This window comes from Methylocystis sp. L43, assembly GCF_015709525.1.
Taxonomy (GTDB): domain Bacteria; phylum Pseudomonadota; class Alphaproteobacteria; order Rhizobiales; family Beijerinckiaceae; genus Methylocystis.
Window position 1 is genome coordinate 113,981 of sequence record NZ_JADNRA010000035.1, and the last position, 111,520, is coordinate 225,500.

Here is a 111,520-nt window from a genome sequence, read left to right on the forward strand (position 1 = left end):
GAAGAGTGGCGAGACGAATTGACCGCGGTTGAGGCGCTCGGTAGCTTGAGCTGCGAATCGGCGGACAGCCGCACCCGTAAGGGCGCGCGAGTCGTCGTCGTCAAGCACAAGGTTTCCCCATCGTGACCGCTTCCGCTTCGCCGCGCATTTTTGTGCTGGCCAATCAAAAGGGCGGCGTGGGCAAGACGACCACCGCCATCAATCTCGGCACAGCGCTCGCGGCGGTCGGCGAGGAAGTTCTCGTCATCGACCTCGATCCGCAAGGCAATGCCTCGACCGGCCTCGGCGTCGACCGTCATCAACGAACGATTTCCACCTATGACGTGCTGCTCGGCGAATCGAGCCTCGCCGACGCGATCATCGCGACGGCCGTGCCGCGGCTGTCGATCGCGCCGTCGACGCTCGACCTTCTTGGCGTCGAGCTCGAAATCGCCAATGACAAGGATCGCGCCTATCGGTTGAAGCGCGCCTTCGCCGAGCTGGCGGCCGATCACGATGCTGAGCGGCGTTACAGCTATATTCTGATCGACTGCCCGCCATCGCTAAATCTCTTGACAATCAATGCGTTAGCGAGCAGCGACGCCGTCGTTGTGCCGCTGCAGTGCGAATTCTTCGCGCTGGAAGGCCTGTCTCAGCTCCTCTCGACTGTCGAACAGGTTCGGCAGACTCTCAACCAAAAGTTGTCGATCCACGGCGTCGTTCTGACGATGTATGACCCCCGCAACAACCTCGCCAATCAAGTCGTCGCGGATGTGCGTCGTTTCATGGGCGAGAAGGTCTATCAGACGATGATCCCGCGCAACGTCAGGGTCTCGGAGGCGCCTTCACATGGCAAGCCGGTGCTGCTCTATGACCTCAAATGCGCGGGCAGTCAGGCCTATCTGAAGCTCGCCTCGGAAGTGATCCAGCGCGAGAAGCGGTTGCGCGCGGCCTAAGAGTCACGCAGCCCAAGATCAAGCAGTCCGAGCGCCAAGCAGTCTTAGAGCCAAGCAGCCTTAGAACCAAGAAGGAGCCTTCAAGATGGCGGATGACTCGCGGCGCCGGCTGGGCCGGGGATTGGCGGCGCTTCTCGGCGACGCCGCCGCGGACGCCGCTCCGGTAGAGCGGCCGCGCGGTCCGCGAACGGCGCCGATCGAGTTCCTGCGCCCGAATCCGCGCAATCCGCGTATCTCCTTTCGCGAGGAGGATCTGGCCGAACTGACCGCTTCGATCCGCGAGAAGGGCGTGATCCAGCCCATTATCGTGCGCGTCATCGTCGGCGTCGCCGACGCCTATGAAATCATCGCTGGAGAGCGGCGCTGGCGCGCGGCGCAAATGGCGGGTCTTTCCGACGTGCCGGTCGTCATCCATGAGGCGAACGACAAGGAAGCGCTCGAACTCGCGATCATCGAGAATGTCCAGCGCGCCGACCTCAACGCGATCGAGGAGGCGAAGGGCTATGAGCGGCTCGGCGCCGAGTTTGGATATTCCCACGGCGAAATCGCGAAAATCATTGGCAAGAGCCGGTCGCACATCGCCAATACGATTCGCCTGCTCGCTTTGCCGGAGGACGCGAAACGCCTCGTGGGCGAGGGTGCGATTTCGGCCGGCCACGCACGCGCGCTTCTCGCCGTGGCGGACCCCAGCGCGGTGGCGCGCCGCATTGTCGAAAAGGGATTGACGGTTCGCGACGTCGAGCGACTGGCCAAGGACCACGCCCTGAATGTTCGCCCGTCGAAGAGCGTCGCCGCTCGCCCCGCCAAGGACGCCGATACGCGCGCGATAGAAAAGACCTTGAGCGATGCGCTCGGCATGCGTGTCGAACTTCGTTCCGAGGGTGAGGGCGGCGAGCTTCGGATTCGCTACGAATCATTGGAGCAACTCGACTCGATTTGTCGGCTGCTGACCCAATAGCTTTCCTCTTGGTCACAACGTCGACGTCAGCTGGTCGGCGTGGTCAGAATAGACGGCGCCGTCTTGCTGCGGCAATGGCGCTCCGCCACGCGCAGCGCGGCTTTCCTCGATCGGCGTTGGCGCACTCTCAGCGATGCCCCGCAACAAAAAACCCCCGGCTCGCGCCGGGGGCTTTTTGTATCGGAAACCGACCCGCAAGGGCCGGTTTCACGTGACTGCTAACCTTAGAACAGCGGCGACAGAAGGCTGCCGCCGAAGCGATAGGTGAGGCCCGCCGAGATAACCACCGGATTGATCGGCAGAGACACCTTGACCGGGATGTAGACCGCTCCCAGCGCCGGCGCTTGCGGCAGGAAAGAGACGACGGTGGAGTGAACCATTGGGTGCAGCCCGATATATTTGAAGTCGACGTTCACGCCCCAATGTTCGTTCAGCATATAATCGAAGCCGATCTGTCCGACGGGGCCCCAGGACGGCGCGACCGTGGCGTATTGGAAGGTGCTGCGGACTCCCCCCAGACCCAGGGTGCTAAGCGGCGCGCCAGGGGCGAAAGGAATCGACCAGGTGTCGTTATTGACGCGGGTGTTCCAGAAAGTGGTGAAGTTCAAGCCGACGCCGATGTAGGGCTGGAAAGCGCCGAAATTGGTGACGTGGTATTGCGCCATGATAGACGGCGGGAACAGCCAGGCGCGGGCGAAGTCGCTGGAGATTGTGCCGGTGCCCTGGATATGATGGTGCGCGACGCAGCAAATCGCTTCGATCGCCCAGTTCTTGTTGAGATAATAGGCCACGTCAAGCATCGGGATAATGGCCGACGAGGTATTGGTGCTCGCGCCGGCAATGACGCCATTAGCGCCGGTCAGGCCCGAAAGCCGACCAATGGAGCCCAAGCCGGGATATCCGGAGCCCGAGTCGTAGACCGTGCCATGGCCGTTGAGCGGAATGACGCCGGCAACCTTCAGGCGCACCTGAAAGGGCTGATAGCTATCCACCAAGACCGGCGGCGGTCCCTTGATCGAGGGTAGAGCGCCGCCCGCGCTGGATGAAGCAGACGCGATAGCCGCCAGGGGATCGAAGTGCCAGTTTATGCCCGCGCGAACGACTTGAAAGCGCGTCGGCGAGCTATGCGTCGCTGCGAACACAGGAGATGTGGGGCCGATCAGAGCCGGGACGCCGCCGTTGAGCGGCACGGAATTCGCGGTCGTTGAGCCGAGATCGACGTAGAGATACTCGGCCTTGAGCGACCATGAGGGGAACATGGAGGGCGACCATTCGACGCCGCCGCCCGCGGTCCAGCCGGTTTTGGTGTTGTCGTAATAGCCGTTGCCGATGCCGCTTATTCCCAGATTGATAAAATTATCGGCGAAGCCCACATTGTTGACGACTTGGCCATAGGCGAAACCACCCGTGCCATAGATCATCAGATTCGGTATCGAAATCGGGGTGAAGCCGATCCGGCCGCGCACAGTGCCGAACCAGTCGACGTTCTTCGTCGAATTCATGCTCTGCAGGTGGCCTCCGGCGGCGTCGAACCGCCCGAGGGTCGACCTGCTGTGGGAGACCGCATCGGTGGCCTGGATGTCGGCCTCGGCGCCGAAGACGAGCCAGGGGTTGAACTGATAATTGTAGCCGAGCTGCGCGCCGCCGGCGATCCCGTGCAGATCTTGCCCGACGCTCCAGGTGGAGCCAAGCGGCGCTAGCGGAGCCGCCCCGATCACCGGAATGCCGGTGAGGTAGCCCAGGCCGCCGGTTTCCCGAGTGTTGTCGCCGAAGGCGTAACCGATGTTGACGCCCCCGTAGAGACCCGTCCAGGTGAACGTCGGCGGCGGCGGCGGCGGCGGCGCCTTATAGCTGGGCAGGTCGGCGGCCTGGGCGGCGGCGCCCACGCTCCCGACCACAAGTGCGGCTAGCGCGCCGCGAACAAAATTCTTCATCGGAACCCCCGGATTAAATTCTGCGGTAGACGGTCGACGACGAAGGCGCCGAAGTCCCGTTCACGTTGCTATAAATTTTTGGTAATGCAACTAACTCTGATGCAAAATTAGGCTGTGGCATGCTCATTCTTGGCCGCTGTGGCTATCGGGCAACAATCCCCTGAGATTCATGTGGGATAGCGAGCATAGCTTTGCTGCAGGCGCTGCCGTGCACAGCGTCTTAGATGCGATTTTAGGCGTGTGCGCGGCTTGCCGCGCCAGACGGCGCACAGTAATCCTTGCGCCGCCGCAGCGCGGCGAAGACGCTCGAAGAGCGGCCGGGATTTTCACGTCAATGCGAGGTTAAGTGAGCGCGACCGAACCCGCCGTTACGCCGGAACTCGCCGCCGCTCATGGCCTCAAGCCCGACGAATATGCGCGCATCCTGACTCTCATCGGCCGCACGCCGAGCTTCACCGAACTCGGCATATTCTCGGCGATGTGGAACGAGCACTGTTCCTACAAGTCGTCGCGCGTGCATCTGCGCAAGCTGCCGACCAAAGCCCCTTGGGTGATTCGCGGTCCGGGCGAGAACGCCGGCGTGATCGACATCGGAGATGGCGACGCCTGCGTCTTCAAGATGGAGAGCCACAACCACCCCTCCTTTATCGAACCCTATCAAGGCGCGGCGACGGGCGTCGGCGGCATCCTCCGCGACGTGTTCACGATGGGCGCGCGGCCGATCGCCTGCTTGAACCTCCTGCGCTTCGGCCGCCCGTCGCATCCAAAGACGCGGCGGCTCGTCGCCGGCGTCGTCGCCGGCGTCGGCGGCTATGGCAACAGTTTCGGCGTGCCGACGGTTGGCGGTTCGACGGAATTCGACGCCTCCTACGACGGCAATATTCTCGTCAACGCCATGGCGGTCGGGCTTGCTCGCGCAGACTCGATCTTCTACTCGGCCGCCGCCGGCGTCGGAAATCCGATCGTTTATCTTGGCTCGAAGACCGGACGCGACGGCATTCACGGCGCCACCATGGCTTCGGCGTCCTTTGAAGAGGACGCCGAGGAAAAGCGCCCCACCGTGCAGGTCGGCGATCCTTTTTCGGAAAAGCTGCTGCTGGAAGCTTGCCTGGAGCTCATGGCGTCGGGCGCGGTCATCGCCATCCAGGATATGGGCGCCGCCGGGCTCACATCTTCGGCGGTGGAGATGGGCGCCAAGGGCAATCTCGGCATCGAACTCGACCTCGACGCCGTTCCCTGCCGAGAAGAGGGCATGACCGCCTATGAAATGATGCTCTCGGAGAGCCAGGAGCGCATGCTCATGGTTCTCAAGCCCGAACTCGAAGAACAAGCCGAGGCGATTTTCAAAAAATGGGGGCTCGATTTCGCCATCGTCGGCAGGACGACCGACACGCTGCGCTTTGTCGTCAAGCACAGGGGCGAGGTGAAGGCCGATCTCCCGATCAAGGAATTGGGCGACGAGGCACCGCTCTACGACCGTCCCTGGACGCAGACGCCGAAACAGCCGGCGCTCGATTCGGCGTCGCTCAAATCGCCCCTGACGAACCGCGAAGCGCTGCTGAAACTGCTGGCGACGCCAAATCTCTGCTCGAAGCGCTGGGTCTGGGAGCAGTACGACCACCTCATTCTCGGCAATAGCGTGCGGCCGCCCGGCGGCGACGCCGCCGTGGTCAGGGTGGAGGAGGGACCAAAAGGCCTGGCCCTGACCACCGACGTCACCGCGCGCTATTGCGCCGCCGATCCTTACGAGGGCGGCAAGCAGGCGGTCGCCGAAAGCTGGCGCAACATCACCGTGCGCGGCGCGACGCCGCTGGCGCTCACCGACAATCTGAATTTCGGCAATCCGGAGCGGCCCGAATATATGGGCCAGTTCGTTGGGTGTCTGGAGGGGATCGGCGAAGCCGCCCGGGCGCTGGATTTCCCCATCGTTTCCGGGAATGTCTCGCTCTACAATGAGACGCAAGGCGCCGGCATTCTGCCCACTCCGGCGATCGGCGGCGTCGGACTCATCGCCGACGTCGCCAAGGCGGCGCAAACCGGCTTCGTGAGAGACGGGGACGCGATCCTGCTCATCGGCGAGACGAAGGGCTGGCTCGGCCAGTCAGCCTATGCGCACGATCTATGCGGGCGCACGGACGGCGCGCCGCCGCCGGTCGACCTCGCCGCCGAGCGCCGCAACGGCGACTTCGTTCGGGGACTGATTCTTTCCGGGCGCGCCAGCGCGGCGCATGACCTCTCGGACGGCGGTCTCGCCATCGCGCTGGCGGAAATGGCGCTCTCGGGCGACATGGGCGCCGAAATCGCGGCGCTCCCGTCGGGTCCTGGACACGCGACGCTGTTTGGAGAAGACCAGGCCCGCTATCTCGTCACCATTCCCCAGGGCGAGGACGCCGAGGTGGTCCAAGAGGGCGCAGCGGCGGGCGTGCCCATTCTGGCGATCGGCCGCGTCGGCGGCGACGCCTTGATCCTGCCCGGCGAGGCGCCGATATTGCTGACCGAGCTGCGCAAGGCGCATGAAGCCCCGCTGCCGGCCTTCATGGCCGGAGATGACAACGCGCTTTCGTGCGCTTTCTCGACACAGGTGTCATAAAATGCCCATGCCCTCCGCTGAAATCGAGCGTCTCATCAAGTCCGCCATACCCGACGCGCAGGTGGAGCTGACCGCGCTCGTCAACGATGACGATCATTGGGCGGCGACGGTCGTCTCCGAAAGCTTCCGCGGCCTCACCCGCGTCAAGCAGCACCAGATGGTCAACGCCGCGTTCGGCGACCGGCTCGGCGGCGAATTGCATGCGCTGCAGCTGACGACGCGCGCGCCCTAATCTCTCTCCTCAACCGGCGCCTTGAACGCCGCAAGAAAGGCAAATGACAATGTCCGAAGACGCCAACGCCCGCATCAAAAGCGAAATTGAATCCTCCGACGTCGTGCTCTTCATGAAGGGCACGCCGCAGGCCCCGCAGTGCGGTTTCTCCATGCAGGTGGTGCAGATCCTCAATCACCTCGGCGTGCCTTACAAGGCGATCAACGTGCTTGCCGACGGCGCGATACGTGACGGCATCAAAGCCTATTCCAATTGGCCGACGATCCCGCAGCTCTACGTGAAGAATGAATTCATCGGCGGCTGCGACATCGCCAAGGAAATGTTCCAGAGCGGCGAACTCGTCGCTTTGCTCGACAAAGAAGGCGTGCCGCGCGCTCAGGCCAGCAAGGCCTAGCGCGCGTCGCACACATCTCGGTCGAATACGTCTTCGGAATAATCCGGCGCGCTGTTGGCAGGCGCGCGCCGGATTTTTTGCGTGTGCGTGGACCTATGAGAATTTCGGGCGGCGCCCCTACCACGGTTTCATGACAGTGATATTACAGTAAGGGTCGAGTATCCGGGCGCCCGGCTTTTCGGGGCCTCAGGCGGATGAGCTTCGACTGAAGGAGCGCTCCCATGAAACGCATGCTTACGGTTGTCGCGCTGGCGGCTTTCGTTGCGCCCGCATCAATCTCCTCGGCGTTTGCCCAAGACAATTATGGCTCCGCTGACGCTCGTCACTTTGGCTATCCCGACGAACCGATGATCGCGGATCAAAGCCCCGCGCAGTGGTCCGCGGCCACCCCGCGCCGCAAAAGCTATGCGTGGCCGGATCAGCGTTACTATGGCGTACATGGCATGATGTACGACTGAATAAGTCCAGATGAGCGCGTCCTGGCCGCCGCCATGACGCGATTTGCTCTGGAACGGATTTGATTTCCTGAGTGCGTTGCGCCAATTTCGCGCAATGTCTTCTTGGCCCCGGTTTGACCTTCGCGCTTCGCTGCGTTTCGCGGCGAGATGAACGCCGCAGCGCCCATCGCCCTCACTCAAGGCGACCCTTCAGGCATCGGGCCGGAGCTCGCGCTCATGGCCTATGTCTTGCGCGAATCACGCGATCTGCCACCATTTTTTTTGCTCAGCCATCCCGCTTTTATCGCCCGAGTCGCGGCCACTCTCGCGCTCGAAATCCAGATTGAAAGCACAACGGCGGCGCAGGCCCGCGATGTCTTCTCCCGCGCGTTGCCTGTCGTCGATACGGGGCGTCATGTTGTCGCCGGCGCGCCAGGCAGACCCGATTCTCAAGACGCTCAATCAACAATTAGCTCGATCGAGAAGGCGGTGGCGTGCGTCGCAAAGGGCGAAGCGCGCGCCGTCGTCACCAATCCGATCGCGAAATCGGTTCTCTATGAAGCCGGATTCAAACATCCCGGGCACACCGAGTTTTTGGCGGAGCTCGCGCATCGCTATTATGGCGGCGACTATCGCGCAGTGATGATGCTGTGGTCGGAGGAGCTCGCCGTCGTTCCGATCACGATCCACATTCCGCTGGCCGACGCGTCGAAAAGCTTGACGCGCGAACTGATCGTCGAGACTGGAGAGATTGTGGCCCATGATCTGCGCGCGCGTTTTCACATCAGTAAGCCGCGCCTCGCCTTCGCCGGCCTTAATCCTCATGCAGGCGAAGAGGGCGCGCTCGGCCGCGAGGAGATTGACGTCATCGCGCCGGCGATCGCGCAATTGCGCGCGCGCGGCGTCAATGCGTCTGGACCCTTTCCCGCCGACACGATGTTCCACGAATCCGCTCGCGCGAAATATGACGTGGCGCTGTGTCCGACGCATGATCAGGCGCTCATTCCGATCAAGACGCTCGCCTTTGAGCGCGGCGTCAATGTCACGCTCGGCCTTCCTTTCGTGCGCACGTCGCCCGATCACGGAACGGCCTTTGACATCGCCGGCAAAGGAATCGCCGATCCGACAAGCCTGATCGAGGCGATCAAACTTGCAGGACGAATCAGTTAAGTGGTCGACACGCTGCCGCCTTTGCGAGACGTCGTCGCCCGTTACGGGCTCGACGCAAGAAAATCGCTTGGACAGAATTTTCTGTTCGATCTCAATCTCACCGCGCGCATCGCCCGCGCCGCCGGACCTTTCGATGACACGATCATTGTCGAAATCGGCCCGGGTCCCGGCGGGCTGACGCGCGCGCTGCTCGAGCAAGGCGCGCGACTGATCGCCGTCGAACGCGATCCTCGCTGTCTGCCAGCGCTTGAAGAGATCGCGGCGCATTATCCAGGCCGGCTGACGATCATCGAAGGCGATGCGCTGGAGATGGACGTCGCCGCGCTCGTGCGGACACACGCGCCTGTCATTCCGGACGCGGATAACAACGCCATTGCTCTGGACTCCCGATCAGGCCTTCGGCCTGTCGGGAATGACAACCGAGTTTCTGCGCGCATCTGCGCCAACCTTCCGTATAACGTCGCCACGGCGCTGCTGACGAGGTGGATCGCAGCGGAACCCTGGCCCTCGGTCTTCGACCGGTATGTGCTGATGTTTCAAAGAGAGGTCGCGCTGCGCATCGTCGCGACGCCGAAAGAGCGCGCCGATTATGGTCGGCTCGCTGTGCTGTGTGGCTGGCGCGCGAAGGCGCGCATTCTTTTCGATGTGTCGCCCGCCGCTTTCACGCCGCCGCCGAAAGTGACCTCTTCCGTCATTGAGCTGACGCCAAATCCGAAGCCGCTTCACTGCGATCCGCGCGCATTGTCGCGCGTCACGCAAGCCGCCTTCGGACAGCGCCGCAAAATGTTGCGGCAAAGTTTGAAGTCGCTTGGCGTCGACGCCTCGGCGCTGCTCGAGGCGGCCAAAATAGACGAAACCAAGCGGGCGGAAGAAATCGACGTCGCCGGTTTCGTCGCTCTGGCCAACGCGCTTTCGGCTCAGTAACGCTTGGGGGGAATCGTGGTGCATGGCGCGATGAAGCGATGGGCACGTTTTTCCGCGAATGAAATTTCAGAAAAGCCAGGGCCGCCGGCTGGAATGACGGATATGAATTACTTCGATCGTTTCTTCTTGAATGCGGGAGAAAATCTTATAGGCGGATTTTGGAACGAATTTGACGAATATTCCTGGCCGTTGCGTTCGCACGTCAATGGCGGGGTTGTCGGCGATGAGGAGGATCGCGTTACTTAGTCTTGCGGCGATGAGTCGCTTCGCTTGCGGAGAACGTTCGGCGAGATAGGCGAATATTGAAGCGAGGTCACGTTGTGCGGCCGGCGCATAGCGGTTTTTTAAGCCATGAATTTCTTCCACAACGCCGCCATTTCTTCGGCCGGGGCGAAGTCCCCGCGCTCGACCTCGGCCAGTCCTTCCAGAACCGCCGCCTCTTCTTCAGGCGTCATCGCGTAATGGCCGGCCCGCGCCGCCTCAATCTCGCGCGCGGCCTCGGCCAGAGCCTCTTGGTCCTCGGCGGGCCAGTTCTCGATCGCGGGCAGCAGGTGCTTGAGAGCGCTGATCATGGCCATAGCATAACATGAAACGGACGCTCGGCGAGTGACCGCGCCTCATTCGCTCAAGAGCTTGGCGACGAATTGCTCGATTTCCTTGTCGCGCCTCGGCCGTCTCTGCCGTTCGGCGCGCAGGATCGCGATCAGATCGTCGAAGGCGCGCTGCAGATCGTCGTTGACGATCACATAGTCGTAATCTTTCCAACGCGCGATTTCCTTCCGCGCGTTCTCCAGCCGCCGCGCCATCGCCTCGCGCGAATCCTCAGCGCGCCGTTCAAGTCGGGCGCGCAGTTCATCCATCGACGGCGGCAGGATGAAGACGGTGACGGCGTCAGCGCCCATCTTCTCGCGCACCTGGCGCGTACCCTGATAATCAATATCGAACAGGCAGTCGCGGCCTTGCGCAAGAATGTCTTCGACCGGCCCGCGCGGCGTGCCGTAAAAATTGCCGTGAACCTCGGCCCATTCCAAAAGTTCGCCGGCGTCGCGCATGGCGGCGAATCGACGCTCGGGGATGAAGCTGTAATGGATGCCGTCGACTTCGCTCGAACGCCTTGTGCGCGTCGTCACCGAAATTGACAGCGTCAGATCGAGATCGCGGTCCTGCAGCAGCATCCGCGTCAGCGTCGTCTTGCCCGCGCCGGAGGGCGAGGAAAGGATGAGGACAATGCCGCGGCGGCTGGATGGAGTTGGAAGCATGACTTTTCGAGAGCGAGTAACGAATAGTGAGTAGCGAGTTAGCGAGTAGCGGCCGCGCTGTCCACTCGCGACTCACTCGATGTTTTGAACCTGCTCGCGCAGCTGCTCGACCTCGATCTTCAGTTCAAGCCCGATCGCCGAGAGTCCGGCGTCGTTCGATTTGGCGCACAGCGTGTTGGTCTCACGGCCAAGCTCCTGCGCCAGAAAATCCAGACGACGGCCGATCGGCCCACCCGCGACGAGCAGTTTGGACGCGCTGTCGACATGCGCCTTCAATCGGTCGAGCTCCTCGCGAATGTCGGCTCGAACCGCAAGCAGCGCCGCCTCCTGATGCAGTCGCGCCGGATCGAGGGAATCGGCGTTCTCCAGGAGGCGCGCGAGCTGCTGCTTCAGCCGCGCGCGAATCGCTTCCGGCTGGCGCGCCGGCGCCGCGTCGGCCTGCGCGGCTAGGATCGATATGCGATCGAGCCGCTGACGAAGGACCGCCGCCAGAGCGTCGCCCTCCGCGGCGCGCGAGGCGATCAGCGCGTTCAGCGCTTCATCCAGCGATCCGAGAATCTGCGCGTCAAGCTCGGCGCGATCGGCGTCGGACAGCTCCGGCTCGACGATCTCGACCACGCCGCGCACCGCGAGCAGACCATCGAGCGTCGCGGGGCCGATATTAGCGGGCGGCGGGCGTTCGGAGAGCGCGGTGAGAAGGGCGTCGAGAGCGACGCGGTTGAGGCGGGCGACCTGGCTCTCGTCTTCGCGCTTTGCGACAAGATTGGCGAAAACCGCCCCGCGCGCGAGCCGCGCGGCGATTTTTTCCCGCGCCTTGATCTCCACGGAGTCGAAATCGGGCGGGGCGCGCAGACGCAGATCGAGCCCCTTGGCGTTGACGCTCTTGAGCTCCCACGCATAGCGAAAGGCGGCGACGGCGCCCTGAACGCGGGCGAATCCCGTCATGCTGTGAATGCTCATGGGCGGCGGCGTCTCCGAGACGGCGAATCGGCGTGAGGCCGACGTGCGCCGCGCCTGACTATCGCCGGGTCGGCGTTACCGCAAATCGCTCGTCATAGGAACCGTCTTCGCCGAGGTGAGATCCCAGCTCTTGTCGCGCAGCGGGTCGAGCGGCGTGCCTTCTGAGGCGTCGAAGGCGCGCGGACGAAGGGGCCGACCGTCCGTCGCGGCCAAAGCCGTCGCGCCCGCCGGCGGCGCGGCGCCCTGAGCGGCGAGTCGTTCCCCAAGCGCTTCGCCGGGAAGATCGTCGGAGCCTGCCGAAAGTCCAAGACGCGCCGCGCGAGCCCTCTGTTCAGCGCGCTGCGCCGGCGAGACCGGATAGGCGGCGATCTCGCCATCGTCAGGCTGAGCGTCCGGACTATCGCTCGCGACCGTCGTCATATCCGGATTGAGCCGCTCCTCCTCCGCGCGGGGCGCCGGGCGGCCGACGAAAAGCATCGGGTCGAACAGCGCCTTAGCGCGCAGCTGCACGGATTCCTCGGTAAAGAAGGGTCGCGCCGGCCGCAGGGCGGCATATTCAGCCGCCTGGACTTGCGTGCGGTCGCCGTGGCCGCCGAGGAAAAAATCGGCTTCGGCGAAAGCAAATTTGCCGAGCCGGTGAGTCGGACCGTCGTCGGGCGCCATGGCGCGGTTCGGCGGAAAGTCTTCGTGACTGTCAGCGAGCGTGACGAGACGTCCGATGGGCGCCTGCGTGCGCTTATCGGGCTTGGGCGCGGCCGGCGCGGGAACGCCGGGCGTGGCGCGATCAACCGCGCCGTCGGTCTTTTCCTTCTCCAATCGCCGCCAGTTCTGGACGTTGCGCGAATGTTGGTCGAGCGATTCGGAGAAGACATGACCGCCCGTGCCGTCGGCGACAAAATATAGATCGCGCGTCGGCGCCGGATGCGCGGCGGCTTCAAGCGCTGCGCGGCCGGGATTGGCGATCGGTCCCGGCGGAAGACCGTCGATGGCGTAGGTGTTGTAAGGCGTCCACTTCTCGATTTCGCTGCGCATGATCGGTCGGCCGAGCGTCGCTTTTCCGCCGACGAGGCCGTAGATGATCGTGGGATCGGACTGAAGGCGCATGCCTTTGCGCAGCCGATTGACGAATACGGCGGCGACGCGCGGCCGCTCTTCGTCCTTGCCGGTCTCCTTTTCGACGATCGACGCCAGCGTCACCAGTTCGTAGGGCGTGCGCAAGGGCAGGTCCGGCGAGCGCTTCGCCCAGATCGCGTCGAGCGTCTTGCGCTGATCCTCCTGCATCTTTGCGAGGAGGCGCGCCCGAGGGTAGCCGCGCGGGAATTTGTAGGTCTCCGGCAGCAGAGCGCCTTCCTTCGGCAGGTCGACGACATCGCCTACCAGCAGTTCGGCCTCTTTCAGCTTTTGCACAATTTGTTCCGACGTCAGACCTTCCGGAATGGTTACGCTGTGCATGATATGGCGGCCGGAGGCGATCTGATCGATCACGTTGCGAAGGCTGATGTTTTTCTTGAAGGCGTATTCGCCGGGCTTCAGCTTTCCGAGCTTGCCTTCGAGAACGATCCCGAGCTGCATGAGCGTCGAATTGGCGATGACGCCTTCGCGCTCGAGTTGGGAGATGAGCTCAAGCAAGTCGCTGCGCGGCGGAATATAGACGACCTTGTCGGCCGCGAGCGGCCCCGGTTCCTTGAGCTTGTGCATAACGGCGATGACGCCGAAGACGCCGGCGACAAGCGCGACGAGCACGAAACTCAGGAAGCCGCTCGCCACGGAAAGCGTTCCCTCGCGGCGCTTACGCTTTTTCGGCGTGGGCGTGGGCGCGACTTGCGGCTGCGAATCCTGTTTGGCGCCGCGCTCCACGCGCCGCCGGAATATGCCGGCGCCCGCCGCAGCGGCGCCCGGCTTTGCCGCCGCGGGCGGTCCGGCAGATCCGAGTGATGGCGCTTCAGCCCTGATCGTGGGGCGCGGCGGCGGGGTCCAGGACGGGGGAGCTGGCGATGCGGGACCGGCAGGCGGCGCGGGAGACGGTTTTGCGGTTTCGCCGGCAGGCGCGACGTAGGCAGTCGGCGCGGCCGCTTGCGCCAATGGCGGCGGCGGCGCGCTCGGGGCTGGAGCGGGAGGCTGGTAGAGGGGCGCTTCCGCCTTCGCAGCAACGGGCGGCTGTGGCGCTGGCGGCGGAACGATGGGTTGGATAGGCGCCGCCGGAACCGGCGTGACGATCTCAGCCGCTGGCGGGGCGGGCGCTTTCGGCGGCTCGGGCGGCGACGTTTCGACCTTCGCCGCGACGGGCGGATGCGGCGCTGGCGGCGGAGCCACGGCGGCTTGGAGGGACGCTGCCGGAACCGGCGTGACGACGTCCGCCGCGGGCGGGGCGGGAATTTTCGGAGTCTCGGGCGGCGGCGCTTCGACCTTCGCCGCGACGGGGGGCTGTGGCGTTGGCGCCGGAACGATGGGTTGGACGGGCGCCGGCGGAACCGGCGTGACGACGTCAGCCGCTGGTGGGGCGGGAATTTTCGTAGTCTCGGGCGGCGGCGCTTCGACCTTCGCCGCGATCGGCGGCAGCGGCGAGGACGCGACCGCGGGCGGCTCTTTAACCGGCGGCGCGCCCTGCGGTGAAACTTCCGTCGGCGGCGCGTCAGACGCCATTGCGGGCGCGTTCAAGGATTCTTGAACTGTGAGGTCTTCGCTCCGCCGCGCGGCGCTTTCGGCAGGGGTCGGCTCGGCCGGCGCCGCTGCGGCGGCGTCTGTTGGCTTTTCGGGCGCGCCTTTGTTGTCCGCTTCGCTCATCGCACTACGCCCATCAAAGGTCGAAGATCTCACGCCGATTATCGCCGAGGACTTACACTATGCCTTATTGTGGCGAATTCAGGAATGCGCCGCTTCGGTTTGCAGGCTCCGGCGCGCGCATCGCGCGATAGACGTTCGAATGCGCCGACTGAGCGCCCATGCTCAGGAGGCGCGGCGAAACAGCAGCGAGGCGTTCGTGCCGCCAAAGCCGAAGGAGTTCGACAAAGCGATATTGATTTCCTTCTCGCGGGCTTTGTGCGGCACGAGGTCGATCGTCGTTTCGACCGAGGGATTGTCGAGGTTGCGCGTCGGCGGCGCGACATTCGCCTGCATCGCCAGGATCGAATAGATCGCTTCGACGGCGCCGGCGGCGCCGAGCAGATGGCCGATCGCGGATTTCGTCGACGACATGGCGAGCTTCGGTTCGACATTGCCGAGAAGGCGTTCGACGGCTTTGAGTTCAATCTCGTCGCCGAGCGGCGTCGACGTGCCGTGCGCGTTCACGTAATCGACGTCGGAGACGGAAACGCCGGCGCGCTTCAGCGCCGCCTTCATGCAGCGATAGGCGCCGTCGCCATCGGGCGATGGAGCGGTGATGTGATAGGCGTCGCCCGACATGCCGTAGCCGATAAGTTCGGCGTAGATTTTCGCGCCCCGCGCCTTGGCGTGCTCATATTCCTCGAGCACGACGCAGCCTGCGCCTTCGCCCAGCACGAAGCCGTCGCGATCCTTGTCATAAGGCCGGGAGGCGGCTTCGGGACGATTGTTGAATCCGGTCGACAGCGCGCGGCACGCGGCGAAGCCAGCGACGCCAATGCGATTGACGGGCGATTCGGCGCCGCCGGCGACCATCACGTCGGCGTCGCCCATTGCGATGATGCGCCCTGCGTCGCCGATGGCGTGCGTGCCGGTGGCGCAGGCCGTCACCACCGCATGATTCGGGCCCTTCAGGCCATGCATGATGGAAACATAGCCGGCCACGAGATTGATGATTCGGCCCGAGACGAAGAAAGGCGACACGCGGCGCGGTCCCTTCTCCCTCAAGGTGACGGAGGTTTCGTAAATGCCGCCGAGGCCGCCGATGCCGGAGCCGATCAGAACGCCAGTGGATTCCTGCTTCTCTGGGGTGTCGGCCACCCAACCGGAATCCTTAAGCGCCTGGGTCGCGGCGCTCGCGCCATAGATGATGAAATCATCGACCTTGCGCTGCTCTTTGGGATCGAACCAGTCGTCAGGATTGAACGTGCCGTCCGTGCCGTCGCCGCGCGGCACGACCGCCGCAATCTGGCACGCGAGGTCGGAGGCCTCGAATGTGTCGATACGTTTGAAGCCGCATTCTCCGGCGGCGAGACGGCGCCAATTGGTGTCCACGCCGCAGCCCAAAGGAGATACGACGCCAAGACCGGTGACGACCACCCTGCGCATGGCTCTACTCTCGAACTTTTTCTTGTTGTCGGAATGGCGGCGTCGGCGAAGCCTCGCGAGAGGATTCGCCGCGCGCTTGGATCTTCAGTTCGTCAGGCGGCTTTTGCCTTTTCGAGGAACTTCACTGCATCGCCCACAGTGAGAATCGTCTCGGCGGCGTCGTCGGGAATCTCGACGCCGAATTCTTCCTCGAAAGCCATGACGAGTTCGACGGTATCGAGCGAATCGGCTCCCAGATCGTCGATGAAATTGGCCTTGTCGACGACCTTGTCGGCTTCGACGCCGAGATGCTCGACAACAATCTTTTTCACGCGCTCGGCGACATCGCTCATCTTCTTTGATCCCTGTCTGCGTTTGGCGCCTCACGCGCCGTGTGGCGATTTAGAGCAGGCCTGCTGGCGCGCTCCATGATCGCCCTTCATCCCTTGTAACGTGCAATCGCGCGCCGATCGCCCTGATGTGTGCGAGACGCGTTGCGGCTTGCTCCACCGGGTTTAAATCGCGGCGACGCCGCCCCTCAGCGGCGAGGTCTGGTAGCATACTTCCCTGGGCATGGCGAGAGGCGCCCCCGCGTTCCCGCGGACGCGGCGAAAGGTCGCCGCAGACGCGTTTTCCTGGCGATTCGGCTCTCCTAGATCATGGCCATGCCGCCGTTGACGTGCAGGGTCTGCCCGGTGACATAGGCCGCCTCGGCGCTGGCCAGATAGACGCAGGCGGCGGCGACGTCGGAGCCGGTCCCGAGCCTTCCGGCGGGCACCATGCGTAGGATCGCCTCCTTCTGCGCGCCGGTCAGAGCCTCGGTCATCGGGCTTTCGATGAATCCGGGCGCGACGCAATTGACGGTCACGCCGCGCGAGGCGACCTCGGCGGCCAGCGACTTCGACATGCCGATCATGCCCGCCTTGGCGGCGGCGTAATTTCCTTGCCCGGGATTGCCGGTCACGCCGACGACCGACGTGATCTGGATGATTCGGCCGAAGCGCTTTTTCATCATGCCGCGCAGCGCCGCGCGCGACAGACGGAAGGCCGACGTCAAATTGACGTTGATGACGGCGTCCCAGTCCTCGTCCTTGAGGCGCATGAACAACATGTCGCGGGTGATGCCGGCGTTATTGACGAGAATGTCCAGACCGCCCATCGCCGCCTCCGCCGCCGGCACGAGCTTCTCGATCTCGTCCTTTTGCGAAAGATCGCAGGGCAGAATGTGCGTGCGGCCGTTCAATTCGCCGGCAAGCGCCTCGAGCGCCTCTTTTCTCGTGCCGGAAAGCGCCACGATGGCGCCGGCGGCGTGAAGCGCGCGCGCGATCGCCGCGCCGATTCCGCCGCTCGCGCCCGTCACCAGCGCAGTCTTGCCGTTGAGATCAAACATGTCTTGCCCTCTCCTCCCTCGCGCCATGGCGTGAGCCTTATAGCTCAGTTCGGGGGAGTGGCCTTTTTTCAGCCGCGGTTCAACTTCAAACGACCGCCTCCACAACGGCGGACGCCACCGACGCCCGATCGGAAATCGGGAGAAAGCGAGCGTCAGTTCGGCTTCGTTTCGCAAGCGACGGATTCGAGACTGAATTGCTCGACGACGCATCGGAATCTGCGTCAAATTACATTGTGGCGTAACTGCAACAGTCGAAATCTTTTGGGTCTTTTGGGCCTGATTTTACCTTCTGTTTGTTGTTTCCCGCGAGAAATTTGCGCACAGTCCGCCGTGCTTGGGGGTCAGCGTCCACGAAACGTCCGAGAGAGTCACGGGACTGACGCGCACCTATTAATTTCAGTTGGCTCGAAAATGAAGGATAGAGAGATGAAGACAGCGATCTCGGCTCTGGCTCTGGCGACGGCGCTTTTCGCCGGCGCCGCGAACGCCGCCGATCTACCCTCCCACAAGGCGCCGCCGCCGTACATCCCCCCGCCGCCGATCATGACCTGGACCGGGTTCTACGCCGGTCTTAACCTCGGCGGTGGCTTCTACGCCAGCAATTCCTCCAATCAGGGTTGGAACGCGGGCTGGAACAACGGCAACAACAACACCGGCGGTGTCATCGGCGGCGGTCAGCTCGGCTATAACTTCCAGGTTACGCCGATGTTCGTCGTCGGCGTCGAGACCGACTTCCAGGGCACCAGCCTTGGTTCCGGCGGCAACAACAACAACAACTGGTGGTTGTTCGGCGGCGGCTTCGGCGGCGGCGGCGCTGGTTCGGCGCGCCTGAACTGGTTCGGCACCGTTCGCGGCCGCGTCGGCATCACCCTGTTGAGCCCGCAACTGTTGGTCTACGGCACGGGCGGCTTCGCCTATGGCGAAGTGCAGCGCAACAGCTGGTTTAACCAGAACAGCGCCGTGCAGACGGGCTGGACCGCTGGCGGCGGCGCCGAGTGGATGTTCTTCCCGAACTGGTCCGCCAAGGTCGAGTATCTGTACACGCAGATCAGCGGCAGCAACAGCAACAACAACTGGCTGTTTGCGTTCAACCCGGGTTGGGGCCTGAACAATGTGAACAACCGCACGCGCTTCCACACGATCCGCGCGGGCATCAACTACCACTTCAACTTCGGCTCCCCGGCGCCGGTGTTGGCCAAGTACTAACCGACGGATCGACCTGACGGTCGAGGGAATGGGCCCGGTCCTCGCGACCGGGCCTTTTCTTTTGGCTCTCTTCTGTTTCTGTTCCCGCTGCTTACGCGAAGGCGCGATAGGCGTCGAAATCGGCGGGCGCGCCCACTGAAATGCCCGTTGCTTGCGGCGTGATCCTCTTCAACAGGCCGGCAAGAACTTTGCCCGAGCCGCATTCGACGAACTTCGTCGCGCCGTGACTCGCCATATAGGCCACGCATTCGCGCCAGCGCACCGCGCCGGTGACCTGCTCGACGAGCAGTCGGCGAATCGCCTCCGGGTCCTGCGTCGGCTCCGCCGTCACATTGGCGACGACCGGAACCCGCGGGGCGCTGATCGCCGCTCCGGCGAGCGCCTCGCGCATGGCGTTGGCGGCAGGCTGCATCAGCGCGCAATGGAAGGGCGCGGAGACCGGCAGCAGAACCGCGCGCTTGATTCCCTTCTCCTTGGCGATGTCGATCGCCTTGTCGACGGCGCTCTTCGCGCCGGAAATCACCACCTGGCCGCCGCCATTGTCATTGGCGACCTGGCAGACGGCCTTCGCCGCGGTCGTCGCCTCCTCTGCGACGGCGCGCGCCTGATCGAGATCGGCGCCGAGCAGCGCCGCCATGGCGCCTTCTCCGACAGGGACCGCCTTCTGCATGGCGTCGCCGCGAATGCGCAGCAGCCGCGCCGTATCAAAAATCGTCAGCGCGCCCGCCGCCGCGAGAGCGGAATATTCGCCGAGCGAATGTCCGGCGACGAAGGCCGCGTCGCGCGGAAGATCAAGGCCGCATTCGGCTTCGAGGGCGCGAATCGTCGCGAGCGAAACCGCCATCAGCGCCGGCTGGGCGTTGGCGGTGAGCGTCAGCTCCGATTCAGGGCCTTCGAACATGAGTTTCGAGAGCGGCTGGGACAGCGCATCGTCAACCTCGGCGAAAACCGCGCGCGCGGACTCGAAGGCGTCGAACAGCGCCTGGCCCATGCCGACCGCCTGAGATCCCTGACCCGGAAAAATGAAAGCCTTCTGCATGCGTAACCGTCCCTGCTTTATTTTTGTTTGGGTCGCCGCGTGTGGCGCAGGGGGGTTCGCTGTGTCAAGTTGGCGCGTGAAGCGGAAAAGCGCGCCGGAGCGGGAGATGAGCGAAACGACATGCGGCTGCGACGGCGGCCGCTTCAATCGGCGCGCCGCGCTGGCGACGATCGGCGCAGGTTTCGGGCTAGCCTTTGGCGCCGCGCCGGCGCATGGCCATGCCAAGCGCGCGCCCGTCCTGCCGGAGGATGAGGGATTTATGCGCTTGGCGATCGCTGAAGCCGCCAAGGGCGACTTTCCCTTTGGCGCCGTCATCGTGCGCGACGGCAAGGTCGTCTCGACCGGACGCAATCTCGGCGTGACGAACAATGATCCAACCGCGCATGGCGAGATGGTGGCGATTCGCCGCTTCGTCGCCGACAATCCGGCCAAGGATCTCAAGGGCGCGACGCTTTACACGTCGGGCGAGCCCTGCCCGATGTGCATGGGCGCGATCGTCTGGTGCGGACTCGGGCGTGTCGTCTTCGCCGCGTCGATCGAGCAGCTTGAGAAGCGAATCGGCCAGATCATGATCACGAGCAAAGCCGTGGCGCAGGCCGCGCCGTTTGAAACCATAGAGATCACCGGCGGCGTGCTGGCGACGGAGGCGTTGGCGCTGTTTGTCAAGAAATAGACGGCGCTTCTCGGCGCGTCCGGACATCGGACGACGATTGGCCGACGAGGCGACGCCAAGCTTGGATTGACGCCGCGCTCGTCGGTGGCCGTCGTTTCGGCGATGGTTCGCGGCGCGTTGTCGCGGATCCGGCGTCGCGGGAGGAGCGTCGCCGAAACCGTCGTCTTTGACGCATCACGATCGGCGCGGACCGGGGGGCGCCGCGCCAAATCGCGAGTGGCGGACAACGCCCGCCGCGCCTCCATCCTCCGAAACGAGGCTCTCGAGGATGAGAGGCCGAAAGCGCCGCTCGAGATAGCCGCGAGCTTGCCAAGGCAGCGCCAATTTTCGCCAATCAATCAACCGAGCCCTGCAGCCCGCCATCTTGTCGCGCTCACTCGCGGGCGATCTCGACCAGGACTTCGTTGCGCCGGTTCCAGGGCAGCGTCCAGGGCGGATCGTAGAAGGCGTATTGCGGCTCGCCCTTGGGCGAGATCCTCTGGCGCTTCAGATAATCCAAGAGCTTCGCCTTGTTTTCGGCGAGGGCGTCGTCGCCGGCGAGGCCGGAGAAGCGAATCGCCGCCATGCGCTTGCCCGGCGCGGCGGCGAGTTTGACGTCCGCGCTGTTGGGCTTGGGCAGGCTCGCCATGCTGTATTCGGCGGGCATGGTGAAGCGCACTTTCCAGTCGCCGCCCTTCCACTCCTGTCCGACAGGGGCGGTCATGGCGATTTTTCGCTGCGGGGAATTGTCGCCGAAAATATAACCGGCGAGGCGGCGGAAGCCTTCGCTAATGGCTGCGCCGCGCTCGCCGGCGACCGTCGTCTCTGCGACGATCTGCGGCGCGTAGTCGCGAATTTCGATGGCCCCTGTCGAGGCGACCACCGAATATCGTGCATGCTCCACATCGGAATCCGCGCGTGCGGGGGCAGCCGCGATCAGTCCGACGAGGATGGCAAGAAAGCGCCGCATCTCCTGGATCCTCTGTTGTGAAGAGGTAAGATGAGGCGCGGCAGGGCGACGGAACAGGCGCCAGGGCGCCAATGAGGGGCGTTTTTTCGCCAGTTCCACAAGCCGGGGAGCTTTCGGCCTATATCCGCAGAGTCGAAGTGCCCTGACCAACTTAGCCGTTCACGCTAACTTCTAGCCCATTCGCCTTTCGGATAAAGCTGATCAATTCAACGACTCGGTCTCGAAGATCGAGACATGACAGGTCTGCGGCAGTTTCGCATACGCGCTGCGCGACGCGCACTTTATCGACCTCCTTGACAATCCCATTACTCGACTGACCTTCGCCTTCTACCCGCTTGAAGTACAACGCATGTTCGAATGGACCATGCTTATGGTGCGTACCGTAAACTCTAGAATGAACTTGCTTCACCGCATTCTGCAGCGTCTGGTATGGAACGTAATTTTCGATTTCCCGCCCAGCTGTCACCCAGGCAGGTCCCCTCGTTCTCGAAAACTCTTCGATAATTCGAGATTTAGTTTGATTTAATGGGTCAGATGCAGAGCGCCTGTCGCTATCGATCACAATGGCGCTATTCCTGTTTAAGGCCACTAGATTTACAAATTGGTCAACCTCTTCGTCAAATTCCATGTCTTCACCCGACAAATGACTGAGCAGTCTACCGCCGTAAAACATAATTGAGTAATGGATGCTCTCGACAAGTTCTTCGTCGAGCGACGCTATCCAGTATTTCAGATATATTCTGTCTGATGGTCCTTCAACCCAAACTACTGCGTTTGCCTGAAGCAGGTCTGAAGCCTTATACCCAAGATCCACGCATATTCCAAAGCGTTCCCGCTTGAGAATTGTTTCTGTAATCTGCGTCTTGGCTCCATCGTTGTTAACATGGAACACGGCAGACCCAGGAGTATCGATAAAGCAGGCGGAGTGAGTTGCAATAAAATATTGATTTGAAGTGTATTTCTGCAAATAGGAAATGAGCTTTCTTTGCAAGATTGGATGAAGGTGAAGCTCGGGTTCTTCAATACAGATTATCATATTTTCATGTGAGATGCAGGCAGCAGCGATGACAATTAGCTCGTGAATTCCCGTTCCAAGCGCGGAAAGAGGCAATTTCTTTCCATTCATTTCAACGAGGATATGTTCGCGGTTATGAGGGATATTGATCTGCGCGGACTTCTCTCCGCTCACATCCACCAACATTTTGTTGATTTTATCAAATACAGCCTTGTCTTGTGGTCTATCGTAATCAGGGTTCTGAAGGGTGGCTAAGCGATCTATCAGACCCTGTCCGCTAAGATCGGAATACTCTTGATCCTTCGGACCTATTTGCCGAACCGCCGGAATTAGACCCGCTTGGGGCAAGCGTATTGAAATTCGCGATTTAACCGCTTGCATTGTTTCGGGGAACCAATGCTGTTCATACGCGCCGCTGCTGGCTGCCCTTAGAAAAGACCAGAGAGATTGCCACTGCTCAGGCGACAAGACAGACCGTCCGATCTGAGCATCAAACGGTTTTTCAAACTCAAACGAGCGCGCGGAAAGTGCTCCTCTAGGAGGAGGAATCGGAGCTTTGAGCCAAAGCGCGTTACCTTCACCGAGGTGAGTGATCAGCTTAGTAATAACATCTTTCAGATCAATATCGCGAGGGCGGTTGCCGATTCGGTCGGGTACGCCCGTTCCTACCGTTTCAAGGATTTGCCCTAGCGGAAGCGCAATGCACGCACTCAGCGTACCTTGGTTCGTACCCACGTGAACTTCAAGCGGATCGAGCTCGACCGGTCTTGCATCTTCCTTTCCTGGGTAGCGGGACAAATGTTTCGAGATAAAATTTAGAATAGTCGATTTCCCAGAATTATTTGACCCGATAAAAAAATTGAAACGCTTGAACGGATATAGCGTCTGTGTCTGATCACCGATACCTCGATAAAATTGCAGTTTTAAGCCGTGTAAGAAAACGCCCATTGCTCAATCCGTCAGTTGGTGACCTACGAGTCAGTGAATAGGAGGTTTTGGCCTCGCCCTCACCAGCTCCTCCACCACCCCCGGGTCCGCAAGCGTCGATGTATCTCCCAGCGCGCCGAACTCGCCCTCTGCGATTTTGCGCAAAATGCGCCGCATGATCTTGCCCGAACGCGTCTTCGGCAGTCCCGGCGCGAATTGCACGATGTCGGGCGTCGCGATCGGCCCGATCTCATGGCGCACCCAATGCACCAGCTCCTTGCGCAGATGTTCGCTCGCCGCGACGCCCTGATTGAGCGTCACAAAGGCGTAGATGCCCTGTCCCTTGATGTCGTGCGGATAGCCGACGACGGCGGCTTCCGAGACCTTCTCATGTGCGACGAGCGCGCTCTCGACTTCCGCCGTGCCGAGGCGATGGCCCGAGACATTGATGACGTCGTCGACGCGGCCGGTGATCCAGTAATCGCCGTCGGCATCGCGCTTGGCGCCGTCGCCGGTGAAATATTTGCCGGGAAAGGCCGAGAAATAAGTCTGAGCGAAACGTTCGTGATCGCCATAGACGGTGCGCATCTGCCCGGGCCATGAATCGGCGATGACGAGCAGCCCTTCGCATTGGCCTTCGAGAACATTGCCGGCCTGATCGACGATCTCCGGCGCGACGCCGAAAAACGGGCGCGTCGCCGAGCCGGGCTTCAAATCAATCGCGCCCGGCAGCGGCGAGATCAGCACGCCGCCGGTTTCCGTCTGCCACCAGGTGTCGACGATGGGGCAGCGGCCATCGCCGACGACGCGGTGATACCATTCCCACGCTTCCGGATTGATCGGTTCGCCAACCGAGCCAAGCAAGCGCAGCGATTTGCGGCTGGTCTTTTTCACGGGCGCCTCGCCCGCCGCCATCAGCGCGCGAATGGCGGTCGGCGCCGTGTAGAAAATATCGACCTTATGCTTGTCGATGATCTCCCAGAAACGCGACACGCTCGGATAATTCGGCACGCCTTCGAACATCAGCGTCGTCGCGCCGTTCGCAAGCGGGCCGTAGACGATATAGCTGTGGCCGGTCACCCAGCCCACATCCGCCGTGCACCAATAGACGTCGCCTTCGCGATAATCGAAGACGAGTTCATGGGTGAGCGAGGTGTAGACGAGATAGCCGCCGGTCGTATGCAGCGCGCCCTTCGGCTTGCCGGTGGAGCCGGACGTGTAAAGGATGAACAGCGGATCTTCGGCGTCCATCTCCGCATAGGGACAATCGGCGTGCACGCGCGCGGCTTCTTCCTCATAGCGGAAGTCGCGGCCGGGCTGCATGTCGATCTCGGCGCCGGTGCGCGTCACGACGATGACCGTCTTGGCGGACACCTTGTCGAGCGCGGCGTCGACATTGGCTTTCAGCGGAATTTTCTTGCCGCCGCGCAGGCCTTCGTCCGCCGTGACGATGACCTGTGATTCCGCGTCCGCGATGCGTCCAGCGAGCGAATCCGGCGAGAAGCCGCCAAAGACCACCGAATGAACGGCGCCGATGCGCGCGCAGGCCAGCATGGCGAAAGCGGCTTCGGGGATCATCGGCAGATAGATGGTGACGCGGTCGCCTTTCTTGACGCCGTGTTTCTTGAGCACATTGGCGAAGCGGCAGACTTCCTCATGCAGTTCGGCGTAAGTGATGTGGCGACACGCCGAAGGATCGTCGCCTTCCCAGATGATCGCGACTTTGTTGGCGCGCTCCGGCAGATGCCGGTCGATGCAATTCATCGCGACATTGGTCGTGCCGTCCTCGAACCAGCGTATCGAAACATTATGCGTGTCGAAGCTCGTGCGCTTCACTTTTGAAAAGGGCGTGATCCAGTCGATGCGCTGCGCCTGCTCGGCCCAGAAGCCGTCCGGATCTTTGAGGGAGCGTTCATAGAGCCGGCGATAGGTCGCTTCGTCGATGCGCGCGTTCTTTTTCCAGTCGTCGGGGACGGGGTAGGTTTTTTGCGACATTCGTTTCTCCATCGACGCATTTCGTAAACGCCCGCCCGTCATGGCCGGGCTTGTCCCGGCCATCCACGTCTTTATGGCGACGCAGATTGGGAGAACATGGCGCAGTGTCTCGGCGTGGAAGCCCGCGACAAGCGCGGGCATGACGCGGAAAGGGGACGCTTAAGCACGGAATGGGGAGCGCTCATCCCTTGCGGGCGCGGGCGAGCTCCACATTGTGCTGCATGCGCCGAACCATGAGCCGCATCAGGTAAAAGCCAAATTGCGGAGTCTGCGCCGCAAGCTGCAAGAGATCGTCATAGCGCACGCAGAGAAGCTCGACGTCGGTCGCGGCGACCGCGGTGGCGGTGCGGCGATTTTCATTGGTGAACATGCCCATCTCGCCAAAGAGCGTTCCGGGCTTCAGCGTGACGTCGGGCTCGCGCAGATGGATCTCGCCGTGCACCAAGAGATAGGCTTCCTCGGACAGATCGCCGATGCGATGCAGGACGAAGCCTTCGGAAAGCTTTATGGGCCGCATATAGGGACGCAGCCATTCGAAATCGAAATCCTCGGAGGCGGCGGCGCGAATGTCCTGAACGAGCCGCCGGATCTGTCGGAGCCGCACGATGTTGACCGGGACCAGAAAGGCGTTGAGCGCGAAGAGCGGGTAGAGACCCTTGAGAAAGAAGTAGGCGGCGAACAGCGCATTGGCGAGGATCGCCGCGATCCGCAGCGGGATCATGGTGTTCGACACATAAACGAACACGCTCGCCGCCGCGGCGAGATAGCCGATGACTTCGATAAGCAGACCGTTCAGCGTCGTGGGCAGCGTCATGGCGAGATCGCTCGGACTTCAGCTTCGCCCAACACCTTTAGCAGAAGACTTTGTAAAAATGCGAGGGCGGAACACGTCGTCGCCCCGGGCGTTGCAAAGGTCTACGGGGTGGAGCAGGAATCGCCATGACGCAGTCAGCCAGCATTCGTCCCGCCCCCGCCCCGGCTGCTTTTCCGACCGCCGCCGCCATCATTCTTGGCGTGGGGCTTGGCATTTTCTTTGACGGGATCGTTCTGCACCAACTCTTGCAGTGGCATCATCTGGTCAGCAACTGGAGCCCCGCCGGGACTGTCGAGGGGATGGAATTCAACACCTATTGGGACGGGATGTTGCACAGTTTCGCTTATGTCTGCGTCGGCGTCGGACTGTTCCTTCTGTGGCGCGCCTCGCGCCGCGCAGGTTACATGTGGTCCGGCCGGCGCCTGACGGGCGCGCTGCTGATCGGCTGGGGCGGGTTCAACCTTTACGATGGCGTCATCAACCATCTCGTCCTCGGCATCCATCATGTGAATGAACGAGTCGATCGCGCCCAGTGGCCGATCTATGACGCGGGCTTCATCATCTGGGGCGCCGCGATGTTGCTGGCGGGCTTTCTGCTTCTGCGCGGCGGCAAGGCGGAAGTGGAGGGCGAGGTCCAGAGCACGCTCCGATAAAGTTAACATTTTGATTTTGGCGATCCCCGCGTCCCTTCGCGCTTTGCCCTCGCTGCGGCGATTTGGTAAAGGGCGGGAGACTTCCTCGCGCCACACCGAAAGAAACATGGACAAATTCACCACGCTGACGGGCGTCGCGGCGCCGTTGCCGATCATGAACGTCGATACGGACATGATCATCCCCAAGCAATATCTCAAAACCATTCAGCGCACGGGCCTCGGCAAGGGCCTCTTTTCGGAGATGCGCTATCGCGACGACGGTTCCGAGAATCCCGATTTCGTCCTGAACCAGCCGGCCTACCGCAATGCGCGCATCCTCGTCGCCGGCGACAATTTCGGCTGCGGCTCGTCGCGCGAACATGCGCCCTGGGCGCTGCTCGACTTCGGGCTCCGCTGCATCATTTCGACGAGTTTCGCCGATATTTTCTATAACAATTGCTTCAAGAACGGGATTTTGCCGATCGCGGTGAGCGAGGCCGAGCTCGAAAAGCTGATGGACGACGCCAAGCGCGGCGCAAACGCCACCCTCACCGTCGACCTCGCGGCGCAGGAGATTCGCGGACCGGACGGCGGCGTGATCACATTCGACATCGACCCCTTTCGCAAGCACTGCCTGCTGAACGGGCTCGACGACATCGGTCTGACCCTCCAAAAGGCCGAAAAGATCGACGACTACGAAAAGCAGGCCGCGGCGAAGCGCCCTTGGGCCTGACAGCAACGTCGGCGCCGCAGCGCGGCGCCGGGCAAATGTTTCCGAAGCGGCGTTTGGCGCCCCTGACGGGGCGGCGAGCGTCGCTTCCAACCGCTGGACGCCCAGAGCGACGGACAAGGCGCGCTTGAGTTATCTTTCCGCCCTTTCCATGCGATTTCGCACCGCCGGCCAGTCGCTGGCGCGGCTCGCTAACGGCGTGAGGCGCTCGCGAAAGCCCGACGACATCGCGGAAGGCCAATGGCGTGACGCCCAAAACTTAGGCGCCGATTCCGACGAGGCGGCGCGCGACGCAAACTTCTGGGGACCCGCGCCGACAAACGAACAGGCTGAGCCGTCGCCGTCCTTCGAGCCGGGCTCCGTCTATCGGGAACCCGCCGGATTCGACGGCCAGGGCCTGCTTTCCATTCATAATCTGGCGAAGTCCTATAAAGCGCGCCGCGTCGTCGAAGACGTGAGCCTGCATGTGGCGCGAGGCGAGGCGGTCGGGCTGCTGGGCCCCAACGGCGCCGGCAAAACCACTGTCTTCTATATGATCACAGGGCTGGTGAAGCCCGACAAGGGCGTGATTTCGCTCGACGGCTATGATGTGACGCCGCTGCCGATGTATCGGCGCGCACGGCTCGGGATCGGCTATCTGCCGCAGGAGGCGTCGGTGTTCCGGGGCCTCTCGGTGGAGGACAATATCCGCGCCGTGCTCGAGATCACCCAGCCAGACATTAAAAAGCGCGAGGAGGAGCTGGAGGCGCTGCTGGAAGAGTTCCGCCTCACGCGCATGCGCCACACGCCCGCCGTCGCGCTCTCCGGCGGCGAACGGCGTCGCTGCGAGATCGCCCGCGCGCTCGCCGGCCACCCCTCCTTCATGCTGCTCGACGAGCCTTTCGCCGGCATCGATCCGATTGCGGTCGGGGGCATTCAGGACCTTGTGCGGCATTTGAAAGCGCGCGGCATTGGCGTGCTCATCACCGACCACAGCGTTCGCGAGACGCTGGGCCTCACCGACCGCGCTTACATTATCTACAACGGCCATGTGCTGACCGAAGGAACGCCTGACGAAATCGTCGCCAATCCAGACGTTCGGCGCATTTATCTTGGCGAAGATTTCCGCATGTAGCGCCACAGGCGCCGCGAGCGGCGCCAGGGTGCGCGCTAGGCGCCCCAACCAACATTGGTGCGACAAAGCTCGCTTCGCCTTGAGAATCGGGGCAGTTTCGCGTTCGATGAATTGGTGATTAAGGGTTAGGCGATTTGCCCCGCCGCGCGCTGCTTTTTTGGCCCTGTGCGCGCTTGGGCGAAGTGATATAAGCAAGAACCGGGCCGCAAAGCGGCGGCCGATGCGTTCCGAGTGGGCCGAGCGAAGATGGCGATTTCCACCAAATTGATGATGCGTCAGGGCCAAGCCCTGGTGATGACGCCGCAGCTGCTCCAGGCGATCAAGCTGCTGCAGTTTTCCAATTTGGAGCTTGCCGCCTTTTTGCATGACGAGCTCGAGCGCAATCCGCTTCTCGAAGCCCAGGAAGGCGATGGCGGCGTCGACGCGGCCGATCCTTCCCAGGGCGCCGAGCCAAGCGCCGGCGAGGCCTTTGAAGGGCCGCAGGAGGGCGACTGGGCGCAGCAGGATCTCGCCGTCGATTCCGCGACGCTCTCCGCCGATCTCGGCGCCGACATGAGCAACGCTTTTGAGCCCGAGGGTCCCACGATCGGGGAGCGGGCGCGGGATGAAGCCGCGGACGGCGCCGGGCTTTCGGCGACCTCCTGGACCGGGGCCGCCGGCGGTGGGCCGGCTGACGGCGAAGCGCCCAATCTCGAAGCCTATGTCGCCGACCGGCTGAGCCTCCACGAGCATCTCGCCGAACAGCTGGCGCTCGCCTGCCCGGATCCGCGTCACAGACTCATCGGCCAGGCGATCATCGACGCGATCGATGAGAGCGGCTATCTGCGAGAGAGCCTGGGCGAGATCGCCGCGCGTCTCGAGGCGAACATGGCCGAGGCCGAGCACGTTCTGGCGACCATCCAGAGCTTCGACCCTTCCGGCGTCGGCGCGCGCGATCTTGCGGAGTGCCTCGCAATCCAGCTCAAGGAGCGCGACCGCTATGATCCGGCGATGCAGGCGTTCGTCGCCAATCTTGCGCTGGTCGCGCGCCGCGATTTCGCGCAGCTCGCCAAGGTCTGCGGCGTCGACGACGAAGACATCGCCGACATGGCGGCGGAGTTGCGCCGGCTGGAGCCCAAGCCCGGCCGGGCGTTCGGCGGCGCCCCGATTCAGCCGCTCGTCGCCGACGTCATTGTTCGCGCCGCTGCGGACGGCGCCTGGCATGTCGAGCTCAACGCCGACGCGCTGCCGCGCGTGTTGGTCAACCACAGCTATGCGGCGCAAGTCAGCGCGGTCGCCACCGGCCCCGCCGACAAAAGCTTCATTTCGAGCTGCCTGCAGAACGCCAACTGGTTGACCAAGAGTCTCGAGCAGAGGGCCCGCACCATTCTACGCGTCGCCTCTGAAATCGTGCGATTGCAGGACGCCTTCCTCACGCATGGCGTCGAACATCTGCGTCCGCTGAACCTGCGCACGGTCGCCGATGCGATCGGCATGCATGAGTCGACGGTCTCGCGGGTGACGTCGAACAAATACATGATGACGCCGCGCGGCGTCTTCGAGCTTAAATATTTCTTCTCCGCGTCGATCGCCACGACGAGCGGCGCCGCCGCGCATTCGGCCGAGGCGGTGCGCTTTCGCATCAAGCAGATGATCGATCGGGAAACGCCCGACGGCATCCTGTCGGATGACGCGATCGTCGAACGGCTGAAGGCGAGCGACATCGAAATCGCCCGGCGCACGGTTGCGAAATACCGCGACAGTTTGCGCATTCCCTCCTCGGTCGATCGCCGCCGCGCCAAGCTTGCGCAGGCGCGCATGACGACCAATTAATTGTCCTATGTCGTCCTTGGCTTGAAGCTTCGCCGTGAGTGGAGACTCCATTGACTTCGCGCGCCGAGGCTTCTAACGCTGCGCGGAATTTCCGCTCTTTGGCTAGATGGCGGGCGATTCGCCGACCTCTCAGGCGGAATTCCAGGGCGGATGGGGCGCATTGGGCGGTTGGTCTGACGGCGGCGCGGCAGGCGCGCGGCTGGCTCGTTCCGCGGCCGAAACTTCGCTCGCAACGAAAGTTCGGATTGCAAAATGTCTCTTAGGGTTTCCGGCAAGAACATCAACATCGGCGAAGCGCTTCGGGCTCATGTGACGCAGAGGCTGGAGACGGCGGCCGCGAAATATTTCGACGGCCAAGTCAGCGGCCACGTCACCATCTCGCCGGAGGGCTCGGGCTTTCGGGCCGACTGCAGCCTGCATCTCGCCTCAGGCATCGTGTTGCAGGCCGACGGCCGCGCGCAGGAGCCCTACGCTTCCTTCGATCAGGCGGCGGAACGCATCGAAAAGCGCCTGCGCCGCTACAAAAGCAGGCTCAAGAGCCATCATGAGCATGGCCACGGCGGGGCCGATGGCGCTCAGGCCGAGGTTGTCGCCTATCACGTGATTGAAGCGCCCGATCAGGAAAATGAGGCGTCGGCGGAGTTCAGCCCCGCGATCATCGCCGAATCCACCACGCAATTGCGTCGGCTGTCGGTTTCGGCGGCGGTGCTCGACCTCGATCTCACTGGCGCGCCCGTCGTGGTGTTCCGGCACGCCAACACTGGCCGCGTGAATGTCGTCTATCGGCGCGGCGACGAAAATATCGGCTGGATCGACACTCCCGATTCGGACGGCGACGCGCGCTGACGCACAAACGTCGTGGATGGCCATAATAACGGCCTCCTCGGCACGTATCTTGCCATTTTCCCACGTCCCTTCGGGTTTTGGCGAAAATAGCGAGACGTTGAAATTTCAAGGATGGTCGGGGCCTTCGGCGGCCCTAGACCTCCCATGAGAAGCAGGATGATCGTCGCATGCGGCCAACGGACTTGGTATCGCCCGATTCGGTTTGCGCCTCGCTGAAGGCGACGACGAAGAAACACCTTCTCCAGGAACTCAGCGAGAAGGCCGCGAAGATCTGCGGGCTCCCGGCGCGCGAGATCTTCGATGCGCTTCTTCACCGCGAGCGGCTGGGCTCGACCGGGATTGGCGAAGGCATCGCCATTCCACACGGAAAGCTTGCCAAATTGAAGGGGATTTACGGGGTTTTCGGCCGTCTTGATCGCCCTGTCGACTTCGGCTCTCTTGACGGCGCGCCGGTCGATCTCGTTTTCATGATACTCACGCCCGAGAGTTCGGGCGCTGACCATCTCAAGGCGCTTGCCTGCGCCGCCCGGATGCTGAGAGATCAAGGCCTCGTCGCGACGCTACGCGGCACGCGCGACGACGACGCGCTTTATTCGCTCATCGCGCAGCGTTCGAAGCCGTTTGCGGCGTAAAAATTGCGCCGCTCCTTAGAGCGGCGCGCTGCGTTTTTGGGCGCCGCCTCCGTGCGAGGCGTGTCCGCCTTTGCGGCCGGCTTCCGAAGCGAGCGCATGATCGCGCGAGAAGCTCCGCTTGGCCGGATTCACGCTTTGACCGCCCTTGCGCCCTGCCCGGGCCGCGAGGTCGGGGTTCTGCGAGAAACTTCGTTTCTCATCAGGAACGCTTTGTCCGCCCTTGCGCGCAATGGCCCGCTGCTTTTCGGGATCCATCGACGCAAAACCGCGACTGGATTTTTTGTTCTCCTCCATGGGCCGCCTCTCATAGTTTCCCAGCGCCTTCGGCTATAACTCGCCGGGTCGGGCAATGTTTCTGGGAGGCGGCGATTTATCTTTGCAGTCCCGAAGGATCTTCCGCGGGGACGGCGAACGCTTAAAAAACTAATGTTTGCAATAAGATCAGTGGCTCACATGCCGACCCGCGGCGCGGATTGTTCGCGGCGTCCGGCGCGTCGTTCAAAAAACAGCGCCTGGCTAATGACGGCCTTGAGGCTTTCGACGTTGAAAGGTTTGGCGATCAGAAAGGCCGGTTCGGGCGGCTCGCCGGTCAAGAACCGCTCGGGATAGGCGGTCACGAAGATCACCGGGATGGACAGCGAGACGAGGATCTCGTTTACGGCGTCGAGCCCCGAACTGCCGTCCGCCAGCTGGATGTCGGCGAGGATCAATCCCGGGTTGCTTTCTTGTATGGCCGTCAGCGCCTCGGCATGCGTGCGCGGCATGCCGACCACGCGATGTCCCAGCTCCTCGACAATGCTCCTCAGGTCGTGGGCGATCAGGGGCTCGTCCTCGATGATCAGCACGTCGGTCGCGATCTGATCGGCGATCTCGCCATTCGCCGCCTCGATCAGCGCGCTGGCCTCGACGTCCGAAACATTGAGCGTCTGGCCAATCTGGTCGAGATCGAAACCTTCGAGCGCCTGCAGCAAAAATGCTATTCGCGGCTTCAGCGAAATGGCGTCGAGATTGCGTCGGCCGCTTTCCGCCAGCGCGCCGGAGCGATCGGTGTGGGCGTTAATCGGCGCCGCCGCCCAGACGTCAAGGAACAGACGGTAAACGGAGATGCGGAGGTCATCGGAGTCTGTGATCCGGCTTGGTTCCGCGACAACGGTTTCGAGGGTGGCCAGCACATAGGCGTCGCCGCCCTCCCGATCGCCGACCAATGCACGGGCGAAACGTCTCAAATAGGGAATATGCGCTGAAATTTCCTTTGACGCCGACATGTCTTACAACTCCAGCAGCATCGCCTCACAGAGGAGAGGAGTGCGGGCTAAGCGGATTCAACACTTGGACAATACGTCAAAACTGCTCGGCATTTTAGGGAACCAATCCTTCAGCGGTGCGTTTTGCCTATCGTCCTTGCGGCGCAGTATAACGCGGCGGCTCCAGAAATCATGCATATTAAAATAGAGGGCTCCATGGGGAATAAAAATCCGGAGAATATAGTTGCGCGCGCGAAAGCAGACGACGATGCTTTCGCAAGCGACGGGCGGTATTCTTCGAGACCGAGCCCTCGAAGGGTGGAGACGTTTGCAGGGTGGGTGATGACACGTGACGAATTCGGCGACCATCGCCGAGGGGTAGGGGAGCCGCGCTGCGGCGCACAACCGGTCCAGCGACAGCGGCCGGTGGAATTTCAGGACTCGATCGGAAAGGAGCTTCGCAATCTTTACGACGACGTGGTGGCTCAACCGGTCCCCGATCGGTTTTTGAAACTTTTGAACCAACTCGAAACGAATGTGCTATCCTCCCCGGCGACATCAAGCGCGCCGAGGAAGAGTGAGTGAAGGCAAGCGAAGAAGCGCATTCAGCAGGACAGGGATTGAAGGCTGATCTGATCTCAGCCATCCCGAGCTTGCGCGCCTTCGCGGTGTCGATTTGCGGAAACTCCGACCGCGCCGACGACCTGGTTCAGGAAACATTGGTCAAGGCTTGGGGCAGCCTCGCGACGTTTTCGGAAGGCACCAATCTCACCGCCTGGCTGTTCACGATTCTGCGCAACATCTACTACAGCGAATTTCGCAAGCGCCGACGCGAGGCTCCCGATCCCGACGGTCTGATCGCCGGAAGATTGGTCGCGCCGGACTCGCAGCACGCGCATATGGATTTTCTCGACTTCCGCGACGCGATGCAAAAATTGCCGCTCGATCAGCGCGAAGCGCTGATCCTCGTCGGCGCGTCCGGCATGTCATATGAGGAAGCTGCTCAAATCTGCGGCTGCGCGCCGGGCACGATGAAGAGCCGGGTGAACCGCGCCCGCAATCGGCTCTCCGACCTGATGTCGGCGCCGCCGAGCGCCGAGCCGCGCGAATGGTCCTTGGCCGAGGAGTTCTCCGCAGCCACGCGCGATTGAACGCTGCTCGGAAATGCCGCATAGGGAGGCGCGCGAAACGCCCCTTCCCATGCGAGCCAGCCGATGACCGACGATCACAGAATTGAACGCGACTCCTTCGGCGACATCGCCGTGCCGTCCTGGGCCTATTGGGGCGCGCAGACGGAACGCTCGCGGGAGAATTTTCCGATCGGCGGCGACCGCATGCCGATCGAGATCGTGCATGCGCTGGCGCGCATCAAGCTCGCGGCCGCCAAGGTCAACGCCAGGAAGGGCCTGCTCGAGCCCAAAATCGCCGACGCGATCGTCGCCGCCGCGCGCGAAGTGATCGACGGCAAGCTCGACGAGCATTTTCCGCTCGTCGTCTGGCAGACCGGCTCCGGCACCCAGACCAACATGAACGTCAATGAGGTCATCGCCAATCGCGCCAATGAAACGCTCGGCGCGCCGCGCGGCGCGAAATCGCCCGTGCATCCCAACGATCACGTCAATCTCGGGCAGTCGTCGAACGACAGTTTCCCGACCGCCATTCACATCGCCGGCGCCACGACGATCTCCGGTCGGCTGATTCCCGCTGTCGAGCGGCTGCATATTTCGCTCAACGCCAAGGCGGTGAAATTCGCCAATATCATCAAGATCGGCCGCACCCATCTGCAGGATGCGACGCCGGTGACGCTCGGCCAGGAGTTTTCAGGCTATGCGGCGCAGGCCGAATACGCGGAAAGGCGCATCAGAACGACCCTCGCCGATCTTCTGCAGCTCGCCCAGGGCGGCACGGCGGTCGGCACCGGCGTCAACACCTTCAAAGGCTTTGGCGAAGAGGTCGCCGCCGACATCGCCGAGCAGACCGGACTGCCTTTCGTCTCGGCGCCCAACAAATTCGAGGCGCTCGCGACTCACGATGCGATCGTCTTCGCCCATGGCGCGCTCAATGCGCTGGCGTCAGGCCTCTACAAGATCGCGAGCGACATTCGCCTGCTCGGCTCCGGGCCACGCGCCGGCCTCGGGGAACTGAGGCTTCCCGAGAACGAGCCCGGCTCGTCGATCATGCCGGGCAAAGTCAATCCGACCCAGGTCGAGTCGCTGACAATGGTGTGCACGCGGGTTTTCGGCAACAACGCGACGATCACCTTCGCCGCCTCGCAAGGCCATCTCGAACTCAATGTGCTGAAGCCGGTCGTCGGCTTCGCGCTGCTCGAATCGACCATTCTGCTCGCCGACGGCATCAACAGTTTCGTCGCGCGCTGCGTCGACGGCATTGAAGCGGACGAGGCCAATATCAAGCGCTTCCTGGATCGCTCGCTGATGCTCGTCACCGCGCTCGCGCCGAAGATCGGCTATGACGCGGCCTCCAAGATCGCGCGCGCTGCGCACAAAAACGGCACGAGCCTGAAGGAAGAGGCGCTCGCGTCCGGCAAGGTGACGGAAGTCGAATTCGACGAGATCGTGCGGCCGGAAAAGATGCTCGCGCCGAGCGATTGAGCATCCTCCTCTTGACCTCGTCCTTCGAGACGCCGCCTCGATCTCGGGCTTGCCCGAGATCGACGTCTAATGCGCAAGTCGGGTAAACCGCGACTTGCGGGCGGCTCCTCAGGATGAGGTCAAGGGGAGCAAACAGGGTTTCCTTATCCTGAGGAGACCGCGAAGCGGTCGTCTCGAAGGACGAGGAAACCCGGCGTCTCAAGTGCGCCGCGCCTTCCCCTCGCCATGCATCCGCATTAGTTTCGGCTTCTCACCGAGGAGCTCAATTCATGGCCGCGCTCGACGCCGTGCTCACGACCATAGACGCCAATCTCGACGCCTCGAGAGAACGCCTGTTCGATCTCTTGCGCATTCCCTCCGTTTCGACCGATCCGGCCTATAGCGCGCAATGTCTGCGGGCGGCGAACTGGCTCAAGGATCAGCTCAACGGCCTCGGTTACGAAGCGCAGGTGCGCGAGACGCCCGGCCATCCGATCGTCGTTGGCCACGCCAAGGCGAAACGCAAGGATGCGCCGCATGTGCTGTTCTACGGCCATTATGACGTGCAGCCGCCAGATCCCTTGGAACTGTGGGAAACCGAACCGTTCGCGCCGCGGCTGACCGAGGGCAAGGACGGCAAGGACATCGTCGCCCGCGGCGCCTCGGACGACAAAGGCCAGCTGATGACCTTTCTCGAAGCCTGCCGCGCATTCGAAGCGAATGGCGGCCTGCCCTGCAACGTCACCTTTCTGTTTGAGGGCGAAGAGGAGACGGGGTCGCCTTCGCTTCCGGGCTTTCTCGCCGCGCATAAGGACGAACTCTCGGCGCCAGATCTCGCGCTCGTTTGCGACACCAGCATGTGGAACGCGTCGACGCCGGCGATCACAGTGATGCTGCGCGGGCTGGCGCTCGAAGAGGTGATCATCAAAGGGCCGAGCCATGATCTTCATTCCGGCATGTTCGGCGGGCCGGTGCTGAATCCGATTCATGTGCTGGCGAAAATCATCGCCGATCTGCATGACATCGAGGGCAAGGTGACGCTGCCCGGCTTCTACGCCAGCGTGCCGGAGATTCCGCAAGACATCGCCGAGCAATGGCGCGCCATCGACTTCGATGAGGCCAAATGGCTCTCGGAAGTCGGCCTCACGCGCGTTGGCGGCGAAACGGGCCGCGGAATCATCGAGCAGATCTGGGCGCGCCCGACCTGTGACGTCAACGGAATCATCGGCGGCTACACCGGCGCGGGATCGAAGACGGTGCTGCCGGCGCAGGCGTCGGCGAAATTTTCCTTTCGCCTCGTCGGCAAGCAGGACGCCAAAACGATCCTGGAAAGCTTCCGTAGCTTCGTGCGCGAGCGTCTGCCAACGGACGCGAAAGCCGAATTCATTTCACATGGCGCGTCGAACGCTCTGCAACTTCCCTTCGGCTCGGAGGCGCTCAATCGCGCCCGCCGCGCGCTGGCGGAAGAATGGGAGAAGGAAGCGGTGCTCGCCGGCTGCGGCGGCTCGATCCCGATCGTCGGCGCCTTCAAGCGCGACCTCAATATGGATTCGCTGATGATCGGCTTCGCGCATGACGACGACCGCATTCATTCGCCGAATGAGAAATATTCCTACGCGTCGTTCCACAAGGGAACGCGCTCCTGGGCGCGCGTGCTGCACGCGCTGGCGGCGGCGTAATCGCAGTGAGAGAAGCAATCTTCTACGGCCACGCTCTTGACTCGCGATGCGATCGGCACTCTATTTTGCGACAGACGGTTCCTAACGGGATCAAAATGGGAATGCGGTGAGCGCGCTGCTTCGTGCGCAATTCCGCGGCTGCCCCCGCAACTGTAAGCGGCGAGCCGACGACCACTAAGCCACTGGAGCCATAAGGCTCTGGGAAGGCGGTCCGAGGCGACAACCCGCGAGCCAGGAGACCTGCCGTCGCTTCGTGGTCACGCGCGAAAGCGTCGGGCGGGGTGCACCGATGCGGCCGATGCCCTGCGTCTTTAGCGGCGTGTGGCGGAGACCTTTCGCAGTGACGGCCCACGTTCGCTGCGAGTCCAGCTATGCCTTCCCACATTTTTACGACCGCCTTGCGCGGCGCGTTTGTGCTGTCTTTTTCCCTCTCCACTTCCGTCGCTTTCGCTCAGCAATCCCTGCCGGTCATTGAGGTCGGCCCGTTGAGTCCGGCGCAGCCAGGCTCCCCGGGCGAGGCGCTTGAGGACCAAACCGTCGTCACGCCGACGCGCGTCGAGCAGCCGGCGTCGAGCAGCGGCGCCTCAGTCAGCGTCATTCATGCGCGTGATATCCAGAAGCGCGGATCGCTCGGCTTCAATGACGTTCTGCGCGGCGTGCCGGGACTCGACGTCTTTTCGAACGGCGGGCCTGGAACACAAACCTCCGTCGCCTTGCGCGGCTCGACGCCCGGCCAGACATTGGTGCTGATCGACGGAATCCGCATTGGCGATCCGACGAGCACGGACGGTTCGGTCGATTTCGGCCAGCTCATTCCGACCGACATCGAGCGCATCGAAGTGCTGCGCGGTCCGCAATCGGCGCTTTACGGCTCCGATGCGATGGGCGGCGTGATCAATATCATCACGCGCCGCGGCAAGGGCGCGCCGCAAGGCTGGCTCATGTCGGAGGCCGGCGCTTATGGAACGTCGTCGTCGCGCGCGTCGATCTCAGGAAGCGACGGGCGCGGCGCTTACGCGCTGTCGATCTCGGGCCTGCACGCCGACGGCTTTCCGCGCTACGGCTATCGTCAGCAGCGTCCGATCTTCATCGGCGATCAGACGACGCCGCTGCCGCCGCTTCCCGCCAACGATCCGACGAACAATGTCGGCGTCACCGGGCGCATCGGCTATGAATTCACCGAAGATGCGCGAATCGAGGCGGGCCTCGCCGGCTACGACAGCGCCATTCGCTACGACAATCCCTACGCCTTCAATCCTTGGAGCGTCTTCGATCGTTTCAATCATCAGCATGCGACATTCATGCAGGGCTATGTGCGGCTCGGCGCCGAGATGTTCGACAAGAGTCTGCGCAACCGGCTGACGCTCTACGCCAATCGCGGCAACCGCGACGCCTGGATGACGGAAGCCTGTTTCGACATGCGGACCTTCACATCGCAGAACTGCCGTTTCGGTTATCTCGGCGGGCGCAGGGGCGTCGAATATCAGAGCGATGTCGCGCTTGGGCCGCTGGGTCTTGCGACCATCGGCGCGCGTGTCGAAACCGAGACGGCGCAGAATTCGCGCGAAGCCTGGATCGTCGATGATTACGCGCCGACGCACGCTGTCCAGACGACATGGTCCGGCTACGCGCAGCATCAGTTCACTTTGTTCGACCGGCTCGACATTTCTTATGGCGGGCGCGCCGATGCGGTGAGCAACAACCAAACTTTTCTCACCTGGCGGACGATGGCGAATTTCCGCATCGATGAGATCGGCATGCGGCTGCGCGGCTCTGCGACGACCGGCGCGAAAACCGCTTCGCTCTATCAGCGATTCAGCCAGTACGGCGATCCAACGCTCGCGCCCGAACGCGTCATCGGCTTCGACGCCGGCGTCGATCAGAGCTTTTTTGGCGGCCGCGCCACGGCCTCCGTCTCGGTCTTTCACAATCGCTACGAAAATCTTGTTCAATTCGGAAAGGCCGAGAGTTGCACGTCGACGCAGATCTTCGGCTGCTATTTCAATGTCGGGCGCGCGGATACGCGCGGCGTCGAATTTTCCGGCGAAGCTGCTCTCGCGCCAGGCGCTCTGCTGTTACGCGGAAGTTACACGTTTCTCGCCGCGCGAAATCTCGATGATGACGAGGGCAGCATTTACGCCGGACGCACGCTGTTGCGCCGTCCGCGTCACAAGGGCATGTGGTCGGTCATTTATACGGGATTGCCGGGTCTCGAACTTGAGGCGCGCGCCAATATCGTCGGCGCCGCGCATGACGTGGACTTTATCTTCAACAGACGCGTGATGCTCGCGCCCTATGTGCGGCTCGATCTCTTCGCCAATTACAGGCTGACCGACCAGCTGACGCTGCATGCGCGCATCGAGAATGTGGGCGATGCGCTCTACGAGGAAGTCTACAATTATTCGACGACGGCGCGCGCCTTCTATGGCGGCGTGAAATACGCCTGGTGATGAGGGAGATCGACATGGAAACGAATTCAGACCTAAAACCAAGCGTAACGCCAAGACGCATCGTCGAGCCCGACGGCGCATCGCTCGACGTCTTCTCGCTGCCGCTGGATACGGCGAGTCTTGAAGAACTGTTTCGCGACCTTTTCGAACATCACTGGCGCGAGATCGTCTTCGGACCGATCATTCAGGGCGCGGCGTGGGAGATCCACGCCGATCGTGCGCCAACGCGCATAAGGCTGCTCGACGGCTATCTCACCGTCGCTTTCGGCGTCACGCACTTCCATGTCTGCATCGGCGAGAACAAGGGATCGCGCGCGCGGCCGACGTCTCCCGAACTTGCTAAGCTCAGACGCACGTCGCGCGCCGAACTCTATCGGCGGCGAAACACGAGCTGCGTGCCGATGTCGTGGGGACTGCAGCTGTTCAATGGCGCCGGCGAACAGCAGATCACCGTGCTGCTGCCCAATCCGTTCCTCGACGCGGAGACGGACAAAGTCCTCAAAGAACCGGATTGGTCGCGCTTGGCGCTGTGGGACAAATTGCGCGCGCGCTGGTTTGGCCTGCACGAGCCTGATCCCATCGATCGTTCAGCAGGCCGGTTGCGAGGAGACTGACGCGCCGCGCTTTTGAATTCGACTTCCCCGTGTTCACTTGAAAGGAGAAACCTCATGTCGCTGACGCTTTCCACTCTGCCGACGACAAACCGCCGCATCTTCTGGGCCGCGACCTTCATCGCCGCGAGCGTCATTTTCAGCTTCGGTTGGGCGTGCGCCTTGCCGCTCGCGGGCTTCGCCGCCGTCGCGGCGCTCACCAGCGCGCGTCACGAGGCCCTGCTGCTGACGGGCGCAGTCTGGTTCGCCAATCAGGCCGTGGGTTTTCTTTTCCTGCATTATCCGACGGACGCCATGACGCTGTTTTGGGGCGGCGCGCTCGGCGTCATCGCTCTGCTGTCGTGTGAAAGCGCCGGCCTGCTCGCGCGCCGCTTTTCTGGTTTCGCTGGCGGGCTCGCCGCTTTCCTTGCGGCTTTCGTCGTCTATGAGAGTCTGGTTTTGGCGGTTACGGCGGCGACGGGCCCCGGCGTCGACCATTTCACCGCGCCGGTCGTGACGCGGATCTTTCTCATCAATCTCAGCGCCTTTGTTGCGCTGCTGATGTTGAAGGCCGCAGGCGCCGCGGCAGCGAAGCGCGATGTGACGAAGGCGCTCGCCCCGCATCCGATCTGAACGCAAAGGAGCCGTCGACGATGGGCAGGTCATGACGTTGTGACCTGCCCCCATGATCGCGACGCCTTCGGCCTTCGCACCGCGCAACAAGCGGGACGCCCAGTTCGCTCAACTCATCGGTCCGCCGCTTCGCCGACCGTGTCGGCCATCACAGCGCCGCGCTCGCCGAGCGGGCGATGTTCCCCTACGGTCGTGTCTTCCTTCGTTTGGTGCTCCATCTCCGCATTCACCTTTGCGCCGATGAGCAAAACGATCGACGAAACCCACAGCCAGACCATGAAGCTCATCACGGCGCCGAGAGCGCCATAGGTTTCATTGAAATGTCCGATGTTTTTCGCGTACCAGGAGAACAGAATCGACGTCACGAGCCAGCCGACCGCAGCGAATACGCCACCCCAACTCACCCAGCGCCATTTGGCTTCATCTCGGCTCGGACCGTAACGATAAAGGACGGAGATCGCGAGAGAGACGACAATCAGCAGCAGCGGCCATCTGGCGATGCGAAGCAGATCCTGAAGGTAGGCCGGCGCTCCGCTTGCGCCTTGCACAGCGGGCCCCAAGACCAACATCGCCGCGAGCGCGAAACTCAAAAGAATAACGCCCAATAATGTGAAACCGAGCGATACAAGATTCAGCCGGACGAACCCGCGCTTCTCGCGCTCCCCGTAAATGACGTTCAGTGCGTCGAACAGCGCCTTCATGCCGGCGTTCGCGCTCCAAATTGAAACGAGGAAGCCTGCGATTGATGCGAGCCCCAAGCCGGCGTCGGCGCTCCCGGCGATGCTGGTGAGCTGATCCCGAACGAATGAAATGACGTCCTCAGGCATCAGACCGGCGAGCGCGCCGATTTGCGCGTCGATCATCGCGGGGTCTGCGAGCCAGGAAAAGGCGGAAACCAGCGCCGCCAGCGCCGGGAAAATTGCAAGCAGTGCGTAGAACGTCACGCCGCCGGCAATGGCGAGAATGCGGTCTTCGCCGACGCCATTGTAGACGCGCCACAGAATGTCCTTCCAACCTGTCTGCGGAATCTCTGTCGGCGTCGAGGCGGATCGCCCACGATCAGGCCGCGCTGTCGTCATCGCCATTGCGCTTCTCCCATAAAACAAGCACCGGCTTAAACAACGGGCTGCAACCGCTGTTCCACGCATTCCTTTTGTTTGCGCTCTCGTCAGCGCCGGACTGCTCGCGCGCCGCTTTCATGGTTCCGCTGACGTCGTCGCAGCGCCTGTCGATCCTAAAGGCCGCAGGCGCCGCGGTAGCCAACCGCGATGTGACGAAGGCATTCGCCTCGCGCCCGATCTAGGGTGCGAGGGAGCCGTCGACGAAGCGGAGGCCGCGGCCCGACGCGGATTTTCGTCGGGCCGTGTTCTTGCGGCGTGTCGATTCAGCGCGTCTTCAGGCGGCTTAGACTGCGGTGACTCGCAAAAATTCGCACTTAGTGAATATGCGCCTTGGCGCCAGCGCCGACGTTCGCATCGTCGCCGCTGTCGCGGCGGCAGGACATTCGCACGCGCTCCCGCAGCCACATGTGCGCGTGATCTTTCTCATGGCGTGGATGCCAGAGCATCATCAACTCGTAGCGCGGCAGGTCGATCGGGATCGGCAGGATTTTGAGCGGAGCCAGCTGTACGAACTGCTCGGCCATCCTTTGTGGCAGACAGAGCATGAGGTCGGTCTTCTCGAGAATCCAGGGCGTCGTCAAGAAGTTCGGCAGAACAAGAAATACGTTTCTACGTAGTCCCAGCTTCGCGAGACTGTCGTCGATCAGGCCCGTCCCTGCTTCCCGCCAGCTGATCAGCACATGCTTGCCTTCCAGAAATTGCGCCAGACTGATGTCATCGCCCGGGACTTGCGCGTTCGATTTTCTTGTGAGGCAAACGATGCTCTCGCCCATCAACGCCTGCGAGCAGACATGCGGCGTGCTGCCGAAGATTGCGTCGAAGCCGATCGCCAGATCGATATTGTCTTTCTCGAGCACGATGTGGGGCGGCCCTGTTATCGGCTGCCGAATATGCACCTCGATATGCGGGGCGATGCGGATCATCGACTCGGCAAGCGTCGGCAACAGGGCGAAGCCGACGTAGTCGCTTGTGGAGATCACGAAACGCCGGCGACTGGTCGCGGGATCAAATTCTGGCGGCGGTTCGACGATCCTTTCGATCTCCCGAAGCACGGCCGCCGTCGGCTCCAGCAACGCAAGCGCGCGCGCCGTAGGGACCAAGCCCGATGCGGACTTCACCAATATCGGATCATCGAGCTGGTCACGCAGCCTGCGCAAAATATGGCTCATGGCGGGCTGGCTCAGACATAGCTTTTCTGCGGCGCGCGACACGTTCTTCTCTTCGAGAAGCGCCTTCAACGCCAGCAACAGATTGAGGTCGAAAGACTTGAGGTTGACCATCCTGTCGCTGCCTCTTGCGAATTGAGTCTGCTGTTTCGAACTCGTCGACGCAGCACGTCTAGGGGTTTAGTTCCCCGAATGAGTTCATAAGATTTTCGAATTTTACCGCGTCGGCGACAATCGATAAAGCTTCCGGCGGCTTGGGCCGGAACAAGATCCAAAAATGAAGGCCGCGAAGCGTTCGACGCTTCCGCGCCGACGGGCGAAGCGGCGCAAGCGTCGAGGAAAGCCGAGGAGGACCGCCATGTCCATCAATGTGCCTGCAGACCGTCCGCCGATTGATCCGCATCCGCTCAGCCCCTATGTCGCGTGGGCGGGGAATCGAAATCGTGATCCGATTCTCAGCATGTTCAGAGTGATCTTTCCGAACAGCGGCAATGTGCTGGAACTTGCGAGCGGCGCCGGCAACCACATCAACTATTTCGCGCCGCATTTCCCGAATCTGTCGTTTCAGCCTTCTGACTATGACGTCGAAGTGTTCGATTCGATCAAGAAGAAGCGCGATGAAGCAGGCAGCAAAAATATCTTCGATCCCATCAAAATCGATCTGACTGAGCCACAGACCTGGCCCAGCGCCAGCGATCGGCTCTACGACGGCATTTTCGTGGTGAACCTCTTCCAGGTCGCGCCGGTCTCGATCTGTGACGGCATCGCTCAAGTCGCCGACCGGGTGTTGACGAAGGATGGCTTTGTCGCGATCTACGGGCCGTTCAAGGTTGATGGCAGTTATACGACCGAGTCAAACGCCGCTTTCGATAAGGAAATCCTTGCGCCCAATATCGCCGAATGGGGCCTTAAGGACGTGCGCGATCTCGAACGCGCCGCCAACGCACACAATATCGCGCTTAAAAAAATCATGGACATGCCCGCGAACAACTTCATTCTTCTCTTTGGGCGCGCATGAGGCGAGCGCGGCCGAAGAGAATTGACGCGCTATGACAGAAGCGGCGATGGCGAATAGGGGGGTGGCGCTCGTGATTGGGGTCGGCGCCGAGTCGGGCCTCGGCGCGGCGCTGGCGCGGCGTTTCGCGCGCGAAGGGCTCCGCGTCATGGTCGCGGGCCGCACGCCGGAGCGGCTGCGAATCGTCGCCGAGCAGATTGGCGCCGCGGGCGGCGCGGTCGCGATCAAGGTCGCAGACGCCACCAGCGAAGCCGATGTCGCCGCCCTCTTCGACGAAGCAGACCGCGACGGCGACCTCGCGCTGGTCGCCTACAATGTCGGGAATAATATCGCGGCTTCTGCTCAGGACACGACGCCCGAACTCTTCGAGCGCCTTTGGCGCCAAAACGCCCTCGGCGGCTTCGTCGTCGGGCGGGAGGCGGCCCGGCGCTTCTCCCACCGCGGGCAGGGCACGATCCTGTTCACCGGCGCGACGGCGTCCTTGCGGGCGCGTCCGCCCTTCCTGGCCTTCGCCGCCGCCAAAGCCGCCTTGCGCGCCGTCGCCCAAGGGCTTGCGCGCGAGTTTGGCTCAAAGGGCGTTCATGTCGCCCATATCGTCGTCGACGGCGTGATCGCGGGCGAATATGCGGCGACGAATTTCGCCGACTACACGCACTCCAAGGGCGCGGACGGCGTCCTTGCCGTTGACGACATCGCCGACGCCTATTGGGCGCTGCACTGTCAAAAGCGCAGCGCCTGGACTCACGAAATGGACCTTCGGCCCTTCAAGGAGCCATTCTAGGTCCGCACATTCACGGCCGCGGAGAAAGCAGAAAATGGCGACGCGAACAAAGTGGCGCTTTGTCGGCGACTATCTCGAGAACTGCAATTGCGACATCGTCTGTCCCTGCCTGGTCTCGACCAAGGCCATGATGGCGATGCCGACGCAAGGGTGTTGCGACAACATTTTGGCGTTCCACATCGACAAAGGCCATTACGGCGACGTGGCGCTGGATGGGCTGAATGTGGCGCTTGCGGCGCATGCGCCGGGACCGATGGCGGAGGGCGACTGGACGCTCGCCGTCTATATCGACGAGCGCGCAACCGACGAACAGACCGCCGCTCTGGGCGCGATTTTCGGCGGCGACGAAGGCGGACCGATGGCGGCTTTCGCGCCTTTGGTCGGAACGCATCTCGGCGTCAAGAAGACCTCGATCCATTACACGATCGAGGGCAAATCACGCGCGGTCGAAATTCCGGGCGTTCTCGCCGTCGCCGTCGATCCGCTGGCGAGCATGCATCCGAGCGGCGAAATCTGGGGCATGACCGGGCATCCGCTCGCGCCGGAGAAAATCGCTTTCGGCGTCGGCCGCACGGGCAACCATTTCAATGACCACGGCATGGACTGGAATAATTCGGGCCAGAACGGGCATTACGCGCCGATCGAATGGTCGAATTGACGGATGGCGCCCCTCGCATGGAACAGACGCTTAGACCTGATCGCACTTCAGCGTAACGCGATCCTGGCCCTGCTCATCGCCTTGTCGGTCGCGGCGTGGACGCTTCTGATCTGGCAAGGCGCAGGTCATGACGCCCATAGCAGCATGGCCTCGCCGTCCATGGGACTCGGCGCGCCGCTGTTCATCGCCGTCTGGCTGGCGATGACGATTGCGATGATGTTTCCGACGGTGGCGCCGATGGCGCTCACCTTCCACAAGGTACAGGCCGCGCGCCGCAAACGGGGACAGGCCTTCGTCGGAACATGGGCCTTCCTCGCCGGCTATCTGCTCGTCTGGATGGCGTCTGGCCTCCTCGCTTATCTTGGCGCGCTCGCCGCGGAGGCGGGCGCCGCGCGTCTGGATCTTTCGGCGCCGGCGCAGGGCCGGATCGGCGGGTTGATCCTTATCGCCGCCGGACTCTACCAGCTCACGCCGTTGAAAGAGCTCTGCCTGACCAAATGCCGCACGCCGATCAGCTTCATCATGACCTCCTGGCGCGAGGGGACGCTCGGCGCCCTGCAGATGGGCGCCCACCACGGCGCCTGGTGCCTTGGCTGCTGCTGGCTGCTTTGCGCGATCATGTTTCCTCTCGGCATGATGAACGTCGCCGCGCTTGCGAGCGTGACGGCGATCGTTTTCGCCGAGAAGACCCTGCCATGGGGCCCCGCCGTGGCGCAGGCCATGGGCATCGCCATCCTCGTCTACGGCCTCTTGATCATTCTCCAGCCTCAGGCGTTTCCGATCATCCATGGATGATCGGGCGTGGCCGGGCCGCGCACCGCCGGCCCGCTCTTCACCTCGCCCGCCGAGCTGACTTTTTAGCTGCGCCGCGTCGTTCAGTTACACGACGGGGGACGATCGCACGCGTCGCGCCTCATATTGTGACGAAACACTGCGGCCGATTTCTTATCTCGGCCGCAGCTTCTTTGCGACGCTCTATTCGACTATCCCTCGCGCACGGCCGCACGACACTGCGCAGGAACAACCAGTCCCGAGCCATCCGGGCTCTTTGAGCAAGCAGGTCTTCACGGGGGTCGCACAATAATAGCCCTCAGTCGCGACAGGCGCGGCATTGGCTGCACCGTAATAGCCGTAGTTTCCAGAGCCGTAATGGCCGTACGGATAGGCAGAGCCGTAATAGCCCTCGCTACACGGGTAGCTCGCCGCCGCGCCTAGCGCCATGTCGTCGGGCCCCCAATCCCCGCCACAGCGGGCCCATGCCGAAGCTGAAGTTGAAATGGACAGCAGCGCGATTGCGATCGTGGCGGCGAGCGCCGCAGTAACTATCTCGCGTGGGTTATTCATTGGCGGAACTCCTTCGGCCAGGCTCAGCCAGGTCCGATCCGACAACACCCCAACGCCCACCCTGTAACGCCAGCCCCGCTTGCTTGTTCCCGCCTATGAGGGCGCGGAACGCAACGGCGGGAGGCGAGCCGGATGACGACACTTTCGCCTACCTCATTCATAAAATTGAGTGCATCTCAGACCGCAAGAAATCTCCGCTCTTGGCGCGTTCACGGCTCACGAAAGCTCACCCGCCGAGCATCCGGTCCCCGTGTCCGCTGTGCAGGTCTGCGAGCCGCGCCAGGGCGAACAATAGATCGCTCAGGCGATTGAGATAGGCCAGCGCGCTTTCGGGCGCCGGCGGTTCATCGAGCGCGGCGACGCTGCGCTCGGCCCGCCGCGCGACAGCGCGCGCCATATGGAGACGCGCGCTCGCTTCCGCCTCTCCCGGATAGATGAAATCGCGCAGCGGCGGCAGCGCGTCGGTGGCGCGATCGATTTCGGCTTCGAGCGCCGCGGTCTCGGCGTCGTCGAAGGCAAGATCGATCTTCCGCGCTTCGGCGCTGACGATGGCGCTGATCGTGTAGAGCGCCTTTTGCGCGCCGCTCAAAAGATCGTTCGCTTCGGGGAAGACGACGCGCGCGAGTCCGAGGCTCGCCGACAATTCGTCGAGATCGCCGACCGCCGCCACGCGCGGATCGAACTTCGCCGCCCGCCGCCCCGAGAAGAGGCTTGTCTGGCCTCTGTCGCCTTTTTTCGTATAGAGCTTCATCGCCGTCACGCGCACCCCCGTCTCTTCGTTACCTCACGCAAGGCCAGCCGGTCATCCCATAAACGCCGCGTTGGAAAAAGCCTCGCTGAAGGTGGAGCCGGGCAAGGCGCGGTCGGGGCGCCGCCGGGCGGCGCCGCTGCCTCGTGGCGCCATTGTTTTTATTGGCGGTGGCGCCGCGCTGCGCAAGAAAAGAGGCGCGGGCGCGTCATTCGGCCACTCGCCTTTAATGCGCGGATCGGCTATGTAAGAAAACGTCCAAACTGGACGGCAGGCAGGACGGGAGCTTGTCGTCGCACTCCGGGACAAGGGAAAAATCAAAGGGTTCGAGCATGGTCTATCGGCGTTACTTCGAGGCCGCCGTCTCCCGTCTGAAGGACGAGCGCCGCTACCGCGTCTTTGCGCATCTGGAGCGCGACGTCGAAGCTTTCCCGCTAGCGAATTGGCATCGCGAGGACGGCTCGGTCGAGCCAGTGACCATCTGGTGCTCCAACGACTATCTCGGCATGGGCCAGCATCCGGACGTGATCGCCGCCATGGTCGACACGGCGAGCAGAGTCGGCGCCGGCTCCGGCGGCACCCGCAATATTTCCGGCACCAGCCACGCCATTGTCGAGCTTGAACGCGAACTCGCCGATCTGCACGGCAAGGAAGCCGCGCTCGTCTTCACGTCCGGCTGGATTTCCAATCTCGCGGCAATCTCGACGATCGCCGACCTGCTGCCCAATTGCGTCATTCTCTCCGACGCCTCGAACCACAATTCAATGATCGAAGGCGTGAAGCGCTCGCGCGCCGAGAAGAAGATCTTCCGGCACAATGATCTTGCGCATCTCGAAGAGCTGCTGATCGAAGCGGGCGATCGGCCCAAGCTCGTCGTCTTCGAAAGCCTCTATTCGATGAACGGCAATATCGCGCCGGTCGCCGACATCGTCGCGCTGGCTGAGCGCTATGGCGCGATGACCTATGTCGACGAGGTGCATGCGGTCGGCATGTATGGCGCGCGCGGCGGCGGCATCTGCGAACGCGAAGGCGTGATGGGGCGCGTCCATGTGATCGAGGGCACGCTCGCCAAGGGCTTCGGCACGATGGGCGGCTATATCGCTGGCGACGCCGTCATCATCGACGCGATCCGGTCCTATGCGGCTTCCTTCATCTTCACGACGGCGCTGCCGCCGGCCGTCGCTGCCGCCGCCTGCGCCGCGGTGCGGCTGCTCAAGCGCCGGCCGGATCTGCGCGCGGCGCATCAGCGCGCCTCGCATATCACCAAGCACGCGCTTGCCGCCGCCGGCCTGCCCGTGATGGAAAATGGCTCGCATATCGTGCCGGTGATGGTGCGCGACGCCGAGCTTTGCAAGTCTGCGAGCGACCTGCTGCTCGATCGCCACTCGATCTACATTCAGCCGATCAACTATCCAACGGTGGCGAAGGGAAGCGAGCGGCTGCGCGTCACGCCAACGCCCTGCCACACGCCGGCGCATATCGCCAATCTCGTCGAGTCGCTCGTCGACGTCTGGCATACGCTCGGCATTCCCTTCGTCGAGCCGCCGTCGCATCTGCATGTCGCGGCGAAGAGCGACGAGAAATGCACCTATCCCGAGATTAAACTCGCGGCGCAGTAGGCGCGCGAAATGACGGCCGCAAATCTTTTCGGTTCAGGATTTTTCCGCAGCCAGAAGATTTGCGTCTCGGGCCAGCCGCCATCGCCCGTCGGCTTCCTTGCGTAGAATCGACATGGCATATCCGGTCCGGTGCAAAGGCGCGCCTCCGTCTAGAGGCGTCGCCGTCATGTCGATGTAATTGCGCAGATACGCCCAGTCGCCAAAAATGCAGAGTTCCTGGATTTCGCTGCGCCCCTCGATTGCGACGTTCTTCATGTTTTTCGAAGCGGCTACGAAAGCCTCCTTGCCGAATGGCTTTCCCCCCGGCGTCAAAAAAATCACGTCATCCGTCATCAGATCGAGCAGCGCTGCAAGATCGCCCGCTTTGCTGCAGGCCATCCAGGCTTCGACCAACGCGCGAATGGCTCTTTCGTCGTCCGTCACGCCACAATCCTCCGCGTAAGCCCTCTCACGTCCGTCCGACGCTCACATAAGTGAAGCCGCGCTTGCGCACGTCGCCGGGGCGATAGACGTTGCGCAGATCGACGATGATCGGCTGCTTCAAGAGGCTTCTGACCCGATCGAGATCCAGCGCGCGGAACGCGTCCCATTCGGTGACGATGGCGAGCGCGTCGGCGCCTTCCAGCGCCGAATAGGCGTTGTCGTGGAAGGTGACTTCCGGCATCAGCGGACGCGCCTGCGCCATGCTCTCGGGGTCATAGGCGTGCACCTGCGCCCCGTCGCCGGCAAGCGAAGCGACGATGGCGAGCGAGGGCGCATCGCGCATGTCGTCGGTGTTAGGCTTGAAGGCCAATCCTAAGAGCGCGATCTTCTTGCCGCGCACCGAGCCGCCGAGCGCATGGATGACCTTGCGCGCCATCGCCCTCTTGCGCGCGTCATTGACGGCGACGACCGTTTCGACGATGCGCAGCGCCGCGCCTTCGTCCTGCCCCGTCTTGATCAGCGCCAGCGTGTCTTTCGGAAAGCAGGAGCCGCCATAGCCGGGGCCGGCGTGCAGGAATTTCGCGCCGATGCGCTTGTCGAGTCCGATGCCGCGCGCGACCTCCTGCACATCAGCGCCAACCTTTTCGCACAGATCGGCGATTTCGTTGATGAAGGTGATCTTCGTCGCGAGAAAGGCGTTGGCCGCGTATTTGGTGAGCTCCGACGTGCGGCGCCCAACGAAGACCAGCGGCGGCGCGTTCAGCGACAGCGGACGATAGATTTCCTCCATCACGTCGCGCGCGCGCGGATCTTCGATGCCGATGACGACGCGGTCGGGGCGTTTGAAATCCTCGATCGCCGCGCCTTCGCGCAAGAATTCAGGATTGGAAACGACGGTGAAGTCGGCGTCCGGATTGACTTCACGGATAATCCGCTCGACTTCATCGCCGGTGCCGACGGGGACGGTCGATTTATTGACGACGACCGTGAATCCTTCGAGCGCTTTGGCGATGGTCTGTGCGACGGCGTAGACGAAGGACAGATCCGCATGGCCGTCGCCGCGCCGCGACGGCGTGCCGACCGCGATGAACACCGCGTCCGCGCCCCTCACCGAGGATTCGAGTTCGGTGGTGAAGGAGAGGCGGTTCTGTTCAACGTTATTGGCGACGAGTTCGTCTAAGCCGGGTTCAAAGATCGGTATCTCGCCCGCCTTCAGGCGCTCGATCTTGTTCGCGTCGGCGTCGACGCAAATGACGTTGTGGCCGAAGTCGGCGAAACAGGCGCCCGAGACCAGACCCACATAGCCCGAACCAATCATCGTAATGTTCATCAGCGTCAGTCTCTCGCTTCATGTGCGATGCCTCCCAAGGGAGGTTGCGCGGGGAAGCCGCGCGGGTGGAGGCGAGCAGAGTGCGGGACGCGCGGTTCAGCCCGCCCGCGCCTACCGCGCGACTCTACCCATCAAGGGGGTGGGTCATCCGCCGACGCCGAAGGCGGCGAGCGCCGCCATATTGACGATCTCCGTGTCCGTCGCGCCGAGTTGGACGATTTGAATCGGTTTGTCGAGTCCGACGATCAGCGGACCGAGAACGGTCGCGCCGCCCAGTTCCTGTAACATTTTTGTCGAAATAGCCGCCGAATGAAACGCTGGCATGACAAGAACATTCGCTGTCTCAGTGAGCCGCGAAAACGGATAGGCGCTCATCAAATCCTTGTTGAGCGCAATGTCCGCGCCCATCTCGCCCTCATATTCGAAATCGACGCGCCGGTGGTCGAGAACATTGACCGCCTGATGCACGCGCGCCGTGCGCTCGCCCGGCGGATAGCCGAATGTCGAAAAGGCCAGCATGGCGACCCGCGGCACGAGTCCGATGCGGCGCGCCACGCCGGCCGCCTCAATGGCGATTTCCGCAAGCTCGTGGGCGTCGGGCATTTCGGTGATCGCGGTGTCGGCGACGACGACGACGCGGCCATTGGCGAGAATGATCGACGCGCCGATGACGCGGTGGCCCGGCTTGTGGTCGACGACGCGGCGCACGTCTTCAAGCGCGTGGGAGAAATTGCGCGTGACGCCCGTCACCATGGCGTCGGCGTCGCCCTGCGCCACCATCGCCGCAGCGAAATGATTGCGATCCTGATTGATCAGTCGCTGGCAGTCACGCATCAGAAGGCCCTTGCGCTGCAGGCGCTCGAACAGGAACTGCGCATAGACCGCGTTGCGGTGCGAAAGTTTGGCGTTGTGGATTTCGATCTCCGCCGGAAGCTCAAGGCCGGCGTTCGCCGCCGCTTCCTTGACGCGATCCTCCCGGCCGACGAGCACGGCGCGTCCGAAACCCTGATGAACGAAGGAGAGGGCGGCCCGGATGACCTGCTCCTCTTCGCCCTCGGCGAAGACGACGCGCTTGGGATCGCGCCGCACGCGTTCGTGAATGGTCTGCATCAGCCCGGCGATCGGATCGCGCCGCGCTGAAAGCTCGGCGCGATAGGCCTTCATGTCGACGATGGGGCGTCGCGCGACGCCGGTGTCCATCGCCGCCAGCGCCACGGCGGGCGGAATGATGGAGATCAGGCGCGGGTCGAAAGGCGCCGGGATAATATAGTCACGGCCGAAACGCGGCCGGGCGCCGCGGTAGGCGTTGGCGACCTCGTCCGGCACGTCCTCGCGCGCGAGATCGGCGAGCGCCTTCGTCGCAGCGATCTTCATCTCCATGTTGATCGTCTTGGCGCGCACGTCGAGCGCGCCCCGGAAAATATACGGAAAACCCAGGACGTTATTGATCTGGTTGGGATAGTCGGAACGGCCCGTGGCGATGATCACGTCGGCGCGCGTGGCGCGCGCTTCTTCGGGCGTGATCTCCGGGTCGGGATTGGCCATGGCGAAGACGATCGGGTTGTCCGCCATGCTGCGAAGCATGGCTGGCGTCAGGGCGCCCTTGACCGAAAGGCCGTAGAAGATGTCGGCGCCTTCCAGCGCCTCGGCGAGCGTTCGCGCCGTGGTGTCGACGGCGTGCGCGCTCTTCCACTGGTTCATCCCCTCCTGGCGGCCGCGATAGACGACGCCCTTGGTGTCGCACAGGATGACGTTGCGCGGATCGAAACCCATCGCTTTGGCGAGATCGAGACAGGCGATGCCGGCGGCGCCGGCGCCGTTGCAGACGAGTTTCGCTTCACGGATGTCACGGCCCGTCAGCAGCAGCGCGTTGAGCATACCGGCGGCGGAGATGATCGCCGTTCCGTGCTGATCGTCATGAAAGACCGGAATGTCCATGAGATCGCGTAGCCGCTCCTCGATGACGAAACACTCCGGCGCCTTGATGTCTTCGAGATTGATGCCGCCGAATGAGGGGCCGAGATATCGGACGGCGTTGACGAATGCGTCGACCTCCTTCGCATCGATCTCGAGATCGATGGAATCGATGTCGGCGAACCGCTTGAACAGCGCGGCCTTGCCTTCCATCACCGGCTTCGCCGCAAGCGCGCCGAGATCGCCAAGCCCGAGGATCGCAGTGCCGTTGGTGATGACGGCGACCATGTTGCCGCGGGTCGTATAATCGAACGCCGCTGAAGGATCCTTGGCGATGGCGAGCACCGGCGCGGCGACGCCCGGCGAATAGGCGAGCGACAGGTCGCGCTGAGTCGCCATCGGCTTCGAGGCGATGACGGCGAGCTTGCCGGGCCGGCCGCGCGAATGAAACAGCAGCGCCTCCTTGTCCGATATCGCCGCGCGCTGCTCTCCTTCCGCCCGATTTTCCGCCATGTCGTCGGCCATCTTCGCCCCTTTGCTTGTTGCGACGCAACACGGCGACCATACCCGGAGCGTGGCTGCGTCCACAAGCGCTTTGCCCAAGGCGGCCGCGCCCAGCGTCACGGAACCAAGCGTCACGGAACAATGACGCCGCGCCAGAGTTTTAGGGCATGCGCGGCTGTCCACGCTGCGGCTTAGGTCGTGATTCCGGGCAGCACAGCGGAAGCGGAGGTTTCAATGAGTGGCATCATTTATCTCGTCGGACTGATCGTCGTGGTTCTGGCGATTTTATCATTTCTTGGCCTGCGCTGAGGAGATGCAGAATGACTGACTTCGTGCAAACGGGACTCGGCGTCGGGCCGTCGCGCGGCGAAGCCGCCGCGGTGGCGGCCGCACAAGACATGTCCGGCCGGTCGACCAATACCGATTGGGCCGCCATCATCGCCGGCGCAACGATCGCCGGCGCAATTTCCTTCATCATGGGGGCCTTCGGTTCAGCGATCGGCCTGTCGATGACGTCGCCCTATGGCGGCGCGTCCTTGGTTGTGCATCTGATCGCGTTGACGCTCTGGGTGCTCTGGATCACCGTTTCGAGCTTTGCGGTCGGCGGTTACGTCACGGGACGGCTGCGCCGGCGCGCCGGAGACGTTTCGCAAGACGAGGTGGAAGTTCGCGACGGGGTCCATGGCCTCGTGCTCTGGGCAGTCGCGATCGTGGTGTTTGCGCTCATCGCAGGCGCTTCTATCTTCCAGCTCGCAAAGACGGGCGTTGCCGCAGCGGCGTCTTCAGAGGGCGCGAGAAGCGAGACGTCGACGCTTACGCCCGCGGTGACTCCGGTCGAAGAGCGAGTCGATTTTCTGTTGCGCGGCGATGGCGACGTGAACGCACGGGGCGTGACGATGCCGGCCGAATATCCGCGCGCGATCGTGAAGCGCATCGTCGAGCGCGGCTTGGCGACAGGCGAAATCTCCGGAGAAGATCACGCCTATCTCGTCAATGTTCTCGCTTCGCGCTCCGGCCTCGCCCCGCAGGAAGCCGAACGGCGCGTTGATCTGAGCGCCGAACGCCTGCGCGAAGATCAGGCGAAGGCGAAGGAGACGGCCGAGACCGCGCGCAAGACCGGCATCCTGCTCGCCTTCCTTTCCGCAGCGACAATGCTGCTCGGCGCGGTGGCGGCGTGGTACGGCGCGACGCTCGGCGGGCGCCATCGCGATGAAAACGTCGGCGTCGCGGCGTTCTCTCGCTTCTAACTGGAGGTGTGACATGTTCCGGTCTGTCTTGCTATGGATGCTCGGGATTCCGATACCGATCATCATCCTTCTGGCGTTCTGGCGCTAACACGAGCTGCGATAAAGCCCCGGAAGAACGCTCTTCCGGGGCTTTTCTTATGGCTTGCGGGGAATGTTGAAGACCAGCGGCGCGCCGTCGTCGCCTCCGTCCGAGAGCACGAGCAAGCGATAGCGTCTGGGGTTCAGCTCAAGCACGGCGATGGCCTCCGGCTTGATGAGGCTGCCTTTCTTCCCTAGCGGCGCGTTTTGAAGATCGAGTGCTGCAAGTTCTCTTGGTTGCACAGCTACGCCGGTCGTCAGTCCGCGCAACTCGACGATCGAATAGTCCGCTGGCGATTCAGCGTCGCTGGGTCCAACAAGAGCGAGCGCCTCGCCGTCCGCGATTGCGAGATCTCGAAAGCCCTTGTTGGCGCCCAGCCGAACCGTTGCGAGAGAGGGTCGAAGATCGCCTCCCTCGAAAAGAGCCCTTGCGTCGACGCTGACGATGTAGGCGCTCCCGTCGACGTTCGGCGCGCGCAAGGCGAAGAACAGCCGCCCATTCGCCGTCGCCATGCCCTCGATGTCGATGCGGTTGCGACCCGGAGCCCTGTCGCAGCGGCAGTCGCCGGGAACGGCATAGGATGCAAGTTCGGGAAGGCCGCGCATCGCGTCCCACAGGCGCTCGCTGTGCGCCATCGTTCCGATATGGCCGTTCTCGTCGGCCGTGAGCCGGTAGACTCGTCGGCTGTCAGAATTGTCGCAGCATGTTTCGCGCTTTGCGGCGTGTGATCCGGCCACGTAAAAATAGCCGCCGTCGACGGCCGCAGCTTCGGCGTCGAGCTCCTTCTCCACGCCATCGAATTCGAAGAGTTTCCCGACAGAGACGAGCCGCTCGCCATTGATGCGCATGAAGGCGCCCTGGCGGCCTTCATCGACGGCGAGCACGCACATGCCGCTCGTTCCGCAGGCAAAGCCGCTGAACGCTTCATTCGACCTTTTCGACCCAAAGGGATGCTTGTCGACTTGCCAAGCAATTGGCGATTCCGGCGCGACGCGATCCGCGGCGAAAGCGGCCGAACACAGCCAAGCGCCAGCTGCGGCAATCGCGATAGGACGATAGATGGCGACAATCATCGAAGTCCCCAATCCCAATCAGGCAAGCTAGAGTCGAATCTAGGCCCGGGCGGACGCGTCGTCCACATGCAAGCGCATGCCGCGCGTGGCGCTTGCGCCGCGACGCCGTTACACTGGCTGGCATGAAACACACAGCGCCCGTTCCTGCTCAAAATCTCAATGACCAGGCGCAGACGCGCGCGACGCCCATGATCGCGCAGTATATTGAGATCAAGGCGGCGAACGCCGATTGCCTGCTCTTCTATCGCATGGGCGATTTCTACGAGCTGTTTTTTGAAGACGCGCAGACGGCGTCGCGGGCGCTCGGCATCATGCTGACGAAGCGCGGCAAGCATCTTGGCGAAGACATTCCGATGTGCGGCGTGCCGGTCGAGCGCGCCAATGATTATCTGCAAAAACTCATCGCGCTTGGACATCGCGTCGCCGTCTGCGAGCAGACCGAAGACCCGGCGGAAGCCAAGAAGCGTGGCGCGAAATCGGTGGTGCGGCGCGACGTCGTGCGGCTGGTCACGCCCGGCACGATCACCGAAGACGCGCTGCTTGATCCCACGAGGCACAACGCCTTTTTAGCCATCGCCCGCTTGCGCGGGGAGGACGGCCGCTGGCGATACGGCCTGGCGAGCGTCGACATTTCGACGGGCGACTTTACGGTCTGTGAACGCGAAGAGAATGCGCTTGGCGCCGAGATCGCGCGCCTGGAGCCGCGCGAAATCATCGCCGTCGACGCGCTGTGCAGAGACCCATCGCTTGCGACGCTCTTCGAGGGCGCCGGCGCGCCCATCGCGCCGATCGGCCGCGACATCGGCGACGGCGCTGACGCGGCAAGACGCCTCATGGCGTTCTACGCCGTGGCGACGCTCGAGGGCTTTGGCGCCTTCAGCGATTGTGAGCTCGCCGCCGCCGCGACGGCGATCCTCTATGTCGAGCGCACGCAAAAGGGACAGCGCCCGGCGCTGTCGCGCCCAACGAGCCTGCGCGCGCGGACGGCGCTTGAAATCGACGCGGCGACGCGCGCCAATCTCGAACTGACGCGCACGCTGTCCGGCGCGCGCGAGGGCTCGCTGCTTTGGGTCGTCGACCTCACCGTCACGCCCGGCGGCGCGAGACTCTTGGCCGAGCGGATCGCGGCGCCCTTGACCGACGCGCGACTGATCGCAGCGCGCCTCGACGCTGTCGCCTTCTTTCTCGAAAAGCCGGATCTGCGCGGCGCGTTCCGCGCGAAGCTCGCGCGCGCGCCGGATCTCTCTCGCGCCTTGTCGCGCCTTTCGCTGGAGCGCGGCGGCCCGCGCGATCTCGCAAGCGTCGGCGTCGCGCTCGACGCTGCGCAAGACATCGCGACGCTTTTTGCGCCCCTTGATCCCCCGTCGGAGATCGCTGCGGAAGCTCAGATATTTTCTGAAGCGGACATCGCGCTCGCTGACGACATCGCCGCAGCTTTGAAAGACAGCCTGCCGCTCGACAGGCGCAATGGCGATTTCATTCGCGAGGGCCGCGACGCCGAACTCGATGACGCGAGACGCCTACGCGACGCAAGCCGCAAGGTGATCGCCGAGCTGCAGGGGCGATATGCCGAACTCACCGATACAAAGCTGAAGATCAAGCACAATAATTTTCTAGGGTTTTTTCTCGAGGTTTCGCTGGCGAATGGCGAGAGGCTGCTGCGGCCGCCGTTCGACGCGACCTTCACGCATCGGCAGACCATGGCCGACGCGATGCGTTTCTCGACGCGCGAACTCGTCGAACTCGAAGCGAAGATCGCTTCGGCGGCCGATCGCGCGCTGGCGCGGGAACTGGCGATCTTCGACGCGCTGGTCGCGGGCGTCTGCGCGCGCGCTGAAGATTTGCGGCGCCTCGCCGAGGCGTTCGCGCGGCTCGATCTCTACGGCGCGCTCGCCGAAGTCGCAGAGAAGCGCGGCTGGACGCGCCCGCTGATCGACGCCTCGCTCGATTTCGAGATTGTCGGCGGGCGCCATCCCGTCGTCGAAGCGTCGCTGCAGTCGCAAGGCAAGGCTTTCGCCGCCAACGATTGTGATCTTTGCGGAACCGAGGGCGGCCGAATCGCCGTCGTCACCGGTCCGAACATGGCCGGCAAGTCGACCTATCTGCGTCAGAACGCGCTCATTGCGCTCCTCGCGCAGACGGGCTCCTACGTTCCCGCGCAGTCCGCCCGCATCGGCGTCATCGACAGGCTGTTCTCGCGCGTCGGCGCCTCTGACGATCTCGCCCGCGGGCGCTCGACTTTCATGGTCGAGATGGTCGAAACCGCGGCGATCTTGAACGGCGCGAGCCCCCGTTCTCTCGTCATCCTCGATGAAATCGGTCGTGGCACGGCGACCTTCGACGGACTTTCGATCGCCTGGGCGACGATCGAACATCTGCATGAAGTGAATCGCTCGCGCGCGATCTTCGCCACCCATTTCCACGAATTGACGCAGCTTTCAAAGCGGCTGCCGCGGCTCGTCAATCTGACGATGAAGGTGACCGATCACGCCGGCGACGTAGTGTTTCTGCATGAGGTGATCAAAGGCGCGGCCGACCGCTCTTATGGCGTGCATGTCGCGCAGCTCGCGGGACTGCCGGCGAGCGTCGTCGCGCGTGCGCACGCGATTCTCGCAGAGTTGGAAGCAGCTGACCGTCGCGCGCCGGTCGAGACCTTGATCGACGATCTGCCGCTCTTTGCACGCCTCGCTGAGGCGTCGGCGCCGAAGGATTCGTTGCGCGACGCGCTTCAAGAGATTGATCCGGACCAGATGACGCCGCGCGAAGCGCTCGCCGCGCTCTACGAATTGAAGAAGAAACTTTGAAGCCGTCTTTTGTGATTTGAAGCGAAGCTTAAAGACTCGTGACTAAGTCGCAGACCGCGACGCGTTCGAAGCACACACTCAAATCCATCGAGCCCCGTTGCGTCCTTCCGTCGACGTCAAGACGCGTCGAATGAAGTCGCAAGGATCGGGGCTATACGCCGGTGCCGCCTGCGGCCTTCGCTACGCATGTCCGTCTCTCATTCGACGGCGGCGCCAAACTACTCTGACATCGGAGAACGGGTCATGATTCTCGTGTTGATTTTCGTCGGCGTCGCTTTGGCGACAGGCAGCGTGCTCTCATTGATCGACGGCCAGTTTAGGGTCAGCAAGGTGACGGCTGTCATGGCTTTTGTCGGAGGAATGATCATGGTCGTTGGCGCTGAGGCCGGATTGATCGGCTCCAGTTCGTCCTTCTTCAAAGCGCAGCAGATTAAAACGTCGGCCTGCGAATTGGACGGCGAGTCCGCATATCCTGAAAATCGACGCTTGGACCCAGATCACCTGATCCGCAAATATATTGTGGGGTGCATGGCGCAGTCAGGCTATGCTTGGACAAGCGATCACGAACACTGCAGGGAAGCGCCGCTCGCCACCAATCCGCTGTGCTATCTGCCGACCGGCCTTTTCGATCGCGCGGTGACGAAAGTCCAAGTCGCCTTTGAGTAGGCGCGCTGCGGCGGGCGTCCGCCGCAGGTCACGCAAGATTGCGCGCGAAGACGAATTGCGTGTCGCCATAGCGGCGTTCGTCTTCGCGCAGCAAATTCGGCGGCAGGTTGATTTGCGCCTTGGCGCTTTCTTCGACGACGACGATGGCGTCCGGCGCAAGCCAGCCGCCATCGACAAGCGCGATGAGCGCGGGTGTCGCGAGATCCTTGCCATAAGGCGGATCGAGGAAGGCGAGCGAAAATCTTTCGCCCGCCGGCGCGGCGCCGAGCTTGGTGGCGTCCCGGCGAAAGATCCGCGTGACGCCGCCAAGTCCCAGCGCTTCAATATTGGCGCGCAGCAGCGCGCGCGCCTCCGCGCCGTCATCGACGAAAAGCGCCCGCGCCGCGCCGCGCGACAAGGCCTCGAGTCCGAGCGCGCCGGCGCCGGCGAAGAGATCGACGACGTTTGCGCCCGCAACCGGATCGCCGAAGCGATGCGCGAGAATGTCAAAAACCGATTCGCGCAGCCGTTCGGACGTTGGTCGAATGGCCTGCGAACGTGGTCCCGAAAGCGCCCGACCGCGCAGGGCGCCGCCGACGATGCGCATGGTCTATGCGCCGCGCGGCTTACGTGGTCCCTTCGGCGGCCCCTTGCGCGGTCCCTTGAAGGGTCCTTTGGGTGGTCCTTTGCGCGGCGCGCCTCGGCCGCCCGCGGGGCCTTTGCCCGGCCCGCTGCGTGGACCTTTGTGCGGACCCCGAGACGGTCCGCCGCTGCGCGAAGGCCGCGCGTCTCCGCCCGAGCGGGGCTGATCGAATTTGCGCTCGCGAGGGGCGCGGTCGCCAGCCGAAAAGTCGCGCTCGCCGCTGCGCGCCGGGCGCTTGTCGAATGTCCGTGGCCGCTCCTGGCGAGTCGCGCTGGCGCCGCGCGTATCGCGTCGGGCCTCGTCGCCGTCGCGACGCGGCGGACGCTTGTCTAAACGCGTGTCATCGCGATTGGCTGTGCGATAATTTCTCTGACCGCTCGCGCGGTCGTCCGGCCGCCTCTCGAATCTCTGCGTGTTGCGCGGGCGCTCGTCGCGCCCCTCGGCGCTCCGCTCGCGCGGCGCCCGCGTCGGCGGACGCGCCCCGCGCTGATCGTCGAAGCGCGGCGCGCGGCGCTGTTCGGGCGCGGCCCGCTCGTCGCGGCGGCGACCGTCCTCGCGAGAGAAACGCTCGCCGTGCGGCTTGCTGTCGCGCGATGGGCGTTCGGATCGCGCCGTTGGCTGTTGCCGCGCGCCATCGGCGCGCATCGCATCGAAGCGCCGGGCGTTGCGCGAAGGCGCCGCCGCCTCGTCGCGTCGCCGCGTCGGAGTCACCCGTTCGACGGCGACGGCGCGGCCCTTGCGATCGGCGACCGCGCCGCGCGTCACGCGCGCCCGGGGTCCGGCGTCGCGTCGCTCGTCCTGCTCTTTGCGCAGTGTGGAGACATGTTTGCGCGGACGCTTCTCGGCGCGCGCACGAATCTCCTGCTGCTCCGCCGGCTCCTTCTCGCGCAGCGGCGCGGCGAAATCGACGCCCGCAAGTTCGGCGAGCGACTTGCCCAATTGCTCGCGCAGCGTTTTCAATCGCACTTCTTCGACAGCCCCTTCGGCGAGATCGCCGAGCTGGAACGGCCCGTATGACACGCGAATGAGCCGCGTCACGTCGAGCCCGAGATGCGCCATGACGCGCTTGATCTCGCGGTTCTTGCCTTCCGTGAGATTCATAGCGATCCAGACGTTGGCGCCTTGTTCGCGTTCGAGCCGCGCCTCGATCGGCGCATAGTGGATGCCGTCGATCGTCACGCCGTCGCCCAATGAATCGAGCTGCGCCTGATCGATCGCGCCATGCGCCCGCACGCGATAGCGCCGCGTCCAACCTGTCGCGGGCAGTTCGAGCGTGCGCGCGAGGCCGCCGTCGTTGGTGAGCAGCAGCAACCCTTCGGTATTGATGTCGAGCCGGCCGACGCTGACGAGCCGCGGCAAGTCCGCATGATGTTCCTCAAGATAAGAGAACACCGTGGCGCGGCCTTCTTCGTCGCGCGCGGTGGTGACATAGCCGGCGGGCTTGTGGAACAGAAAGAGCCGCGTGCGCTCGCGCGCCTGCATCGGCGCCCCGTCGACCGTGATCTTGTCGCTGTCGCTCACATTGAAGGCGGGACTCGTTTGTACGCGGCCGTTGACGGCGACGCGGCCTTCGGCGATCCAGCGCTCTGCGTCGCGGCGCGAACAGACTCCGGCGCGGGCCATAACCTTGGCGATGCGATCGCCTTCAAAGGCGCCTTCGCGGGGCGCGGGCGCAGGCGCGGCGACGCGCTGCTTGGCGGGGGACTTTGCGGGGGGCTTGGCGGACGGCTTACCGGGGCGCTTGCCGCGCGCGCTTTCGGCGTCGCGCCCGGCGGGCTTGTCCACGCGAGGTTTCTCAAGGCGAGGTTTGTCGAAGCGTGGCTTTGCTGGCCTCGTGTCTTCGCGCGCGGCATGTGCGGTCGGCGTCTTCTTGGCGGGCCGGCGCAAGGGCCGATCGCCGCCGGGGGAGCCGGCGCGGGTATTTCGGTTCTTTTCGGTCATGGGTTCTGATAGCAGGCGCCAAGCGCGCTTTGAAGCGGCGTTCGCTTAAGAGATGCAAATGAATGGCAAGGACCCTTTCGGCGCCGCCTTCGAGCAGGCGCGGGCTGCGGCGGCGGCAGGCGAAGTCCCGGTCGGCGCGGCGCTTATGCGCAATGGCGAAATCATCGCCGCCGCCGGAAATCGCACGCTGCGCGATCGCGATCCGACGGCGCACGCCGAAATGCTTGTGATTCGCCAGGCATGCGTCGCGATCGGCTCGGAGCGCCTCGTCGACTGCGATCTCTATGTGACGCTCGAGCCCTGCGCCATGTGCGCCGCGGCGATTTCCTTCGCGCGCATTCGGCGACTCTATTATGCGGCAAGCGATCCGAAGGGGGGCGCCGTGGAGCACGGGCCGCGGTTTTTTGCGCAGCCGACCTGCCACCACCGGCCGGAAGTCTATGGCGGCATACGCGAAAGCGAGGCGGCGCTGCTCCTTCGCGAATTCTTTCAGGCGCGGCGGTGAGCTTCTAACCGCAGCGCCGCCTGCGCCAGTCCCTGGCGCAGCGTGTCACGGCAGGCGTCGCCGGCCGCGAAAATGCGCGACGCCTTGAAGAGGTCCAGCGCGAGATATTGATGCACTTCCGGTCGGATGAGCACGTCGGGCGGCCGCTCGGCGATCATGCGCGAACTGATCGCGTTCATCATGATCTGGCTCGCGACGATCATCGTCTCGAAGGCGGACGGCGGCCCCTTGCCGGTCTCGACGCCGAAATTGCCGGAGACGTCGACGGCGATGACAATGTCGGCAAGGCCCCAGAGATGGTCATAAGGAAGGGGATTGACCAATCCGCCATCGACGAAATAGCCGTGATCGCTCGTGGCGGCGCGCACGATGCCCGGAATAGCCATCGACCCGGCGACGGCGGGACGCAATGGTCCCGTGGCGAAGACCGCCTCGATGCGGCGGCGAAAATCAGTCGCGACGACCTGCAGCGGAATGCTTAAATCTTCGAAGCGTTCCGGCATGCCTTCGGGCCAGAAGGCGTGAAGAAAGCGCTCGCCGTCGAATAGCAGCGGATGCGCGACGCGGGAAAGAAGCCGCTTTCGCCCCCGCGCCCGCGCGTGAAGCAGCCGGCGCGCGAGTCCGATGCGGTTCTTGAGAATGGCCTGAGTGTGGGCGCGCAGCGCCGCGCCCGAGAAGCCTGCGGCGTAAGCGGCGCCGACGATGGCGCCGATCGAGGCGCCGGCGATGGCCACCGGCCGCACGCCAAGCTCATCCAGCGCTTCGAGCACGCAGATATGCGCAAGCCCGCGCGCGCCCCCGCCGCCAAGGGCGAGCGCGACGGTCTTGCCGCGATAGAGGCTCACAGGAAATTCTCCAGCGCGGCAAGCGTCTCCGCCGGCGCCTCCTCCATCGGATAAAGCCCGGAGTCGACGCGGGCCTCGGCGACATCATCGCCCCATTCGCCCCACGCGGCCGCGAGCGAGGGGCCGTTCGCCGGGAAGGTCGCATCTCCGGCGACAATGAGCGTGGGCATGACGAGCTTCTTGCCCTCCGCTTTGTCCTCTGCAAGGTGCTCGCGATCGATGGTCGCGCCGGCGCGGAAATCCTCGCAGAAAGCGTGAATGCGCGCCGGATCATTGGAGGCCTGGCGATAGGCCGCGAGCGCCTCCGCGCCGAACGGCTCCAGCGACTTCGCCTTGGTTGCATTCATCAGCGCATCGTCGAGAAAGCCGATCGGATCGAGGCCGATCAGCTCTTCGGGCTTGGGCGCGTCTGCCGCGAGGAAACGCGCGCGTCCGACCCGCTGCAGATCCGCGTCGCCGAACTCATCGTTGATCGGCGCGATATTAATGAGCGCAATCTTATCGAGCCGACCGGGCTGATCGAGCGCGAGGCGCTGGCCGACGCGCGCGCCCCTGTCGTGACCGATGAGCGCGAAACGCACATGGCCGAGCGACTCCATGACCGCGACGACGTCGGCGGCCATTTCCCGCTTGCTATAGTTCTCGCCCTTCTCGCTCGCCGGAACCCCCGACCAGCCATAGCCGCGAAGATCCATGGCGACGACCGTAAAGCGTTTGGCGAGCGCCGGCGCAATTTTGCGCCAGGCGACATGCGTCTCGCCGAACCCATGCAACAGAACCACGGGCTGGCCCTCGCCGTAGACGCGGGCGAATATCTTTCCAGCCGGCGCATCGATCCAATGCGAAGCGAAACCAGGAAAAAACTCTGCGGAATCGGACATGCGTTACAATCATCTCCCTTGGACCTGCGCAGCTGCGCGAACGTTATACAGTATCAGCGCCGACGCTCCCGAAATATATATCGCTGATGGTCAAGCGACTATGTCACGAAGATCGCCCGCCTTGTCTGCTTGAAAAGGAAGCTGAAGCGCTTCAATGTTGAGGAAGGTCAAAAAAGATTTCGAAAGCAACACGGCAACACGGGAGAGAGACATGGCAAGCCAGATCGTCAACGAGGTCGTGACCGCGAACAATGCTTACGCCGCCAATTTTGGAAGCAAGAGCGAACTTGCGCTGCCGCCGGCCCGCGGCTTCGCGATCCTGACCTGCATGGACGCGCGTCTCGATCCCGCGAAATACGCCGGACTGTCGGAAGGCGACGCGCATGTGATTCGCAACGCCGGCGGCCGCGCATCCGATGACGCGATTCGCTCGCTCGTCATTTCCCATAAGCTGCTCGGCACCAAGGAGTGGTTCGTCATTCACCACACCAACTGCGGCATGGAGCTCTTCTGCGACGAGATCATGAGCGACTTGCTGGATGACAATCTCGCGACGGCGAGTTTCGACGGCGAGAACTGGTCGAACCCGCAACATGGCGGCGGCTGCGCGGCCGGCCACTTCATCAAGTGGCACACGATCGAGAATCAGGAGGAAAGCGTCGCGCAGGATGTCGCGCGCATCCGTTCGCATCCGCTGGTGCCGAAAAACATCCCGATCTACGGCTACATCTATGATGTGAAGACCGGCAAGATCAACGAGGTCACGGAAGCGACCAAGCTCGGCAAGGCGGCGTAACCCGCGTCAGGCTGAGTCCCGACGCTTCGCTTGGCGAAGCGATCGCGACGACGTGATATCTGGATCCCCGATCGCGCTATGCGCGTCGGGGATGACAGATCGCGCAGGTCAACCCGCCGGGTTGACTATTCCACCGCGCCGCCGCTGGCGCGCCAGCCGCCGGTGCCCGGCGCATAGTGGCGAAGATCCTTTCGTCCAGCGCCCTGCGCCTGAGCCAGCGCCTTGGCCGAACGCCCGCCCGCCTGGCAAATGAGGACAACGTCGCCCTTCGGAAGCTTTGTCGGATCGAAGCTCGAGAGCGGCATGTTTTTGGCCCCCGGCACATGCCCGGCGCCATATTCATGCGGCTCGCGCACATCGACGATGGCGCAGGATTTGTCCGCGACGACGCGGCAGAAATCATCATGCTCGATCGTCGGCACCGCGCCGCCGCCCGCGAGTTTCGACAAGAGAGAGCCCAGAGCCATTGTTCGTTCCTTTCTTCTCAGGCCTGCTTTTCGGCGTCGAACTGGGCGAAGGCGGCGAGCGCGTGGCTCGCATACATCACCGACGGTCCGGCGCCCATGTAGATGCTCATGGCGAGCGTCTCCATCACCTCCTCGCGCGTCGCGCCGCGCTGTGACGCGGCTTTGGCGTGGAAAGCGATGCAATCGTCGCAGCGCACCGCGACGCTGACCGCAAGCGCGATCAGTTCCTTTGTCTTGGGGTCGAGCGCGCCCTGCGCGCCCGCCGATATCGCCATCGCCGAAAAGGCCTTCATCACCTCAGGCGAGCCGACGCGCAATTCTCTTATGTCGGCGGAGAGCTTCTTGGCGAGCGCCGCCCAGTCTTCGATCATGACGCACTCCTTGGGACTTCGTCGTCGCGCAGGACGACATAGATCGCGGGGATGACAAGCAAGGTCAGCGCCGTCGATGAGGCGAGGCCAAAGACCAGCGAAATGGCGAGACCCTGAAAGATCGGATCGGTAAGGATAAAGGCCGCGCCGATGATCGCCGCGGCGGCGGTCAGAAAGATCGGCTTGAAGCGGACGGCGCCCGCCTCGATCAGCGCCGCGCGCAAGCTCATGCCGCGGGCGCGCAAATGCCGGATGAAGTCGACGAGCAGGATCGAATTGCGCACGACGATTCCGGCGAGCGCGATGAAGCCGATCATCGAGGTGGCGGTGAAGGCGGCGTTGAACAGGATATGGCCGATGACGATGCCGACGAGCGTCAATGGCACCGGCGCCAGGATGACCAGCGGCAGCTTGAACGAGCCGAACTGCGCGACGACCAGAAGATAGATGCCGAGCAGCGCCACCATGAAGGCTGCGCCCATGTCGCGGAAGGTCACGTAGGTCACCTCCCATTCGCCGTCCCAGAGCAGCGTGGGCTTGGAATCATCGAGCGGCTGGCCGTGATATTTGATCGTCGGCGGACCTGAGGCGCCCCAATCGATCTTGTCGATCGCGTCTTCGACCGCGAGCATCCCATAGATCGGCGCTTCGAAACGTCCGGCGACCTCGGCGCTGACCATTTCGGCGAAGCGGCCGTTGTGCCGGAAAATCGGATAGGAGCCGAGTTCGCGGGTCGCCTTGACGACGTCGCCGAGTTCGACATTGGCGCCCTGACGCGCCGTGCCGCCGGCAGGGAGCGGCGTCGACAGGATGCGTTCGCTCGGCGTCATGGCCCCGCGCGGCAACGCCACGGAAATGTCGATGGGCTTGGCGCCGCCGCCTTTTTGCGAAAAGCCGATCTTCACGCCGCCGACCAGAGCCCCGATCGTGTCGTAGACGGCGCGCTCTTCGACGCCATGATATTCGAGCGCTTCCTGATCGATCTCGAAGCGTAGGCGCTCGGCGCGCTGGCCGAAGCTGTCGTCCGTATCGACGACGAAATCGACCGCGTCAAAAGCCTTGCGCACTTTCGCCGCAAGATCGCGCCGCGATTGCGCGTCCGGACCATAGACTTCGGCGAGCAGCGTCGACAGCACGGGAGGGCCCGGCGGCACTTCGACGACCTTGATCGCGGTATGCTCCGGCGCGGGCAGGCCTTCGAGCCTCTTGCGAATGTCGAGCGCGATCGCATGGCTCGCGCGGCTGCGCTCCGACTTCGGCTGCAGATTGATCGCCAGATCGCCCATCTCCGGCGCCTTGCGCATATAATAGTGCCGCACCAGACCGTTGAAGTTGAACGGCGCGGCGGCGCCCGCATAGGACTGAACGGAGGTCAGCTCCGGGATATCTTTCAGGCGCTCGGCCGCCGCCGTCAGCACCCGATCCGTTTCTTCGAGCGAAGCGCCGCGCGGCAGATCGACGACGACCGCAATCTCCGACTTGTTGTCGAACGGCAGCAGCTTCACGCGCACGGTCTTCGTTGCCAAGAGCGCCATGGAGAGAAGCGTCGCAAGACCGACGCCGATCAGAAACCATTGCGAACGCTTTCGGCCCTTCAGCAGGGGCGTCGCGACGCGCACATAGAAATTGCCCATGGGGCCGCGTTCATGCGCATGATCGACGCCGTCGCCGCGCTCCTGCGCGAAACGCTTGCCGGCGACCTTGAGCAGAAGCCAGGGCGTGATCGTCATGGCGACAAAAAAGGAAAAGATCATCGCGAGCGAAGCGTTCGCGGGAATGGGGCTCATATAGGGCCCCATCAGACCCGAGACGAACATCATCGGCAGCAGCGCGGCGACGATGGTGAGCGTCGCGACGATGGTTGGATTGCCGACTTCCGCCACGGCTTCCACCGCCGTATCGATCAGGCTGCGGGAGCCGCGCATATGCCAGTGGCGCACGATGTTTTCAACGACGACGATGGCGTCGTCGACCAGAATGCCGATGGAGAAAATGAGCGCGAAAAGACTGACGCGATTGATCGTGTAGCCCATCAGCCATGAGGCGAAGAGCGTGAGCAGAATCGTCGTCGGGATGATGACGAAGACGACGACGCCCTCGCGCCAGCCGACCATCACCACGATGAGCGCGACGATCGAGACGGTCGCGAGCGCGAGATGGAAAAGCAGCTCATTGGCCTTTTCGGTGGCCGTCTCGCCATAGTCGCGCGTCACCGCGATCTCAATATCGTCGGGAACGATGCGGCCCTTGACGGCCTCCAGCCGATGCATGACCTCGTCGGCGACGATGACGGCGTTGGCGCCCTTGCGCTTCGCGATCGCGATGCTGACAGCGGGGCGCTTATCAAGGCCGCCGGCGGCGTTGCGGGTCATTGTCCAGCTGAGCCGGTCGGGCTCGGCGGCGCCGACGCGCACATCGGCGACGTCTTTTACATAGACCGGCCGTCCGTCTCTCGTGGTGAGCAGCAGCAGACCGACATCGGGAACGCCCTGCAGAGTTTGGCCGGCGACGACCGGCACGGCGCGATTGGCCTCGCGAAACGCGCCGACGAGAAAGGAGCGGTTGGCGTTGGTCAGCTTGTCAATGAGCTGATTGAGCGTCACCCCAGATTGCGACAGGCGCTCCGGATCAGGTTCGACGCGGATCTGATTGGGGCTGCCGCCGACGATGTAACTTAAGCCGACGTCATTGACCTTGGTGAGGTCGTGCTGCAGCTCCTCGGCGACCTGATAGAGGCCGTTGTCGGTCCATCGATCGGCGCGCTCCGGCTTCGCCGACAGCGTCAGCACGACGATCGCCACGTCATCGATGCCGCGGCCGATGATCAGCGGCTCGGGAATGCCCTTCGGCAATTCACCGATATTGGCGCGTATCTTGTCGTGAATGCGCAGCACGGCGTTGTCCTGCGGCGTGCCGACATAAAAGCGCGCTGTGACGACCACATTGTCGTCGCGCGTCTGCGAATAGACATGCTCGACGCCGTTGACGCCCTTGATGATGTCCTCAAGCGGGCGGGTGATGAGTTCGATCGCGTCTTCAGCCTTATAGCCGTTGGCCGACACCATGATGTCGACCATCGGCACGGAGATCTGCGGCTCCTCCTCGCGCGGCAGCGAGCGCAGCGCGATCAGCCCGACGAGAATCGAGGCGATCAGCAGCAGCGGCGTCAACGGCGAATTGATGAAAGTGCGGGTCAGCGTTCCGGAAATGCCGGGGCGAAACTCTGCGCTCATGGCGTCGACACCACGTCGCCGTCATGGAGGCCGGATAGAATCTCGACGCCGTCGCCGTGCGCTTCGCCAAGCTGAATGACGACCTCTTCGCCGGAGGCGAGTCGGACAAAATCCACGCCGGCGCGTCGATAGACCGCGCTGCGCGGGATGATGATCGTGTCACGCTTGCCCGTCGTGACGTAAACCCGCGCCCGTTCGCCGACGAAATAGTCGCCGAGTCCTACGACGTCGACGTCGGCGATGACGCGGCCGCCCTGAATCTCGGGATAGACGATGCGCACACGCCCTTGTTTACGTTCGCCGCCCGCCTCCGCATGCAGGCCGCGCGCGCCGATCTCGACCTTGTCGCCGGCGCGCATAAAGCGCGCGTGGCGTTCGGGCAATTGCAGGCGCAGGATATATTTGTCTTCGGCGATCGTCGCGATGGTTTCGCCCGGCAGGACAACCCGGCCGACGGAAACCGGAATGGTGAGGATACGGCCAGGCCCCGGCGCGCGCACCGAGCCTTCCGCCGCCTGCTGCTCGATGACGCCACGGTCGGACCGCAAGGCCGAGAGGTTGCGGTCGGCGACGTCGAGCGCGGTTTTCGCGTGATCGAACAGCGCCTTGGTATAGACTCCGCGTCGAAACAGTTCCTGCGCGCGGTCGAAATCGCCCTGCGCCTTCTCGCGCTGCGCCTGCTGAGAGCGGATCCGCTGATCGAGCGCCTGAATCTGCAGAAAAAGTTTCTGATCGACGACCGAAGCGATTTCGGCGCCGCCGGCGACGTCATCGCCCTCTTTGATCTTGAGCGCGCTCACGGTGCCGCCGATGCGGGCCCGCGCCGTCAATTGGTGCGCCGGCTCCACCGAAGCGACAACCGCCTTGAGGTCATCCACCGGGGCGACCCGGATCGTGATCTCTCCGGCGTTCGCGCCCAAGGAAGCGCCCAAGGAATAAGTCAACGCTGCGAGGAGCGCCGTCGGCGCAAAATGGAAGCGGCACATTGGTCTCATGCAGGCCAGTTATATGCGCAAAGTGTAAATTAGCAATAGCGAATTTAAGTTCGGGGAAGGAGAGGCGGCGCGCGGCCGCCGAATTCCCGCGGTCGCGTCAGCCCCAAAGATTGCACCAGCCACGTGCGCTGACGGGTCCGCTCACGACGCCGCAGCCCGATGGGGCGTTGAACCAGGAGCAGTTGGCGCAACTTTGCCGGCCGTTCGGCGCGCCGCGGTAGGCGGCCGCCGATTTGCTCGACTTCGCTTGCGCGCTCGTTGTGCTCAGTCCAGCCGCAGCCGCGCCCAACAGCAACATCAAGGAGCGGCGCGTCGGCGCGAGACATCCAGCCATTTCACTCTCCCTTCGCAACTTGTCCGTTCTCGGACGATTCGAATAAATTAGATTTACGTAATATACTGGGTTCTTGTCGGCTTGAATGCGACATAAGCGCTCTTCGGAGGCGCCTCTGGCGCGCTTGACAATTATATTCAATAAACATAATTTAGAGACTATGAATGTAAATCTGCTTGCGCTCGCGCCGAAAGCTGCGGAAGCCGAGAGTTTTCTCAAGGCGCTGGCCAACCGCCATCGGCTGATGGTGCTCTGCCAGCTGCACGGGGGCGAGCTGTCGGTGACAAAGCTGCAGGAGGCGATTGGACTGAGCCAATCGTCACTGTCGCAGCACCTTGCGCGGCTGCGCGAGGACAAGCTCGTCAAGACCCGCCGCGAATCGCAGACGATTTACTATTCCTTGTCCGATGGAAACGTCTCGCGGATCATCGGACTGCTCTATGAAATGTTCTGCGCCGAGCAGTGCGGCAAGCCGGCCAAACCGCGCGCGCGCGCCAAATCGAAGGAACTCACGCGATGAGCATTGATCGCATCATCATGGCTTTCGCCGGGACCATGATCCTCCTGAGCCTGCTTTTGGCGCAGTTGTTCAGCCCGTGGTGGCTCTTGCTCACAGCTTTCGTCGGCGTCAACCTGTTGCAGGCGGCCTTCACGGGCCTCTGCCCATTGGCGATGGCGCTGAAGCGGTACGGCGCCAAATCGGGCGCCGCCTTCTAGACGTCATCGACGTTCAGCATGGGCGCGCTAATCGTTCGCAGCGCGCCTGAGTGAAGACTTTGGATCGTGAGCGACGAAGGGCAGACGATGCCGTCTGATTGGATCGACGAAACGCCCTCCTTGCGCAGCCTCGACGCGGCGACGAAGACGCTTCTGCGGGACTCCGCCATGCGCAAGCAAATTCCGCGAGGCGCCGTGCTGTTCCGGCCCGGCGACTATTGCGCGCATTTTCCGCTGATCGTTTCGGGCTCGGTGCGGGTGCAGCGGGTGACTGAATCGGGTCGGGAAATCGTGCTTTACCGGGTCGGCGCGAACGAAACCTGCGTTCTCACCACTGCCTCGCTGCTCTCGGATGACGCCTATGCGGCCGAGGGCGTCGCCGAAACCGACGTCACCGCCTATGTCGTGCCCGCCGATCGGTTCAACGCGCTGATGAACGCGTCGGAAGGTTTTCGCGCGCTGGTGTTCGACGGCTACGGAAAGCGACTCGCCTCGCTGATGTCGCGCATCGAGGAAATTGTCTGCACACGCATCAATGTTCGCTTGGCGGAGCGTCTTCTCGCGCTGCGCGGCGCCGGCGACAAAATCGCGGCGACGCAGCAGGCGCTCGCCGCAGATCTCGGCACCGCGCGTGAAGTCGTTGGTCGTACGCTGAAAGCGTTTGAGCGCTCAGGCTGGGTGAAATTGTCGCGCGGCGGCGCCGAGATCGTCAATCTGGCGGCATTGCGATCGCTCTGCGACGCGCAGCGTGACTAAGTCGCGGACATGCGCGCGCCAAGCGTGCATGTCATCGCCAATGAGCGCAACCGTCAGCGCGAAACGTGATGCGCAAAGCGCAAGGGGGGGACTTAAATGGCTCATATCGTCGTCATGGGCGCGGGGATCGGCGGCGTCGCCGCGGCGCTGGAAGTCCGCGAGGGACTTGCAAAGCAACATCAGGTTACGGTCGTTTCGGAACTCGAGAATTTTCAGTTCACGCCGTCCAACCCGTGGCTCGCCGTGCAATGGCGCAAGCCGGACGAACTCAAGGTGCCGCTCGCGCCGGTCTTCAAAAAGAAGAAGATCAATTTCATTCCCGTGGGCGCGAAGCGCGTTCTGCCTGACGAAAACCGTCTCGAACTGCAGAATGGCGAGAGCATCGCCTACGACTATCTCGTTATTGCGACCGGTCCCAAGCTCGCCTTCGAAGAAGTGCCGGGGCTTGGACCACATGGCGGACATACGCATTCGGTCTGCACGTTGCAGCATGCCGAGACGGCGTCGAAGGCCTATGAGGACTTCTGCAAGGATCCTGGTCCGATCATCGTCGGCGCCGCGCCCGGCGTCTCCTGTTTTGGTCCGGCGTATGAATACGCCATGATCCTTTCCACCGATCTGCGTCGGCGCGGCATCCGCGACAAGGTGCCGATGACTTACATCACGTCCGAGCCTTATGTCGGCCATCTGGGTTTGGGGGGCGTCGGCGATACGAAGGGAATGCTCGAATCGGCGTTCCGCGATCGCGACATCAAATGGATCGTCAACGCCAAGACGACCGCCGTTGAACCGGGACTTCTCAAATGCGCCGAGCTTGACGATCAGGGGCAGGTCAAGAAAGAGCACGAAGTGCCGTTCAAATTCGCCATGGTGATGCCGGCCTTCAAAGGCGTCGACGCGCTGATGGGCGTCGAAGGACTGGTCAATCCGCGCGGCTTCGTCATCATCGACAAGAACCAGCGCAATCCGAAATACCGAAATGTCTTCGGCGTCGGCGTCTGCGTTGCGATCCCGCCTGTCGAAGCGACGCCGGTGCCGACGGGCACGCCGAAGACCGGCTACATGATCGAGTCAATGGTGACGGCGACGGCGCATAATATCGCCGCGCTGATCGCTGGGCGCGAAGCGAAAGAAGAAGGCACGTGGAATGCGGTTTGCTTGGCGGATTTCGGCGACAAGGGCGTCGCCTTCGTCGCCAAGCCGCAGATTCCGCCGCGCAACGTCAATTGGTCGAGCGAGGGGCGGTGGGTGCATCTTGCGAAGATCGCCTATGAAAAATACTTCCTGCGCAAGGTCCGCAAGGGACAGAGCGAGCCTGTCTATGAGCGGTACATCATGAAACTGCTCGGCATCGAACGGCTACGCCGCGCCCTGTCATAAGGCGGCGCCGCAGCCATGCAACGCTAGGGCATGCAACGCTAGGGATGAGTCGATGCGCACAAGACCATTGGGACGCGAGATCGCCATCGCGCTTGGTTTCAAGCTGCTGGCGCTCATTGCGCTTTACATCGCGTTCTTCGGTCCCGCGCATCGCATCAAGGTGACGCCGGCGCAGATGGCGGAAGCGCTGTCCGCCACCGCGCCGCGCTGACATCGATCAGGAGCTTAAAATGTTCGAATTCGACGTCGTCACGCTCTCGCGCCTGCAATTTGCGCTGACGGCGATGTATCACTTCCTTTTTGTGCCGCTGACGCTCGGCCTCGCGCTGCTGCTCGCGATCATGGAAAGCGTCTATGTGATGACGGGGCGAACCGTCTGGCGCGAAGCGACGCAATTCTGGGGCACGCTGTTTGGCATCAACTTCGCCATGGGCGTCGCCACCGGCGTCACGATGGAATTTCAGTTTGGCACCAACTGGGCCTATTACTCGCATTATGTCGGCGACATTTTTGGCGCGCCGCTCGCCATCGAAGGCCTGATGGCCTTCTTCCTTGAGGCGACCTTCGTCGGCCTGTTTTTCTTCGGCTGGAAGCGTCTAAGCAAGGTCCAGCATCTCGTCGTCACCTGGCTTGTCGCGCTCGGCGCCAATTTCTCGGCGCTGTGGATTCTTGTCGCCAACGCCTGGATGCAGAATCCGGTCGGCGCCGCGTTCAATCCGCAGACGATGCGCATGGAGCTCACGTCCTTCTCCGAGGTGTTGTTCAATCCCGTGGCGCAATCGAAATTCGTACATACCGTGAGCGCCGGCTATGTGACGGGCGCGATGTTTGTCATGTCGATCGGCGCCTATTTCATTTTGAATCGTCGTCATGTGGATATCGCTCGCCGCTCGCTGACGGTGGCGGCGAGCTTCGGCCTCGCTTCCGCGCTTTCGGTCGTCGTGCTCGGCGATGAGAGCGGCTATACGGCGGGCGAGAACCAGAAGATGAAGATCGCCGCGATCGAAGCGATGTGGGAGACGGAGCCGCCGCCAGCGTCCTTTACGGTCTTCGGCTTTCCCGATCTCAAGAGCGAAACGACGAAAGACGAAATTCGCATACCCTATCTCCTGGGCCTGATCGCGACGCGCTCGCTCGATAAGCCGGTAGAAGGCGTGAAGGCGCTGGTCGCGCGTGCGGAGACGCGCATCCGCAACGGCATGGCGGGATATCAGTGGCTCGCGAAAGAAGGCGGCCATCCCAACGCCGTCGTTCCGCCTGAACTCGATGCGTCGATGCGCGACGTCGGCCATTCGCTGCTCGTCAAGCGCATTCGCCCGGACATCGAGAATGCGACCGACGCCCAGATTCATGAAGCGGCGCTGTCGACGATCCCCGACGTGCCGGTGCTGTTCTGGTCGTTCCGAATCATGGTGGCGCTGGGGTTCTATTTCATCGCGCTCTTCGCCGCCGCCTTCTATCTGTCGAGCAAGCGCCGCTGCGGGAAGCCCTGGTTCCTGCGCATGGTCATGTATAGCCTGCCGCTGCCCTGGGTCGCCGCCGAACTCGGCTGGATCGTCGCCGAATATGGCCGGCAGCCGTGGATCATCGACGGCACGATGCCGACGTTCCTCGGCGTCTCCAACATCCCCGCGTCGAATGTCGCGGCGAGCCTCGCGGCCTTCGTGCTGTTCTACAGCGCGCTGGCCATCATCGATGTTGGGCTCATCGTCAAATATGTCCGAATTGGACCGCGGGAGGAGGCCAAGCCTCAACGCTCCGGCGCGCCCGTGCTTCCCGCGCCGGCTCCGGCGCAGACCCGATAGGAAAGGCGAAAGCGATGTTCGACTATATGACGCTTCGCTTCATCTGGTGGGCGATTCTCGGCGTCTTGCTTGTGGGCTTCGCCGTCCTCGACGGCTTCGACATTGGCGTCGCCATGCTGCATCCCTTCGTCGCGCGGAACGATGGGCAGCGGCGCGTGAGCCTGAACACGATCGGTCCTGTCTGGGAGGGCAATCAGGTCTGGTTCATTCTCGGGGGCGGCGCCGCCTTCGCGGCTTGGCCGCCGCTTTATGCGGTGTCCTTCTCCGGCTTCTATCTTGCGATGTTGCTGGTGCTGATCGGTCTCATTCTGCGGCCGGTGGCGATCACCTTCCGCGACAAAAGATCGGAGAGCGGCTGGCGCGAGACCTGGGACTGGGTCTTCTTCGTTTCGGGATTTGTCCCGGCGCTGATTTTCGGCGTCGCCTTCGGCAATCTTCTACAGGGCGTTCCCTTCCATTTCGATCAGGCGCTGCGCGCGACCTATGAGGGCGGCCTCCTCGGCCTGCTTAATCCCTTCGCCTTGCTCTGCGGTCTCGTGAGCGTCGCGATGCTCACGATGCAAGGCGCGGCCTGGCTGGGCGTGAAAAGCGACGGAGAGGTTTCGGTCCGCGCCCGCCGATATGGCGCGCTCGCGGCGATCCTGCTTGTTCTGCTCATTTCCGCCGCGGGACTGTGGACCATGCTCGGCGTCGAAGGATTTCGCATCGTCGGCGTCATCGATCACGCCGGGCCTTCCAATCCGCTGGCGAAGACGGTGACGCGGGAAGCCGGCGCCTGGCTCGACAATTATCGCGCCTATCCCTGGATGATCGCGGCTCCGGCGTTGGCCTACGCAGGCGCGCTCGTTGCGGCGTTGGCCTTCGCATTCTCGGCGGCCAGGATCGCGTTTCTCGCCAGCAGCCTTTCGGTCGCGGGCGTCGCAACCATGGCGGGCTTCAGCATGTTCCCGTTCCTGCTGCCGTCCTCGACCCACCCGAGCCAAAGCCTGACGGTCTGGGACGCGTCGTCGAGCAAAGCGACGCTCTCGCTCATGCTCATCGCGGTGATCGTCTTTCTGCCGATCGTCCTTGCCTACACCAGTTGGGTCTACTACGTGCTGCGCGGCGCAGTGACCGAGGCGGCGATCCGTCGCGGCGATGACTATTATTATTGAGCGGGAGAAAGCGTGAGATGTGGTATTTTTCCTGGATATTGGGGCTTGGGCTCGCCTGCGCCTTCGCCATTCTCAACGCCATGTGGCTCGAGCTCGACGACGACGACAGGCAGAAATAGCCGCCGCGCGCGCTGAGCGAGACTTAGTCGCTGTGCGATTTCGCGCGCCGCGATAGCGTGACACTACGATCGCCGCAGAGAGGGAAGACTGTCATGGTAGCCAATATCGGAAGGACCGATCGGATCATCCGCATCGTCGCCGGACTCCTCTTGCTCAGCCTCGTCTTCATCGGTCCGCAGTCGCTATGGGGACTCCTCGGGCTCATTCCGCTGACGACGGCCTTCGTGAACTTCTGCCCCGCTTACAAGCTTCTGGGCATGGATACGCTCGGCAAGTAACTCGGCAAGTAATTCGAAAAGTAACTCTGTCCGTCTCGCACAGGCCACGGCGCGAAGACGAATGACGGCAATGGCGCCGGCGCTCGCGACGGTAGCCGCAGTCCGACGCTGCGCGGCGAGGCGTTAAACCTCAGATGAATGAAACGGCGATCACCTTTCATGCCCGCGGCATGCATTGCCACGGCTGCGAACATGTCATCGAGGCTGCGGTTAGAAAGCTCGCGGGCGTGCGCAGCGTCTCTGCAAGCTATCCGACCGAGACGGTCGTCGTCGACTATGACGCTGATGCGACCAATTTCAGCGCCATTCGCAACAGCGTCGAGCAGAACGGCTATCGCGTCGTTCTAACGGAAGAGGCGCAGCGCCGGCGTTCGCCTTTCATCAGACTGGCGATCATCGTCGCCGCGCTTGCCGGACTCGCCGGATTGATTCTGTTCGATACGCGCTGGATCAGCGCCGAGGGCGAGCCCGACATCGCCCAGCATATGAGTCTCGGCCTCCTGTTTCTGTTGGGGCTCCTGACAGGCTTCCACTGCGTGGGCATGTGCGGCGCTTTTGTCGTGAGTTATGCGGCGGCCGATGCGCGCGCGGGACGCTCGTCCTTCGTCTCGCATCTCTCCTATGGCGCGGGAAAGACGCTTTCCTACACCACGATCGGCGCCGCCTTCGGCTGGCTCGGCGCCTTCATCGCCTTTACGCCCATGCTGCGCGGCGTCGCCGGTGTCGCGGCGGGCGCGTTCCTCCTCATCTTCGGCCTCAATATGCTGGGGCTCTTCGCGCCGCTGCGCCGCTTCCGGCTCGGACTGCCCGGCCCGCTGCAGAACTGGGTGAACCGCGAGGCGGGCGGCGCGCGCCATCGGCCATTCGTGATCGGCCTTCTCAACGGTCTGATGATCGCCTGCGGACCGTTGCAGGCGATGTATGTGATGGCGGCCGGGACCGGCAGCCCCGTGGAAGGCGCGAAGACGCTCTTCGTCTTCGGCCTTGGAACCTTGCCGGTGATGCTCGCCTTCGGCGCGCTGACGACAGTGCTCTCGGGGGCGGTGACGCATCGCCTGCTGACCGCGTCGGGCGTGATCGTCGTCGCGCTCGGCGCGGTGATGATCAATCGCGGATTGATCCTCACCGGCTCAGGCGCCGATCTCGCGTCGCTGATGACGGGCTGGCGAAGCCCGGCGCCGGTTGAATTCGCTCAGCCACAGCAGGATCCTGCCGCGCCGAAGACTCAAACCATCGAGATGGAGGCCAATGGCCTCGGCTTTACGCCCACCCGCTTCACGCTGCTGCGCGGCGTTCCGGTCAAATGGGTGATCAATGCGACGCAAGTGACGACCTGCAATAATCGTATCCTGGTTCCATCCCTGAAGCTCGAATTCGACGTCAAGCCGGGACGGCAGACGATCGAATTCACGCCGGAAAAGACGGGCCTCATTCCCTGGAGCTGCTGGATGGGCATGTTGCGCGGGGAGTTCGTCGTCGTCGACGCAAAGCCTGCTGCGCCATCTCAGCCATCCGCCCCTGTCGCCTCGGCGGTTCAGGGCGCGCCTCAAGCGACGCAAAGCCCTCCAGCGTCGGCCGCCGCGCAGAAGACCTACACGGTGCGACGCGGCGACACGGTGCGCGCGATCGCCAAGCGAATCTATGGCGACGAAAAACGCTGGCGCGACATCGCCGCCGCCAATCTGGCGCTCAATCACAAAAAGTTACGGCAGGGCCAAATCATCAATCTGCCCGCCGACGCGCAGCCGTGACGATTCGTCCCGCGCGCGGCGGCGCCTGGCGCGCTACGCTCGCCGTTGTCACATAAAGGGGGAGGCCAAAATGGGAAGACTTTTCTTCGCCGCGGCATGCGGGCTCTCGTTGTTCGCCGCCGCCGCCATCGCGGGCGACGACACAGACGATCACAGCGCGCATATGAAGCAGATGAACATGGAGCATATGAAAATGTCGCCGAAGATGAGCGACACGCGCCAGGAGGTCGACCTTCCGGGGCCGATGCGCGCGCATATGCTCGCCAATATGCGCGGACATGCGGAGGCGGTCGCCGAGATCCTGGCGGCCCTGGGCAAGGGCGACGGCGCGGGCGCGGCGAAAATCGCCGACACGCGCCTCGGCATGGCGTCGTCCGGCGCGGCGGCGTGCAAGCCGAACGCCAAGAGCGGCGAACTCGGCGATATGCCCGCGATGATGGCGCATCACATGCCCGACGAAATGCGCGCGCTTGGTCTGACGATGCATGAGCAGGCGAGCAAATTCGCGCAGGAGGCGGCCAAGATCGGGTCTGGCGGCGACATGCGTCCGGCGCTTGCCGAACTGTCGCAAGTCGTGCAAGCCTGCAACGCCTGCCACGCTGCCTATCGCCTCGATTAGGGCGTGGGGCGTTGGGAGCCGACGGTGCGCATCGCGACTTGGAACGTCAATTCCGTCAGGCAGCGTCTTGCGCCGCTTCTCGCCTTTTTGCGCGAAGCCGCGCCGGACGCGCTCTGCCTGCAGGAAACGAAGTGCGAGGATCACGTTTTTCCGCGACTCGAAATCGAGGACGCCGGATATAACGTCGCTGTCCACGGACAGAAGGGATTCAACGGCGTCGCGATCCTCTCAAAATCGCCGCTTCAGGATGTGACTCTTGGTCTGCCGGGCTTCGATGGCGAGGCGCAGTCGCGCTACATTGAAGCGGTCATCGCCGACGGCGCCGGCGGCGTCATGCGCGTCGCCTCGATCTATGCGCCAAACGGCAATCCACCGGATACGCAGAAATATCTCTACAAGCTCGCCTTCATGGAGACGCTGACGCGCCACGCGGAGGCGCTGCTTCGCCTCGAAGAGCCGACGGTGCTTGCCGGCGACTACAATGTCATCCCGGAGCCGCGCGATGTCTATGAGGCGTCCGCGTGGCTCGGCGACGCATTATTCCTGCCGCAGACCCGCGCCGCCTATCAGCGCCTGATCAATCTCGGCTATGCCGACGCTTTGCGAGCGACGTCGGACGAAGGCGGGCTCTACACGTTCTGGGATTATCAGGCCGGCGCTTGGCAGAAGAACAAGGGGCTTCGCATCGACCATCTTCTGCTCTCCCCGCAAGCTTCTGATCGGCTGGCGGGGGTGGAGATCGTCAAATCGATGCGGGCCGGCGACAAACCTTCCGATCACGTCGCGATCTACGCCGATTTCGCTGCGTGATCGAGTAGACCGAGCGCGCCGCCGCTGCGCCAGAGGACATAAAGCGCCACCGCGAAGATGACCGTCGCGAAGACGGCGCTCAGCGCCCCGCGCATCTTTGACAGATGTCGCGCCGCCGCGGCGCCGATCAGTCCGCCAAACGCGCCGCCGAGCACGAGCGTCCCGGCAAGCTCCCAGTCGACGAGGCCTGAAGAGGCGTAGTTCGCTGCAGTCGTCACCGCGAAGGCGGCGACCGCGACGAGCGACGAACCAATGGCGTTCAAGATCGGCATGTCGGACGCAAACATCAGCCCCGGCACGATCAGGAAGCCGCCGCCGATTCCGAAGAAACCCGAAAGCGCGCCGGCCGTGGCGCCAGCGCCGACGAGCCGGGGGAAATTCTCGCGGTTGAGCCTGACCGCTGGATAGCCCAGCGTGCCCCGGCGCCGCAGCATCAGATAGGATACGACGACCATCAGCAGCGCGAACAGCGCGAGCAGCTTCTCGCCGTCGACAATCTTGCCGAGCGTCGATCCGCCGAATGCGCCAGCAACCCCGAAAACTGCGAAGACAGAGGCGCAGCGCCATTTGATGGTCCGTGCACGCGCATGATTGGCGAGACTCATCAGGGCGTTGACGGCGACGGCCGCGGCGCTTGAGCCGATCGCGATATGGGGATTGGGCACGCCGACAAGATAGACGAGAAGCGGCACGGCCAGCACCGAGCCGCCCCCGCCGACGAGCGCCAGCGTAAAGCCGACGAGTCCGCCGGAAATCAGACCCAGCGCCACATCGAGAGGGAGATCCGGCAACATGTCGCTCCTCTTGGGCTCTATAATATTAGCACTTGCTTATTTAGCTATAGCGCATATATCTGACGGCGCAAGCAGGAAAGGCGAAAGCGCCAACGAAGAGAAATGCTTGAGCGCTACAATGAAGGAGAGATCGATGCCGCAGGCGCCGTCCGTGAGGGCCTTCTTTGACGAACCCACCAACACGATCACCTATATCGTCAGCGACCCCGCCACGAAGCGCGCGGCGATCGTCGATCCCGTGCTCGATTATGATCCGGCGAGCGGCGTCGCCGATTCGCATTCAATCGACGCCATCCTCGCCGAGGCGGCGCGGGAAGGATTAAGAATCGATTGGGTGCTCGAAACTCATGCGCACGCCGACCATCTCTCCGCCGCCCAAATCGTCAAAACGGCGACGGGCGCGAAGATCGGCATCGGCGAACACATCGACAAGGTCCAGAAGATTTTCAAGCCGGTGTTCGGGGCTGAGGACGTAACCGCTGACGGCGGCTGCTTCGACCATCTCTTCAAGGACGGCGAGCGATTCAAGATCGGCGAGCTCGAAGGCGAAACGATCTACACGCCCGGCCACACGCCAGCCGATGTCGCCTATAAGATCGGCGATGCGGTGTTTGTCGGCGACACGCTGTTCATGCCCGACTATGGGACGGCGCGCGCGGATTTCCCCGGCGGCGACGCGCATGCGCTTTACCAATCGATCCGCCGCATTCTTTCGCTGCCCCCGCAGACGCGGCTCTTCATGTGTCATGATTACAAGGCGCCGGGACGCGACGTCTACGCTTGGGAGACGACCGTCGCTGAGCAGCGCGCCAAGAACGTGCAGATCAAGGACGGCGTCAGCGAGGAAGACTTCGTGGCCCGGCGACAGAAGCGCGATCAGGAGCTTGCCGCGCCGCGGCTGCTGCTCCCCTCAATTCAGGTGAACATTCGCGCCGGCAAGTTTCCGCCGCCGCGCGGAGATGGCGCGCGCTTCTTGAGCATTCCGGTGAAGTTCAAGGGCGCTGCGGCCCAAGCCGGTTGAAATCTGAACGTCAGTTGCGTTCGCGCAGATAGCCTTCGAGCATGGTGACGGCCGCGCTACGGTCGGCGTCGCTGGCGGAATTCAGCGCTTCGGCGTGCAAATCCGCGATCCATTGGTCGCGGGTCGCGCCGCCCGCAGCGTCGCGCGCCAGCGTCAGATACATGAGTCCGCGCGCGCGTTCCGGCTCGCCGCTCGCCTCGCCAGTGAACATCATCCGGCCGAGCATCGCCTGCGCCTGCGGGTGGCCCTTGCGCGCCGCAAGCTCCAGCCAATTCACGCCCTGGCGGACGTTCTTCTTCACGCCGGCCCCTTCCAGATACATTCGCGCCAGATTGTATTGCGCGTCGGCGTTGCGGAAATAGGTCGCGGCGTAACGGAACAGATCGAATGCGCGATCGAGATCGGGCTTGATCTTTGCGCTTGGGACGCCGTCACGCAGATAGACGCCCACGGCGACGAAGGCGCTCGCCGCCATCGACCGCTCGCGCGGATCCGGCTCGTCGTCGGCGTAGTGATCGACGATTTGCGCGAAATATTCATAAGCCTTGGCGTCGTCGCGAACGACGCCATCGCCTTCGGCGTACATCCGGCCGAGCTTCCATTTCGCCAGCGGCTCGCCGCCTTCCGCGGCATAGCGTAGCGCCGTGACGGAGGTCTCGGCGTCGCCGGCATGGTAGCTTTCGACTCCGGCGCGCAGCGCCTCGCGCGGATCCTTGAACATCGGCAGAGGTTGCGCCTCGGCCCTGGCGGCGGTGCGAGGCGCGTCAAGCGCCGGCGCCGGCGCGACAAAAGCCGTCACCAGCATGCCTAGGCTCGTCGCGAAAAGGCAGATCGGCAACGCCGTGCGCCTCTTGCGCCTGAAGGCTGAAATCACGCCCGTATGAACGCTTCCGACCATAATGTTCCGACTTCCTTCAACCCTGAAGACGCCCGACGTCTTTTGAGGCCCATACGCCAGCCGTCACCGCTGATCAGCGAGAGGGAAAGAAGGAACCTGCGGCCGAAAGCGAAATCTTTCGGCGCCTGTCTCCGCATCTCGAATGAGCTTGTGACCCGATCACCTTAGCTCAGCTTTTGTGTCTGAAAAGGGGCTGCCGCAGCGACAATCGTGGGCAAGATGCTAATCCGCCGTACTGTTGCAATCAGAACACATGTCTGTTGCAAAAATGCAGCAGCGCCTCGCGGACACGCGTCGTCCTGACGCAAGCTTGCAGGCGAGGCGCCGATACACAGCGAGCCGCGCTTGTGCTTTCATGCAAAGCGAATCGACGGCTCCCGCTTAAGGAAAACCACATGCAGCTTCGACGCCTTACGCTCGCTATGGCCCTCGTCGGCGGGAGCGCCGCTTTCGCAACTTCGGCGCTTGCCGCGGGCGACGCCCAGCGCGGCGCGATCGTCGCGAAGCGATGGTGCGCGTCCTGCCATGTGGTGACGTCGGATCAGACCAGCGCCTCCGCCGACGCGCCGTCCTTCTTCGATATCGCCCAGCGCCGAACCGACAGGAAGAAGCTTGGCCATTTCCTGATGGATCCGCATCCGCCGATGCCCGACATGCATCTGTCGCGCAAGGAGATCGAGGATATCGTCTCCTATATCCGCAGCCTCGACCCGCGCCCGCAGCCCGCGCCCGAACCTGACGGTAAGGACAAGGAGCTTCCCAAGAACGGGTAAGGGGCGGCCTCGCTTTACGCCGCGCGGCGTCCGCGCTAGAGCGAACAATGGCCTACATCGTCAAGGAAGCCTTCAAAACCCTGCAAGGCGAAGGCGTTAACGCGGGCCGCGCTGCGGTTTTTTGCCGCTTCGCCGGCTGCAATCTGTGGAGCGGGCGCGAGGAGGATCGCGCCGCCGCGCAGTGCCAGTTCTGCGACACGGACTTCGTCGGCTTCGAGGGCGAGGGCGGAGGAAAGTTCGCCGACGCCGCCGCGCTTGCCGGCCATTTGGCGACGCTGTGGGGCGAGGGCCGCGAGCGACGCTTCACGGTGCTGACCGGCGGCGAGCCGATGCTGCAGATCGATGAGGCCTTGGTCGCGGCGCTGCACGGGCAAGGCTTCGAGATCGCCATCGAGACGAACGGCACGCTGCCCGTCATCTTCGGGATCGACTGGATCTGCGTGTCGCCCAAGGGCGGCGCGCCGCTGACCCAGACGAGCGGCGCGGAATTGAAGCTGGTCTTCCCCCAGCAGGGGGTCGATCCGACCGCCTATGAGCGGCTCGACTTCAGGCATTTTCTGCTGCAGCCCATGGACGGGCCGGATGTTTCGCGCAATACGGAGGCCGCGGTCAGCTACTGCCTGGCGCATCCGCGCTGGCGTCTGTCTTTGCAAACCCACAAGGCGATCGGGGTGAAGTGACGGTGTCGAGTTTCGAGGTCTTTCGGGAGTTTTACTTTGAGGCGGCGCACGCGCTCTATGATCCGGAGGCGCCAGAGGGCGGCAAATACCGCAATCTGCATGGCCACTCCTTCCGCGTGCGCGTGACCCTGCGCGGCTCGCCCACCCTCGAAGAGCAATGGGTGATGGACCTCGGCAAGCTTGGCCTTAGGCTCGCGGAGCTGCGCGAACGCCTCGATCACTCGTTTCTCAACGACCTCGAAGGCCTCGGGAAGCCGACGCTCGAAAATCTCTGCGCCTACATCTGGCGTGACCTCGCGCCGACGCTGCCGGGTCTTGCCGAAGTTGGCGTCTTTCGCGACAGCTGTTTCGAGGGCTGCGTCTACCGCGGCGACTAGAACAGGTTCCGAAAAAGTTGACAGACTTTTTCGATAAGAACCTGCTCCAATACTTTGATCTTGAGCGGTTCCTTATCGATCAAATGATTTCATGTGATCGGGAAGCGCTCTAAGGGCCAATCTCCCGCGCGTTGGCGGGGTTGCGGCCGAACTGCGTCGCATCGCCGCTATTGCGCAAGAGCGGCCCGGTCTCTACGGTTGAGCGCTCATTTTGTGCAAAACGCCCACCAGAGCGGCGACGTCAACAGTCCGCAATCAATAAAGAGTGGGGAGCGAGGGAACCCTGAGGACATGGCGAACAACAAAGTCATTACCGCCGACGAGGCGATTGCGCTCATTCGCGACAATGACGTCGTAACCACCACCGGCTTCGTCCAGAGCTGCATTCCCGAGGCCTTGCACGCCGCTCTGGAAAAGCGCTTCGTCGAGAGCCAGCATCCGCGCGACCTCACGCTGATCATGACCGCGGGCGCCGGCGACTCCAAGGGCCTGGGCACAGGGCGCTTTCATCACGAAGGATTGCTGCGCCGGGTCATCGCCGCCAATTTCGGCCGCATGCCGAAGGTCGCCCAGGCGGCGCAGGAGAATAAGATCTGCGGCTACAATCTCCCGCAGGGCGTCATCTCGCAGCTTTACCGCGCCTGCGCCTCCGGCCAGCCGGGCCTCTTCTCCAAAGTCGGACTCTACACCTATGTCGACCCGCGCTTTGGCGGCGGCAAGGTGAATGACCGCACCAAGGAGGACATGGTCAAATACCATAACATCATGGGCGAGGAGTGGCTCTTCTACATCGCCACCAAGATCGACGTCGCCTTCATCCGCGGCACTTCGGCTGACCCGTCAGGCAATATCTCGATGGAGCGCGAGGCGCTCGTTCTCGACAATCTCGCGCAGGCCATGGCCGCCCATAACAATGGCGGGCTCGTCATCGCGCAGGTCGAGCGCATCGTCGAACAGGGCTCGATCAAGCCGAAAGACGTGCATATCCCGGGCATTCTCGTTTCGGCCGTGGTCGTCGCCGATCCGCCGGAAATGCACCGCATGAACTATGGCGTGATCCACAATCCGGCGCTTTCCGGCGAAGTCCGCGTGCCGGTCGAGAAGTTCGCCAAGATGCCGCTCGACGAACGCAAGGTCATCGCGCGCCGCGCCAGTTTCGAGTTGCCGCCGAACGGCGTCGTCAATCTGGGCGTCGGCGCGCCGGAAGGCATCGCCGCCGTCGCCAACGAAGAAAAGATGACGCCCTACATCACGCTGACGACGGAAGCCGGCGCGATCGGCGGGGTGCTCGCTTCAGGTTCGAGCTTTGGCGCCGCGACCAACGCCGACGCGATCATCCAGCAGAATCAGCAGTTCGATTTTTATGACGGCGGCGGTCTCGACATGACCTGTCTCGGCATGGCCGAGTGCGACCTGCAGGGCAACGTCAACACGTCGAAGTTCGGCGGCCGCCTCAACGGCTGCGGCGGCTTCATCAACATCAGCCAGAACGCGCGCCTCGTCGTCTACGCCGGCACCTTCACCAATGGCGGACTGCGCGTCGAAATCGCCGACGGCAAGGTGAACATTCTGCAGGAAGGCAGGAACAAGAAGTTCCTCAACGCCGTCGAGCAGATCACCTTCTCCGGCAAATTCGCGCAAAAGCGCAAGCAGCCGGTCTATTACGTGACCGAGCGCTGCGTGTTCAAACTCGTCGACAAGGGGCTTGAGCTGATCGAGGTCGCGCCGGGGATCGATATCGACAAGGACATCCTGGCGCATATGGACTTCAAGCCCATCATCGAACACGCTGAAGTGATGGATAAGCGCATCTTCATCGATGAGCCGATGGGGCTGCTCGCCGACCTGATCAATCTCAACATGTCCGATCGCGTCACTTACGACGCGGACCGCAACATCCTTTTCGTCAATCTCGAAGGCTGGCACGCGCGAACCAAGAAGGACATCGACGATCTGCGCAAGACGCTGATCGAGGCGTCGGACAAGGTCGGCAAGCGCGTCAACTCGGTCGTCAATCACGACGGCTGGAAGATCAACGAGGCGCTCTACGACGACTACGCCGAAATGATCGACTATATGAGCCAGCGCTATTATCTGACGACGACCCGCTATGCGACGAGCGCCTTCGCGCGGCTCAAAATGAAAGAGGCGCTCTCCAAACGCGGTCTGCAGCCGCATGTCTTCGAGCGGCGTGAGGCGGCGGAGACATTTCTGGAGGTCGTCAGCAAGGAAGAAGAGAAGGCGCCGGCGTAAAGCCGGCGCCCAGAAGCGCGGGTCGTGGAGCTGGCGTTCGCCCCGGCTCCCCCAAGGGCTACGCGATTTAGGGCCAGCACGTCGGAATGTCGGCGATCGGTTCGCCAGCGACGGCGAGACGTAATCCTCTGACCGCGCGGATAGTCTTCCAGATAAAAAGCAGCGGCAGGGTAAAAAGCGCGATGAACAAAGCGCCGACCCCAAAGCCTGCCGCCTCGATGTTGGGGACGATCAGCAGCGAGAGCGCCAGGCAGATCGAGACCACGCCGCCGGCAAACATAATCCAGAATGTTTGAAGGACCGAGTTTGCGTGCGACTCGAAGGGCGTTCCTGCAAGCTCGCAGCGCTTAACATAGGCGATGATCCCACCCATGACTTCGGCAACTAAGACGGCGAAGACGGGAAGGAAGAGAGTGTAATCGGACGGCGGATTCTCCGAGGCGTCCCACGAACCTAGGCTCAGGCCCAAGAGCCAGACGCCGACGAATAAAAGCGACAGGAAAACTGCAACGGGGCCAAGAAGCATCAGTCCCCAGAGAACAATCGTCCACCTCTTGGCGCTGGCTCCGCTTCCCTGTGCCTCATACGTCATTACGCATTTCCAGAATGTCTGCTTTTGTTCGACGCTCTACTTCCTCACCTTAGGCGGCGTCTTTGCGCGCGTTCATGCGCCGCCGCACAAGTCGTCGAGCATGGTCCTCGAGGCTGCGAGCGCTTTCTTTCGCGATGAAGGCGGCGGGCGCTTGGGCCCCTTTGCCGAGTTGGCGGCTACGCCCGCAGCAGTTCATGACGGCTAAAACAAAACAGGCCCCGTGGCGTAGAGCTCACGGGGCCATTTGCTTCTCTCGGAAGCTAGTCTGGATTGTCCAGTCTGTGAACGGGCGCCCGATGCTTGGCCTTTGCCTTCGGCCGCCCGGAAAGTCGTCGATTGTCTTGGAGGATGGACGGATCAGGCAGCTGCTCCTGACCGCCCAGTGACCGGAACCAAACGCCGGTCAAATGGTCTGACCCGGTGGCGTCATGCTCCTCTCGCAACATTGTTGCTCGGTTCGGCTCATCAACAGGGGGTGTCTGAGCCTATCCTGGATCGCATTCGCATCGAGGTCCCGCCCGAGCGAACCTGCCGACCATGCTGTCGGATCGACAGGTGCGATGTAACGAAAAGATGAACCCGGTTCGGGATTCGGTCAAGAGCATTCCGCCGTCAAAAAACGGCGACCATGGTTGCACCCAGTCAATTTGACGTATATAGATATCTTTATGTCTAACGGAGCGCTCATGAAGTCCGTCGCCAAATTGGCCCTCGACCCGACGCTGGCGGCGCTGAACGCCGCCGGAGAGGAGACGCGCCTGCGTCTTCTGGCGTTGCTCGCCCAGTCGGAACTGACAGTCAGCGAGGTCGTGGCGATCCTGGGCCAGTCTCAGCCGCGCGTCTCGCGCCATCTGAAGCTCCTTGTCGAGGCGGGCCTCATCGAACGCCGCCGCGAAGGAGCCTGGGCGTTCTTCCGGCTGTCGCCGGCGGGGCCGGCCGGCGCCCTCGCGCGCGCCATCGTCGGCTGGCTCGAGGCTGACGACGCCCTTCTCGCCGGCGATCGCGCGAGACTCGCCCAGGTGCGTCACGCGCGCGCCGAGAACGCCGCCCGCTATTTCGCCGCGCATGCCGAGGAGTGGGATCGCATTCGCGCGCTGCACGTTTCCGAGGAGCGCGTCGAAGAGGCGATGCGCCAGGTCGTCGGCGACAGACCGGTGCGCAACCTGCTCGATCTTGGGGCCGGCGCCGGCCGGATGCTGGAGCTGTTCGCGCCCCAGGCGGAACGCGCCGTCGGCGTCGATCTTTCTTCCGCCATGCTCGGCGTCGCGCGCGGCCGTCTCGAAGAGACCGGCTTCGACAATGTGCAGCTGCGACAGGGCGACATCTATGCGCTGCCGATCGAGCGCAATTCTATCGACCTCGCGATCATGCATCAGGTTCTGCATTTTCTCGACGATCCGGGCCGCGCCTTGCGCGAGGCGGCGCGGGTGCTCGCCCCCGGCGGCCGTCTGCTCGTCGTCGACTTTGCGCCGCATCAGGAAGAGGCGCTGCGCGACAAGCACGCACACCGCCGTCTTGGCTTTTCCGACGCCGAAATCACCGGGCTGCTGGCGCAGGCGGGGCTTGACGTCGTTCAGCGCCGCGAATTGGCGCCCGACGCGAACGAGGGGGCTAAGCTCACCGTGTCCTTGTGGCTGGCGCGCGATCCGCGCGTCATCGCCGATCCCATTCCCACTGCATCTTATGAGACAGCCTGATGTTTAACGCTCTTCATCCCACGGCCTCGCCCAACCAATTTGCGATCTCCTATGAATTCTTCCCGCCCAAAACGCCGGAGATGGAGACGCAACTCTGGCAAACCATCAATCGGCTGGCGGCGCTCAAACCGCATTTCGTCTCCGTCACCTATGGCGCCGGCGGCACCACCCGCGAGCGCACCCATTCGATCGTCGCGCGCATCGTGCGCGAGACCGATATGAAGCCGGCCGCGCATCTCACCTGCGTTTCCGCCGCGCGCGAAGACATCGACGCAATCCTGCGCGATTATTGGGACGCGGGCGTTCGCCATATCGTGGCGCTGCGCGGCGATCCGCCGACCGGCGTCGGCTCGAAATTTGAGGCGCATCCGAAGGGCTACGCCCATTCGACCGATCTCGTGAGCGGCATTCGTCGGATTGGCGATTTTGAGATTTCGGTCTCGACTTATCCCGAAGGCCATCCGGAAAGCGCCTCGATCGAACAGGATCTCGACGCGCTTCAGGCGAAGGTCGACGCCGGCGCGACGCGCGCCATTACGCAGTTCTTCTTCGACAATGACGTCTACTTCAAATTTCTCGATAAGGCGCGCGGGCGGGGGATCACGATTCCAATCGTGCCGGGCATCATGCCGATCCGAAATTTCAAACAGGTCGCGGGTTTTGCGCAAAAGGCCGGAGCGAGCGTGCCGCGCTGGCTCGCCGAGCGCTTCGACGGACTGGACGAAGACCCGGAGACGCGCGCGCTCATCGCCGCGACGACCGCCGTGGAGCAGGTGATGAGCCTGGCGCGCGCCGGCGTCAATGAATTCCACTTCTATACAAATAATCGCGCCGACCTCGTCTTCGCCATTTGCCACCTGCTCGGCGTTCGTCCTCTTCGCGAAAAGGCTCTTGCATGACCTTCGAGACATCTCACGGCCCGAATATTTTGAAGGCTCTGGACGAGGCGGCGTCGCGCCGGATCCTCATTCTCGATGGCGCGATGGGCACGATGATCCAGCGCCATAAGTTTGAGGAAGCCGATTTCCGCGGCGCGCGCTTCACAGATCACGCCAAGGATCTGCGCGGCAACAATGATCTGCTGACGCTGACGCAGCCCGACGCGATCAAGGCGATCCATGTCGCCTATCTCGAGGCCGGCGCCGACATCATCGAGACCAACACGTTTTCGTCGACGACCATCGCTCAGGCCGACTACGGGCTTGAGCATCTCGCTTTCGAACTCAATTGCGCGGGCGCCCGGCTGGCGCGCGCTGCGGCCGACGAAGTCGCGACGAAGACCGGCGTGCGCCGTTTCGTCGCCGGTTCGCTTGGCCCGACCAATCGCACCGCGTCGATCTCGCCCGACGTGTCGAACCCGGGCTTTCGCGCCGTCACCTTCGACGAGCTGCGCGCCGCCTATAAGGAAGCGGCGCTCGGCCTCCTTGGAGGCGGCGCCGACATTCTGCTCGTCGAAACCGTCTTCGATACGCTCAACGCCAAGGCGGCGCTCTATGCGCTCGAGGACGCGTTCGATGAGGTCGGAACCCGTTTTCCGATCATGATCTCCGGCACCATCACCGACCTCTCGGGCAGGACGCTGTCAGGTCAGACGGCGGTCGCCTTCTGGAATTCACTCGCCCACGCCAATCCGTTTTCGATCGGCTTCAACTGCGCGCTCGGCGCCCGCGAAATGCGTCAGCATATCGCCGAGATCGGCCGCATCGCCGATACGCGCGTCTGCGCCTTCCCCAACGCCGGCCTCCCCAATGAATTCGGGCTCTATGACGAAAGCCCAGAATATATGGCCGAACTCGTCGGCGAATTCGCGACCGCCGGTCTCGTCAATGTGCTCGGCGGCTGCTGCGGCACGACGCCGGACCATATCGCCGCGATCGCCGGCGCCGTGAAAGGCGTCGCCCCACGCGCGATCCCGACGATCGAGCCGATGCTGCGTCTTTCCGGATTGGAGCCCTTCACGCTGACCAAGGACATTCCCTTCGTCAATGTCGGCGAGCGCACCAATGTCACGGGGTCGGCGAAGTTCCGCAAGCTCATCACCAATGGCGACTATGCCGCGGCGCTCGACGTCGCGCGGGATCAGGTGGCGAACGGCGCGCAGGTCATCGACGTCAATATGGATGAAGGCCTGCTCGATTCCGAACGCGCCATGGTGGAATTCCTCAACCTCGTCGCCGCCGAGCCCGACATCGCCCGCGTGCCGGTGATGGTTGATTCCTCCAAATTCGCGGTGATTGAAGCCGGCTTGAAGTGTCTGCAGGGTAAGGGGGTCGTCAATTCGATCTCGATGAAGGAAGGCGAAGAGAAATTCATCGCCGACGCGCAAAAGGTGCGCCGCTATGGCGCCGCCGTCGTCGTCATGGCCTTTGACGAAAAGGGCCAGGCCGACACATTCGCGCGCAAGACCGAGATTTGCACGCGGGCCTATAAAATCTTGACCGAGATCGTCGGTTTTCCGCCCCAGGACATCATCTTCGATCCCAATATTTTCGCGGTCGCGACCGGCATCGAGGAGCATGAGAATTACGGCGTCGATTTCATCGAAGCCACGCGCGTCATCAAGCGCGATCTGCCGCATGTGCATGTGTCAGGCGGCGTGTCGAACCTGTCCTTCTCGTTCCGCGGCAATGAGCCCGTGCGCGAGGCGATGCATTCGGTGTTCCTCTATCACGCCATTCAGGCGGGGATGGATATGGGCATCGTCAACGCCGGCCAGCTCGCGGTCTATGGCGAGATTGATCCCGAGCTGCGCGAGCTTTGCGAAGACGTGGTCTTGAACCGCCGCAAGGATTCCACCGAGCGCCTCGTCGAACTTGCTGAAAAATTCAAGGGCGCGGCCGGCAAAACCCAGGAAAAGGACGCCGCCTGGCGCGACAACACCGTCGAGAAGCGTCTCGAATATGCGCTGGTCAATGGCGTCACCGATTACGTCGAAGCGGATGTGGAAGAGGCGCGTCAGCGCTCCACGCGCCCGCTTGACGTGATCGAAGGCCCGCTGATGACCGGCATGAATGTCGTCGGCGATCTCTTCGGCTCGGGCAAAATGTTCCTGCCGCAGGTCGTCAAATCGGCGCGCGTGATGAAACAGGCGGTGGCCTATCTCATGCCCTTCATGGAGGCCGACAAGAGCGAACGCTCCACTGCCGGCAAAATCCTGCTGGCGACGGTGAAGGGCGACGTTCACGACATCGGCAAGAATATTGTCGGCGTTGTGCTCGGCTGCAACAATTTCGAGGTGATCGACCTTGGCGTCATGACGCCCTGCGCAAAAATTCTCGAAGTCGCCAAGAAGGAAAAGGTCGATCTCATTGGTCTTTCCGGCCTCATCACGCCGTCGCTCGACGAAATGTGCTTCGTCGCCTCTGAGCTCGAGCGCGAAGGTCTCGACACGCCGCTCCTCATCGGCGGCGCGACGACGAGCCGCGTGCATACGGCGGTGAAGATCAGTCCCAATTATCGACGCGGCCAGGCGGTCTATGTCACCGACGCGAGCCGCGCCGTTGGCGTCGCGCAGGCGCTCGTCTCCGACAAGACGCGCCCCGATTATGTGGCGCAGACCCGCGCCGAATATGAGCGCCTCGCCGAGGCGCATGCCCGCGCGCAGGCTGACAAGCTGCGGGTGCCGCTCACGCAGGCGCGCGCCAACGCTTATAAAATCGACTGGGCCGCCTATGAGCCGCCGAAGCCCTCCTTCAGCGGCGCGCGCGCCTTCGCCACCTACGACGTCGGCGAACTCGTCCCCTACATCGACTGGACGCCGTTCTTCCAGACCTGGGAATTCAAGGGGCGCTATCCGTCGCTGCTCGACGATCCTGAGCGCGGCGAGGCGGCGCGCACGCTGTACGACGACGCCCGCGCCATGCTGAAGCGGATTGTCGAGGAGCGCTGGTTTACGCCGAAAGCCGTTATCGGCTTTTGGCCGGCGAATTCCATCGGCGACGACATCGCGCTCTACAACGGCGAATCGCGCAATGAGCGGATCGCAACGCTGCATACGCTGCGCCAGCAATTGGCCAAGCGCGACGGCAAGGCCAATCTCGCGCTCGCCGACTTCGTCGCGCCCGAGGACAGCGGCACGGCGGATTATGTCGGCGCCTTCGTCGTGACCGCCGGCGCGGAAGAAGAAAAGATCGCCGCGCGGTACGCCCGCGCCAATGACGACTATGGCTCGATCATGGTCAAGGCGCTTGCCGACCGCATCGCGGAAGCTTTCGCCGAGCGCATGCATGAGCGCGTTCGCAAAGAATTTTGGGGCTATGCGCGTGAAGAGAATTTCGCGCCCGAAGCGCTGACGACCGAGCCCTACGCCGGCATTCGTCCGGCGCCCGGCTATCCGGCGCAGCCCGATCACACCGAAAAAGCGACGATCTTCGAGCTGCTCAACGTCGAAAGGCGCACCGGCGTGAAGCTGACCGAAAGTTACGCCATGACCCCGGCCGCTTCGGTCAGCGGGCTTTATCTGGCGCATCCGAGCGCACATTATTTCGGCGTCGCCAAGATCGAGCGCGATCAGGTCGAAGATTACGCCCGTCGCAAGGGCATGGAGGCGCGCGAGGTCGAACGCTGGCTCGCGCCGATCTTGAACTACGCGCCCGTCGCCGCGGAAGCGGCGGAGTAATATCGAATCGATTGGCCTGTCATTCCCGGCGGACCGGAGGTTCGACCGGGAATCCAGAGCCAATTCAAGAATGTTGGTCTTGCTCTGGATCCCGATCGCGCGCGTTGCGCGCGTCGGGAATGACCAGCCGAGTTGATCAACGGATTTGGTCATGACCGGCGCCTCGGACGATCCTTACGATCTCGCCCGCTTCGTCGCGGCGCAGAAGCCTGTTTACGAAAAAGTTCGAGCGGAACTCGCCGCCGGCCGCAAGCGCAGTCATTGGATGTGGTTCGTTTTTCCGCAGATCGAAGGCCTCGGCGCGAGCGCCATGGCGCAGCGCTACGCCATTCATTCTCTCGCCGAGGCGGCGGCCTATGTCGCGCATCCTCTATTGGGCGCGCGGCTCAAAGAATGCGTTAGACTCGTCAACAAAATCGAGGGACGCAGCGCGCATGAGATATTCGGCTCTCCCGATAATTTGAAGTTTCATTCGTCGGTGACGTTGTTTGCGGCGGCGGCGCCGCAAGAGCCGCATTTCGGCAAGGCTCTGGACAAATATTTTGCCGGCCGCCGCGATCCCTTGACCGTTAACTCCCTCTCCCCGCGCGCGGGGAGAGGGCAGGGGTGAGGGGCTAGGGCTTTTTCGCAGCGATGTCGTCCCGGATTTTCGCGAGAATAGTTTCGCAGACACCTTCGATATTGGCGAAAACGTCGTCGTTCGATACGCGTACAACTTGAAATCCGGCGTCGCTTAGAAAACAGGTTCGCCGCATGTCGTGCGCCAGCTCTTCCGCAGTCGAATGTGTGGCGCCGTCGACCTCAAGGATCATCGCGTGCTCTCGACACAGAAAGTCCACGAAATAAGGTCCGATCGGCTGTTGTCGGACAAACTTATATCCGCCGAGACGTCGGCTTCTCAGCTTCGCCCAAAGGCGTTGTTCCGCGGATGTCTGGGACTTCCGTAACTTACGGCCGAAAAAGGTTTCGTGCAGACGTATTCCACGCATCGCAATATCTCTGCTAACAATGCTTGCTCATCATCGGGGCAATACGCCTCGCCCCTCACCCTGCCCTCTCCCCGCCAGCGGGGAGAGGGCAGATAGCCGAAGATCTCGCAATCGTGTCGACAATTCTCGCTCGCTCTCCTCGCAACGCCATCGCGCTGTTTCCCTGGGCGCTCGTGTTCGCCCTCGTGCTGTTCTCGCTTTACACGCTCGCGGTCTCGCGCGGCGAGAACGTCAACGCCATGTGGCTCGTCACGGCGGCGATCGGAACCTACGCCATTGGCTATCGATTCTATTCGCGCTTCATCGCCGAGCGTGTGCTGGGGCTCGATGCGCGGCGCCGCACGCCCGCGCTTCGCCGCAATGACGGGCTCGATTATGTGCCGACCGACAAATGGGTGCTGTTTGGCCACCATTTCGCGGCCATCGCCGGCGCAGGACCGCTGGTGGGGCCGGTGCTCGCGGCGCAAATGGGCTATCTGCCGGGAACATTGTGGCTCTTAACCGGCGTCATCTTCGCCGGCGCCGTGCAGGATTTTCTCGTCCTGTTCATCTCCACGCGCCGCGACGGGCGTTCGCTCGGCGATCTCATCAAGACCGAGATGGGGCGCGTGCCCGGCGTCATCGCCATGATCGGCATTCTCACGATCATGATCATTCTGCTGGCGGTGCTGGCGCTCGTCGTCGTCAAGGCGCTTGCGGACAGTCCCTGGGGCGCCTTCACCGTTTTCGCGACGCTGCCGATCGCCATTTTCATGGGCGTCTACGGCCGCTATCTGCGCCCGGGACGGATCGGCGAAATGTCGGCGATCGGCTTCGTTCTGCTGCTCTTGAGCATCGCCTTCGGCCGCACCGTGTCGGAGAGCGCTCTGCTTGCGCCGCTCTTCTCCTTCAAGGCCGAGACCCTTGCCTTCATGCTCATCGGCTATGGCTTCGTCGCGTCAGTTTTGCCGGTCTGGCTGTTGCTCGCGCCGCGCGACTATCTGTCGACCTTCCTGAAGGTCGGCACGATCCTGTCGCTCGCGATCGGCATTTTCATCGTCTGGCCGGACCTGCAGATGCCGGCGGTCAGCCGCTTCATCGACGGCACCGGGCCGGTCTTCGCCGGCAGCGTCTTCCCGTTCCTGTTCATCACCATCGCCTGCGGCGCGGTGTCGGGCTTTCATGCGCTTGTGTCCTCCGGCACGACGCCGAAGATGATCGCCGACGAGACGCAGACCCGCTTCATTGGCTACGGCGCCATGCTGATGGAGTCCTTTGTCGCGGTCATGGCGCTGATCGCCGCGAGCGTGCTGGAGCCGGCGTCTATTTCGCCATGAACAGCGCCCCCGCGCTGATCGGCGCGACGCCCGATTCCGCCGCGGCGGCGATCTCCTCATGGGGCTTCGCGGTCACGCCGGAGACGCTTTCGGGCGTCGCCGCCGAGGTCGGCGAGAAGACCATATTGTCGCGCACCGGCGGCGCGCCGACGCTCGCCGTCGGCATGGCGCATATCCTCTCTTCCGCCATCGGCGGCTCGGCTGCGAAAGCCTTCTGGTATCATTTCGCGATTCTTTTCGAAGCGCTCTTCATCCTCACCACGATCGACGCCGGCACGCGCGTCGCGCGCTTCATGATCCAGGATCTCTTCGGCGCCTTCTTTCCGGCCTTCGGCAACACGCGGGCCTGGGCGCCGAACCTCGCCGCCACCGCCATCGCCGTGAGCGGCTGGGGCTATTTCCTCTATCAGGGGGTGATCGATCCGCTCGGCGGAATCAACACGCTGTGGCCGCTGTTCGGCATCGCCAATCAGATGCTCGCGGCGATCGCGCTGACGCTATGCGTCGTCGTGCTCTATCGGATGAAGCGCGAGCGCTACGCCTTCGTCGCCATCGCGCCGGCGGCGTGGCTCTATATCTGCACGCTGACGGCGGCCTTCGAGAAAATCTTCCATGAGGATCCGCGCATCGGCTTTCTGGCGCATGCGAGAAAATTCGCAGCGGCCGCCGATAAGGATCAGCTGCTGGCGCCGGCGAAGACTCTCGCAGAGATGCAGCGCGTCATCTTCAACGACTATGTCGACGCCACGCTTTGCGCGATTTACGTCACGCTGGTTCTGGCGATGCTCGGCTTCGCGATCCGAGCCATTCGCGCCGCGCGCGCCGCGCAACATGTCACAACGCGGGAGACCGAAGATGAATTGCACGATCTGCAGCCTGCCCGGGCTTGATCTCAATCGTCTCGCGCGCAAGCTGCGCGACGGCGCGAAGCTCATGGTCGGCCAGGGCGATTACGACGCCTATGTCGTGCATGTCCGCGCGAGGCACGAAGACGCGCCGATCATGACGCGCGACGAATTTTTCCGGGCGCGCGAGAATGCGCGTTTCGGCGCCGGCGGCGAGCGCGCGTTTCGGTGCTGTTGAATTTCGTCCCGAGCCCGATTCACGCCGCCGCGTCGTCGCACAACAAATCAGCGACGAGGCGGATGTCCTCCGGCGTAAAGGGTTTCTCTACGATCGGACAGCCCGAACGCGCGATGAAGCGATCTGCGCCGGGACCCAAAACGTCGCCGGTGACGAAGGCGATACGGTTGGTCATCTGCGGATGTTCGACGCTGAGCCAGTCGTAGAAAGCCGGGCCGTCGCCGTTGGGCATGCGGATGTCGCAGAGAATGAGGTCCGCTGGCCGCGCGCCGATCGCTTCTTTCGCATGGTCGCCGCTCGTCGCGATCTCGCAGTCGAAGCCGAGCCGTCGCAAAATTTCGCCGAGCAAGCCTGCGATTTCGACTTCATCGTCCACGATCAGCGCACGCCTCTGCTTGATCCGCTGCGTCGCCGTCGCCGCATTTCCGTCAACGGCGGCGCTTTCGATGCTCATGGCCTCGATCGGCAGCCTGATCGCGAAAACAGCGCCCGCGCCCGGCTGCGGCGGCTCCAGAGTGAGCGAACCTGCGTGCGACTCGATGAGACCGCGCGAAACGGCAAGTCCGATTCCGGTTCCCACCCCCTGCGGCTTCGTCGTGAAGAAAGGATCGAAAATGCGGCTGCGGATAGCGTCGGGAACGCCCGGCCCATTGTCGGAAATGTGGAGATCGAGCGTCTTGGCCGCTTGATCGGCGCGTGCGACGATCGAAATCCGCCGTGGCGCCGGCTGCGCTTCGAGCGCCTGCTTGGCGTTCACCACAAGATTGAGCAGCACCTGATGCAACTGGTCGCTGTCAGCCAAGAGCGGCGGCAGGTCCGCAGGCACGTCTTTGGTCACCTCGATGCCGGCTGTCCGCAGTCCATACGAAAGCAGTTCGAGCACGCGCTCGACGAGATCGGGAATCTCGACCCTTCCGCGTTCCGCCTCGCGCTGACGGGCCATGGCCAGGAAAACCTTGACGATTCGCGCGCAGCGGTTGGCGGCTGTCTCGATTTTCGCGCCGCGTTCCGCAAATTCCTCAAAATGCGTGTCGAAATTCGCATGCGACTGAGCCGCCTCGCGCAGCATGAGCGCCTGTCCGATGACGATGGAGAGCGGATTGTTGAGTTCATGCGCCACCCCGGCGAGGAGCGATCCAAGGGCTGCGAGTTTTTCGTTTTGGTAGAGCGCTTCTCTTTGGCCTTCGATTTGCGCTTGCGCTTCTCGCGCCGGACGTAGGTCGCGAAGATGCGCCGTGAAGAGAGCGTTTGGGCCCGAACCAACCGCTGTGATCGCCAATTCGACGGGAATGCGCGAACCGTCGGCGCGCATCGCCTCCAATTCGACGCGCCGCCCGATAACGGAGGAGGGCCCGCCCGCCCGGAAGCGCTCAAGCCCGCTGTTGTGATGATCGCGCATTTCCACAGGGACGATCAGTTCGGCGACGGTCTTGCCGATCGCGTGCTCGCGCGAATAGCCGAATGTCGCCGAAGCCGCAGGATTGAACTCGACGACGCGGCCCTGCGCGTCGATGACGACGATACAGTCCAGAGCGGAGTCGACCACCGCCGCATGAATCGCCTCCCGCGTCCTGTGCGATTCCAGCAGTTCCAGCCGATCGCTTTCGCACTGCTGCTCGGCGTCGGCCAGCGGACGCGCGACGCAGACGACGCCCTGCATGACCCCGCCCGGCGTGAACGGCCTGAGCTCCTCTTCGATCCAACGGGGGGCGCCGTCCGCGTCGTCAACGAAACGGCGCAGGCGTTGCGGCGCGTTCGCCGAAAGATTTTGCATCGCTGCTTTGTAAAGACTGGCCGCCTCGGCCCCCAAAACGTCGTCGACGAACTTCCCGATGACGCAATCCTCTGTCGCTCCGAGCGCCAGGAGAAACTCGCGATTGACGTAGCGATAGCGTAGCTCCACGTCGAGAAAGGCGGCGCGGCCCGGCATAGCGTCGAACAACGCCCGCAGCAGCGCGCCGCCGGTCCCCGGCGCTTGCGTCGCCCCTTGCTGGATGTTCATTTGAGGCGCTCTCTCAATTGGATGCGCGCTCCGTGAGCGCCGCGCTGGAGATCTCGTGCAGCCACAACTGCGCCGGCTCGGCGATGTTTTTGAGCGCGTGCCGTCGCGCCACGAAGTCCTTGCGTATATTCCCGCGCGTCATCGCGTGCGCCACATCCGAAATCATCACCGAACCGGCCGGCGCGGCTTCCTGTATTCGTGCGGCGAGCGCCACGACTTCGCCGAAGCGGTCTCCGTTTCGAACGATCACGTCGCCAACCGCCACGCCAATGCGCAACTGCAGCGTTTGCGCGTGCCCATGCGCCGTCGCATAAGCGCGCGTTTCCGTCTGGCATTCTACGGCCCATTCGATCGCGTTGTGCACGCTGGCGAAATCGATCAGCGCGCCGTCGCCGAGCATCTTGAATAAACTTCCGGAGCGGCGAGGAAGCGATTGCGTGACGACGTCGCGAAAGAACCGGTCGATGAGCGCCAAGCCGTTATGCTCGTCGTGATGAATCAAGCGCGTGTAGCCGACGACGTCGATCGACGCGATGGCCGCCAGCCTTTTGCCGGCGAGGGCGGCGCGCGCCATCTTTCTGCGCCGCAGCAGGCCACGGATACGCGCCAGCATTTCGCGCATGTGATACGGCTTAGTGACATAGTCGTCGGCGCCCGATTCGAGCCCAACGATGCGGTCGATCGCGGAATTGACCGCTGTTGCGAAGATGATGCCCGTCGAGCCGCGCGCATTCAGCCATCTTGCAAGCGACAGCCCGTCTTCGCCCGGCATGTTGATGTCAAGAATGGCGAGATCGATCGCCTCGAATTCCACCATGGCGCGGAATTCTGCGGCGTTCGGCGCCGCGAGAACGCGATAGCCGTTCGTCGACAGGAATTCGGCGAGCAGCTCACGTAAGTCCTGTTCGTCTTCGGCAATGGCGACGGTCTCGAGCATCGGCCGATCGGTCTCATCAAGAGAAAGCTTTGATTTGGCGCAATATAGATTGCGCAAATCGCCGCCGCAAAATGTGCGGCTCCACACCGCTTCGGTTGATCTCGCGCCAGCTTCGTTTAGTCTCAATGTCATGCGCGCCGACCTTCCGGAAAATGCCAACGCGGTCAGGGCTTTGCTCGACTGGTACGTTCAAAGCGGCGTCGATCTCGCGCTCGACGAGGCGCCGCACGACCGCTACGCGGACAGCGCGCGTGCGGCAGTTGCGCAGCTTCCCCAGGCGTTGGACACAGGAGCGCCGCCGATCCCGTTACAGCCACAGGCCGCCGAAAGCCCGCGGCGCGCCGCGGCGCCGATCGCCGCGCCGGATGAAGCCATTCGCGCGGCGGAGCAGGAGGCCTCCAGCGCGCGCGATCTTGATGAACTCGCCGCGCGTCTCGCCGATTTTCCGCATGCGCCGTTTCGCGACATGGCGCAGCATTTTCTGTTCGGCGCCGGCGCTCCCGGCGCGCGCCTCATGGCGTGCGACGCCGCGCCGGGCGTGACGGAAGAAACAAGCGGCGAGGCGTTCGGCGGACTTTCGGCGAAACTCCTCGACAATATGCTGGCGGCGATCGGCTTTGATCGCTCCAGCGCTGCTCTCGCCTATGTCTCGCCCTGGCGCCCGCCCGGCGATCGCGCGCTGTCCCCGCATGAAGCGGCGATCTTCGCGCCATTCGCGCGCCGCCGGGTCGAATTGGCGCGGCCGGACGTTTTGCTGATTTTTGGCGAAGCGCCGGCGCGGATCATGCTCACGACGAACGAGCCGGTGGGAAAGCTGCGCGGCAAGGCGTTTGAAGCGCGTTGCGGCGCGCATGTCGCGCGCGCGTTCGTATTTTCCAGTCTCGAAGCGATGCTCAAAAGCGCGCCGCTGAAGCCCGCCGCCTGGCGCGATCTGCGAAGGGCCGCGGCGGCGCTGCAGAATTGCTAGTTCCGGAGAAAAGTAGCCCCCTCCCTGTCCCTACCCCGCTTGGCAAACCGGGTGTTCCCGGTTTGCGCATCGACGCCGAAGTCGGCAACAGCCGACTTCGGACGGGAGAGGGGACGCAAACGATCAGCATTCGCGTCGTTTTAATGAGGGCGGACTCTGCTCCCTCTCCCGCGAAGCGGGGGAGGGTTGGGGTGGGGGCGTAGCCTACTCCGCCGCTTCGCCCTTCGCGCCGCCGCCAAAGCGGCGCACGATGTAATCGTCGACGATGCGGGTGAATTCCTCGGCGATGCCCTCGCCGCGCAGCGTCATCGCCTTCTTGCCGTCGATGAAGACGGGCGCGGACGGAGTCTCCCCCGTGCCGGGCAGAGAAATGCCGATGTCGGCGTGTTTCGACTCGCCGGGACCGTTCACGATGCAGCCCATCACCGCGACATTGAGCGTCTCGACGCCTGGATATTGCGCGCGCCAGGCCGCCATCCGCTCGCGGATATGCGCCTGGATGTCGCGCGCGAGTTCCTGAAACACGGTCGAGGTGGTGCGCCCGCACCCCGGGCAGGCCGCGACGAGCGGCACGAAGGTGCGAAAGCCCATGGTCTGCAGAATTTCCTGGGCGACGCGCACTTCGAGCGCGCGATCGCCGCCGGGTTCGGGCGTCAGCGACACGCGGATCGTATCGCCGATGCCGTCCTGCAGCAGCACGCCGAGCGCGGCCGATGACGCGACGACGCCTTTCGAGCCCATGCCGGCCTCGGTGAGGCCGAGATGCAGCGCATAGTCGCTGCGCGCCGCCAGCATGCGATAGACGGCGATGAGGTCCTGCACCGCCGAGACTTTGGCCGAGATGACGATGCGGTTTTTCGGCAGGCCGATTTCCTCGGCGCGTCGCGCCGACATCAGCGCCGAGCGGACCAGCGCCTCGCGGGTCACGGCGCGCGCGTCGAGGGGCCTGTCGGAAGCGGCGTTGACGTCCATCAGATAGGTCAGCAGCTCCTGGTCGAGCGAGCCCCAATTGGCGCCGATCCGCACCGCCTTGCCGTGCTTGGCGGCAAGTTCGACGATCGAGGCGAACTGCTTGTCCTTCTTTTCCTTGAAGCCGACATTGCCCGGATTGATGCGGTATTTGGCGAGCGCCTCGCCGCAGGCGGGATGATCGGCGAGCAGCTTGTGGCCGATGTAATGGAAATCGCCGACGAGCGGGACGTGGCATCCCTTCTGCGCGAGCTTCTCGAAAATATGCGGCACGGCCGCCGCCGCCTCGTCGCGATCGACGGTGATGCGCACCAGCTCCGAGCCCTGCTGCGCCAGCGCCAGAACCTGCGTTACGGTCGACTCGACATCCGCCGTGTCGGTGTTGGTCATGGACTGAACGACGACCGGCGCGCCGCCGCCGACGATCACCGCGCCGGGGCCCGCGCCAATAGCCACCGCGCATGTGCGCCGGCGGGGCGTCGGTTCGGCGGCGACCGGGTCGGGCAGACGGGTCTCTGATGCGGCTTCGTTCATGGCGGTCGTTTCGGCATCGTTGCGGACGCCGATAGGTCGCCCGTAACGGCCGCAAGGTCAAGCGTCGGGCGCCGTGTCCATTAGTCGTTTGGTTGGGGGGCCGGCGTCATCCAGGCGACGAAGGCTCCGCCTGGCTGTTGCAGCACCGCCATGCGGCCGACACCGGGGATCTCCAAGGCGTCCTTGCAGATGATGGCGCCGGCGGCCTTGGCCTTCTCCAGGCGAGCGTCCACGTCATCGACGCCGATATAGGTCAGCCAATGTTCTGGAACGCCCGCCAGTTCCGGGCCTTTCATCTCGAACATGCCGCCGACCCGCGCGCCCTGCGAACTGATGATCCAGTATGTGAAGCCCTCCATCGGGATGCCCTCGAAGCTCCAGCCGAGAGTTTGGCTGTAAAACGTCTTCGCGCGCTCGACGTCGCGGACATTGAGCTCGTTCCAGCAGACCGCGCCATGTTTTTGCGGCGCGCCACAGTCATTGGCGTTGGACATAGCCTCTCCTCTTTCAGCTCAACATCGTTGCGGACGATCGGAAGGATCCGTCCCCGGGCGGTTGCCTATTTCGGCAGCAGGCCGAGCCGGCGCGCCGTCAGCCGGTCGACGAACCGCGCCGGCAATAGGCTGCGCAGCGTGTAATCAGTAAAGCGATTTCTTACCACCGGAATGCGGAGGGGCGGGCGCGGCGCCGTCAGCGCTCGCAGCACGGCGCGCGCGACGACCTCGGGCCCCGGGGCGCGGCGGCCTGCCTCGACAAGCCACTTCAGCATCCTCCGGCCTGGCGCGGCATAGGCCGTGCCCTCGAACAGAGCGAGATCGGTCTCTTCGGCCTTGTCCCAGATCGGCGTCGCGATCATCCCCGGCTCGACCAGGACGACATCGACGCCATGGACCATCAGCTCGCGCCGCAGCGCGTCCGACATGCCCTCTAATCCGAATTTCGAGGTGGCGTAGGCGCCGAGAAACGGCGCGGCGAAACGTCCGGCGACCGAACTCATATTGACGATGCGGCCGGGCGCCCCGCGCCGCTGCGCGCCAGCGCCGAGCAGGGGCGCAAACGCCTGGATGATTCGAAGCTGGCCGATCAGATTGACCTCGATCTGGCGCCGAAAGTCGTCGATCGGCAGATGCAGCAGCGGGCCGGGAACGGCGACGCCGGCGTTGTTGACGAGGCCCGCGAGCGTTTCGCCTTCGAGGCGGGCCTCGACCTCGCGCGCGGCGGCGGCGATGGATTCGGAGTCGGTCACGTCGAAGAGGAGCGGAATGACGGACTCGCCGTGCCGAGCCGTGAGCGCGGCGGCGTCGGAGTCCTTACGGACCGAGGCGAAGACGAGAAACCCGTTCTCAACCAATAAAACGACGCAGGCCGCGCCGATCCCGGTCGAGGCGCCGGTCACGACCACGGCCCTCATACGCGTTCTCCCAATGTCGCGAGGAGGTTTGCGAGCGCCACGCGCGTTTCGCCGTCGGCCCGGCCGTCGACGTTCGCAGGGCGGAAGTGACGCTGGAACGCTTCGACCGCCAGAACGGTCTGCGCGTCATACACGCCTGTTTGCTCGACGCCATAGCCGTAAGCTGCAAGGTCGCGCTGGAGCGACGCGACCTTGGCGCCCGCATCGCCGAGCGAGACTGTCGTCGCGCCGAGACCCGGGTTTTGCTCGACAACCCGCCCGACGCCATGGCGTGCGAGCGCCTCCCAGGGAAAGAACTCACCGGGGTCCCGCTTGCGCCCAGGCGCGATGTCGGAATGCGCCAGCACGCGCTCAGGAGGTATCGCGTGGCGCCGGCAAATGTCCTTGGCGAGCGCCGCCGTCGCCTCGATTTGAGCCGTCGGATAGGGTCTCGGGTCGTCGTGGCCGGGATGAACGATTTCGATTCCGATCGAAGAGGAGTTCATGTCGGTCTCGCCTGCCCAGAAGCTTACCCCGGCATGCCAGGCGCGCCGCGACTCCGGCACGAGCTGCAATATGCTTCCGTCTTCGTTCACGACATAATGCGCCGAGACCTCGGAGCGCGCATTGCAGAGCATGGCGAGCGCCGATTCCGCCGTCGGCATCCCGGTGTAGTGAAGCACCAGCGACGAGATCGGCCGCAGACGCGCGCCGTGATTGGGGGAGGGGCACACGCGCGCATCGGCGTAGTCGGGCGCGAAGAAGCCCTCGCGCTCACGCCACGGCTGCGTCGCAGAGAGCCATTCCCGCGCGCGCGCCTCCGGATCGGCGTTGCGCAAAATGTCGGTGACGACGCAGGCGCTGTCCGCGCCCGCGGCAAGCGCGGCGATGGCGCGTTCGGGGGTCAGTCCGCCGATGGCGACAAGCGGCGTCTCGCCGATCTGCGCCTTCCAGGCGCCCAGCCGGGCGAGGCCCTGCGGCGCGAAGGCCATTTGTTTCAGCAGCGTGGGATAGATCGGCCCCAGCGCGACATAGTCCGCCTCGAGCGACAGCGCCCGGTCGAGTTCGGTTTGGTCATGGGTCGAAACGCCGATCCTGACGCCGGCGCGGCGCAGCGCCGGGATGTCCGCCGCGTCGAGATCGCCCTGGCCGAGATGGACGAAGTCGCAGCCTGCATCGATCGCGAGGCGCCAATAGTCGTTGACGACGAGCTGCGCGCCCTGTCGCGCGCACATCTCCCGCGCGGTCGCGATCTGCGCCCGCACGTCATTCTCGGGGCGATCCTTCACCCGCAGCTGCACGAGCTTAACGCCCTGAGGCAGCAGTCGGGAAAGCCAATCAGCGTCGTCAACGATGAGATAGAAGGGATCGAGCCTCAGCGCCGCCACCCGCTACGCCAGTCTGTCGAAGGGACGGCCGATGATCGGCGTCGAAGGCTCCGCCATATCGCGCGGGGTCATCGGCTGCGCACGAAAGCCGGCGCGGCCGGCTTCGATCGCGAGGGCGAAGGCCCGCGCCATCAAGACGGGGTCGCCGGCGCGGGAAACGGCGGTGTTGAGCAGCACGGCGTCATAGCCCATCTCCATAACGAGCGCGGCGTGGGAGGGCGCGCCGAGCCCCGCGTCGACGATGAGCGGGATATCGGGAAAATGCGCGCGCAGCGCCCGCAAGGCGAAAGCGTCGTTGACCCCGCGTCCGGAGCCGATCGGCGCCGCCCAGGGCATCAGCACGCGGCAGCCGGCGTCGAGCAGCTTATCCGCCACCACGAGATCGTCGGTCGTGTAGGGAAAGACCTTGAAGCCGTCATTCGCGAGCGCGCGCGCCGCCTCGACGAGCCCGAAGACGTCGGGCTGTAGCGTGTCCTCTTCCCCGATCACTTCCAGTTTGATCCAGTCGGTCGCGAAGACTTCCCGCGCCATTTGCGCGGTTGCGATCGCCTCCTTGGCGGTGCGACAGCCGGCGGTGTTTGGGAGCACGCGCACGCCGACGTCGCGGATGAGGCTCCAGAAGGCCTCGCCCGCGCGCGCGCCGCCGGCTTCGCGTCGCAGCGAGACGGTGACGATCTCGCATCCCGACGCGCGAATGGATTCCGCCAGGATGGCCGGCGAAGGATAGCGGGCGGTGCCGAGCAGCAGCCGAGAGGACAGCGCGACGTCGTAAAGCGTCACCGGGTCATTCATGCGTCAAACTCGCTCACCCGCCCTGTCTCGGCGTCACGATTTCGACGGCGTCGCCTTCGCAAAGCCGCGTCTCGGCGCGGTCCCTGGCGCGCACGAATTCCTGGTTCAAAGCGGTGCCGACGGTCTTTTCATCGTACCCCAGTTCGTCCAGCAGCATTTGCAACGTCGTCGCGCTCACATCCTGCGGCCGCCCGTTGATTTGAATCAGCATCCATCACCTCTGGGAAATACCCGTCGTTTACGACGACCTCAGCCGCGCGGCGCGCCAGCGCCGGCGCAAGCAGGAACCCGTGGCGGTAGAGCCCATTGATATAGAGTGTGTGACCCCGCTTCAAAAGACGGGGCAGATTATCGGCGAAGGCAGGACGGAGGTCCGAGCCGGTTTCGACAATTTCGGCCTCGGCGAAGGCCGGGTGGACCGCAAAGGCGGAGTTGACGAGTTCGACGACCGACCGCGCGGTGACCCGCGCGCGCTCCTCATTCTCGATCATCGTCGCGCCGACCATGAACAGCCCCTCGCCGCGCGGAACGACATAAACCGGCCGGCGCGGATGCAGCATGCGCACCGGACGCGTCAGGGAAATCTCGTCGCTGCGCAGAATCAGCATTTCGCCCTTGACGCCGCGCAGGCCGGGAAGCGCGTCGCGCGCCGCAAAGCCGCGGCAGTCGATGACCCAATCGGGGATCGTCGCCAGTGCGGCGGCGTCCTGCTGAACATGCAGCGTCACATTCGGCAGTTGCGCGAGGCGCCCGGTCAGCGCAACGAGCGCCGCGCGGGGATCGAGATGCGCTTCTTGCCGAAAAAACAACGCGGCGTCGAAACGCCCGGCGAGATCTGGCTCGAGCGCCGCGATGGCCTTCGCGTCCAGTGATTCGAAATTGCGCGTGCGCCGGGCGAAGTCGGCGAGTTCCGCCCGCTCCCGCGCGGGCGCCACGACAAGGCTGCCGGCGATTGTCGCGATTCCAAGCTCGCGCGACCAGAAATCGAGCGCCTCTTCGCCGAGCGTGGCGACCAGGGGCTCGGCGCTTTCCAGTTCGCACCAGGGCGCGATCATGCCGCCGGCGAAACGCGAGCAGCCAAGGCCCGGCGCAGACTCGCGCTCGACGATCTCCACCTCCACGCCCTTCCGCGCGAGCGCATAGGCGGCGCAGAGTCCGGCGACGCCGGCGCCGATCACGCGCGCGAGCATGAGCGGGGCCTTTTGGGAAATCTCGCTGACACCATCCCTCCGCCAGTCTCAACTGGATCAGGTTCGAAGGGTCGCCGCCCCCGCGTTCTCGCGCGTCTTGCGGCCTCTCAGCCCTGTGGCGGCCTCGTTGGAGCGCCGCCGGGCGGGCTCCCCCGGCGGACGCAGGCTGGCGCGAAGCGCTGAGGCAGTCAAGCGCTTCGCTCGACTCGTTTAGGTCGCCGCGCCGCGCCGGGGCTTGCCAGACGTCATATGATGGCTCAGTTTGCGCAAAGAAAAGCGCGCTAAAAAAGCGCAGCATACCGGGAGAAACTCATGAACTTCATCAGCAAAACGGCCAGCGTCCGCAGGACGTTGGCCGGCGCCGTTCTCTGTGGCCTGCTCGCCTGCGCGATTTCAGCGGCGCCGGCTGACGCGGCGCAGCTCGGCGAATATTTTCCCATTCCGAATTCGCTGAGCCTCAGCGGGGTTCCGCGCGACTCGCTCCTGAAGATCCAGTCGAAATGGCTGCGGAACGGCCTCGACAATCTCAAGAAGGCGCGCGCTGAAGCCGAAGCGGCGCTCGAAAAAGCCAAGGCCGACGCTCCGGACAAGGTCGCCGCGGCGGAGGAGAAGATCAAGAAGCTCGATGAGATGATCGCCGAAACTCAGCAAGAACTCGCGCTGTCCGAGAACAGTGATTCGTCGCATGACATTCAACGAGAGCGCAAACGCAACTTGCTGCTGGCTCTCAATCAGTGGATCAATGAGCTCAATCGCCTCGCCACAGAGCAGATGAAGATCGCGATTATGAAGGATGGCGCCGAGGCCATGGCGGCGCAAAACCAAAATTATCAATTATCGGAACAGGCGGACAATCTCGAAAAAGCCAAGCGGGACCCGAGTTTCGAAGATTGGGGCGTGAACAAGTAATCTCAAGCGGGCGATGGGGGTCAGGCTCACTGACCGAGTGTGCCGCCGATGAGTTGAGGAGACTGGCGGCTGTCCGGCGAGCTTTACAATGACCCCCACCATTACCGCCTTTGAACGGTCGCCCGATAGCGGCAAGGGACTGGCGCGTGACATGCGCGTTCGCTGGGCGCTCGAAGAAGTGGGCCAACCCTACGACGTTCGGCTACTTTCATTCAAAGCGATGAAGGAGCCGGCGCATCTCGCGCTTCATCCTTTCGGACAGATTCCGACCTATGAAGAAGGCGATCTCGCGCTCTTCGAGTCGGGGGCGATCGTGTTCCATATCGCGGAGCGCCATGCTGGCCTGCTGCCAGACGATGTGAATGCGCGGGCGCGCGCGATCACATGGATGTTTGCAGCGCTCAGCACGATGGAGCCGCCAGTCATTGATCTTGCATTCGCCAGGCTTCTGGAGCGCGACGAAGCCTGGTACGAGCAGCGTCTGCCTGTCGTCGAGGAACGCGTCCGTAAACGGCTGAGCGAACTTTCGGGTCGCCTTGGCGACGCCGAATGGCTCGATGGTCCGTTCAGCGCGGGCGACCTGATGATGGCGTCGGTGCTGCTCAGGTTGAAAGCGTCGGGTCTACTGGACCAATATCCGAACCTCTCCGCCTATGTCGCCCGCGGCGAAGCGCGGCCCGCATACAGGCGTGCTTTCGAGGCTCAACTGGCGGTTTTCACCGCCGCATCCAGGACCTAGAGACCATCGTCCGGCGACGCGGCCGGCGGCGACAGTTCGCCATTGAGCTTCACGATCCGACGCGTCGCGTCGCCAAGCGCCTTGGCGGCGAGCGCCGACGCCGCGTCGCTCGCCTTCCGCGCGGCGTCGAGCTCGGCGCGCAGCGCAGCGAACTCGGCTTCCGTCGCCTGCGCTTTGGCGCGTGCGTCCGTCGCCTCGTCGGCGATTGCGAGCGCGGCCATCACGATGATGCGCTGCTCGCCGATCTCGCCGAAGCTCTCGCGCATCGACTGGATCTTGCTTTCCACGTAACGCGCGAGCTCTTCGATCCGCTGCTCCTCGCCCTCCTCGCAGGACATGCGATAGGTGCGGCCGGCGATGGCGACGACGACGGCGGCCATGTCAATCCTCCTGGGTCGAGGCCACGCCCGCCCCGCCGAGCGCCGCGGCGACGCCTTCGCTTGCGGCTTCAAGCCTTCGCAGCACCTCGTCGCGGCTCTTCTCCAGGGCGTTCTGCCGCGCCAGCGCGGCGTCGAGATCGAGGGCGAGGCGCGACCGATCGTCTTGCATGACGGCGAGTTCTTCTTCGAGTTCGGCGCTGGACAGCTCGTCTTCGAGCTTTGCGGCGACCGTGCGCTCCAGCTGAGCGAGCGCCGCCTGCAGCTCTGCGACGGCGGCCTCGAGCCTCTTGGCGTTTTCTTCGTCGCGCTTATCTGATTGGTTCATCGCCGGTCGCAGAATGTGCATGGCTTTGCGGCGCGGCGAACGCGCCGAACGATTCGCTTGCCAGCCTGTTCCTAGCATGAATCGCGCAAATCGAAACCGCGCCAAATGGCGCGACCTCGGCGCGTTGACAGGGGGGCGCGAGGTGCTATCACACGCTCGCCTCCAGAGCCAACAGGCTCGATGGCGAGGGCCGCGGAGTTCCGGCGGCGCAAGGAGATTTTCCAAATGACCGTGAGAGTGGCGATCAACGGATTCGGGCGCATCGGCCGCAATATCCTGCGCTATATCATCGAGACCGGACGCACGGACCTCGAAGTCGTCGCCATCAATGATCTCGGCCCGGTCGAGACCAATGCGCATCTGTTGCGATATGATTCAGTGCACGGCCGCTTCCCGCATGAGGTGAAAGTCGCCGGAAACACGATCGACGTCGGCCGCGGCCCCATCCAGGTGACCGCCATCAAAAATCCGGCCGAGCTTCCCTACAAGGACCTCAAGATCGACATCGCGCTGGAATGCACCGGGCTTTTCACCGCGCGCGACAAGGCCAAATTGCTGCTCGACGCGGGCGCGAAGCGCGTGCTGGTTTCAGCGCCCGCCGAAGGCGCCGACATTACGGTCGTCTATGGCGTCAATCACGACAAGATCACCAAGGATCATCTCGTGATCTCCAACGCCTCCTGCACGACGAACTGTCTCGCGCCGGTCGCCAAAGTGCTGCACGAGGCGATCGGCATCGAGAAGGGGATCATGACGACGATCCACTCCTATACGGGCGATCAGCCGACGCTCGACACGATGCATAAGGATCTCTACCGCGCTCGCGCGGCGGCGCTATCGATGATCCCGACCTCGACGGGCGCGGCGAAGGCCGTCGGACTCGTATTGCCGGAGCTGAACGGCAAGCTCGACGGCTACGCCATTCGCGTGCCGACGCCCAACGTCTCGGCGGTCGATCTGAAATTTGTCGCCAAGCGACCGACGACGAAGGATGAGGTGCACGCCGCGATCAAGGCCGCCGCCGATGGTCCGCTCAAGGGCGTGCTCGGCTACACGGACGAAAAGCTCGTGTCGATCGACTTCAACCACAATCCGCTCTCGTCCTGCTTCCATCTCGACCAGACCAAGGTCCTGGACGGCAATCTCGTGTCGATCCTGTCCTGGTACGACAATGAATGGGGCTTCTCCGGCCGCATGACCGATGTGGCGAGCGCGATCGGCAAGCTTCTTTAAGCATTGTTCCACCACGCCGGCGCGGACCTTCGGGTCCGCGCTTGCCTTTTCAAGCCGCGATTGGACGCCCGACATGACCGCTTTCCACACTCTCGACGACGTCGATGTCAAAGGAAAGCGCGTGTTGCTGCGCGTCGATCTCAATGTGCCGATGGAGGACGGGCGCGTCACCGACGCGACGCGCATCGAGCGTGCGCTGCCGACGATCAACGAGATCGTGGAAAAAGGCGGCAGAGTCGTTCTACTTTCGCATTTCGGCCGGCCGAAGGGCCAGCGCGTCGACGAGGAGTCGCTGCGCCAGGTCGTCCCGACGCTCGAACATTTTCTCAAACGCAAGATCGCCTTCGCCGACGATTGCGTCGGCGACGCTGTGGCCAAGATCGTCGATGGGCTCAAGGACGGCGACGTCGCCCTGCTTGAGAACACCCGCTTTCACAAGGGCGAAGAAAAGAACGCCGCCGACTTTATCGACGCGCTCGCCAAGAGCGGCGACATCTTCGTCAGCGACGCCTTTTCGGCGGCGCATCGCGCGCACGCCTCGACCGAAGGAATAGCCCACAGACTGCCGGCCTACGCCGGCCGCGCCATGCAGGCGGAGCTCGAAGCGCTGCAATCCGCGCTCGCCAATCCGCAGCGGCCGGTCATGGCGATCGTCGGCGGCGCGAAAGTGTCGACGAAGCTCGAACTCCTGGGCAATCTCGTCGCGAAGGTCGAATATCTCGTCATCGGCGGGGGCATGGCCAACACCTTCCTCGCGGCGCAAGGCAAGAGCGTCGGCAAATCGCTGTGCGAACATGATCTCGCCGGGGCCGCGCGGGAAATCCTCGTCAAAGCAGAGAAGGCCGGCTGCGACGTCGTGC

Annotated in this window: 109 protein-coding genes, 1 pseudogene and 2 riboswitches (2 of these 112 cut by a window edge); of the genes and pseudogenes, 63 read left to right on the forward strand and 47 right to left on the reverse strand. The window is 63.4% G+C overall.

What is annotated here, in order from left to right; translation table 11 throughout:
- The 3 genes from IYX23_RS16750 to IYX23_RS16760 form a co-directional block, all read left to right on the forward strand.
- On the forward strand, positions 1–126 hold the final stretch of the coding sequence (locus IYX23_RS16750; protein ID WP_196394117.1) for a 16S rRNA (guanine(527)-N(7))-methyltransferase RsmG. The gene continues 513 nt to the left of window position 1, outside the view; the window shows 126 of its 639 coding nt (coding positions 514–639); its start codon lies off the left edge, out of view; its stop codon occupies positions 124–126.
- Positions 123–935: a ParA family protein gene (locus IYX23_RS16755; RefSeq protein ID WP_196394118.1), complete on the forward strand. Its 813-nt coding sequence runs from the start codon at positions 123–125 to the stop codon at positions 933–935. Before IYX23_RS16750 ends, IYX23_RS16755 begins: the two co-directional genes overlap by 4 nt.
- Positions 936–1,020: 85 nt before the next feature.
- Entirely contained in the window at positions 1,021–1,893 is an 873-nt protein-coding gene (locus tag IYX23_RS16760) for a ParB/RepB/Spo0J family partition protein (protein ID WP_196394119.1), read from the forward strand.
- A 224-nt stretch (positions 1,894–2,117) separates the two neighbouring features.
- On the opposite strand, the gene IYX23_RS16765 is transcribed toward IYX23_RS16760, so the two are convergent.
- Complete coding sequence (locus IYX23_RS16765) at positions 2,118–3,827, reverse strand: OmpW family outer membrane protein (RefSeq protein ID WP_196394120.1); 1,710 nt, start codon at positions 3,825–3,827, stop codon at positions 2,118–2,120.
- Between the two features lie 346 nt (positions 3,828–4,173).
- Between IYX23_RS16765 and purL the strand changes: the two genes are divergently transcribed.
- The 7 genes from purL (at position 4,174) to IYX23_RS20315 (ending at position 9,820) form a co-directional block, all read left to right on the forward strand.
- Entirely contained in the window at positions 4,174–6,417 is a 2,244-nt protein-coding gene (purL, locus tag IYX23_RS16770) for a phosphoribosylformylglycinamidine synthase subunit PurL (RefSeq protein WP_196394121.1), read from the forward strand.
- A 1-nt stretch (position 6,418) separates the two neighbouring features.
- Complete coding sequence (locus tag IYX23_RS16775) at positions 6,419–6,649, forward strand: BolA/IbaG family iron-sulfur metabolism protein (RefSeq protein ID WP_026222654.1); 231 nt, start codon at positions 6,419–6,421, stop codon at positions 6,647–6,649.
- Between the two features lie 49 nt (positions 6,650–6,698).
- Positions 6,699–7,043 carry a Grx4 family monothiol glutaredoxin gene (grxD, locus tag IYX23_RS16780; protein WP_196394122.1) on the forward strand — a complete coding sequence of 115 codons (345 nt, stop codon included), beginning with the start codon at positions 6,699–6,701 and terminating at the stop codon, positions 7,041–7,043.
- Between the two features lie 221 nt (positions 7,044–7,264).
- A complete protein-coding gene (locus IYX23_RS16785; protein WP_196394123.1) occupies positions 7,265–7,501 on the forward strand; it encodes a hypothetical protein in 237 nt (78 codons plus the stop codon).
- Positions 7,502–7,648: 147 nt separating this feature from the next.
- Positions 7,649–8,650 (forward strand): 4-hydroxythreonine-4-phosphate dehydrogenase PdxA, encoded by a 1,002-nt coding sequence (gene pdxA / locus IYX23_RS16790; protein ID WP_196394124.1) that lies wholly within the window; start codon positions 7,649–7,651, stop codon positions 8,648–8,650.
- Entirely contained in the window at positions 8,651–9,574 is a 924-nt protein-coding gene (rsmA, locus tag IYX23_RS16795; RefSeq protein WP_196394125.1) for a 16S rRNA (adenine(1518)-N(6)/adenine(1519)-N(6))-dimethyltransferase RsmA, read from the forward strand.
- Between the two features lie 18 nt (positions 9,575–9,592).
- Complete coding sequence (locus IYX23_RS20315; RefSeq protein ID WP_246716903.1) at positions 9,593–9,820, forward strand: hypothetical protein; 228 nt, start codon at positions 9,593–9,595, stop codon at positions 9,818–9,820.
- A 98-nt stretch (positions 9,821–9,918) separates the two neighbouring features.
- On the opposite strand, the gene IYX23_RS16805 is transcribed toward IYX23_RS20315, so the two are convergent.
- The 7 genes from IYX23_RS16805 to fabG all read right to left on the reverse strand — a co-directional run bounded on the left by IYX23_RS16805 (position 9,919) and on the right by fabG (position 17,371).
- A complete protein-coding gene (locus tag IYX23_RS16805) occupies positions 9,919–10,152 on the reverse strand; it encodes a hypothetical protein (RefSeq protein WP_154452211.1) in 234 nt (77 codons plus the stop codon).
- Positions 10,153–10,191: 39 nt separating this feature from the next.
- Positions 10,192–10,833, reverse strand: coding sequence for a guanylate kinase (gene gmk, locus IYX23_RS16810; protein WP_109027447.1), 642 nt, complete (start codon positions 10,831–10,833; stop codon positions 10,192–10,194).
- A gap of 72 nt (positions 10,834–10,905) precedes the next feature.
- Positions 10,906–11,793, reverse strand: a complete 888-nt coding sequence (locus tag IYX23_RS16815; RefSeq protein ID WP_196394127.1) for a YicC/YloC family endoribonuclease — start codon at positions 11,791–11,793, stop codon at positions 10,906–10,908.
- A gap of 75 nt (positions 11,794–11,868) precedes the next feature.
- On the reverse strand, positions 11,869–13,650 hold the full coding sequence (gene mltG / locus IYX23_RS16820; protein WP_348643689.1) for an endolytic transglycosylase MltG: 1,782 nt from the start codon (positions 13,648–13,650) through the stop codon (positions 11,869–11,871).
- A gap of 1,089 nt (positions 13,651–14,739) precedes the next feature.
- Complete coding sequence (gene fabF / locus IYX23_RS16825; protein WP_196394129.1) at positions 14,740–16,002, reverse strand: beta-ketoacyl-ACP synthase II; 1,263 nt, start codon at positions 16,000–16,002, stop codon at positions 14,740–14,742.
- Between the two features lie 92 nt (positions 16,003–16,094).
- Positions 16,095–16,334 carry an acyl carrier protein gene (locus tag IYX23_RS16830; RefSeq protein ID WP_014891668.1) on the reverse strand — a complete coding sequence of 80 codons (240 nt, stop codon included), beginning with the start codon at positions 16,332–16,334 and terminating at the stop codon, positions 16,095–16,097.
- Positions 16,335–16,633: 299 nt separating this feature from the next.
- On the reverse strand, positions 16,634–17,371 hold the full coding sequence (fabG, locus tag IYX23_RS16835; protein ID WP_196394130.1) for a 3-oxoacyl-[acyl-carrier-protein] reductase: 738 nt from the start codon (positions 17,369–17,371) through the stop codon (positions 16,634–16,636).
- A gap of 426 nt (positions 17,372–17,797) precedes the next feature.
- Between fabG and IYX23_RS16840 the strand changes: the two genes are divergently transcribed.
- Entirely contained in the window at positions 17,798–18,577 is a 780-nt protein-coding gene (locus IYX23_RS16840; protein ID WP_196394131.1) for an outer membrane beta-barrel protein, read from the forward strand.
- Between the two features lie 91 nt (positions 18,578–18,668).
- On the opposite strand, the gene fabD is transcribed toward IYX23_RS16840, so the two are convergent.
- Positions 18,669–19,616 (reverse strand): ACP S-malonyltransferase, encoded by a 948-nt coding sequence (fabD, locus tag IYX23_RS16845; protein ID WP_196394132.1) that lies wholly within the window; start codon positions 19,614–19,616, stop codon positions 18,669–18,671.
- A 106-nt stretch (positions 19,617–19,722) separates the two neighbouring features.
- Between fabD and IYX23_RS16850 the strand changes: the two genes are divergently transcribed.
- The gene (locus IYX23_RS16850) at positions 19,723–20,289 is read left to right on the forward strand and encodes a nucleoside deaminase (protein WP_246716910.1); all 567 of its coding nucleotides are present in this window, start codon (positions 19,723–19,725) and stop codon (positions 20,287–20,289) included.
- Positions 20,290–20,662: 373 nt separating this feature from the next.
- On the opposite strand, the gene IYX23_RS16855 is transcribed toward IYX23_RS16850, so the two are convergent.
- From IYX23_RS16855 to IYX23_RS16870, 4 genes are all read right to left on the reverse strand, one after another.
- The gene (locus IYX23_RS16855) at positions 20,663–21,238 is read right to left on the reverse strand and encodes a heme-binding protein (RefSeq protein WP_196394133.1); all 576 of its coding nucleotides are present in this window, start codon (positions 21,236–21,238) and stop codon (positions 20,663–20,665) included.
- Between the two features lie 151 nt (positions 21,239–21,389).
- Positions 21,390–23,201: an AAA family ATPase gene (locus IYX23_RS16860; RefSeq protein ID WP_196394134.1), complete on the reverse strand. Its 1,812-nt coding sequence runs from the start codon at positions 23,199–23,201 to the stop codon at positions 21,390–21,392.
- A gap of 30 nt (positions 23,202–23,231) precedes the next feature.
- Positions 23,232–25,175: an acetate--CoA ligase gene (gene acs / locus IYX23_RS16865; RefSeq protein ID WP_196394135.1), complete on the reverse strand. Its 1,944-nt coding sequence runs from the start codon at positions 25,173–25,175 to the stop codon at positions 23,232–23,234.
- A 181-nt stretch (positions 25,176–25,356) separates the two neighbouring features.
- Positions 25,357–25,989 (reverse strand): cyclic nucleotide-binding domain-containing protein, encoded by a 633-nt coding sequence (locus tag IYX23_RS16870; protein WP_196394136.1) that lies wholly within the window; start codon positions 25,987–25,989, stop codon positions 25,357–25,359.
- Positions 25,990–26,114: 125 nt separating this feature from the next.
- Here IYX23_RS16870 and IYX23_RS16875 point away from each other — a divergent pair, with 125 nt between their 5' ends.
- From IYX23_RS16875 to IYX23_RS16900, 6 genes are all read left to right on the forward strand, one after another.
- Entirely contained in the window at positions 26,115–26,642 is a 528-nt protein-coding gene (locus tag IYX23_RS16875) for a DUF2243 domain-containing protein (RefSeq protein ID WP_196394137.1), read from the forward strand.
- A gap of 106 nt (positions 26,643–26,748) precedes the next feature.
- A complete protein-coding gene (gene leuD / locus IYX23_RS16880) occupies positions 26,749–27,354 on the forward strand; it encodes a 3-isopropylmalate dehydratase small subunit (RefSeq protein ID WP_018406398.1) in 606 nt (201 codons plus the stop codon).
- 124 nt (positions 27,355–27,478) lie between these two features.
- Positions 27,479–28,465: an LPS export ABC transporter ATP-binding protein gene (lptB, locus tag IYX23_RS16885; RefSeq protein ID WP_196394138.1), complete on the forward strand. Its 987-nt coding sequence runs from the start codon at positions 27,479–27,481 to the stop codon at positions 28,463–28,465.
- A 246-nt stretch (positions 28,466–28,711) separates the two neighbouring features.
- Positions 28,712–30,277 (forward strand): RNA polymerase factor sigma-54, encoded by a 1,566-nt coding sequence (gene rpoN, locus IYX23_RS16890; RefSeq protein WP_196394139.1) that lies wholly within the window; start codon positions 28,712–28,714, stop codon positions 30,275–30,277.
- 252 nt (positions 30,278–30,529) lie between these two features.
- Positions 30,530–31,123 carry a ribosome-associated translation inhibitor RaiA gene (gene raiA, locus IYX23_RS16895; protein WP_196394140.1) on the forward strand — a complete coding sequence of 198 codons (594 nt, stop codon included), beginning with the start codon at positions 30,530–30,532 and terminating at the stop codon, positions 31,121–31,123.
- Between the two features lie 167 nt (positions 31,124–31,290).
- Positions 31,291–31,755 carry a PTS sugar transporter subunit IIA gene (locus tag IYX23_RS16900; protein WP_196394141.1) on the forward strand — a complete coding sequence of 155 codons (465 nt, stop codon included), beginning with the start codon at positions 31,291–31,293 and terminating at the stop codon, positions 31,753–31,755.
- A 15-nt stretch (positions 31,756–31,770) separates the two neighbouring features.
- Here the strand turns inward: IYX23_RS16900 and IYX23_RS16905 are convergent, their stop codons facing one another.
- Positions 31,771–32,049: a general stress protein gene (locus IYX23_RS16905; RefSeq protein ID WP_014891685.1), complete on the reverse strand. Its 279-nt coding sequence runs from the start codon at positions 32,047–32,049 to the stop codon at positions 31,771–31,773.
- A 155-nt stretch (positions 32,050–32,204) separates the two neighbouring features.
- On the reverse strand, positions 32,205–33,020 hold the full coding sequence (locus IYX23_RS16910) for a response regulator (protein WP_196394142.1): 816 nt from the start codon (positions 33,018–33,020) through the stop codon (positions 32,205–32,207).
- Between the two features lie 321 nt (positions 33,021–33,341).
- Here IYX23_RS16910 and IYX23_RS20320 point away from each other — a divergent pair, with 321 nt between their 5' ends.
- From IYX23_RS20320 to IYX23_RS16945, 7 genes are all read left to right on the forward strand, one after another.
- Positions 33,342–33,584: a NepR family anti-sigma factor gene (locus tag IYX23_RS20320; RefSeq protein WP_246716934.1), complete on the forward strand. Its 243-nt coding sequence runs from the start codon at positions 33,342–33,344 to the stop codon at positions 33,582–33,584.
- A complete protein-coding gene (locus IYX23_RS16920) occupies positions 33,581–34,150 on the forward strand; it encodes a sigma-70 family RNA polymerase sigma factor (RefSeq protein ID WP_196394143.1) in 570 nt (189 codons plus the stop codon). Before IYX23_RS20320 ends, IYX23_RS16920 begins: the two co-directional genes overlap by 4 nt.
- A 63-nt stretch (positions 34,151–34,213) precedes the next feature.
- Entirely contained in the window at positions 34,214–35,611 is a 1,398-nt protein-coding gene (gene fumC / locus IYX23_RS16925) for a class II fumarate hydratase (RefSeq protein ID WP_196394144.1), read from the forward strand.
- Positions 35,612–35,880: 269 nt separating this feature from the next.
- Positions 35,881–37,269, forward strand: coding sequence for a M20/M25/M40 family metallo-hydrolase (locus IYX23_RS16930; RefSeq protein WP_196394145.1), 1,389 nt, complete (start codon positions 35,881–35,883; stop codon positions 37,267–37,269).
- 58 nt (positions 37,270–37,327) lie between these two features.
- Positions 37,328–37,532: riboswitch (cobalamin riboswitch) on the forward strand.
- A 108-nt stretch (positions 37,533–37,640) separates the two neighbouring features.
- Positions 37,641–39,719, forward strand: coding sequence for a TonB-dependent receptor (locus IYX23_RS16935; protein WP_196394146.1), 2,079 nt, complete (start codon positions 37,641–37,643; stop codon positions 39,717–39,719).
- A gap of 14 nt (positions 39,720–39,733) precedes the next feature.
- Complete coding sequence (locus IYX23_RS16940; RefSeq protein ID WP_196394147.1) at positions 39,734–40,333, forward strand: hypothetical protein; 600 nt, start codon at positions 39,734–39,736, stop codon at positions 40,331–40,333.
- A 54-nt stretch (positions 40,334–40,387) separates the two neighbouring features.
- Positions 40,388–40,942 carry a hypothetical protein gene (locus IYX23_RS16945; RefSeq protein ID WP_196394148.1) on the forward strand — a complete coding sequence of 185 codons (555 nt, stop codon included), beginning with the start codon at positions 40,388–40,390 and terminating at the stop codon, positions 40,940–40,942.
- A gap of 113 nt (positions 40,943–41,055) precedes the next feature.
- Here IYX23_RS16945 and IYX23_RS16950 read toward each other — a convergent pair whose 3' ends face one another.
- Together IYX23_RS16950 and IYX23_RS16955 are read right to left on the reverse strand one after the other, a co-directional pair.
- Complete coding sequence (locus tag IYX23_RS16950; RefSeq protein ID WP_196394149.1) at positions 41,056–42,027, reverse strand: YihY/virulence factor BrkB family protein; 972 nt, start codon at positions 42,025–42,027, stop codon at positions 41,056–41,058.
- A 350-nt stretch (positions 42,028–42,377) separates the two neighbouring features.
- Positions 42,378–43,343, reverse strand: a complete 966-nt coding sequence (locus tag IYX23_RS16955; RefSeq protein WP_196394150.1) for a LysR family transcriptional regulator — start codon at positions 43,341–43,343, stop codon at positions 42,378–42,380.
- A 244-nt stretch (positions 43,344–43,587) separates the two neighbouring features.
- Between IYX23_RS16955 and IYX23_RS16960 the strand changes: the two genes are divergently transcribed.
- From IYX23_RS16960 to IYX23_RS16975, 4 genes are read left to right on the forward strand one after another with little or no spacing between them, the layout of a single operon-like run.
- Positions 43,588–44,247 (forward strand): DUF938 domain-containing protein, encoded by a 660-nt coding sequence (locus IYX23_RS16960; RefSeq protein WP_196394151.1) that lies wholly within the window; start codon positions 43,588–43,590, stop codon positions 44,245–44,247.
- Positions 44,248–44,293: 46 nt separating this feature from the next.
- Positions 44,294–45,025 carry an SDR family NAD(P)-dependent oxidoreductase gene (locus tag IYX23_RS16965; protein WP_246716911.1) on the forward strand — a complete coding sequence of 244 codons (732 nt, stop codon included), beginning with the start codon at positions 44,294–44,296 and terminating at the stop codon, positions 45,023–45,025.
- Positions 45,026–45,059: 34 nt separating this feature from the next.
- Positions 45,060–45,683: a DUF1326 domain-containing protein gene (locus IYX23_RS16970; RefSeq protein WP_196394153.1), complete on the forward strand. Its 624-nt coding sequence runs from the start codon at positions 45,060–45,062 to the stop codon at positions 45,681–45,683.
- A gap of 3 nt (positions 45,684–45,686) precedes the next feature.
- Positions 45,687–46,478 carry a DUF2182 domain-containing protein gene (locus IYX23_RS16975; protein WP_196394154.1) on the forward strand — a complete coding sequence of 264 codons (792 nt, stop codon included), beginning with the start codon at positions 45,687–45,689 and terminating at the stop codon, positions 46,476–46,478.
- 180 nt (positions 46,479–46,658) lie between these two features.
- Here IYX23_RS16975 and IYX23_RS16980 read toward each other — a convergent pair whose 3' ends face one another.
- Together IYX23_RS16980 and IYX23_RS16985 are read right to left on the reverse strand one after the other, a co-directional pair.
- Positions 46,659–47,027, reverse strand: a complete 369-nt coding sequence (locus IYX23_RS16980; protein ID WP_196394155.1) for a hypothetical protein — start codon at positions 47,025–47,027, stop codon at positions 46,659–46,661.
- A 226-nt stretch (positions 47,028–47,253) separates the two neighbouring features.
- Entirely contained in the window at positions 47,254–47,793 is a 540-nt protein-coding gene (locus tag IYX23_RS16985) for a cob(I)yrinic acid a,c-diamide adenosyltransferase (protein ID WP_348643679.1), read from the reverse strand.
- A gap of 314 nt (positions 47,794–48,107) precedes the next feature.
- Between IYX23_RS16985 and hemA the strand changes: the two genes are divergently transcribed.
- Positions 48,108–49,394, forward strand: coding sequence for a 5-aminolevulinate synthase (gene hemA, locus IYX23_RS16990; protein WP_154452253.1), 1,287 nt, complete (start codon positions 48,108–48,110; stop codon positions 49,392–49,394).
- 33 nt (positions 49,395–49,427) lie between these two features.
- Here the strand turns inward: hemA and IYX23_RS16995 are convergent, their stop codons facing one another.
- From IYX23_RS16995 to IYX23_RS17005, 3 genes are all read right to left on the reverse strand, one after another.
- A complete protein-coding gene (locus IYX23_RS16995) occupies positions 49,428–49,817 on the reverse strand; it encodes an SgcJ/EcaC family oxidoreductase (RefSeq protein WP_196394156.1) in 390 nt (129 codons plus the stop codon).
- 25 nt (positions 49,818–49,842) lie between these two features.
- Complete coding sequence (locus tag IYX23_RS17000; protein WP_196394157.1) at positions 49,843–51,147, reverse strand: UDP-glucose/GDP-mannose dehydrogenase family protein; 1,305 nt, start codon at positions 51,145–51,147, stop codon at positions 49,843–49,845.
- A gap of 144 nt (positions 51,148–51,291) precedes the next feature.
- Positions 51,292–53,586, reverse strand: coding sequence for an NADP-dependent malic enzyme (locus tag IYX23_RS17005; protein WP_196394158.1), 2,295 nt, complete (start codon positions 53,584–53,586; stop codon positions 51,292–51,294).
- A 299-nt stretch (positions 53,587–53,885) separates the two neighbouring features.
- Between IYX23_RS17005 and IYX23_RS17010 the strand changes: the two genes are divergently transcribed.
- Positions 53,886–54,812 carry a hypothetical protein gene (locus IYX23_RS17010; protein WP_196394159.1) on the forward strand — a complete coding sequence of 309 codons (927 nt, stop codon included), beginning with the start codon at positions 53,886–53,888 and terminating at the stop codon, positions 54,810–54,812.
- Between the two features lie 135 nt (positions 54,813–54,947).
- On the opposite strand, the gene IYX23_RS17015 is transcribed toward IYX23_RS17010, so the two are convergent.
- Positions 54,948–55,964 (reverse strand): DUF3616 domain-containing protein, encoded by a 1,017-nt coding sequence (locus IYX23_RS17015; protein ID WP_196394160.1) that lies wholly within the window; start codon positions 55,962–55,964, stop codon positions 54,948–54,950.
- Between the two features lie 122 nt (positions 55,965–56,086).
- Here IYX23_RS17015 and mutS point away from each other — a divergent pair, with 122 nt between their 5' ends.
- Positions 56,087–58,768: a DNA mismatch repair protein MutS gene (mutS, locus tag IYX23_RS17020; RefSeq protein ID WP_196394161.1), complete on the forward strand. Its 2,682-nt coding sequence runs from the start codon at positions 56,087–56,089 to the stop codon at positions 58,766–58,768.
- 243 nt (positions 58,769–59,011) lie between these two features.
- Positions 59,012–59,434, forward strand: coding sequence for a hypothetical protein (locus IYX23_RS17025; protein WP_196394162.1), 423 nt, complete (start codon positions 59,012–59,014; stop codon positions 59,432–59,434).
- 28 nt (positions 59,435–59,462) lie between these two features.
- Here the strand turns inward: IYX23_RS17025 and rsmD are convergent, their stop codons facing one another.
- Positions 59,463–60,020 (reverse strand): 16S rRNA (guanine(966)-N(2))-methyltransferase RsmD, encoded by a 558-nt coding sequence (gene rsmD / locus IYX23_RS17030; protein ID WP_196394163.1) that lies wholly within the window; start codon positions 60,018–60,020, stop codon positions 59,463–59,465.
- A gap of 3 nt (positions 60,021–60,023) precedes the next feature.
- Positions 60,024–61,841: a pseudouridine synthase gene (locus tag IYX23_RS17035; protein WP_348643680.1), complete on the reverse strand. Its 1,818-nt coding sequence runs from the start codon at positions 61,839–61,841 to the stop codon at positions 60,024–60,026.
- A gap of 214 nt (positions 61,842–62,055) precedes the next feature.
- Between IYX23_RS17035 and IYX23_RS17040 the strand changes: the two genes are divergently transcribed.
- Positions 62,056–62,502, forward strand: coding sequence for a nucleoside deaminase (locus IYX23_RS17040; RefSeq protein ID WP_246716912.1), 447 nt, complete (start codon positions 62,056–62,058; stop codon positions 62,500–62,502).
- Here IYX23_RS17040 and IYX23_RS17045 read toward each other — a convergent pair.
- Positions 62,487–63,347: a patatin-like phospholipase family protein gene (locus IYX23_RS17045; RefSeq protein WP_196394166.1), complete on the reverse strand. Its 861-nt coding sequence runs from the start codon at positions 63,345–63,347 to the stop codon at positions 62,487–62,489. The two genes, IYX23_RS17040 and IYX23_RS17045, sit on opposite strands and share 16 nt — an antisense overlap.
- A complete protein-coding gene (locus IYX23_RS17050) occupies positions 63,344–64,228 on the reverse strand; it encodes an alpha/beta hydrolase (RefSeq protein ID WP_196394167.1) in 885 nt (294 codons plus the stop codon). Before IYX23_RS17050 ends, IYX23_RS17045 begins: the two co-directional genes overlap by 4 nt.
- A 211-nt stretch (positions 64,229–64,439) precedes the next feature.
- Here IYX23_RS17050 and IYX23_RS17055 point away from each other — a divergent pair, with 211 nt between their 5' ends.
- Positions 64,440–65,024, forward strand: coding sequence for a carbonic anhydrase (locus IYX23_RS17055; protein ID WP_109026316.1), 585 nt, complete (start codon positions 64,440–64,442; stop codon positions 65,022–65,024).
- Positions 65,025–65,149: 125 nt separating this feature from the next.
- On the opposite strand, the gene IYX23_RS17060 is transcribed toward IYX23_RS17055, so the two are convergent.
- The 5 genes from IYX23_RS17060 to IYX23_RS17080 all read right to left on the reverse strand — a co-directional run bounded on the left by IYX23_RS17060 (position 65,150) and on the right by IYX23_RS17080 (position 70,424).
- A complete protein-coding gene (locus IYX23_RS17060; RefSeq protein WP_196394168.1) occupies positions 65,150–65,491 on the reverse strand; it encodes a rhodanese-like domain-containing protein in 342 nt (113 codons plus the stop codon).
- Between the two features lie 17 nt (positions 65,492–65,508).
- On the reverse strand, positions 65,509–65,862 hold the full coding sequence (locus IYX23_RS17065; protein ID WP_196394169.1) for a carboxymuconolactone decarboxylase family protein: 354 nt from the start codon (positions 65,860–65,862) through the stop codon (positions 65,509–65,511).
- Entirely contained in the window at positions 65,859–69,095 is a 3,237-nt protein-coding gene (locus tag IYX23_RS17070; protein WP_196394170.1) for an efflux RND transporter permease subunit, read from the reverse strand. Before IYX23_RS17070 ends, IYX23_RS17065 begins: the two co-directional genes overlap by 4 nt.
- A complete protein-coding gene (locus IYX23_RS17075; protein WP_246716913.1) occupies positions 69,092–70,015 on the reverse strand; it encodes an efflux RND transporter periplasmic adaptor subunit in 924 nt (307 codons plus the stop codon). Before IYX23_RS17075 ends, IYX23_RS17070 begins: the two co-directional genes overlap by 4 nt.
- A gap of 172 nt (positions 70,016–70,187) precedes the next feature.
- Positions 70,188–70,424 carry a high-potential iron-sulfur protein gene (locus IYX23_RS17080; protein ID WP_196394172.1) on the reverse strand — a complete coding sequence of 79 codons (237 nt, stop codon included), beginning with the start codon at positions 70,422–70,424 and terminating at the stop codon, positions 70,188–70,190.
- Between the two features lie 160 nt (positions 70,425–70,584).
- Here IYX23_RS17080 and IYX23_RS17085 point away from each other — a divergent pair, with 160 nt between their 5' ends.
- The 12 genes from IYX23_RS17085 (at position 70,585) to xth (ending at position 79,814) form a co-directional block, all read left to right on the forward strand.
- On the forward strand, positions 70,585–70,944 hold the full coding sequence (locus IYX23_RS17085; RefSeq protein WP_124739435.1) for a metalloregulator ArsR/SmtB family transcription factor: 360 nt from the start codon (positions 70,585–70,587) through the stop codon (positions 70,942–70,944).
- Complete coding sequence (locus tag IYX23_RS17090) at positions 70,941–71,141, forward strand: DUF2892 domain-containing protein (protein WP_018406353.1); 201 nt, start codon at positions 70,941–70,943, stop codon at positions 71,139–71,141. The genes IYX23_RS17085 and IYX23_RS17090 overlap by 4 nt, the downstream gene beginning before the upstream one ends.
- A gap of 66 nt (positions 71,142–71,207) precedes the next feature.
- On the forward strand, positions 71,208–71,897 hold the full coding sequence (locus tag IYX23_RS17095; protein WP_196394173.1) for a Crp/Fnr family transcriptional regulator: 690 nt from the start codon (positions 71,208–71,210) through the stop codon (positions 71,895–71,897).
- A 96-nt stretch (positions 71,898–71,993) separates the two neighbouring features.
- Entirely contained in the window at positions 71,994–73,277 is a 1,284-nt protein-coding gene (locus IYX23_RS17100; protein WP_196394174.1) for an FAD-dependent oxidoreductase, read from the forward strand.
- 52 nt (positions 73,278–73,329) lie between these two features.
- Entirely contained in the window at positions 73,330–73,488 is a 159-nt protein-coding gene (gene cydP, locus IYX23_RS17105) for a cytochrome oxidase putative small subunit CydP (RefSeq protein WP_124739432.1), read from the forward strand.
- A 19-nt stretch (positions 73,489–73,507) separates the two neighbouring features.
- On the forward strand, positions 73,508–75,082 hold the full coding sequence (locus IYX23_RS17110) for a cytochrome ubiquinol oxidase subunit I (protein ID WP_196394175.1): 1,575 nt from the start codon (positions 73,508–73,510) through the stop codon (positions 75,080–75,082).
- Positions 75,083–75,096: 14 nt separating this feature from the next.
- Positions 75,097–76,236 (forward strand): cytochrome d ubiquinol oxidase subunit II, encoded by a 1,140-nt coding sequence (gene cydB, locus IYX23_RS17115; protein ID WP_196394176.1) that lies wholly within the window; start codon positions 75,097–75,099, stop codon positions 76,234–76,236.
- Between the two features lie 17 nt (positions 76,237–76,253).
- Complete coding sequence (gene cydX / locus IYX23_RS17120; protein WP_018406347.1) at positions 76,254–76,355, forward strand: cytochrome bd-I oxidase subunit CydX; 102 nt, start codon at positions 76,254–76,256, stop codon at positions 76,353–76,355.
- A 93-nt stretch (positions 76,356–76,448) separates the two neighbouring features.
- Positions 76,449–76,634, forward strand: coding sequence for a DUF2892 domain-containing protein (locus IYX23_RS17125; protein ID WP_196394177.1), 186 nt, complete (start codon positions 76,449–76,451; stop codon positions 76,632–76,634).
- Between the two features lie 134 nt (positions 76,635–76,768).
- Entirely contained in the window at positions 76,769–78,385 is a 1,617-nt protein-coding gene (locus IYX23_RS17130) for a sulfite exporter TauE/SafE family protein (RefSeq protein ID WP_196394178.1), read from the forward strand.
- Positions 78,386–78,455: 70 nt separating this feature from the next.
- Complete coding sequence (locus IYX23_RS17135) at positions 78,456–79,004, forward strand: cytochrome c (RefSeq protein WP_196394179.1); 549 nt, start codon at positions 78,456–78,458, stop codon at positions 79,002–79,004.
- A gap of 24 nt (positions 79,005–79,028) precedes the next feature.
- On the forward strand, positions 79,029–79,814 hold the full coding sequence (gene xth, locus IYX23_RS17140) for an exodeoxyribonuclease III (RefSeq protein WP_196394180.1): 786 nt from the start codon (positions 79,029–79,031) through the stop codon (positions 79,812–79,814).
- On the opposite strand, the gene IYX23_RS17145 is transcribed toward xth, so the two are convergent.
- On the reverse strand, positions 79,793–80,608 hold the full coding sequence (locus IYX23_RS17145; protein ID WP_196394181.1) for a sulfite exporter TauE/SafE family protein: 816 nt from the start codon (positions 80,606–80,608) through the stop codon (positions 79,793–79,795). The two genes, xth and IYX23_RS17145, sit on opposite strands and share 22 nt — an antisense overlap.
- Positions 80,609–80,741: 133 nt before the next feature.
- Between IYX23_RS17145 and IYX23_RS17150 the strand changes: the two genes are divergently transcribed.
- Positions 80,742–81,629 carry an MBL fold metallo-hydrolase gene (locus tag IYX23_RS17150; RefSeq protein WP_196394182.1) on the forward strand — a complete coding sequence of 296 codons (888 nt, stop codon included), beginning with the start codon at positions 80,742–80,744 and terminating at the stop codon, positions 81,627–81,629.
- 10 nt (positions 81,630–81,639) lie between these two features.
- Here the strand turns inward: IYX23_RS17150 and IYX23_RS17155 are convergent, their stop codons facing one another.
- The gene (locus tag IYX23_RS17155; RefSeq protein ID WP_196394183.1) at positions 81,640–82,527 is read right to left on the reverse strand and encodes a tetratricopeptide repeat protein; all 888 of its coding nucleotides are present in this window, start codon (positions 82,525–82,527) and stop codon (positions 81,640–81,642) included.
- Positions 82,528–82,922: 395 nt separating this feature from the next.
- Here IYX23_RS17155 and IYX23_RS17160 point away from each other — a divergent pair, with 395 nt between their 5' ends.
- The 4 genes from IYX23_RS17160 to IYX23_RS17175 all read left to right on the forward strand — a co-directional run bounded on the left by IYX23_RS17160 (position 82,923) and on the right by IYX23_RS17175 (position 86,610).
- Positions 82,923–83,300, forward strand: coding sequence for a cytochrome c (locus tag IYX23_RS17160; protein ID WP_196394184.1), 378 nt, complete (start codon positions 82,923–82,925; stop codon positions 83,298–83,300).
- 47 nt (positions 83,301–83,347) lie between these two features.
- The gene (gene queE / locus IYX23_RS17165) at positions 83,348–83,980 is read left to right on the forward strand and encodes a 7-carboxy-7-deazaguanine synthase (protein ID WP_196394185.1); all 633 of its coding nucleotides are present in this window, start codon (positions 83,348–83,350) and stop codon (positions 83,978–83,980) included.
- Positions 83,977–84,357 (forward strand): 6-carboxytetrahydropterin synthase, encoded by a 381-nt coding sequence (locus IYX23_RS17170; RefSeq protein WP_348643681.1) that lies wholly within the window; start codon positions 83,977–83,979, stop codon positions 84,355–84,357. Before queE ends, IYX23_RS17170 begins: the two co-directional genes overlap by 4 nt.
- Before the next feature lie 291 nt (positions 84,358–84,648).
- On the forward strand, positions 84,649–86,610 hold the full coding sequence (locus tag IYX23_RS17175) for a CoA-transferase (RefSeq protein ID WP_196394186.1): 1,962 nt from the start codon (positions 84,649–84,651) through the stop codon (positions 86,608–86,610).
- 67 nt (positions 86,611–86,677) lie between these two features.
- Here the strand turns inward: IYX23_RS17175 and IYX23_RS17180 are convergent, their stop codons facing one another.
- A complete protein-coding gene (locus IYX23_RS17180; RefSeq protein ID WP_196394187.1) occupies positions 86,678–87,202 on the reverse strand; it encodes a hypothetical protein in 525 nt (174 codons plus the stop codon).
- Positions 87,203–87,888: 686 nt separating this feature from the next.
- Between IYX23_RS17180 and IYX23_RS17185 the strand changes: the two genes are divergently transcribed.
- From IYX23_RS17185 to IYX23_RS17200, 4 genes are all read left to right on the forward strand, one after another.
- Positions 87,889–88,899 (forward strand): metalloregulator ArsR/SmtB family transcription factor, encoded by a 1,011-nt coding sequence (locus IYX23_RS17185; RefSeq protein ID WP_196394188.1) that lies wholly within the window; start codon positions 87,889–87,891, stop codon positions 88,897–88,899.
- Positions 88,899–89,798 carry a methylenetetrahydrofolate reductase [NAD(P)H] gene (gene metF / locus IYX23_RS17190; RefSeq protein ID WP_196394189.1) on the forward strand — a complete coding sequence of 300 codons (900 nt, stop codon included), beginning with the start codon at positions 88,899–88,901 and terminating at the stop codon, positions 89,796–89,798. Before IYX23_RS17185 ends, metF begins: the two co-directional genes overlap by 1 nt.
- Entirely contained in the window at positions 89,795–93,517 is a 3,723-nt protein-coding gene (metH, locus tag IYX23_RS17195; protein ID WP_196394190.1) for a methionine synthase, read from the forward strand. The genes metF and metH overlap by 4 nt, the downstream gene beginning before the upstream one ends.
- A 151-nt stretch (positions 93,518–93,668) precedes the next feature.
- Positions 93,669–94,127: a DUF1810 domain-containing protein gene (locus IYX23_RS17200; RefSeq protein ID WP_196394191.1), complete on the forward strand. Its 459-nt coding sequence runs from the start codon at positions 93,669–93,671 to the stop codon at positions 94,125–94,127.
- Positions 94,128–94,131: 4 nt separating this feature from the next.
- Here the strand turns inward: IYX23_RS17200 and IYX23_RS17205 are convergent, their stop codons facing one another.
- On the reverse strand, positions 94,132–94,506 hold the full coding sequence (locus tag IYX23_RS17205; protein WP_196394192.1) for a DUF559 domain-containing protein: 375 nt from the start codon (positions 94,504–94,506) through the stop codon (positions 94,132–94,134).
- 149 nt (positions 94,507–94,655) lie between these two features.
- On the opposite strand from IYX23_RS17205, the pseudogene IYX23_RS17210 reads away from it, so the two are divergent.
- Both IYX23_RS17210 and IYX23_RS17215 read left to right on the forward strand, forming a co-directional pair.
- Positions 94,656–96,712, forward strand: a pseudogene (locus IYX23_RS17210) (carbon starvation CstA family protein).
- Complete coding sequence (locus IYX23_RS17215) at positions 96,678–96,905, forward strand: YbdD/YjiX family protein (protein ID WP_196398861.1); 228 nt, start codon at positions 96,678–96,680, stop codon at positions 96,903–96,905. Before IYX23_RS17210 ends, IYX23_RS17215 begins: the two are co-directional and overlap by 35 nt.
- A gap of 19 nt (positions 96,906–96,924) precedes the next feature.
- On the opposite strand, the gene IYX23_RS17220 is transcribed toward IYX23_RS17215, so the two are convergent.
- A complete protein-coding gene (locus tag IYX23_RS17220) occupies positions 96,925–98,907 on the reverse strand; it encodes a PAS domain S-box protein (RefSeq protein ID WP_196394194.1) in 1,983 nt (660 codons plus the stop codon).
- A 13-nt stretch (positions 98,908–98,920) separates the two neighbouring features.
- Entirely contained in the window at positions 98,921–99,844 is a 924-nt protein-coding gene (locus IYX23_RS17225) for a response regulator (protein WP_196394195.1), read from the reverse strand.
- A gap of 49 nt (positions 99,845–99,893) precedes the next feature.
- Between IYX23_RS17225 and IYX23_RS17230 the strand changes: the two genes are divergently transcribed.
- Entirely contained in the window at positions 99,894–100,811 is a 918-nt protein-coding gene (locus IYX23_RS17230) for a uracil-DNA glycosylase (RefSeq protein ID WP_246716915.1), read from the forward strand.
- Between the two features lie 204 nt (positions 100,812–101,015).
- Here the strand turns inward: IYX23_RS17230 and ispG are convergent, their stop codons facing one another.
- From ispG to IYX23_RS17265, 7 genes are all read right to left on the reverse strand, one after another.
- A complete protein-coding gene (ispG, locus tag IYX23_RS17235; RefSeq protein WP_196394196.1) occupies positions 101,016–102,314 on the reverse strand; it encodes a flavodoxin-dependent (E)-4-hydroxy-3-methylbut-2-enyl-diphosphate synthase in 1,299 nt (432 codons plus the stop codon).
- An 80-nt stretch (positions 102,315–102,394) separates the two neighbouring features.
- Positions 102,395–102,808 carry a VOC family protein gene (locus IYX23_RS17240; RefSeq protein WP_196394197.1) on the reverse strand — a complete coding sequence of 138 codons (414 nt, stop codon included), beginning with the start codon at positions 102,806–102,808 and terminating at the stop codon, positions 102,395–102,397.
- A 65-nt stretch (positions 102,809–102,873) separates the two neighbouring features.
- Entirely contained in the window at positions 102,874–103,725 is an 852-nt protein-coding gene (locus IYX23_RS17245; protein ID WP_196394198.1) for an SDR family NAD(P)-dependent oxidoreductase, read from the reverse strand.
- A complete protein-coding gene (locus tag IYX23_RS17250) occupies positions 103,722–105,092 on the reverse strand; it encodes a thiamine phosphate synthase (protein ID WP_348643682.1) in 1,371 nt (456 codons plus the stop codon). Before IYX23_RS17250 ends, IYX23_RS17245 begins: the two co-directional genes overlap by 4 nt.
- A 3-nt stretch (positions 105,093–105,095) precedes the next feature.
- Positions 105,096–105,884: a thiazole synthase gene (locus tag IYX23_RS17255; protein WP_196394199.1), complete on the reverse strand. Its 789-nt coding sequence runs from the start codon at positions 105,882–105,884 to the stop codon at positions 105,096–105,098.
- A 13-nt stretch (positions 105,885–105,897) separates the two neighbouring features.
- Positions 105,898–106,041 carry a sulfur carrier protein ThiS gene (thiS, locus tag IYX23_RS17260; protein WP_348643683.1) on the reverse strand — a complete coding sequence of 48 codons (144 nt, stop codon included), beginning with the start codon at positions 106,039–106,041 and terminating at the stop codon, positions 105,898–105,900.
- Positions 106,013–107,074, reverse strand: a complete 1,062-nt coding sequence (locus IYX23_RS17265; RefSeq protein ID WP_196394201.1) for an FAD-dependent oxidoreductase — start codon at positions 107,072–107,074, stop codon at positions 106,013–106,015. The genes thiS and IYX23_RS17265 overlap by 29 nt, the downstream gene beginning before the upstream one ends.
- Positions 107,075–107,090: 16 nt before the next feature.
- Positions 107,091–107,238: riboswitch (TPP riboswitch) on the reverse strand.
- A 148-nt stretch (positions 107,239–107,386) separates the two neighbouring features.
- Here IYX23_RS17265 and IYX23_RS17270 point away from each other — a divergent pair.
- A complete protein-coding gene (locus IYX23_RS17270; RefSeq protein ID WP_196394202.1) occupies positions 107,387–107,983 on the forward strand; it encodes a hypothetical protein in 597 nt (198 codons plus the stop codon).
- An 88-nt stretch (positions 107,984–108,071) separates the two neighbouring features.
- Entirely contained in the window at positions 108,072–108,722 is a 651-nt protein-coding gene (locus tag IYX23_RS17275) for a glutathione S-transferase family protein (RefSeq protein WP_196394203.1), read from the forward strand.
- Here the strand turns inward: IYX23_RS17275 and IYX23_RS17280 are convergent.
- On the reverse strand, positions 108,719–109,102 hold the full coding sequence (locus tag IYX23_RS17280; RefSeq protein WP_018406317.1) for a cell division protein ZapA: 384 nt from the start codon (positions 109,100–109,102) through the stop codon (positions 108,719–108,721). The two genes, IYX23_RS17275 and IYX23_RS17280, sit on opposite strands and share 4 nt — an antisense overlap.
- Position 109,103: 1 nt before the next feature.
- Entirely contained in the window at positions 109,104–109,427 is a 324-nt protein-coding gene (locus tag IYX23_RS17285; RefSeq protein WP_196394204.1) for a DUF4164 family protein, read from the reverse strand.
- Positions 109,428–109,652: 225 nt separating this feature from the next.
- On the opposite strand from IYX23_RS17285, the gene gap reads away from it, so the two are divergent.
- Positions 109,653–110,660: a type I glyceraldehyde-3-phosphate dehydrogenase gene (gene gap / locus IYX23_RS17290; RefSeq protein ID WP_196394205.1), complete on the forward strand. Its 1,008-nt coding sequence runs from the start codon at positions 109,653–109,655 to the stop codon at positions 110,658–110,660.
- Between the two features lie 73 nt (positions 110,661–110,733).
- A protein-coding gene (locus tag IYX23_RS17295) for a phosphoglycerate kinase (RefSeq protein WP_196394206.1) crosses the window boundary here: on the forward strand, positions 110,734–111,520 show its 5' portion. It continues 419 nt past the right edge of the window; only the first 787 of its 1,206 coding nucleotides appear in the window; its start codon is at positions 110,734–110,736; its stop codon lies beyond the right edge, outside the window.

What these genes read in the sequence shown, in the direction of transcription:
- IYX23_RS16760 (WP_196394119.1), top strand. Translation starts at nt 1,021, where the DNA reads ATGGCGGATGACTCGCGGCGCCGGCTGGGCCGGGGATTGGCGGCGCTT.
- IYX23_RS16765 (WP_196394120.1), bottom strand. Translation starts at nt 3,827, where the DNA reads ATGAAGAATTTTGTTCGCGGCGCGCTAGCCGCACTTGTGGTCGGGAGC.
- IYX23_RS16775 (WP_026222654.1), top strand. Translation starts at nt 6,419, where the DNA reads ATGCCCATGCCCTCCGCTGAAATCGAGCGTCTCATCAAGTCCGCCATA.
- grxD (WP_196394122.1), top strand. Translation starts at nt 6,699, where the DNA reads ATGTCCGAAGACGCCAACGCCCGCATCAAAAGCGAAATTGAATCCTCC.
- IYX23_RS16785 (WP_196394123.1), top strand. Translation starts at nt 7,265, where the DNA reads ATGAAACGCATGCTTACGGTTGTCGCGCTGGCGGCTTTCGTTGCGCCC.
- pdxA (WP_196394124.1), top strand. Translation starts at nt 7,649, where the DNA reads ATGAACGCCGCAGCGCCCATCGCCCTCACTCAAGGCGACCCTTCAGGC.
- IYX23_RS16805 (WP_154452211.1), bottom strand. Translation starts at nt 10,152, where the DNA reads ATGGCCATGATCAGCGCTCTCAAGCACCTGCTGCCCGCGATCGAGAAC.
- gmk (WP_109027447.1), bottom strand. Translation starts at nt 10,833, where the DNA reads ATGCTTCCAACTCCATCCAGCCGCCGCGGCATTGTCCTCATCCTTTCC.
- IYX23_RS16815 (WP_196394127.1), bottom strand. Translation starts at nt 11,793, where the DNA reads ATGAGCATTCACAGCATGACGGGATTCGCCCGCGTTCAGGGCGCCGTC.
- fabF (WP_196394129.1), bottom strand. Translation starts at nt 16,002, where the DNA reads ATGCGCAGGGTGGTCGTCACCGGTCTTGGCGTCGTATCTCCTTTGGGC.
- IYX23_RS16830 (WP_014891668.1), bottom strand. Translation starts at nt 16,334, where the DNA reads ATGAGCGATGTCGCCGAGCGCGTGAAAAAGATTGTTGTCGAGCATCTC.
- fabG (WP_196394130.1), bottom strand. Translation starts at nt 17,371, where the DNA reads ATGTTTGATCTCAACGGCAAGACTGCGCTGGTGACGGGCGCGAGCGGC.
- IYX23_RS16840 (WP_196394131.1), top strand. Translation starts at nt 17,798, where the DNA reads ATGAAGACAGCGATCTCGGCTCTGGCTCTGGCGACGGCGCTTTTCGCC.
- fabD (WP_196394132.1), bottom strand. Translation starts at nt 19,616, where the DNA reads ATGCAGAAGGCTTTCATTTTTCCGGGTCAGGGATCTCAGGCGGTCGGC.
- IYX23_RS16850 (WP_246716910.1), top strand. Translation starts at nt 19,723, where the DNA reads ATGAGCGAAACGACATGCGGCTGCGACGGCGGCCGCTTCAATCGGCGC.
- IYX23_RS16855 (WP_196394133.1), bottom strand. Translation starts at nt 21,238, where the DNA reads ATGCGGCGCTTTCTTGCCATCCTCGTCGGACTGATCGCGGCTGCCCCC.
- IYX23_RS16860 (WP_196394134.1), bottom strand. Translation starts at nt 23,201, where the DNA reads ATGGGCGTTTTCTTACACGGCTTAAAACTGCAATTTTATCGAGGTATC.
- acs (WP_196394135.1), bottom strand. Translation starts at nt 25,175, where the DNA reads ATGTCGCAAAAAACCTACCCCGTCCCCGACGACTGGAAAAAGAACGCG.
- IYX23_RS16870 (WP_196394136.1), bottom strand. Translation starts at nt 25,989, where the DNA reads ATGACGCTGCCCACGACGCTGAACGGTCTGCTTATCGAAGTCATCGGC.
- IYX23_RS16875 (WP_196394137.1), top strand. Translation starts at nt 26,115, where the DNA reads ATGACGCAGTCAGCCAGCATTCGTCCCGCCCCCGCCCCGGCTGCTTTT.
- leuD (WP_018406398.1), top strand. Translation starts at nt 26,749, where the DNA reads ATGGACAAATTCACCACGCTGACGGGCGTCGCGGCGCCGTTGCCGATC.
- rpoN (WP_196394139.1), top strand. Translation starts at nt 28,712, where the DNA reads ATGGCGATTTCCACCAAATTGATGATGCGTCAGGGCCAAGCCCTGGTG.
- raiA (WP_196394140.1), top strand. Translation starts at nt 30,530, where the DNA reads ATGTCTCTTAGGGTTTCCGGCAAGAACATCAACATCGGCGAAGCGCTT.
- IYX23_RS16900 (WP_196394141.1), top strand. Translation starts at nt 31,291, where the DNA reads ATGCGGCCAACGGACTTGGTATCGCCCGATTCGGTTTGCGCCTCGCTG.
- IYX23_RS16905 (WP_014891685.1), bottom strand. Translation starts at nt 32,049, where the DNA reads ATGGAGGAGAACAAAAAATCCAGTCGCGGTTTTGCGTCGATGGATCCC.
- IYX23_RS16910 (WP_196394142.1), bottom strand. Translation starts at nt 33,020, where the DNA reads ATGTCGGCGTCAAAGGAAATTTCAGCGCATATTCCCTATTTGAGACGT.
- IYX23_RS20320 (WP_246716934.1), top strand. Translation starts at nt 33,342, where the DNA reads ATGACACGTGACGAATTCGGCGACCATCGCCGAGGGGTAGGGGAGCCG.
- fumC (WP_196394144.1), top strand. Translation starts at nt 34,214, where the DNA reads ATGACCGACGATCACAGAATTGAACGCGACTCCTTCGGCGACATCGCC.
- IYX23_RS16930 (WP_196394145.1), top strand. Translation starts at nt 35,881, where the DNA reads ATGGCCGCGCTCGACGCCGTGCTCACGACCATAGACGCCAATCTCGAC.
- IYX23_RS16935 (WP_196394146.1), top strand. Translation starts at nt 37,641, where the DNA reads ATGCCTTCCCACATTTTTACGACCGCCTTGCGCGGCGCGTTTGTGCTG.
- IYX23_RS16940 (WP_196394147.1), top strand. Translation starts at nt 39,734, where the DNA reads ATGGAAACGAATTCAGACCTAAAACCAAGCGTAACGCCAAGACGCATC.
- IYX23_RS16945 (WP_196394148.1), top strand. Translation starts at nt 40,388, where the DNA reads ATGTCGCTGACGCTTTCCACTCTGCCGACGACAAACCGCCGCATCTTC.
- IYX23_RS16950 (WP_196394149.1), bottom strand. Translation starts at nt 42,027, where the DNA reads ATGGCGATGACGACAGCGCGGCCTGATCGTGGGCGATCCGCCTCGACG.
- IYX23_RS16955 (WP_196394150.1), bottom strand. Translation starts at nt 43,343, where the DNA reads ATGGTCAACCTCAAGTCTTTCGACCTCAATCTGTTGCTGGCGTTGAAG.
- IYX23_RS16960 (WP_196394151.1), top strand. Translation starts at nt 43,588, where the DNA reads ATGTCCATCAATGTGCCTGCAGACCGTCCGCCGATTGATCCGCATCCG.
- IYX23_RS16965 (WP_246716911.1), top strand. Translation starts at nt 44,294, where the DNA reads ATGGCGAATAGGGGGGTGGCGCTCGTGATTGGGGTCGGCGCCGAGTCG.
- IYX23_RS16970 (WP_196394153.1), top strand. Translation starts at nt 45,060, where the DNA reads ATGGCGACGCGAACAAAGTGGCGCTTTGTCGGCGACTATCTCGAGAAC.
- IYX23_RS16975 (WP_196394154.1), top strand. Translation starts at nt 45,687, where the DNA reads ATGGCGCCCCTCGCATGGAACAGACGCTTAGACCTGATCGCACTTCAG.
- IYX23_RS16980 (WP_196394155.1), bottom strand. Translation starts at nt 47,027, where the DNA reads ATGAATAACCCACGCGAGATAGTTACTGCGGCGCTCGCCGCCACGATC.
- hemA (WP_154452253.1), top strand. Translation starts at nt 48,108, where the DNA reads ATGGTCTATCGGCGTTACTTCGAGGCCGCCGTCTCCCGTCTGAAGGAC.
- IYX23_RS17000 (WP_196394157.1), bottom strand. Translation starts at nt 51,147, where the DNA reads ATGAACATTACGATGATTGGTTCGGGCTATGTGGGTCTGGTCTCGGGC.
- IYX23_RS17005 (WP_196394158.1), bottom strand. Translation starts at nt 53,586, where the DNA reads ATGGCCGACGACATGGCGGAAAATCGGGCGGAAGGAGAGCAGCGCGCG.
- IYX23_RS17010 (WP_196394159.1), top strand. Translation starts at nt 53,886, where the DNA reads ATGACTGACTTCGTGCAAACGGGACTCGGCGTCGGGCCGTCGCGCGGC.
- IYX23_RS17015 (WP_196394160.1), bottom strand. Translation starts at nt 55,964, where the DNA reads ATGATTGTCGCCATCTATCGTCCTATCGCGATTGCCGCAGCTGGCGCT.
- mutS (WP_196394161.1), top strand. Translation starts at nt 56,087, where the DNA reads ATGAAACACACAGCGCCCGTTCCTGCTCAAAATCTCAATGACCAGGCG.
- IYX23_RS17025 (WP_196394162.1), top strand. Translation starts at nt 59,012, where the DNA reads ATGATTCTCGTGTTGATTTTCGTCGGCGTCGCTTTGGCGACAGGCAGC.
- rsmD (WP_196394163.1), bottom strand. Translation starts at nt 60,020, where the DNA reads ATGCGCATCGTCGGCGGCGCCCTGCGCGGTCGGGCGCTTTCGGGACCA.
- IYX23_RS17040 (WP_246716912.1), top strand. Translation starts at nt 62,056, where the DNA reads ATGAATGGCAAGGACCCTTTCGGCGCCGCCTTCGAGCAGGCGCGGGCT.
- IYX23_RS17050 (WP_196394167.1), bottom strand. Translation starts at nt 64,228, where the DNA reads ATGTCCGATTCCGCAGAGTTTTTTCCTGGTTTCGCTTCGCATTGGATC.
- IYX23_RS17055 (WP_109026316.1), top strand. Translation starts at nt 64,440, where the DNA reads ATGGCAAGCCAGATCGTCAACGAGGTCGTGACCGCGAACAATGCTTAC.
- IYX23_RS17060 (WP_196394168.1), bottom strand. Translation starts at nt 65,491, where the DNA reads ATGGCTCTGGGCTCTCTCTTGTCGAAACTCGCGGGCGGCGGCGCGGTG.
- IYX23_RS17065 (WP_196394169.1), bottom strand. Translation starts at nt 65,862, where the DNA reads ATGATCGAAGACTGGGCGGCGCTCGCCAAGAAGCTCTCCGCCGACATA.
- IYX23_RS17070 (WP_196394170.1), bottom strand. Translation starts at nt 69,095, where the DNA reads ATGAGCGCAGAGTTTCGCCCCGGCATTTCCGGAACGCTGACCCGCACT.
- IYX23_RS17080 (WP_196394172.1), bottom strand. Translation starts at nt 70,424, where the DNA reads ATGGCTGGATGTCTCGCGCCGACGCGCCGCTCCTTGATGTTGCTGTTG.
- IYX23_RS17085 (WP_124739435.1), top strand. Translation starts at nt 70,585, where the DNA reads ATGAATGTAAATCTGCTTGCGCTCGCGCCGAAAGCTGCGGAAGCCGAG.
- IYX23_RS17090 (WP_018406353.1), top strand. Translation starts at nt 70,941, where the DNA reads ATGAGCATTGATCGCATCATCATGGCTTTCGCCGGGACCATGATCCTC.
- IYX23_RS17100 (WP_196394174.1), top strand. Translation starts at nt 71,994, where the DNA reads ATGGCTCATATCGTCGTCATGGGCGCGGGGATCGGCGGCGTCGCCGCG.
- cydP (WP_124739432.1), top strand. Translation starts at nt 73,330, where the DNA reads ATGCGCACAAGACCATTGGGACGCGAGATCGCCATCGCGCTTGGTTTC.
- IYX23_RS17110 (WP_196394175.1), top strand. Translation starts at nt 73,508, where the DNA reads ATGTTCGAATTCGACGTCGTCACGCTCTCGCGCCTGCAATTTGCGCTG.
- cydB (WP_196394176.1), top strand. Translation starts at nt 75,097, where the DNA reads ATGTTCGACTATATGACGCTTCGCTTCATCTGGTGGGCGATTCTCGGC.
- cydX (WP_018406347.1), top strand. Translation starts at nt 76,254, where the DNA reads ATGTGGTATTTTTCCTGGATATTGGGGCTTGGGCTCGCCTGCGCCTTC.
- IYX23_RS17125 (WP_196394177.1), top strand. Translation starts at nt 76,449, where the DNA reads ATGGTAGCCAATATCGGAAGGACCGATCGGATCATCCGCATCGTCGCC.
- IYX23_RS17130 (WP_196394178.1), top strand. Translation starts at nt 76,769, where the DNA reads ATGAATGAAACGGCGATCACCTTTCATGCCCGCGGCATGCATTGCCAC.
- IYX23_RS17135 (WP_196394179.1), top strand. Translation starts at nt 78,456, where the DNA reads ATGGGAAGACTTTTCTTCGCCGCGGCATGCGGGCTCTCGTTGTTCGCC.
- IYX23_RS17145 (WP_196394181.1), bottom strand. Translation starts at nt 80,608, where the DNA reads ATGTTGCCGGATCTCCCTCTCGATGTGGCGCTGGGTCTGATTTCCGGC.
- IYX23_RS17150 (WP_196394182.1), top strand. Translation starts at nt 80,742, where the DNA reads ATGCCGCAGGCGCCGTCCGTGAGGGCCTTCTTTGACGAACCCACCAAC.
- IYX23_RS17155 (WP_196394183.1), bottom strand. Translation starts at nt 82,527, where the DNA reads ATGGTCGGAAGCGTTCATACGGGCGTGATTTCAGCCTTCAGGCGCAAG.
- IYX23_RS17160 (WP_196394184.1), top strand. Translation starts at nt 82,923, where the DNA reads ATGCAGCTTCGACGCCTTACGCTCGCTATGGCCCTCGTCGGCGGGAGC.
- queE (WP_196394185.1), top strand. Translation starts at nt 83,348, where the DNA reads ATGGCCTACATCGTCAAGGAAGCCTTCAAAACCCTGCAAGGCGAAGGC.
- IYX23_RS17175 (WP_196394186.1), top strand. Translation starts at nt 84,649, where the DNA reads ATGGCGAACAACAAAGTCATTACCGCCGACGAGGCGATTGCGCTCATT.
- IYX23_RS17180 (WP_196394187.1), bottom strand. Translation starts at nt 87,202, where the DNA reads ATGACGTATGAGGCACAGGGAAGCGGAGCCAGCGCCAAGAGGTGGACG.
- IYX23_RS17185 (WP_196394188.1), top strand. Translation starts at nt 87,889, where the DNA reads ATGAAGTCCGTCGCCAAATTGGCCCTCGACCCGACGCTGGCGGCGCTG.
- metF (WP_196394189.1), top strand. Translation starts at nt 88,899, where the DNA reads ATGTTTAACGCTCTTCATCCCACGGCCTCGCCCAACCAATTTGCGATC.
- metH (WP_196394190.1), top strand. Translation starts at nt 89,795, where the DNA reads ATGACCTTCGAGACATCTCACGGCCCGAATATTTTGAAGGCTCTGGAC.
- IYX23_RS17200 (WP_196394191.1), top strand. Translation starts at nt 93,669, where the DNA reads ATGACCGGCGCCTCGGACGATCCTTACGATCTCGCCCGCTTCGTCGCG.
- IYX23_RS17205 (WP_196394192.1), bottom strand. Translation starts at nt 94,506, where the DNA reads ATGCGTGGAATACGTCTGCACGAAACCTTTTTCGGCCGTAAGTTACGG.
- IYX23_RS17215 (WP_196398861.1), top strand. Translation starts at nt 96,678, where the DNA reads ATGAATTGCACGATCTGCAGCCTGCCCGGGCTTGATCTCAATCGTCTC.
- IYX23_RS17220 (WP_196394194.1), bottom strand. Translation starts at nt 98,907, where the DNA reads ATGAACATCCAGCAAGGGGCGACGCAAGCGCCGGGGACCGGCGGCGCG.
- IYX23_RS17225 (WP_196394195.1), bottom strand. Translation starts at nt 99,844, where the DNA reads ATGCTCGAGACCGTCGCCATTGCCGAAGACGAACAGGACTTACGTGAG.
- ispG (WP_196394196.1), bottom strand. Translation starts at nt 102,314, where the DNA reads ATGAACGAAGCCGCATCAGAGACCCGTCTGCCCGACCCGGTCGCCGCC.
- IYX23_RS17240 (WP_196394197.1), bottom strand. Translation starts at nt 102,808, where the DNA reads ATGTCCAACGCCAATGACTGTGGCGCGCCGCAAAAACATGGCGCGGTC.
- IYX23_RS17245 (WP_196394198.1), bottom strand. Translation starts at nt 103,725, where the DNA reads ATGAGGGCCGTGGTCGTGACCGGCGCCTCGACCGGGATCGGCGCGGCC.
- IYX23_RS17255 (WP_196394199.1), bottom strand. Translation starts at nt 105,884, where the DNA reads ATGAATGACCCGGTGACGCTTTACGACGTCGCGCTGTCCTCTCGGCTG.
- thiS (WP_348643683.1), bottom strand. Translation starts at nt 106,041, where the DNA reads ATGCTGCTGGACGAACTGGGGTACGATGAAAAGACCGTCGGCACCGCT.
- IYX23_RS17265 (WP_196394201.1), bottom strand. Translation starts at nt 107,074, where the DNA reads ATGCTCGCGCGCGTGATCGGCGCCGGCGTCGCCGGACTCTGCGCCGCC.
- IYX23_RS17270 (WP_196394202.1), top strand. Translation starts at nt 107,387, where the DNA reads ATGAACTTCATCAGCAAAACGGCCAGCGTCCGCAGGACGTTGGCCGGC.
- IYX23_RS17275 (WP_196394203.1), top strand. Translation starts at nt 108,072, where the DNA reads ATGACCCCCACCATTACCGCCTTTGAACGGTCGCCCGATAGCGGCAAG.
- IYX23_RS17280 (WP_018406317.1), bottom strand. Translation starts at nt 109,102, where the DNA reads ATGGCCGCCGTCGTCGTCGCCATCGCCGGCCGCACCTATCGCATGTCC.
- IYX23_RS17285 (WP_196394204.1), bottom strand. Translation starts at nt 109,427, where the DNA reads ATGAACCAATCAGATAAGCGCGACGAAGAAAACGCCAAGAGGCTCGAG.
- gap (WP_196394205.1), top strand. Translation starts at nt 109,653, where the DNA reads ATGACCGTGAGAGTGGCGATCAACGGATTCGGGCGCATCGGCCGCAAT.